This is a genomic window from Chryseobacterium sp. MEBOG07, assembly GCF_021869745.1.
GTDB lineage: Bacteria > Bacteroidota > Bacteroidia > Flavobacteriales > Weeksellaceae > Chryseobacterium > Chryseobacterium viscerum.
In genome coordinates, this window is sequence record NZ_CP084579.1 from 692,059 (window position 1) to 807,401 (window position 115,343).

At 36.8% G+C, this 115,343-nt stretch carries 88 protein-coding genes, 2 tRNA genes and 3 rRNA genes (2 of these 93 only partly in view); 46 read left to right on the forward strand and 47 right to left on the reverse strand.

The features are described 5' to 3' along the window. From LF886_RS03220 to LF886_RS03245, 6 genes are all read right to left on the reverse strand, one after another. Positions 1-392, reverse strand: the 5' end (the start) of a protein-coding gene (locus LF886_RS03220) for a beta-ketoacyl synthase N-terminal-like domain-containing protein (RefSeq protein ID WP_236852698.1). It extends 766 nt beyond the left edge of the window; 392 of the gene's 1,158 nt are visible here — the first part of the coding sequence; the start codon lies at positions 390-392; its stop codon lies off the left edge, out of view. Then, positions 389-817, reverse strand: a complete 429-nt coding sequence (locus LF886_RS03225; RefSeq protein WP_109739145.1) for an acyl-CoA thioesterase — start codon at positions 815-817, stop codon at positions 389-391. Before LF886_RS03225 ends, LF886_RS03220 begins: the two co-directional genes overlap by 4 nt. Beyond that, positions 807-2,075 (reverse strand): ABC transporter permease, encoded by a 1,269-nt coding sequence (locus LF886_RS03230; RefSeq protein WP_236852699.1) that lies wholly within the window; start codon positions 2,073-2,075, stop codon positions 807-809. The genes LF886_RS03225 and LF886_RS03230 overlap by 11 nt, the downstream gene beginning before the upstream one ends. Next, on the reverse strand, positions 2,062-2,820 hold the full coding sequence (locus LF886_RS03235) for an ABC transporter ATP-binding protein (protein ID WP_236852700.1): 759 nt from the start codon (positions 2,818-2,820) through the stop codon (positions 2,062-2,064). The genes LF886_RS03230 and LF886_RS03235 overlap by 14 nt, the downstream gene beginning before the upstream one ends. A 1-nt stretch (position 2,821) precedes the next feature. Continuing rightward, positions 2,822-3,817: a BtrH N-terminal domain-containing protein gene (locus LF886_RS03240; RefSeq protein WP_236852701.1), complete on the reverse strand. Its 996-nt coding sequence runs from the start codon at positions 3,815-3,817 to the stop codon at positions 2,822-2,824. Between the two features lie 63 nt (positions 3,818-3,880). Then, positions 3,881-4,285 carry a hypothetical protein gene (locus LF886_RS03245; protein ID WP_236852702.1) on the reverse strand — a complete coding sequence of 135 codons (405 nt, stop codon included), beginning with the start codon at positions 4,283-4,285 and terminating at the stop codon, positions 3,881-3,883. A gap of 362 nt (positions 4,286-4,647) precedes the next feature. Here LF886_RS03245 and LF886_RS03250 point away from each other — a divergent pair, with 362 nt between their 5' ends. Then, positions 4,648-7,560 carry a M16 family metallopeptidase gene (locus tag LF886_RS03250; RefSeq protein WP_236852703.1) on the forward strand — a complete coding sequence of 971 codons (2,913 nt, stop codon included), beginning with the start codon at positions 4,648-4,650 and terminating at the stop codon, positions 7,558-7,560. Positions 7,561-7,986: 426 nt separating this feature from the next. Here LF886_RS03250 and LF886_RS03255 read toward each other — a convergent pair whose 3' ends face one another. Genes LF886_RS03255 through LF886_RS03280 form a run of 6 tightly spaced genes read right to left on the reverse strand, consistent with a single transcriptional unit; the run spans position 7,987 to position 14,618 of the window. Beyond that, positions 7,987-8,430, reverse strand: coding sequence for an ABC transporter permease (locus LF886_RS03255; protein WP_103231419.1), 444 nt, complete (start codon positions 8,428-8,430; stop codon positions 7,987-7,989). A gap of 7 nt (positions 8,431-8,437) precedes the next feature. After that, on the reverse strand, positions 8,438-8,869 hold the full coding sequence (locus LF886_RS03260; RefSeq protein ID WP_236852704.1) for a hypothetical protein: 432 nt from the start codon (positions 8,867-8,869) through the stop codon (positions 8,438-8,440). After that, positions 8,869-10,008 carry a beta-ketoacyl-ACP synthase III gene (locus LF886_RS03265; protein WP_236852705.1) on the reverse strand — a complete coding sequence of 380 codons (1,140 nt, stop codon included), beginning with the start codon at positions 10,006-10,008 and terminating at the stop codon, positions 8,869-8,871. Before LF886_RS03265 ends, LF886_RS03260 begins: the two co-directional genes overlap by 1 nt. A 6-nt stretch (positions 10,009-10,014) precedes the next feature. Continuing rightward, a complete protein-coding gene (locus LF886_RS03270; RefSeq protein ID WP_236852706.1) occupies positions 10,015-10,923 on the reverse strand; it encodes a dialkylrecorsinol condensing enzyme DarA in 909 nt (302 codons plus the stop codon). 42 nt (positions 10,924-10,965) lie between these two features. Continuing rightward, a complete protein-coding gene (locus LF886_RS03275; protein WP_236852707.1) occupies positions 10,966-13,029 on the reverse strand; it encodes a lysophospholipid acyltransferase family protein in 2,064 nt (687 codons plus the stop codon). Between the two features lie 23 nt (positions 13,030-13,052). After that, positions 13,053-14,618, reverse strand: coding sequence for an MMPL family transporter (locus tag LF886_RS03280; protein ID WP_236852708.1), 1,566 nt, complete (start codon positions 14,616-14,618; stop codon positions 13,053-13,055). Between the two features lie 192 nt (positions 14,619-14,810). Here LF886_RS03280 and LF886_RS03285 point away from each other — a divergent pair, with 192 nt between their 5' ends. From LF886_RS03285 to rrf, 24 genes are all read left to right on the forward strand, one after another. Further along, positions 14,811-15,818 (forward strand): hypothetical protein, encoded by a 1,008-nt coding sequence (locus LF886_RS03285; RefSeq protein WP_236852709.1) that lies wholly within the window; start codon positions 14,811-14,813, stop codon positions 15,816-15,818. A 1-nt stretch (position 15,819) separates the two neighbouring features. Next, on the forward strand, positions 15,820-16,959 hold the full coding sequence (locus LF886_RS03290) for an EpsG family protein (protein WP_236852710.1): 1,140 nt from the start codon (positions 15,820-15,822) through the stop codon (positions 16,957-16,959). Positions 16,960-17,168: 209 nt separating this feature from the next. Then, positions 17,169-19,394 carry a hypothetical protein gene (locus tag LF886_RS03295; RefSeq protein ID WP_236852711.1) on the forward strand — a complete coding sequence of 742 codons (2,226 nt, stop codon included), beginning with the start codon at positions 17,169-17,171 and terminating at the stop codon, positions 19,392-19,394. Then, positions 19,388-20,587 (forward strand): T9SS type A sorting domain-containing protein, encoded by a 1,200-nt coding sequence (locus LF886_RS03300; RefSeq protein ID WP_236852712.1) that lies wholly within the window; start codon positions 19,388-19,390, stop codon positions 20,585-20,587. The genes LF886_RS03295 and LF886_RS03300 overlap by 7 nt, the downstream gene beginning before the upstream one ends. 278 nt (positions 20,588-20,865) lie before the next feature. Further along, the gene (topA, locus tag LF886_RS03305) at positions 20,866-23,442 is read left to right on the forward strand and encodes a type I DNA topoisomerase (protein WP_236852713.1); all 2,577 of its coding nucleotides are present in this window, start codon (positions 20,866-20,868) and stop codon (positions 23,440-23,442) included. Between the two features lie 373 nt (positions 23,443-23,815). After that, positions 23,816-24,190, forward strand: a complete 375-nt coding sequence (locus LF886_RS03310) for a hypothetical protein (RefSeq protein ID WP_124535670.1) — start codon at positions 23,816-23,818, stop codon at positions 24,188-24,190. A 193-nt stretch (positions 24,191-24,383) separates the two neighbouring features. After that, the gene (locus tag LF886_RS03315) at positions 24,384-25,454 is read left to right on the forward strand and encodes a formimidoylglutamase (protein WP_236852714.1); all 1,071 of its coding nucleotides are present in this window, start codon (positions 24,384-24,386) and stop codon (positions 25,452-25,454) included. Positions 25,455-25,457: 3 nt separating this feature from the next. Next, positions 25,458-26,459 carry a glycosyltransferase family 2 protein gene (locus tag LF886_RS03320; protein ID WP_236852715.1) on the forward strand — a complete coding sequence of 334 codons (1,002 nt, stop codon included), beginning with the start codon at positions 25,458-25,460 and terminating at the stop codon, positions 26,457-26,459. A gap of 112 nt (positions 26,460-26,571) precedes the next feature. Further along, a complete protein-coding gene (locus LF886_RS03325; RefSeq protein ID WP_236852716.1) occupies positions 26,572-27,690 on the forward strand; it encodes a glycosyltransferase family 4 protein in 1,119 nt (372 codons plus the stop codon). A 37-nt stretch (positions 27,691-27,727) separates the two neighbouring features. Beyond that, complete coding sequence (locus tag LF886_RS03330) at positions 27,728-28,609, forward strand: polysaccharide biosynthesis/export family protein (protein ID WP_410685625.1); 882 nt, start codon at positions 27,728-27,730, stop codon at positions 28,607-28,609. A 2-nt stretch (positions 28,610-28,611) separates the two neighbouring features. Further along, on the forward strand, positions 28,612-31,116 hold the full coding sequence (locus LF886_RS03335) for a polysaccharide biosynthesis tyrosine autokinase (protein WP_236852718.1): 2,505 nt from the start codon (positions 28,612-28,614) through the stop codon (positions 31,114-31,116). Between the two features lie 213 nt (positions 31,117-31,329). Next, a complete protein-coding gene (locus LF886_RS03340; RefSeq protein ID WP_236852719.1) occupies positions 31,330-32,220 on the forward strand; it encodes a DUF6089 family protein in 891 nt (296 codons plus the stop codon). A gap of 1 nt (position 32,221) precedes the next feature. Further along, a complete protein-coding gene (locus tag LF886_RS03345) occupies positions 32,222-32,971 on the forward strand; it encodes an isoprenyl transferase (RefSeq protein WP_236852720.1) in 750 nt (249 codons plus the stop codon). 26 nt (positions 32,972-32,997) lie between these two features. Next, the gene (locus LF886_RS03350) at positions 32,998-35,532 is read left to right on the forward strand and encodes an outer membrane protein assembly factor (RefSeq protein ID WP_236852721.1); all 2,535 of its coding nucleotides are present in this window, start codon (positions 32,998-33,000) and stop codon (positions 35,530-35,532) included. Between the two features lie 8 nt (positions 35,533-35,540). Next, positions 35,541-36,095 carry an OmpH family outer membrane protein gene (locus LF886_RS03355; RefSeq protein ID WP_236852722.1) on the forward strand — a complete coding sequence of 185 codons (555 nt, stop codon included), beginning with the start codon at positions 35,541-35,543 and terminating at the stop codon, positions 36,093-36,095. Positions 36,096-36,161: 66 nt separating this feature from the next. Further along, positions 36,162-36,665 carry an OmpH family outer membrane protein gene (locus tag LF886_RS03360; protein ID WP_124535654.1) on the forward strand — a complete coding sequence of 168 codons (504 nt, stop codon included), beginning with the start codon at positions 36,162-36,164 and terminating at the stop codon, positions 36,663-36,665. Between the two features lie 70 nt (positions 36,666-36,735). Next, a complete protein-coding gene (locus tag LF886_RS03365; RefSeq protein ID WP_124535652.1) occupies positions 36,736-37,221 on the forward strand; it encodes an acyl-CoA thioesterase in 486 nt (161 codons plus the stop codon). 48 nt (positions 37,222-37,269) lie between these two features. Beyond that, entirely contained in the window at positions 37,270-38,133 is an 864-nt protein-coding gene (gene rfbD / locus LF886_RS03370) for a dTDP-4-dehydrorhamnose reductase (protein ID WP_236852723.1), read from the forward strand. A 7-nt stretch (positions 38,134-38,140) separates the two neighbouring features. Continuing rightward, positions 38,141-38,821: a hypothetical protein gene (locus LF886_RS03375; protein WP_236852724.1), complete on the forward strand. Its 681-nt coding sequence runs from the start codon at positions 38,141-38,143 to the stop codon at positions 38,819-38,821. A 582-nt stretch (positions 38,822-39,403) separates the two neighbouring features. Beyond that, positions 39,404-40,921 (forward strand): 16S ribosomal RNA (locus tag LF886_RS03380). A gap of 179 nt (positions 40,922-41,100) precedes the next feature. Beyond that, positions 41,101-41,174, forward strand: a tRNA-Ile gene (locus LF886_RS03385). A gap of 101 nt (positions 41,175-41,275) precedes the next feature. After that, a tRNA-Ala gene (locus LF886_RS03390) sits at positions 41,276-41,349 on the forward strand. Between the two features lie 204 nt (positions 41,350-41,553). Further along, positions 41,554-44,313 (forward strand): 23S ribosomal RNA (locus LF886_RS03395). Positions 44,314-44,457: 144 nt separating this feature from the next. Beyond that, positions 44,458-44,565 (forward strand): 5S ribosomal RNA (rrf, locus tag LF886_RS03400). Together the 16S, 23S and 5S rRNA genes with 2 tRNA genes alongside form the textbook arrangement of a ribosomal RNA operon. A 704-nt stretch (positions 44,566-45,269) precedes the next feature. On the opposite strand, the gene LF886_RS03405 is transcribed toward rrf, so the two are convergent. From LF886_RS03405 to LF886_RS03450, 10 genes are all read right to left on the reverse strand, one after another. After that, positions 45,270-45,839: a hypothetical protein gene (locus LF886_RS03405; RefSeq protein ID WP_236852725.1), complete on the reverse strand. Its 570-nt coding sequence runs from the start codon at positions 45,837-45,839 to the stop codon at positions 45,270-45,272. Between the two features lie 9 nt (positions 45,840-45,848). Beyond that, positions 45,849-46,271, reverse strand: a complete 423-nt coding sequence (locus LF886_RS03410) for a hypothetical protein (protein ID WP_236852726.1) — start codon at positions 46,269-46,271, stop codon at positions 45,849-45,851. 10 nt (positions 46,272-46,281) lie between these two features. After that, positions 46,282-49,131, reverse strand: coding sequence for a hypothetical protein (locus LF886_RS03415; protein WP_236852727.1), 2,850 nt, complete (start codon positions 49,129-49,131; stop codon positions 46,282-46,284). After that, positions 49,124-49,930: a WxL protein host-binding domain-containing protein gene (locus tag LF886_RS03420; RefSeq protein WP_236852728.1), complete on the reverse strand. Its 807-nt coding sequence runs from the start codon at positions 49,928-49,930 to the stop codon at positions 49,124-49,126. Before LF886_RS03420 ends, LF886_RS03415 begins: the two co-directional genes overlap by 8 nt. Positions 49,931-50,032: 102 nt before the next feature. Then, a complete protein-coding gene (locus LF886_RS03425; protein ID WP_236852729.1) occupies positions 50,033-50,611 on the reverse strand; it encodes a hypothetical protein in 579 nt (192 codons plus the stop codon). Between the two features lie 187 nt (positions 50,612-50,798). After that, on the reverse strand, positions 50,799-53,144 hold the full coding sequence (locus LF886_RS03430; protein ID WP_236852730.1) for a phosphocholine-specific phospholipase C: 2,346 nt from the start codon (positions 53,142-53,144) through the stop codon (positions 50,799-50,801). Positions 53,145-53,226: 82 nt separating this feature from the next. Then, positions 53,227-54,747, reverse strand: a complete 1,521-nt coding sequence (locus LF886_RS03435) for a SusD/RagB family nutrient-binding outer membrane lipoprotein (protein WP_236852731.1) — start codon at positions 54,745-54,747, stop codon at positions 53,227-53,229. Positions 54,748-54,765: 18 nt separating this feature from the next. Continuing rightward, on the reverse strand, positions 54,766-57,924 hold the full coding sequence (locus tag LF886_RS03440; RefSeq protein WP_236852732.1) for a SusC/RagA family TonB-linked outer membrane protein: 3,159 nt from the start codon (positions 57,922-57,924) through the stop codon (positions 54,766-54,768). Positions 57,925-58,131: 207 nt separating this feature from the next. Continuing rightward, positions 58,132-59,820 carry a hypothetical protein gene (locus LF886_RS03445; protein ID WP_236852733.1) on the reverse strand — a complete coding sequence of 563 codons (1,689 nt, stop codon included), beginning with the start codon at positions 59,818-59,820 and terminating at the stop codon, positions 58,132-58,134. Positions 59,821-59,889: 69 nt separating this feature from the next. Beyond that, entirely contained in the window at positions 59,890-60,678 is a 789-nt protein-coding gene (locus LF886_RS03450) for an SDR family oxidoreductase (protein ID WP_236852734.1), read from the reverse strand. A gap of 394 nt (positions 60,679-61,072) precedes the next feature. Between LF886_RS03450 and LF886_RS03455 the strand changes: the two genes are divergently transcribed. The 3 genes from LF886_RS03455 (at position 61,073) to LF886_RS03465 (ending at position 67,479) form a co-directional block, all read left to right on the forward strand. Continuing rightward, a complete protein-coding gene (locus tag LF886_RS03455; RefSeq protein ID WP_236852735.1) occupies positions 61,073-63,961 on the forward strand; it encodes a SusC/RagA family TonB-linked outer membrane protein in 2,889 nt (962 codons plus the stop codon). Between the two features lie 26 nt (positions 63,962-63,987). After that, positions 63,988-65,496: a RagB/SusD family nutrient uptake outer membrane protein gene (locus LF886_RS03460; RefSeq protein WP_124536659.1), complete on the forward strand. Its 1,509-nt coding sequence runs from the start codon at positions 63,988-63,990 to the stop codon at positions 65,494-65,496. 156 nt (positions 65,497-65,652) lie between these two features. Then, positions 65,653-67,479, forward strand: coding sequence for an alkaline phosphatase (locus LF886_RS03465; RefSeq protein WP_236852736.1), 1,827 nt, complete (start codon positions 65,653-65,655; stop codon positions 67,477-67,479). 217 nt (positions 67,480-67,696) lie between these two features. On the opposite strand, the gene LF886_RS03470 is transcribed toward LF886_RS03465, so the two are convergent. From LF886_RS03470 to LF886_RS03490, 5 genes are all read right to left on the reverse strand, one after another. Continuing rightward, a complete protein-coding gene (locus LF886_RS03470; protein WP_236852737.1) occupies positions 67,697-68,608 on the reverse strand; it encodes a phosphatidylinositol-specific phospholipase C in 912 nt (303 codons plus the stop codon). Between the two features lie 420 nt (positions 68,609-69,028). Then, positions 69,029-69,706 carry a hypothetical protein gene (locus LF886_RS03475; protein WP_236852738.1) on the reverse strand — a complete coding sequence of 226 codons (678 nt, stop codon included), beginning with the start codon at positions 69,704-69,706 and terminating at the stop codon, positions 69,029-69,031. 77 nt (positions 69,707-69,783) lie between these two features. Continuing rightward, positions 69,784-71,007: a 3-phosphoshikimate 1-carboxyvinyltransferase gene (locus LF886_RS03480; protein ID WP_236852739.1), complete on the reverse strand. Its 1,224-nt coding sequence runs from the start codon at positions 71,005-71,007 to the stop codon at positions 69,784-69,786. Positions 71,008-71,076: 69 nt separating this feature from the next. Continuing rightward, complete coding sequence (locus LF886_RS03485) at positions 71,077-71,403, reverse strand: nucleotide pyrophosphohydrolase (protein ID WP_236852740.1); 327 nt, start codon at positions 71,401-71,403, stop codon at positions 71,077-71,079. Then, entirely contained in the window at positions 71,403-72,812 is a 1,410-nt protein-coding gene (locus LF886_RS03490; protein ID WP_236852741.1) for a hypothetical protein, read from the reverse strand. The genes LF886_RS03485 and LF886_RS03490 overlap by 1 nt, the downstream gene beginning before the upstream one ends. A 183-nt stretch (positions 72,813-72,995) precedes the next feature. Here LF886_RS03490 and LF886_RS03495 point away from each other — a divergent pair, with 183 nt between their 5' ends. The 10 genes from LF886_RS03495 to LF886_RS23870 all read left to right on the forward strand — a co-directional run bounded on the left by LF886_RS03495 (position 72,996) and on the right by LF886_RS23870 (position 81,784). Next, positions 72,996-73,247, forward strand: coding sequence for a type B 50S ribosomal protein L31 (locus tag LF886_RS03495; RefSeq protein WP_103231275.1), 252 nt, complete (start codon positions 72,996-72,998; stop codon positions 73,245-73,247). A gap of 278 nt (positions 73,248-73,525) precedes the next feature. Next, a complete protein-coding gene (locus tag LF886_RS03500; protein WP_236852742.1) occupies positions 73,526-74,686 on the forward strand; it encodes a GlmU family protein in 1,161 nt (386 codons plus the stop codon). Positions 74,687-74,784: 98 nt separating this feature from the next. Continuing rightward, positions 74,785-75,240 (forward strand): RNA polymerase sigma factor, encoded by a 456-nt coding sequence (locus LF886_RS03505; protein WP_236852743.1) that lies wholly within the window; start codon positions 74,785-74,787, stop codon positions 75,238-75,240. Positions 75,241-75,267: 27 nt separating this feature from the next. Then, positions 75,268-75,906, forward strand: coding sequence for a hypothetical protein (locus tag LF886_RS03510; protein WP_236852744.1), 639 nt, complete (start codon positions 75,268-75,270; stop codon positions 75,904-75,906). Between the two features lie 86 nt (positions 75,907-75,992). Beyond that, positions 75,993-76,448 (forward strand): DUF4252 domain-containing protein, encoded by a 456-nt coding sequence (locus tag LF886_RS03515; protein WP_236852745.1) that lies wholly within the window; start codon positions 75,993-75,995, stop codon positions 76,446-76,448. Further along, positions 76,445-77,248 (forward strand): GIN domain-containing protein, encoded by an 804-nt coding sequence (locus tag LF886_RS03520; RefSeq protein WP_236852746.1) that lies wholly within the window; start codon positions 76,445-76,447, stop codon positions 77,246-77,248. Before LF886_RS03515 ends, LF886_RS03520 begins: the two co-directional genes overlap by 4 nt. A 10-nt stretch (positions 77,249-77,258) precedes the next feature. Further along, complete coding sequence (locus LF886_RS03525; RefSeq protein ID WP_236852747.1) at positions 77,259-77,765, forward strand: DUF4252 domain-containing protein; 507 nt, start codon at positions 77,259-77,261, stop codon at positions 77,763-77,765. A gap of 185 nt (positions 77,766-77,950) precedes the next feature. Then, positions 77,951-79,411 carry an IMP dehydrogenase gene (gene guaB, locus LF886_RS03530; RefSeq protein ID WP_236852748.1) on the forward strand — a complete coding sequence of 487 codons (1,461 nt, stop codon included), beginning with the start codon at positions 77,951-77,953 and terminating at the stop codon, positions 79,409-79,411. Positions 79,412-79,777: 366 nt separating this feature from the next. Then, a complete protein-coding gene (locus LF886_RS03535) occupies positions 79,778-81,628 on the forward strand; it encodes a GEVED domain-containing protein (protein ID WP_236852749.1) in 1,851 nt (616 codons plus the stop codon). A gap of 27 nt (positions 81,629-81,655) precedes the next feature. Then, positions 81,656-81,784 (forward strand): hypothetical protein, encoded by a 129-nt coding sequence (locus tag LF886_RS23870; protein ID WP_262913037.1) that lies wholly within the window; start codon positions 81,656-81,658, stop codon positions 81,782-81,784. Positions 81,785-81,793: 9 nt separating this feature from the next. Here the strand turns inward: LF886_RS23870 and LF886_RS03540 are convergent, their stop codons facing one another. From LF886_RS03540 to ruvC, 4 genes are all read right to left on the reverse strand, one after another. After that, the gene (locus tag LF886_RS03540) at positions 81,794-82,486 is read right to left on the reverse strand and encodes a T9SS type A sorting domain-containing protein (RefSeq protein ID WP_236852750.1); all 693 of its coding nucleotides are present in this window, start codon (positions 82,484-82,486) and stop codon (positions 81,794-81,796) included. A 5-nt stretch (positions 82,487-82,491) separates the two neighbouring features. Then, positions 82,492-83,085 carry a phage tail protein gene (locus tag LF886_RS03545; RefSeq protein ID WP_236852751.1) on the reverse strand — a complete coding sequence of 198 codons (594 nt, stop codon included), beginning with the start codon at positions 83,083-83,085 and terminating at the stop codon, positions 82,492-82,494. 194 nt (positions 83,086-83,279) lie between these two features. Then, entirely contained in the window at positions 83,280-84,350 is a 1,071-nt protein-coding gene (locus LF886_RS03550) for a DUF4407 domain-containing protein (protein ID WP_236852752.1), read from the reverse strand. Positions 84,351-84,501: 151 nt separating this feature from the next. Further along, entirely contained in the window at positions 84,502-85,056 is a 555-nt protein-coding gene (gene ruvC / locus LF886_RS03555) for a crossover junction endodeoxyribonuclease RuvC (RefSeq protein ID WP_236852753.1), read from the reverse strand. A gap of 101 nt (positions 85,057-85,157) precedes the next feature. Between ruvC and LF886_RS03560 the strand changes: the two genes are divergently transcribed. Both LF886_RS03560 and LF886_RS03565 read left to right on the forward strand, forming a co-directional pair. Beyond that, positions 85,158-85,649, forward strand: coding sequence for a hypothetical protein (locus tag LF886_RS03560; RefSeq protein ID WP_236852754.1), 492 nt, complete (start codon positions 85,158-85,160; stop codon positions 85,647-85,649). Positions 85,650-85,651: 2 nt separating this feature from the next. Continuing rightward, the gene (locus LF886_RS03565; protein ID WP_236852755.1) at positions 85,652-87,010 is read left to right on the forward strand and encodes a M64 family metallopeptidase; all 1,359 of its coding nucleotides are present in this window, start codon (positions 85,652-85,654) and stop codon (positions 87,008-87,010) included. Positions 87,011-87,040: 30 nt separating this feature from the next. On the opposite strand, the gene LF886_RS03570 is transcribed toward LF886_RS03565, so the two are convergent. Continuing rightward, a complete protein-coding gene (locus LF886_RS03570; RefSeq protein ID WP_236852756.1) occupies positions 87,041-87,565 on the reverse strand; it encodes a 2'-5' RNA ligase family protein in 525 nt (174 codons plus the stop codon). A gap of 81 nt (positions 87,566-87,646) precedes the next feature. Here LF886_RS03570 and LF886_RS03575 point away from each other — a divergent pair, with 81 nt between their 5' ends. Both LF886_RS03575 and LF886_RS03580 read left to right on the forward strand, forming a co-directional pair. After that, on the forward strand, positions 87,647-87,970 hold the full coding sequence (locus tag LF886_RS03575) for a PadR family transcriptional regulator (protein WP_103231261.1): 324 nt from the start codon (positions 87,647-87,649) through the stop codon (positions 87,968-87,970). Further along, positions 87,967-88,686 (forward strand): hypothetical protein, encoded by a 720-nt coding sequence (locus LF886_RS03580; protein WP_236852757.1) that lies wholly within the window; start codon positions 87,967-87,969, stop codon positions 88,684-88,686. The genes LF886_RS03575 and LF886_RS03580 overlap by 4 nt, the downstream gene beginning before the upstream one ends. A 14-nt stretch (positions 88,687-88,700) precedes the next feature. Here LF886_RS03580 and LF886_RS03585 read toward each other — a convergent pair whose 3' ends face one another. The 5 genes from LF886_RS03585 to LF886_RS03605 all read right to left on the reverse strand — a co-directional run bounded on the left by LF886_RS03585 (position 88,701) and on the right by LF886_RS03605 (position 95,581). Next, positions 88,701-89,810, reverse strand: coding sequence for a serine hydrolase domain-containing protein (locus tag LF886_RS03585; RefSeq protein ID WP_236852758.1), 1,110 nt, complete (start codon positions 89,808-89,810; stop codon positions 88,701-88,703). 305 nt (positions 89,811-90,115) lie between these two features. Next, positions 90,116-90,826, reverse strand: a complete 711-nt coding sequence (locus LF886_RS03590) for a diphthine--ammonia ligase (protein WP_236852759.1) — start codon at positions 90,824-90,826, stop codon at positions 90,116-90,118. A gap of 60 nt (positions 90,827-90,886) precedes the next feature. After that, entirely contained in the window at positions 90,887-91,777 is an 891-nt protein-coding gene (locus tag LF886_RS03595) for a hypothetical protein (protein ID WP_236852760.1), read from the reverse strand. 79 nt (positions 91,778-91,856) lie between these two features. Beyond that, complete coding sequence (locus LF886_RS03600; protein WP_236852761.1) at positions 91,857-92,057, reverse strand: hypothetical protein; 201 nt, start codon at positions 92,055-92,057, stop codon at positions 91,857-91,859. Between the two features lie 176 nt (positions 92,058-92,233). Then, on the reverse strand, positions 92,234-95,581 hold the full coding sequence (locus tag LF886_RS03605) for a methylmalonyl-CoA mutase family protein (protein WP_236852762.1): 3,348 nt from the start codon (positions 95,579-95,581) through the stop codon (positions 92,234-92,236). Positions 95,582-95,829: 248 nt separating this feature from the next. Between LF886_RS03605 and LF886_RS03610 the strand changes: the two genes are divergently transcribed. After that, the gene (locus tag LF886_RS03610) at positions 95,830-96,162 is read left to right on the forward strand and encodes a hypothetical protein (protein ID WP_124536679.1); all 333 of its coding nucleotides are present in this window, start codon (positions 95,830-95,832) and stop codon (positions 96,160-96,162) included. A gap of 49 nt (positions 96,163-96,211) precedes the next feature. Here the strand turns inward: LF886_RS03610 and LF886_RS03615 are convergent, their stop codons facing one another. Beyond that, complete coding sequence (locus LF886_RS03615) at positions 96,212-97,321, reverse strand: DUF3667 domain-containing protein (RefSeq protein WP_236852763.1); 1,110 nt, start codon at positions 97,319-97,321, stop codon at positions 96,212-96,214. A 347-nt stretch (positions 97,322-97,668) separates the two neighbouring features. Here LF886_RS03615 and rplM point away from each other — a divergent pair, with 347 nt between their 5' ends. The 3 genes from rplM (at position 97,669) to rpsB (ending at position 99,461) form a co-directional block, all read left to right on the forward strand. Beyond that, entirely contained in the window at positions 97,669-98,124 is a 456-nt protein-coding gene (gene rplM, locus LF886_RS03620) for a 50S ribosomal protein L13 (RefSeq protein WP_027375420.1), read from the forward strand. Between the two features lie 6 nt (positions 98,125-98,130). Continuing rightward, positions 98,131-98,517, forward strand: coding sequence for a 30S ribosomal protein S9 (gene rpsI / locus LF886_RS03625; protein ID WP_076560382.1), 387 nt, complete (start codon positions 98,131-98,133; stop codon positions 98,515-98,517). 182 nt (positions 98,518-98,699) lie between these two features. Beyond that, complete coding sequence (rpsB, locus tag LF886_RS03630; protein WP_236852764.1) at positions 98,700-99,461, forward strand: 30S ribosomal protein S2; 762 nt, start codon at positions 98,700-98,702, stop codon at positions 99,459-99,461. Between the two features lie 291 nt (positions 99,462-99,752). On the opposite strand, the gene LF886_RS03635 is transcribed toward rpsB, so the two are convergent. The 9 genes from LF886_RS03635 to LF886_RS03675 form a co-directional block, all read right to left on the reverse strand. After that, positions 99,753-100,187, reverse strand: coding sequence for a DUF6759 domain-containing protein (locus LF886_RS03635; protein WP_236852765.1), 435 nt, complete (start codon positions 100,185-100,187; stop codon positions 99,753-99,755). Position 100,188: 1 nt separating this feature from the next. Beyond that, a complete protein-coding gene (locus LF886_RS03640) occupies positions 100,189-100,878 on the reverse strand; it encodes a DUF6759 domain-containing protein (protein WP_236852766.1) in 690 nt (229 codons plus the stop codon). Between the two features lie 17 nt (positions 100,879-100,895). Continuing rightward, complete coding sequence (gene trmB, locus LF886_RS03645; protein WP_124536608.1) at positions 100,896-101,573, reverse strand: tRNA (guanosine(46)-N7)-methyltransferase TrmB; 678 nt, start codon at positions 101,571-101,573, stop codon at positions 100,896-100,898. A gap of 96 nt (positions 101,574-101,669) precedes the next feature. Beyond that, positions 101,670-102,434: a DUF6759 domain-containing protein gene (locus LF886_RS03650; protein ID WP_236852767.1), complete on the reverse strand. Its 765-nt coding sequence runs from the start codon at positions 102,432-102,434 to the stop codon at positions 101,670-101,672. 290 nt (positions 102,435-102,724) lie between these two features. Next, the gene (locus LF886_RS03655) at positions 102,725-103,519 is read right to left on the reverse strand and encodes a hypothetical protein (protein ID WP_236852768.1); all 795 of its coding nucleotides are present in this window, start codon (positions 103,517-103,519) and stop codon (positions 102,725-102,727) included. Between the two features lie 203 nt (positions 103,520-103,722). Beyond that, the gene (locus tag LF886_RS03660; protein WP_236852769.1) at positions 103,723-107,121 is read right to left on the reverse strand and encodes a T9SS type B sorting domain-containing protein; all 3,399 of its coding nucleotides are present in this window, start codon (positions 107,119-107,121) and stop codon (positions 103,723-103,725) included. 113 nt (positions 107,122-107,234) lie between these two features. Then, positions 107,235-110,087: a T9SS type B sorting domain-containing protein gene (locus LF886_RS03665; RefSeq protein WP_236852770.1), complete on the reverse strand. Its 2,853-nt coding sequence runs from the start codon at positions 110,085-110,087 to the stop codon at positions 107,235-107,237. A 143-nt stretch (positions 110,088-110,230) separates the two neighbouring features. Next, positions 110,231-112,933 (reverse strand): gliding motility-associated C-terminal domain-containing protein, encoded by a 2,703-nt coding sequence (locus LF886_RS03670; RefSeq protein WP_236852771.1) that lies wholly within the window; start codon positions 112,931-112,933, stop codon positions 110,231-110,233. Between the two features lie 198 nt (positions 112,934-113,131). Beyond that, positions 113,132-115,343: the 3' portion of a gliding motility-associated C-terminal domain-containing protein gene (locus LF886_RS03675; RefSeq protein ID WP_236852772.1), read on the reverse strand. The gene runs 1,136 nt beyond the window's last position; 2,212 of the gene's 3,348 nt are visible here — the last part of the coding sequence; its start codon lies off the right edge, out of view; it ends in the stop codon at positions 113,132-113,134.

A 115,343-nucleotide genomic window follows, 5' to 3' on the forward strand; every position in this document is an offset into this window, starting at 1 on the left:
AAGTCTGCTATTTTCTGTGCTAATTTTGATAAATAAACGCCTTCCGGTAGATCAGACTGGTTTTTTAACAGGCTGATGTTTCCTTTTGTCGTTGAAAGAATAAAAGCGGTGTTTTCTGATAGGGCATGTTTTTCAACAAGAGGCTGTAAGCTTAAAAGAAGCATCTTCTCCAGTCTTGTAAAATCAATAGTGTTCTGAGTAAAGAATCTGTTGAATTCTTCATCCAGTTTGTCAGAATCAATCATGGAAGCATAAAAAGCCTCCTGATTGTCTATAATTTTATGTAAAGCAACTCCTGATTTTCCTTCTACCAGAGCTTTCCAGTTAGAATCTGCATCGAAACCCAGGGGAGTTACACAATTGTAGTCTGTGATATAAATTTCCTTCTTCATGATAATCCCATTTTGTCTTTCCAGTTTTGAAAAAATTCCGGATTGTACAGGCATAAACCTCCATTGCTGTCCAGAAATACCTGGATTGTTTCACCACTGCATACCAACTTGTCTTCCTGATTGAAAATCTCATATCTGTAGATAAGTTTGGCAGAAACAGAATTGATAAACGTCGTTACAATCCTGAAGGTTTCTCCATATTTTAAAGGAAGAAAATGTTCACAGGTACTTTTTACAATCGGTGTCACATATCCTTCATTCTGAATGTCAAGATAAGTAAGGCCGTGTTGGCGCCCAAAAGCTTCTCTTCCGTCTTCAAAATAAACGATATAATGTCCGTGCCAGACAATTCCCAGTGGATCTGTCTCATTGAATCGTACTCTGACTTCTTCGGTACAGGTTAATATATTTTCTTTAGACTGCATTTTGTTTTCTTTCGTAAAAAATGGAAATAGATACGGTGGCAATATAAAATAATAATAAGAATGCCAACTCTTTAGCAATTCCACCAATGCCGCTGTTTCTTAAAATAATATCGTAATAAGCATTCAATCCCCAGTTCATGGGAGAGAATTTGGCTACGGTCTGCATGAATTCTGGCATTAGAAATACGGGAACCCAAATTCCTCCGATAGCTGCCAAAACTACTACAGAAGTTGCTCCGAATGGAGCAGACTGTTCCTGTGTATGGGCAATAGTTCCCAGTAAAACTCCAAATCCGATGGCAGCCAGCCCTGCAAACAGTGTTACAGTGATAAGCTGGAACATTTTTCCGGACACATCAAACGCCGGAAGGTCCATATAAGGGAAAAGATAAATTCCTACCGCAACCATCAGTAAAAACTGAATGATACAGATGATCAGATAGGTAAATGTTTTTCCTAAAATATGTACAAAATAGGGGGTAGGGCTTATTCTCGCTCTTACACTTGTTCCCTGGCTTTTTTCTTTAACCAAATTGATGGATAAAGGAACTACAATAAAGAAGATCGCAAAAAGCGTCCATGCAGGAACGTTGTGCTGAACAGAATTCGGCATGACATCCATTGCTCCTTTCTTGGGCGTGATTTCTTTAAAGCTGATCAGGTTTTTATTTTCATCAAGATTCTCCGTCGTTCCCAACTGATCCTGGAATGCTTTGTAGATTTTTTTATTTTCAATCTCAAAAACCATTTTATTGACAGAATTCATCACTGAGTTTTTGAATCCTGTATTGGTAGCAGGGTCAAAGTATAAATGAATCTCTTTTGTCTTCGGAGAAACCGCTTTTACTTTTGCAGAATCTCCTTCCAGACCAAAAGAACTTACAATGGTTTGAACTTTAGAATCAATATTGGAATTTAAGTCTTTCGTTAAATTTTCAGGAATGACAATTGCCATCTGATAATCTCCAGAAAAGACAGCCTCCTGAGCAGATTTTTCATTGAAATTGGTCAGCAGCTGGAAGGTTTTACTGTTTTCCAGTTCCGCTTTTATATTCTTTGAAACATCAGATTTATCCTGATCAATAAAAATAATCGGGATTTTTGATCCTTCCAGATTTTTAAAAGTAGAATCCTGAATAAGGGTAATGGTTACAATCAGAAGCAATGGCATCACAAAGATGATGACGATTCCCCCGATATCTCTTTTCAACAGAAGAATTTCTTTGATAAAGCTTCTCCACAGTTTATACAACAACATCTCTTAATTCTTTTCCGGTTAATGAAATGAAAACATCTTCAAGGTTTTCGGCATTGGCGATCTGTGCAACAAGTTCTTCAGGAGTTCCCACTGCATGGATTTTTCCATGGTCAATGATGGCAATTTTTGTACAGAACTCTTCAGCTTCCGACAGGTGATGGGAAGTATAAATGATACAGGTTCCCTGTTTGTTTAAATCTAAAAGATAGTCAATAATTGCTTTTTTAGACTGAACGTCCACACCTACTGTTGGTTCATCTAGGAATAAAACTTTAGGATTGTGAAGGGTTCCGGCGATTAGGTTGCATCTGCGCTTCATTCCACCTGAAAACTGCCCAACCTGCTTATTGGCAAATTTTGAAAGTCCCATAATTTCAAGAGATTCATCAATTGCTTTTTTAAGCTGGTTATGTTTCAAACCATACAGGCTCCCGAAAAACATCAGATTCTCTTTGGCCGTAAGTGTAGGATATAATGCATATTCCTGAGGAACAATTCCGATAATCTGTCTGATTTTAAAACCATCTTTCTGCGGAGATAAACCATTGATGGTAAATTGCCCTGAAGTAGGTTTTATGAGTCCTGATAGCATAGAAATCAATGTTGTTTTTCCTGCTCCGTTAGGCCCGAGAATTCCATAAATTTCATTTTTGCTGATGCTCAAAGAAATATCATTTACAGAAAACTCATCAGAATTTTTGTACTTCTTATATAAGTTTTTGATCTCAATCATATTTTCTGCCATATCAGATCGCTTTTCTCAATTTTTTATAGAAAGCTTCTTCCAGATCTGCAATATGCAGCATCGTTTTTGAAAGTTCATTATAAATATTGCTTTTTGAGTTTCTGTTTTTGTACACTCTGGCAATATCCACGGCAAAATCTCTCCAAAGGTCACCAATAGAAGTGATTTCTTTTGATAATTCTTTCAGCTCATCATTTTTAAGAATGACAGAGGCTTCCTGAAGAAATGCTCCATAGATAAATCTGAAACCTCCGCCTCCGGTTCCGATTTCTTCCTGCATTCTGATCAATTGTCCCAAATAATGGTTGGTAACTTTTGTTCCCTTCTTTTCTGCCCATTTCGGAATACTTTTCGCCACCCATCTCATTGCTTTTACTCCGATAAGCGGTACTGGTGCCAGCATATTTTTGCAGGTGTCTTTGATTCCTTTTTTTATGGCTTCTTCAAGATTGATATTTTCAGGAACATAAACAGGATAATACATGTGCCCTTTTGGTGGCAGTGCTCCCTTGGCATATCTCACTTTTTCCAGTTCTGCTTCGGAAAGGCATGTTGTATAGTCCATTACCGGATCACTGATCAGGAATTTCCCGTCTTCCTTTCCATATACCACAAGATTGTGGGCATTGAAGTGGAATTTGTACTCCTCAGGGAAGTAGGTAAGATTGAAAACGCCTACCTGAAGTCCTGTAGGAATATTTTGATCCAGATTTCTTTCAAGAGCTTTTTGGGCATCTTTAGGATTTGAGAATTTTTCTCTTTTGATTTTAATTCCTAATCTTTTGGCTGCTTTACTGAAAATAGCACCCGGCATCGGACGATAGCTGAAGCCCGGAGCAAAATTTACCTTTAAAAAAGGAAGATAGACAAAAAACAATCCTGAACCGATCCCAAAGATCATCGGCTCGCTTAGTTTCAGGCCTTTATTAAGCAGTAGATTAGAAGCAACACCGTTTTCGCAATGCGCAGTCTGATGGTGTTCAAAGTTTAATTTCATTTGCAGATTGTATCTTTTCATTGGTCAAATGGAATCCGGCACTTTATATAGGCCTTATTTCATTTATTTTCCGTTGAAGTTTTTTAATTCATCCACTGAAATTCCGAATGCATCGGCATATTTTTTCAGTGCTGTTTCGCTTAGTGTTTTGAATATTCCGGGTTTAAAATGTCTTTTCACCCTCCATTGCCATATTCCTACGTAAGAAGCAAGAACAGGTGGGTCCATTTTATTCAGTTCCATAAAATAAACGATGGGACTTACTGTATTATTGGCAACATTTTGTTTTGCTTCCTCAATTCTTTCATAAATGAGTTCCATCGATTCATCCAGAGCAGCTTTCTTGGCATCCCAGCCTGTGCTGTTTGCTGTCGTGTAGTTGTCATTCTCATCCGTTACATACAGTACTTCTGTCATGTTGGCGGATTTTAGGTTACTTTCGTCTTGAGGCAGGTCTTGTTTTTTCATCTAAATAATGTTCATTTTTTTAGATTCCAGATGAAATAGGGTTCACCTATTTTTGATTCTTTTAATCAGGTGGCTAAAATAGTGAAAATACATTATATGTAAATCATATTAAATCTGAGGGAGTTATTACTGTGAAATAGAGGGAGTATCAAAAAAAAATTTCCAAAATCGTGATAAAAACGGATTTTTATTTTTTCCATTTTTGAAAGAGGTCTTTAACTAATCATATAGATAAGAATCTTAAAAGGGTCTGTGAAGGTTTATTGTTTTCGCTTGTAATAATTCTTTTGTAACAAGTGTTTATATAAGTAAGACTAATGGATTAGAAATTTGGATAAAAAAATAATTATTAAATAACAACTATGAAAAAGTTTTTTATTTCTGTTTCGCTTTTCTGTATGATAAGCGCAATGGCACAGAAATTTGAGACCCAAAAGCTTACAGATGCTCAAGGGTACACTTATGAAACTGTAAAGAATGACCGTGCCGGAGTTCGTGTTTATACATTGAAAAACGGATTGAAGGTTTATCTTGCTAAAAATGAGGACGCACCGAGAATTCAGACTTATATTCCGGTAAGAACAGGATCGAACAATGATCCAAGTGATAATACCGGATTGGCTCACTACCTTGAGCATATGGTCTTCAAAGGAACTTCACACCTGGGAACTCAGGACTGGGCAAAAGAAAAGGTTTTACTACAGCAGATCTCTGATCTTTATGAGCAGCATAAAGCAGAAAAAGATGCTGAAAAAAAGAAAGAGCTTTATAAAAAAATTGACGAAGTTTCTCAGGAAGCTTCTAAATATGCTATTGCTAATGAATATGACAAAGCCATCTCTTCATTAGGAGCTACAGGAACGAATGCCCATACATCTCTGGATGAAACGGTGTATAAAAACAATATCCCTTCCAATGAATTGGAAAAATGGTTAAAAGTAGAGAAAGAACGTTTTTCAGAATTGGTATTACGTCTTTTCCATACTGAGCTTGAAGCGGTATATGAGGAATACAACAGAGCGCAGGATAATGACAGCCGTCTTGTATATTATTCATTGATGCAGGCGCTTTTCCCAAAACATCCAAACGGACAGCAGACTACAATAGGTACTTCTGAACATTTGAAGAGCCCTTCTATGGAGGCTATTCACAAATATTTTGATACGTATTATGTGCCTAATAACATGGCGGTAGTATTGGTTGGAGACCTTGATTTTGATAAAACTATAAAATTAGTTGATCAATATTTCGGAGCTTTCAAATATAAAGAGCTTCCGATGAAAAAAATGGTTACAGAAGAGCCAATGACCGGCATTATTACCAGAACAGTAAAAAGCCCGACTACTCCAAGAATGACGATTGCATGGAGAACAGATTCTTATGGAACGCAGGAAGCAAGATTAGCAGATGTAGTATCTGAAATCTTAAGCAACAGAGGAGATGCGGGATTAATTGACCTTAACATCAACCAAAAGCAAAAAACTCTTGGAGCTGGTGCTTATGAGTCACCTTACAAAATGTATGGTACATTTGGACTGGTAGTGACTCCTAAAGAAGGACAAAGCTTTGATGAGGCTAAAAAACTATTGATGGATCAGCTGGAGCTTGTGAAAAAAGGCCAGTTTCCGGATTGGATGCTGAAAGCTATCGTAAATGATAAAAAAGTTCAGCGTATGAAAGGTTGGGAAACAGCAGACGGATTAGCTACAGAACTATATGATTCCTATATCAATGTGAGAACATGGGAGCAGGAGCTTGATGAGATCAATCAGTATGACAAGATCACTAAAGCTGATGTGGTGAAATTTGCCAACGATTTCTTTAAAGACAATTATGTTGTTCTTTATAAGGAAAAAGGAGTGAATGATAAGCTCGTTCGTGTACAGAACCCGGGAATTACCCCTATTAAACTGAACAGAGAAGCTCAGTCTCCTTTCCTTAAAGATATTCTCAATATAAAGGTTGCAGAAATCAAGCCTGAATTCATTGATTTTAAAACGGCTATTCAGACTTCACAAATCAAGGATAAGACGGTAAGTTTTGTGAAAAACAAGTATAATGAGATTGCTCAGGTAAGCTATGTTTTCCCTTTCGGAACAGATAATGACAAAGAACTTTCTGTTGCAGGAACTCTTTTTGAATATCTTGGAACAGATAAATATACTTCTGAACAGCTGAAAGAAGAATTTTATAAACTGGGAATCAGCTATAGCCTGAGAACTTCCAACGATCAGATGATTCTTACATTGAGCGGTCTTGAAAGCAATATGAAGAAAGGTGTAGAGCTGATGAACCACTGGATGACAAATGTAAAAGCAGATAAAGCTGTTTATGCACAAACTGTAAAAACAATTCTGGAGTCTAGAGCGACTGCTAAGAAAGATAAAGTGAGAATCATGGCTGCCCTTTCAAACTATTCTAAATATGGTAAAAACTCAAGAATGACGGATATCGTTTCCAAAGAACGTCTTGAGAGCATTGATGCTGTAGAATTGATGAAGAAAGTGAAAACCCTGAACCAATATCCTTATCAGATTCTTCTTTATGGACAGGATCAGTCTGGTCTGGAAAAAGCAGTGAAGCCTTTTATTTCCAATACAAGTCTTCAGCCTGCGCAGGCAAAAGAATATGCTGAACCGGCTGCTGAAGGAAAAGTATACTTCACGAATTATGACATGGTACAGATGGAAATGTCTAAAGTAGGAAAAGCAAGTACAGTAAATCTTAGCAATTTCGGGAAAGCAAATGTTTTCAATGAATACTTCGGAAGAGGGTTGTCTTCAATCGTTTTCCAGGAAATCAGAGAAAGTAAATCTTTGGCTTACACGGCCTATGTTTCTTATGGAAATGCTTCGGAAAAAGGTAAGGCAAACTATGTTACAAATTATATCGGAACACAGTCAAACAAGCTTCCTTTAGCTGTAAATGCAATGAATGATCTGATGGTATCTTTGCCACAGATTCCTGCACAGTTTGAAAACGCAAGAGGGTCTGCATTAAAGCAGATTGCTTCTAACAGAATCAACAGAACGAATATTTTCTTCAATCAGTTAGCCTTGAAAAAACTAGGCGTAGACTATGATTTAAGAAAAGATGTTTATGCTGAAATCCAAGGGTTGACATTGCCACAGCTTACAGGATTCTACAATACTGAAGTGAAACCTGTAAAATACAATACAGCCATCATCGGTAAGAAAGAAAATCTGAATATGGAATCTATCAACAAAATGGGTGAATTCCAAGAAGTATCTCTTGAAGAGATCTTTGGATATTAATTCTTTTGTTAAAAATAATTGGAAAAGCGGGACAGAAATGTTCCGCTTTTTTGTTGTTTAAAACGCTTTCTCCCTGATGATCAGAGTTTCACGGATTTTTACAATGTTTCACGTGAAATAATTCATCTTGTGATGAGGTTTTTAGGCTTTTAATAAATTGGTTATCAGTTGTTTTGTGCAGGGTGAAGAGTGTAAGAATAAATAAAAAATAAATGTTTTTATTGTAAGATCATTGTAATCAATTCAATAGGAGTGGGCTATAGCCCGCTTTCAAAAAATGGGAAAAATCAAATGGTTTTAAACATAAATGTCACAAATGGATTACACAAATATTCACGGATCTATTGAAAGGGTTGAATACTGAATGGCTTAAAAACAAAAAAGCTGTACGTTGTGTACAGCTTTTATTATATGTTGAATTGATCTTTACGACTTTACTTCCTGAATAAACAGGTTGATTTCTGCTCTGATCAGTAATTCATCATTATGAAATGTTTCACAGAAGATGTGGCAGATGTTTTCAAACTGTGAAATAAGTGAGGCTTTGGAAATAATTTTATCATTCACTTTTGGAAGGGCAAAAACCTCAATTTTCTTGATATTGGTGATAAACCCGATCACTTTTGTATCTGCTTCAGGATTTTCAAAGAAGCTTTGTCCCAGGATGGATGAGCAGGTCTGTGCCAGGTTTTCAATTAAGCCGGCTTCTACAAATTCATTGTTGTGAACAAATATATTGTCTTCTTTTATTTCAAAGGAAGTCACTACTTTTTCTTGGGTCAACTCCAGGATATAGTCTGCCATAAGCATCGGTTCACGATGTGGTAAAAAGTTGTGTATATTGATGATGTTCTCTTCCTTTATTTCCATTTTCAGTTTATTTTACAGCGGTTTTCATTTGAGATTTTGCAATCTCTTCACCGTTTAGTTTGGTAACGATATCTACCAGTGTAACACCCATTACTTCATTGAGGATGGTTACCTCAGATTTAAGCTGGTCTCCTATTTTGGGCAATATTTCAGCTTCAAAAGACTTGATGGCTCCGATATAGCCTGTAGGGGAATCTTTTCCCAACAGATAATATTTATATCCGGTGTGCAGGGCAACACTCTGTGCCTGGTGCTCAATCAATCCGGAAGCCTGAAATAATCCATCCTGAATGAAGAGATTGTCTTCTTTGATCTCAAAACCGGATAAGAGATGACTTTCAGAATATTCTGATAACTCATGCACCATCACAAAAGGGAATCGTTGCGGAATAAGGCTTTCTACAAAGTCTTTATCAGATGTAGGCAGTTTATTTTCCATTAGCAAACTGTTAATAGGGCACAAGAATAAGCGAATCTTCCACTTTCAGGAACACAAAGAAGTACTTTTTCTCCTTTTTTCAATGTCCCGGAGTTCATCAATTCTTCAAGGGCGATAAATATAGATCCTGCTCCGATGTTTCCAACCTCAGAAAGGTTGTAGAACCATTTTTCTGCAGGGAAATCCATTCCTTTTTTAGCAAATTCTTCCTTCAGTCCGTCTTTAAAATATCCTGAAGAAATATGAGCCAATACATGATCAATTTTTTCCGGATCCAGATTATGTTTGTCAAAAGAAGATCTTAAACTTTCTGCACCTTTTACAAGGATATATTTATCAAGGATTTTAGTATCCTGTTTGATGGCGAAAATAGATTGCTTCAGCCACTCGTCAGAAGGGTAGTCTGCCCATGATTTCAGGCTTCCGTCTTCCAGTTTGTCACATCCTGCATACATACATGCCTCGATTTCGTGAGCATAAGAGTAGAAATCAATGAATTCTACCTTTAAAGAAATACTGTTTTCTCTTGGCTTGTTTTCCAACAGGAAAGCACCTGCTCCGTCAGAAAGCATCCATCTAAGGAATTCTCTTTTGAACGCAATAATAGGTCTTTCTTCCAGTAATTTTAAATTTTCAGCCTCGTGGTTGAATTTATCAGCAGTCATCCATGCAGACATTCTTTCAGAACCTGCACATACTGCGTTTTCCTGTACACCGGCTCTTACAGAAAGGAATCCATAGTTCAGGGCATTCATTCCTGAGTTGCAAAGACCTGTTGAAGTATTTATTTCAATAGATTTTCCGATGTTCAGTTCACCATGAACCATAGAAGCGTGAGAAGGCTGTATCTGGTCTGGTGAAGTAGTTCCTACGGATAATAATTTCATATCTTCCTTTTTGAAATTTTCATCAAAAAGTCCTTCAACAGCTTTTGCTGTAAGCTGCGCATTAGAGTGTGTAGGATTTCCTTCTTTGTCTAAAGCGTAGTATCTAGTCGTGATTTTATTATTTCTTAGGATAAGTGATTTTGCTTTAGATGGCGCATCATTGATAAGCCCAAGATATATCTCCATTTCATCATTCGCTACCGGCTCATTGGGTAAGTATTTTGATGCTTTTGTTATAAATACGTCGTACATTCTATTTTAAATTAATTCCTTGTAAATATCTTTTTGTTTTTGTCTTTTAAACCAAAATATAGGGGTTGTAAGTAGGTGTAGTACCAAAACGACAGGTGAGATAATCCATATCGCTGCCATCAAATATACCTTAAAGAATTTTATCAGCAATGGACGTTTCTCTTTTTTCTTTATAATCAAATTAGACCATACAGTGAAAATTTTGTTTCCTACCTTCTCTACACGTACCAAAAACGCCCGGATTTCAATGGCTCCATTTTTAACGAGCTCCGGTTGTAAATTATTCAGGTCGCTATTCTTAAAATGTCTTTCAATAATCTCGCCATACTTTACAGAGCCTGTGATTTCTTCATCAGAAACCCCTGCTGCGGGAAGCATTCCGGATTTTTCCTTCTGACCTGTTGTCAGCCATCGAAGGATAGTCAATACACTGGTATAATTATCGTGTCTGTCTACCAGAGCTATGTTCCCAACAAGTTTTGCCTGTAAGTCTCTTAAATATACCTTTAGTTTCTCCTGGGAAAGCATCCACATATTTCTGGTTCCGGAAATGGTGACTACAGGAGTATCTTTAAGGATGCGCTCTGCATAGCCACTCTTTAAGAATGAAATAATAGGAATGGATGGTGTGAGATACCATACCTGATATCCAAAGAGGATGAGGTCATATTTTTTGTTCAGAATTTCTTCGGATGGAGGCAGAATTTCTTTCGGAATCTGCAAGTAAGATTCAGGAAAAGTGTTGAAAAAAACATCACCTGGCCAGGGAAAAGGAAAATCTTCCTTGAGCTGAATGTTGTAATACGTAATATCATAAGCATCCTTTTGAGCTTCAAAAGGCTTGGCTATGTTTCTCACAATATCTTCGAGTTGTCCGGTTTGCGAATAATATATGACAAGTATATTTTTCTTCATTAGTTTTCTTTAGCGTTTACAAAAATATGTTTTTCATATTTATTATTGAGTCTTAAATACTTTTAATGATTCAGAACTGAATTCCTGTGTATAATTATCACTTTCAAACAAAGTGTTTTTCGTATTTAAAAAAATGATAGTTTCAGGAAGATCCTGTATATCATTCAGGGTAAAGTTATCATCTGAGATCAGAAGAACATCAATCTTTTTGTTCACCTCAGAAAGGTCTTTTATATATTGAATCTTTCTTCTTTTTACCAGATAGCTGTGGGCTGCCGTTGCTCTTTTATCATCATTTTTTATCAGGGAAAAAACTCTTCGGCTGGCCTGATATAAGGTTAATAAGGCATCTTTTTGCCCAAAATCGTTGGCTATATGAAGTATGTTGGCTTCATTGGAAATATGCTTATTAAGTTCGAAATATACGGATTTGTTGGCTTTGAAATCGTGTTTTACTTCTTTTACTACTTCACTGTCTTTATATAGATAGCTCAGGAATAATTTATTTTTAAAATAATTCTCATCCTCAATCTCTTCTCTCAGCTTGGCAAATTCTTCCCTGAAATAAGCATTGATCTTTTTGGTTCTCTCAGAATAGTTTTTTCCGAAGCTCATATCATCTTTATTGATCCTGTTGCCTACTTTTACCGTAATGCTTCCGTTGTATATAATGAAATCTCCTTTCGGTAATACTTCAGAATTTCCGTGGATATAAAGCGGAAGAATATCCAGACCAAATTGTTCAGCAAGGTAAAATGCTCCTTTATGGAATCTTTTGACATCATTGGTATAAGAACGTTCTGCTTCAGGAAAAACCACTAAAGAATATCCTTGTGCAATCTTTTCTTTTAGCTTATCCATTCCATTTTCAATTCCCTGTGAAACGGGATAAAAACCCAGTGCTCTTACCAGTTTTCCAAAAACAGGAGATTCATATACCCAGTCATTCACCAGGTAGATGATTTTGTGGGTAGCCATTGCAATCGCCAGCGTATCTAAGAAAGAGGTATGATTGGCAATGATGACAGCGGGTTTGCTGAAGTCTTCTGACGGATTCTTAATCACTCTTTTCTTTACAAAAGGGGATAAATAAAGAACGGATGTCAAAAACTTAGCGAGAATTAATTTGATAATATCTAATGTTTTTCCCTTGGAATTTTTAATAAATAAACTTCCGAAAGCAGAAAAAACTAATCCTCCTAATCCATAATATAAAAACGAGAATACAGCCCGTAAAAGTAGCCTGAAAGTAATAGGGGAAAGACCTTTCTTTGCCCGGTTGGTAATCAATAATCTGAACCAGAAAGGATATAGAGTAGAGGTAATAATAATCACGGAGAACATTCCAATCAATGCGACCAAAGCTAAAGAATGCAGAGCCGGATGTTTTGCAAAGATCAGGGAACCAATCGAAAGAATGGTCGTGAAAACGGCAAGAATAATAGATGTTCTATACGTTGGTAGTTCATTTTTACCCGTCGTATGCTCTTTTTGCATCGCCTGTGTCAGGAAAATACTAAAATCATCCCCAACTCCGAATACGAGTGTACAGACTACGGTACTGAAAATATTTAATTCCAATCCTAAGAAATAAAGAATTCCAGCGGTTACAACCCCCGTTAAAACAATCGGGAACATGGTAAGAATCGTTAATTCAAAATTTCTGAAGAACACAATAATGGTCAGAACAATCGCTAGAAGAGAGTAATTGATTAGCGTGTTGAAATCTCTTTTCAGTAAACCAAGAAAATTCTCATTCATCTGCTGCCGGTCAATAGCGATGGCATCATGCTTCTTCTCAATATCTTTGATGAAAGTGTCTCTTTTGTTTTCGTCTACTTTTACTACATTGGAAACAGTGTAAAAACCATTTTCATTGCTCATAAATTCTGAAATCTGAAGAGCTTTTACTTTTTGATAGTCTTTCAGGCTTAATGCAGAATAGGTTTTATGTAAAGCTTCGTTGAAATTATCAAAAGCAGAACCATTAAACCCAAATTTATTTCCATTACTGGTCAGTTCGGAAATGGTCAGGTTCTTCCTAGAGTCGCTCCAGAAGCTGTTCCATTTCTCAATCTTTTTTTGCTGGTCTTTTTCAGAAAGCACAATACTTCCTATAGAATTGTAACTTAATATTTTACCTTCTTTTTCTCTTTTTCAAGGAAACTGCTTAGCTCAGAATTTCTGGTTAACGCTTCTTCTTCAGAGTTCCCATAAGAAATAGTATAGATGGATTTTGAAGTGATGTCTGAAAGTTTCTGAAGTTTAGCTTCACTTATTTTCAGTTCTTTCGGGATGTAATTCAGCTCACCGATGTCTTCATTAAAACCTACATGTCTGAATCCGAAAAGGCAGGCAAGAATGATGATGGAACATCCGATGATCAAAGGCTTGTTTTTCTCGTAAGGATAAGCCCCGATTTTATCAATGAAGTTGGTATTGAGATGTTCTCCCTTTTCTTTTGGTTTATAAAGCTGAGGAACGATAATCAAAGCTGTGATGGAGGAAAGAATAACGGTGATCGCCGCAAAAAGACCTAAATCTTTCAATGCTTCAGAACGTACAAAAACCAGACATAAAAATGAGACGGCTGTGGTTGCGCTACTCAAGATAATAGGCTGGGTAATTTCTTTGTAAAGCTCTTCAATATTGTTGTTGTGCTTATAATGGGTAAGGATATGAAGGGCGTAATCTATCGTAATCCCAATCAGAATAGCTCCTACACTTAAGGAAATTGCTGAGATCTTATCTTTAATAAAATAAAGAATCAATAACGCAAGGAGTACAGAAAATACGGTGGGTAAAAAGACAATAACAGGCGTAAAAATGTTCCTGAAATAATAGATCAGGAGAATCAAAAGAACCGTCATAGAAATAACTACCGTATTTTGAATGTCTTTTTTGATCTGCTTGGCATTCGCTACAGCAATCACCGGAGATCCGAAGTAACTGATTTCTGTTTTTCCTTTGAATTGCTTATTGATACCGTCTTTTATGGAGTTGAGCTGATCTACAAATGCTTCATTGGCTTTTGTATCATTGCTTTTATTTTTAGGATCAATAAAAAGTAAGAGATTTTTCCCGTCTTTGGTTACAATGTAGCTGTCTTCAAGCTTAAAGTCTTTACTGATATTTAAGGCATTCAGTTTTTTGATCCCTAAAAAAGTAAGCCCCAAAGGATCTTTTTTGATAAATTCTTTTGTAACAAGACTTATGGGAGAAACCAGGGAGATGTAATTGTTCTCTACCTGTTTGGCAATACTGTCTTTCTGAAGCTTTCTGTCAATTTCCTTATAATCATTTTCATTGAGGAATAATGGTAGATTCTGACTGACAAAATCAAACGTTTCTGAAATTTCATTATCGTTCACTTTACCCTGTACAGAACCTATATACTTTTGTAAAGGTTCTATTTTTTGTAGAAAAGTATCCGCCGTTTCAGAAAGCTGAAAGTTATCTTCTTTGGATTTATTCTCTATAATGACAATAATTTTATCCGAGAAGTTAAGCTGCTTAATAACTTTTGCGGTAAGATCGGATTTTTCATTTTTAGGAATGATCTGATTAATGTCTTCCTCAAAATTAATCTTTGATGCAAAAAATAGGCATAAAACGGCAATTCCTAAGGCTGTCAGTACAGATAGGATTTTATTTTTGGAAATCAGATAATATAAAAATATAAAAAAGCGATGCATTGCATGTATATCAAGTCTGCAAATTTAGATTTTTAAGCATTAGTTCAAAATAGTTAACGATAAGTTTTGACTGAAAATCAATAAAATATTCTAGGAAGAATGAAAAAATATTCTACTTTTGCAGAAGTTCCCCTTTAGAAAAATGTATTTTAAACCACAATTATTATTAAAAAATAAGAATCTGTTTTAGATATGTTGAAAAGAAATGATGAAAAAATAAACGGATTCCTATTTGTAATAGTACTTCCGCTTCTGCTGTTTGCGATGTCTTATTATGGATTTGAATCTTCCTATACAAGATTAAAAACATCAGAAACAACCCCCGACTTTTTATTTTCCTCGGTATATGCTTACAGAGTCATTCCCAATTATCTGAGTGTACAGATGACAGATCTGATGTACAGCCTGATCAATGGACCTCTTTCTTTTTTCAAAGATTTTTTATCCAAAAACGGAACTCCATTTTATCACGGGCTTTTCCTGATGAACAGCGTTTTCTTTATTTTGTGTTCCCTTATTTTGAATGCCATATTTAAACTCAGGTCAATAGGACTTCTTTTGAATCTTAATGCAAGGAGAATTATTCACCTTCTGGCTGTTTTTTTTATTGTGATAACACAATATGCACCGACAAACTGTGATACGATTGCCCTTTTTTGTTATCTGACGGGTGTATTTTTGACCCTTAAGTATTTAGATACTCAAAAAAATATATTCTTTTTTATTCTCATTGGCCTGATCGGAATCTCTACTTTGGTAAGAGAAACAGCCTGCTTGAATATTGCTTTCTTTGCTGCTGTATTTTTCAATATTGATGAATTGAAAAAAGGAAATTATCAGGTAATCTGGAAAATAATACCATTGGTGATCGCGTTTATTGTGCCTTATCTGGGATTGAGAGCTTTGCTTGTACAGGATGAAACGACCTTTGTAGAAGGATTTTATATCAATAGAAATTTTTCGAGTCCCTTCAACCTTGCGGGGTTGGTATTTGCAGTAATTGTGATTTACTTTATATACAGACTTTGTATTGACGAAGAAAATAGAACTGTTTTTGGAAAATATTTTTTCTTTTCAATTCCTTACCTTATTATGATTACTTTAGTGGGGCTTTTTTGGGAAGTGAGGCTCTTTTTGCCTCTGATTCTCACCGGAATTATTACAGCATATCATCAGTTTAAAAAAACATCAGAGATTTAGCATGAGTTTATTACACCCTTATTATATAATTGCGATCCTCTATATGCTGTTCTTCAGTATTCAGGAGGTATATGGAAAAAAGGTTGATAAAAAATGGTTCTGGTTCCTTGCAGTTTATTTCATTATTATTGTAGGACTTAGAAATGATGTAGGTCCGGATTACGGAAGTTACAAAGGAATTTATATTTACTCTGATACCAAAAGCTATTACAGTATCTTTATGAAGATGCTTCATATGGAAGGAACAGAAAACCTGGATGTGGAGTGGCTGTATACACTGATTAATAAAGTTCTTCTCAATTTCTTTAATGCACCCTTTTATATGCTGACTCTGGTCATTGCTATTTTTGCGATGATCTTTAAGGTGGAGTATACAGAAGACAATACTTTTTACCCTTTTACCTTTACCCTTTTTATGTTTATCCCCAACTTCTTTATTGGGGAAAGTGGGCAGATCAGACAAAATCTCGGGACCTTTATCGTTTATTTCGCCATACGCTATATCAAAGAACGAAAATTCTGGCATTACTTATTTTTCATATTCATAGGCTCTGGTATACACAGTGTTGCCTATTTATTCCTCCCGATGTACTGGCTGGCCCGGGTTCCTTTGAACAAAACGGTGATGCTTATTATGATTATAGGCTCAGTCTTTTTATCTCCATTTGAAATCTATAGGAGCTTTGGTGGCTTTTTGGATGGGATGGCCTCTAACAATATGCTTATAGAGGGATTCAATGGATATATGGATGAAACCGTACAGCGACTGAATGGAGGTATTGGAATTCCTGAAGTGATGATGGCTATTCTGACCTTTTTCCTTTTTGCTTTCGATAATAAAATGAAAGAATATTTTCCTTATTACGAATACCATAGGAACTATGCCGTGATTGGAGTCTGTCTGTATTTTATCTTTAGAAATAATCCTATTTTCTCGTCAAGACTTGCGGGAGCGTTTATTGGATTTTCGTATATCATTATTCCGAATGCCATGTATGTTGTTACAGCGAGGACTAAGAATATGATTTATGCTTTTATTATCTCACTTGTTGTCTTCAATTTTGTCGTCTTCTCTATCTTTAACAATATCAAGGCAGGGCGATTTTCGATAGAACGTTATAGAAACCATATCCTTCCATAATATTGGATGAATTAAAATATAAAGGCAGCTTTTAGCTGTCTTTTTTTATGCGCCAGCATTACTGGAATTTGTACTGTTTATAAGATTTTTGTTTTTGGGTTATTGATAACATAATTCAAATATGTCATCGGTATTTATAAAATAAATATCTTTTTATTGATTTAGGCTTAAAGATTGTATTCCGCTAATGACACTCAAATCAATAAGGTATGAAAAATTTAGTTGGTAAATTAGCGGCAGTTTTCTGCCTGATATCATTGGTGATCTATTCAAAAGGTAATATCAGAGGAAGTCTTCCCTCGGTTGGGTATATAAATCATGTGGCGGTTTTTAACAATATGGACTCACTGGCCAGGCCCGTACATGATTGGTCCAGACTATTGCTTCCGGATTGGAAAAAAGCTCCCAACAGTTACATCTTTGATCCCAGCCAAAATAGTGAAGGATTACTGGTGCCCGTAAGAAAAGCATATGCGATGTGGGAAGGAGGAGGCTATCTTAACGGAAATGGTATTCCGGCCGGAACGATCACCGCAGATGTACTGTGGGAAGATGTTCATGGACTTATAAAATCAGGCGTAAACTATGCCCTCGAGATTGTAGGGACAGGTCAGGATGCCAAAATAAAAGTCCCTATTAACAAAACAAAAAAAGGCAATGCAGTTGTTGCTCTTAAAGTAAATGGAGAGATCTTCTGGAGCTGGCATATCTGGGTAACGGATGATCCTACAAATGGAGCCGCCTATAGAAGTTTCAACAATGTTAAAAGGATGAAATCGGACGGTACCTCCGAGCTCATTCCAGACGCTGATTGGAAATGGATGGACAGGAATCTTGGGGCGATTACAAATTCTATTACAGCTTCAGACTGGAACAGAAGTATAGGGCTTCTTTATCAGTGGGGACGAAAAGATCCTATTCCACCTTTGGTTACAAGAGGAAATGACTTCTATGAAGCTTCAGGATCTATGGGAAGAATCAGGCATAGAGGGGCGAAAAATATGGATAATGCTACAAGTATTGACGATCTCCGGAAATTTGTTTTGCTTTCCAGCGCAGAGGTAACCAACAATCTAAGGCTTTCTGTAAAAAATCCTTTGAGCCTTATCTATGTCAATAAAGATGATAATTCTGGTCAGGCCTACTACAACAATAACGTCAATCTGCCTGTCAATTGGTTTGGAAGATCCACCACTTTACCGAATAACAGACTTTCCGAACTTAATCTTTGGTCTGATAATGCACAGGGTAAAATTGAAACTGTTTATAATACCGATGACAAAGCAAAACCCTACAGAGACAAATCTTCTTACGATCCTTGTCCCAACGGATGGCGTATACCTTCTATGCTGGTCGCCAATCTGGCTTCTGCATCCTATGTAGACGATATCAGAATAGACTTTTCGCCTTTCGGAGTGAAAACCAATATGTCTAAAAATGTTTTTGAAACCAATAAGTACCATATTATAAAACCTACTGATGCTGGAGTTCCTACATTTATGACTGGCTTTAAGGTGTATTCTAATTTGGGCTTTGATCTTTCAGCGGTTGGCGGATACAACATGGGAGTATTTCCTGGAAATGGACAGCTTATCAGAAATGCTCATTTGGGACAATATACCGATCAGCACCACATCGCATTGTGGACGGCTACTATGGCACGGCAGTTCGATGCTTCTCCGGCTGTAACAGTCAGAGGACTTTCTATGATTCCGGATAAGACACAACCTGATATTCCGGATCCTAATTATCCCAATATTAAAGGACGTTATTATTACTTTCCAATGTCAGTAATGTATACCTCTGATGCCAATGGCTGCAGATGTATAAAAGATCCGTTATATCTTGTCAATGACTATGATTTTCCTACGGAATATCTACCTGCTTCAGTAGAATATAAAGAAGGAATTAATAATCCTAATACTTATCAGATTGTGAAGAGTGGAACACCTGCTATCATTGAAATTCCGGTAAGTAAAGCATTCTCGGTACAAAGTCAATTGTTGAATAATGTTGATGTATTGAATCCTTCCAATTTTAATAATTTAAAAGGAAATGTTCTCTGGACGACTAATGCCAATCTTATCAATAAAATTTCAGTGGTGAATCCATCACCCTCTTCACTACAAGATATTAATAATTCTAAAATATCTGTTGAGATTACCCCCGATCAAAGCGGAAATGCTGTGGTTACATTGCATAATGGCAGTATAGCAGCTCCGGTGTATTGGAGCTGGCATATCTGGGTTACGGATTCTCCTGTAGAATCTTATACGTATACTACGGAAGTTCCGGCAGCAGTCACCAACTATGTGAACTACGTAAATAAAGCTGATGTCATATTGCAGACGACCTTCATGGATCGTAACCTAGGGGCCATAGATGCTTTCCCAATATTGCCAATCCCCTTGCACCTACTGCTGATGAATTGTTAAAAATACGTGCCTCCACAGGATTGCACTATCAATGGGGAAGAAAAGACCCCATTCCTGCATTTCAATATGCAGATAATAGAAGTTTCTACAATATATTTTTAGGCTCTTCAGGTACGAATGGAACCGTTTCATATGTTACCCTTGCACAGGCTGATTATAATAATCTGACGGGGAGTTATATTATCCCTTATAACATGTATGCTGCAGTATCAAATGTACAGGTCACAGATAAGCCCATAGATAAGATTTCCAAGATCATATCTTATTCTATTAAAAATCCTCTGGTGTATATGATTCCAAGTACTTTAGCCCCTTTTAACAGTGCAACACCCAATTATACCAACGGAACAGACTGGCTGGCTGCAGAACCCAATTTAGCTCCAGACAGATGGGGAAGAGGAGGTGAGAAGTCTCCTTTTGATCCTTGTCCCGAAGGATGGAGGATTCCTGATCTTACGAATGTTGCATTGGTTTCCGCAGCTGATTTTGGGCAGACTCCGTGGTATAAAAAAGATAAAAATGTGGCCACGTCATATAATATTGCCACCGATTATTTAGGAACAAGAGTGAGAAACGCTGCGAACTCCACAATAGGATATATTTTTAATAATCCTGTATATTCTGTCGGGAACTATCCGGATTCAGGATCAAGAGGATTCAGAAGTGTAATTTCCAATCAAGCAACCCAGGGAACATTCAATAGTCTCAATTTTCAGTATCCCGCTGTCTGGACGGCTGCTTTAACTTCAAATTATCTGGGAAGAGCAGTGAATGTACTTTTTGATGCAGCTCCTACAACGAATAGAATAATGGTCTTTCATGATAATAATGATCCCTATTTCGGGGTGGGATGCCGATGTATAAAAATAAAATATGATGCCAATGGTGATGAAGAAGGGCCGGCCTCAAGACTTACAATCGTTCCTAATGCTCCTACATTGAGCACTGCGAATACTGAGCTTAAAGCTTCGGATAACAAGATTTCCTTATACCCAAGTCCCGTTTCCAATATCCTTTACATCAAGGCTACAGAGAATAAAAAATATGACTATGAAATTTTTAATGCACTGGGACAACTTGTAAAATCCGGACAGTTTATCAACAATCAGACAGATCTTTCGTCTTTAAGTATTGGAGTGTATGTAATAAGAATAAACGATTCTGAGGCGGTTGTAAAAATTATAAAACGATAAAATCTTTAAAATAAGCATGTAAAAACGGGAACAAGGACTCTTTTCCCGTTTTTTATTGATCAACATATTTCTTACATCTATTACGGCTGATGAAAAATTCTATATCATTATTTGTTGATATGTATATAACAGTCTAAAACCTACACTACAAAAGGATTTATTTCTTTAGAAAATAGGTGTTTAAAGAAGATGTAAACTAACTTGATTGTTAAATTAAACTCTGTTAACAAAAAGTATATAATAAAAAAGCTTTACTTTTGCAAAAATTTTTAGTTAGAATGTCGAAAAATTTAGTAATCGTAGAGTCCCCGGCCAAAGCAAAAACTATTCAGAAATACTTAGGAAAGGATTTTGAAGTAAAATCCAGTTTCGGACATATCCGTGACCTTCCTAAAAAGGGGATGGGGATAGACCTGACTACATTCAGTCCTGATTACGAAGTTTCAGCAGACAAAAAGAAATTGGTAACCGAATTGAAGGCCGCAGTGAAGAAAGCCGAGATGGTATGGCTTGCTTCCGATGAGGACCGTGAAGGAGAAGCTATTGCATGGCACCTTGCGGATGAATTGAAACTGAAGCCTGAAAACAGAAAAAGAATTGTTTTCCATGAGATTACCAAAAATGCCATTCTAAAAGCAATCGACAATCCGAGAGATATTGATCAGAACCTGGTAAATGCCCAGCAGGCAAGAAGAGTGCTGGATAGAATTGTAGGTTTTGAAATGTCACCTGTTTTATGGAAAAAAGTAAAACCGGGGCTGTCTGCAGGAAGAGTACAGTCTGTAGCAGTAAGATTAATTGTTGAAAGAGAAAAAGAGATCCGTGAGTTTACTCCAAAAGCGAGCTTTAAACTTGATGGAATCTTTTTAAATAAAACAGAGCAGGAAATTGCTGCCAAACTGAAAAAAGACTTCGAAAAAGAAGAAGACGCTGAAAAATTCCTTGAGAAGGCAAAAACTACAGAATTTAAAGTTCTGAATGTTGAAACCAAACCAGGTACACGTTCGGCTTCGGCTCCGTTTACAACATCTACGTTGCAGCAGGAAGCTTCATCAAGGCTTGGGTATAATGTTACCAATACAATGCGTCTGGCGCAGAGACTGTACGAAGAAGGGTTTATTACCTATATGAGAACAGACTCAGTAAACCTTTCCCAGGAAGCTATTGAAGGGGCAAAAAGACAAATTACTTCAGAATACGGAGCAGAATATTCTTCTCCAAGAAATTATACTACAAAATCTTCTTCAGCACAGGAAGCTCACGAAGCAATCCGTCCTACAGATTTCGGAATGAAAAGCATAGGAGATGTACAGCTGAACAAGTTATACCAATTAATATACAGAAGAACACTAGCTTCTCAAATGGCGAACGCCAAAATTGAAAAGACAGTGATCGAGATCGGGAATGCATCATTGCCTCACCATTTTGAAGCACAGGGAGAAGTTATCATTTTCGATGGTTTCCTGAAAGCTTATGGTATTGTAAAGACAGAAGATGACGATGAGGAGAACAACGATAAGTTGTTACCAAAAGTAAGCGTAGGGGAGGTATTAAATTATAAAGCCATTACTGCTACTGAGAAATTCACAAGACCAAGTGCAAGATATACTGAAGCAGGATTGGTGAGAAAACTTGAAGAGCTGGGAATTGGTAGACCTTCTACTTATGCTCCGACTATTCAAACCATTCAGAACAGAGAATATGTGGATAAGAGGGAAATAGAACCTCAAACCCGTGAAGTGATCAAAATGTCTTTGGTAAAAGATCAGATCAAAAAAGTAGTTCTTGATGAGAAATTCGGGGGTGATAAAAATAAATTCCTTCCTACAGATATCGGTGAAGTAGTCAATGATTTCTTAACAGATAACTTCAAAGAAATCCTGGATTACGGTTTTACGGCAAGAGTAGAAGAAAGTTTTGACGAAATTGCAAGCGGTGATCAGAAATGGAAAGAAATGATGACGAATTTCTACTCAAAATTCCACCCAAGAATTGAAGATGTAGAAGAAAATGCAGACCGTGCAACAGGAGACCGATTATTAGGAGTAGATCCTAAGACAGGTAAAAATGTTCATGCAAGAATCGGAAGATTTGGAGCAATGATCCAGATTGGAGAAACAGATGATGAAGAAAAACCTGTTTTCGCGTCATTAATGACAGGACAAAATATTGCAACCATCACTTTTGATGAAGCTCTGGAACTTTTCAAATTACCTTTCGATTTAGGTGAAGTTGACGGTCAATCAGTTTCTGTGGGTGTTGGTAGATTTGGCCCTTATGTGAAATGGGGAGAAACTTATATCAGTATTCCGAAAGGTGAAGACCCACTTTCTGTAGATCAGAAGCGTGCGGAGGAAATCATCAATGAAAAGAAAATTGCTGATGCTCCAATTGCTACTTATAAAGGAGAGCCGGTAACGAAAGGGACAGGAAGATTCGGACCATTTATCAAATACAAAGCTATTTTCGTAAATGTTCCAAAGAAATATGACTTTGAAAATCTTTCTCAAAGTGATATCAATGAACTGATTGATGCAAAGCTTGAAAAAGAAGCCAACCGATACATCCAACAATGGGAAAAAGAAAAAATTTCTATTGAAAATGGAAGATGGGGACCTTTCATCAAGTTCGGAAAAGCAATGTTCAAAATTCCAAAGAAAGCAGACGATACAAAATACGATGCTGATGAATTGAAAGAACTTTCTTTAGATGAGGTTAAAAAATGGATCACAGATCAGGATCCTAAAGCTTTTGCTGAAAAGAAAAAGCCTGCGGCTAAAAAAGCAGCCACAACTAAGAAAGCAACTACAACAGCGAAAAAACCTGCGGCTAAGAAACCGGCAGCTAAGAAATAAATAATCTTTAATAGAATATAAAAGCACAGATTTTGGTCTGTGCTTTTTTGATTTTATAAAGTCAGATATTAAATGATGGCATGGGTTTTTTAACCTGTGCTTTTTATTTATAATCATTTCAAAAAATGTAAAAATTGCATCACTTTACTCATTAAATACATTTCTCTATGTTGAGAATTAACCTTCACGTGCGCTTATCACGTAGGTCTAGGTATAAATACGCAAATGGAAAATTCCGTACTAAGACTGTGATATACAGTGTTTTAATTCTGTAGTTTTACATCGTAATATTACAGTGGAGTTCAGGAACCACTTTAAAAACGAGGCGGATTCTGAAAAGCCAAACGAGTAAGAAAACAAAAACTATAAAATCATGGCAGAATTTAAATTTAGCGAAGAAGCTATTTCGCACGCATTAGAAGCGGCAAAAAGATCACACGAAGACAGTCAGGCAAATCGTCGTTCATCAGGAGCGGATTCAGATTTAAGCCTTGCTAATACTAGCGCAGGTTATCTACTTGTAACAGCAGAGTGTATTTCAATCACTGTTGAGAACAACAAAGTGTGCATCAACCTACCTTTAGGCTTTGGAAAATATTGTTTCAGCATACCATTAAGTATTCCTAATGGAACGGCTGGACAGGCTTGCTTATCTATTTGTACTACTTGGGGAATTCCAACAGGAATTAGAGTAACTATTATTATAGCTGGAATCACAATTATCAGTCAGTCATTCGGAAAGTGCTAATTAACAGGTACACGAATTAAAATAAAAGTCCGTCTCATATAATACATGAGGCGGATTTTTTATCCAAAAACCATTAACAATTTGTTGACAGCTTTTTTGTGAACAAAATATACCACAGTCTACTCAGTTCCTATGTTTTTTGTATGTTTGTTATATCAAGTAATTAATCAATTATTATATTTCAAATTAAAATATGGATTTCGAAGACTTTATCATTTCACCAAGAAATTTCAAAACAGAAAGCTGGCAGATAGGAAATCGGATTACAAAAGATATCAAAGAAGACAGTATTGTTCTTTTGTTTGTATCAGACTATCGAGGTGCGGGCGGAGATGCGGAAGTACAGGACTTTACCGGGGTAAGGAAAGAATTTTATAAGCTTTCGCAGATGGACTTCGAAATTCCTATTGTAGATCTTGGAGACTTGGTATCAGGGAAATCGGTTCAGGATACTCACTATATTTTACAGGAAGTTCTGTCGGCATGTCACTATAAAAGAGCAATTCCGGTGATTATCGGCGGCTCCAATGATTTTGCCTTTTCATTATTTTCTGCATTGAACTTTCACAAGAAAAGTCTCAATTATACCCAGATAAGTAATATTATTTCTCTTCAACAAGGGGAAACGATCAATGAATATACTTTTTTAGGCAAAATTTTCGGAGCCAAAAATTTCTCTATTAAAAATTACCATCATTTAGGGTATCAGAAACATTTGAATGAAATGGATTCTGTAAGGCTGATAAAAGAAGTAGAATTTGATATTATTCGCCTTGCGGAGATGATGAATTCTACAGAAAAAACAGAACCTTTCTTCAGAAAAGCAGATCTGGTTACAGTAAATTGTGATGCTGTGGAAAGCTTCAGTGAACCTTTTTCTATGAATCCACAGGTAAATGGACTGAACAGAAGAGAAATTTGTGCTTATATGAAAGAAATCGGATTGAGTGAAAATCTGAAGTCTGTCGGAATTTTTAATTATAATATTTATTCTGAAAATCAACTGAACCACCAGCTTTTAGCACAGATGTTGTGGTATCTGATCGAAGGAATAAACATTCAGTACTCTCATCCAAAGGAAAGACATTATGAACAGTTCTATGTTTTGATAGATGACAGACAATATGCATTCAAGCGTGATACTTTCAGTAATTTGTGGTATTTTGGTGATGATGAAAATATAGAAAACTGCATTCCGTGTTCCAGAAATGATTTTGATGAAGCTAAGAAAGGATGGCTGAGTGCAAGACTGACGAAAATTTAATGTATGACAAATGTTCCCCCAAGAGTATCCATTATTGTTCCCGTTTATAATGTCGAGAATTATTTGACAAAATGCCTTGACTCCCTGGTGAATCAAAGTCTCCCCAATATTGAAATCCTTGTAGTGAACGATGGAAGCAAAGATAATTCTGAAAAAATTATTGAAGGATATGCAAAAAGATATCCGGAAAAAATAAAAGCTTTTACCAAAGAAAACGGTGGCTTAAGTGATGCCCGTAACTTTGGGATTGATAAAGCAGAAGGTACTTATATAGGTTTTGTAGACAGCGATGACTATGTTACTGAGACCATGTTTGAGGAAATGCTCCTTTTAGGAGAAAAGCATCAGGCAAAAATGGTGATCTGTAATATTCAGAAAGTAGACGAGAACGGAAAGGTTACCCAAAAACTGACCCAGCTTCCCAATATGCCTGAAAAAATAGCTCTTGAAAGTAATTTCTCAGTGTTTTCTGATATCAGCTATTTTGCATGTAATAAGTTGTTCAAGAGAGAGCTTTTTAATCAAAGAAGGTTTAAAAAAGGGGTTCATTTTGAAGATATTCAACTTATTCCACAATTGTTGCTTGAATGTGAAACGATAGCTCAGACTCAAAATTTTCATTATCAATATCTGGAGCGTTCCGATTCTATTACAAAAACCCACACAGAAAAAGGACTTGATATGTTGAAAGCCGTTGCTGATGTGGAAAAGATATTCAGTGAGTCTCAATATTCCCACAAAAAAGAGGAACTGAAAAATTTTCAGATTTTTGAAGGTGTTTATTCATTTTTGGCCTATCTGGCCTTTGTGAAAAAAGAAGAATTGTTCTATAGCATGTCTGATCAGTTAATTCTTTTTATGAATGAAAGACAAATAAAAGTTCAAGATATATTGAAGTATAGTCGTTTTGATAAGAATTATCTTTTATCTTTGCCCCTGAAGAAAAAGATTTTTTATCTATTATTTTTTGCCGGACAGAAAAGATTGATAAGAAAATTGATATAAACACAAATGCAAGTACTATTGTTTCGGTCAATAGAAAACAATGATGAAGTTCTTTATAAGTTCTGCATCATCAATTTTTATTATAAGATACAAGTGCTGAATAAGAAAGAGAATGAAAAATTTTGAATTGTTCTTAAGCGAATCGGGAATATCTATTTTCTATGTAAAAATAGGATTAGGTTTTGTATTCTCATTTTTAATTACTTTTTTTTCTATTCCTACCATTGTTAAGATTTCAAGAAGAAAGAATCTGATGGATGAGCCGGGAATGAGAAGCTCGCACCTTAGAGAGATTCCCAATCTGGGAGGAATTGCCATATTTTATTCCATAGGAATTTGCGCTTCAATTTTTGCTTACGAGCTGTTTGATCTCTATAAATTTTTATTTGCTTCATTGATTATCCTGCTTTATGTAGGGGTAATGGATGATATTGTTGTAATGAGGGCATACAAAAAACTTGTTGCACAGATTGTAGTGTCATCGCTGGTGGTGATAGGATCAGATATCAGAATCAGAAGCTTATTTGGAATATTTGGAGTGTATGAATTAGAATATTTTGTGAGTGTTCTGTTCAGTATTATTACTTTTATTATTCTGATCAATGCTTTTAATTTAATAGACGGAATAGATGGATTGGCAGGTGGATATTCTGTAATCTGTAGTGCTTTATTTGGAATAAGCTATTACCGGTTAGGAGAATATAATTATCCTCTGGTTGTACTATCCGTTATTATCATTGGGACCGTATTGGCGTTTTTATACTATAATCTGTCAAATTACCGTACCCGTAAAATATTTATGGGAGATACTGGCTCCATGTTACTTGGCTTTTTACTGGCGTTTACCTCCATTTGTTTCATAGACATTTTTATTGATAAAAAACTAATAGATGTACCGAGGTATCATCTTCAGTCTGCTCCTGTTGTAGCCGTTGCGATCCTTATTCTTCCGATCGTAGACACATTAAATGTAATTGTGGTGAGGCTTTATAACAAAAAGTCGCCATTCGATGCAGATAAAAACCATATTCACCATAAGTTACTAAAGCTGAATCTTACCCATAGGAGATCTACTTTCTATATTATTCTTTACTATCTGATGATCGTAGGAATAGCTTATTTTTTAAGACACATTAATGTAAATGTGCTATTATTGGTGATCATTTCCCTAGGTTTTTTTGGAGCTTACTTACCAGATTTGCTATATCGATTAAGAAATAACAAAAATTAACAATTAAATATTACTTTTGTAAACAATATTATATATGATGAAGAACTTTAAATATTTATTTTTAATATTCCCCTTTTTAGTTACCTCATGTATCACAACAAAGGATGTGAGGTATTTACAGCCAAGTGAAAGTCTTGTTATTAACGAGGAAGGTCTTGTTCCCTACAACATTCCCGTGTACAGGATTACCAAAAATGATATCCTTAATCTTAATGTTGTGACAACTCCCAAAGGAGATGCAGCACAATTTTATTCCTCTTACAATACTTCCGGCGGAGTAGCCAACGGAGGGGTAACAAGTTCTGCAATATCAGGAGGAGGTGTAAATGTAGGAGCTAATAGTGGTGGTTCCGGAGGAGGTAGAGGTGGAAATATGAATTTCTATTTTAATGGATTGAAAGTTGACTCCAATGGTGATATCAATATTTTTGGAATTGGATACATAAAGGCTGAAGGAAGAACACTTGATGATATTACAAAAGAAATACAAGATAAAGTAAATGAAAATTTCCAGGAAGGTAAGTCGGAAGTACGACTGAATACAGATGGTATTACTTATTATATTCTTGGTGATGTGGAGACTACCGGACTTTCTGGAGAAAAAGTAACCCACAAAAATACCCTTACCATTACTGAAGCATTAGCGATTAATGGCGGGTTGAACAGAACTATCGATAAAAGAGAAGTGGTTATCCACAGAAAACTTCCTGAAGGAATTAAAATTGCCAAAATAGATCTTACCCGTGAAGATATTATGAATTCTCCTTACTATTATATACAAAATGGTGATGAAATCTATCTGAACACAAGAGCGAAAAGCTTGAATGGATTTGGAAAAGATCCTATTCAGACTTTGACGACTGGAGTTTCGGTAATTACTACTGCATTGTCTATTTATTTACTCCTTAAAAATCTTTAATTATGATTCCAGAAAGAGTAACCAATACAGAGAAGAATAATTCTCAGAAAGACAAATCCGGAACATTTGCATTATTTGATTTAGAGCACTTTTTAAGAAGAATCCTTAAAAACTGGTACTGGTTTGCGTTCATGCTGATGATTGGATATGCCATGTCATGGGTATACAGTAAATATTATGCACAGAATATTTATGCATCAGACTTGTCATTAAGCACTTCCAGTAAAGCTTCTGAATTTTTGCCCACTCAGTCTAACCAGTCTATTAACTTCATTTGGGGAGATACGGGAAATCAGGATGGGCTTTATTTGAAGAAAATGCTTTTGTCCAGATCACATAACGAATTTTTGGTAAAAGAATTAGACCTTTTTGTGAACTATTCTACCAAAGGGCTTATAAAATCTACTTATCTGGACAAAGATGATTCACCAGTCTTTCTTCAAATTGATAAAAAACACCTTCAGCAGATTAATTACCCTATTACCCTGATGCCAAAAGGAGATGGGAATTATGAAGTTGTTTTGCCTGAAGAAGGAGAAACTACAAGCTTGTATAGCTATGAAGCAGAAGGTTTCCAGAGCATCAACTCATACAACAGACCTGCTAATAAAACGATTAAAGTTAACGAATGGTATACCTCTCCTAACCTGAGATTCAGATTGCTTAAGAATCCTATTACTTCTAAAATTAAGCTGGATAATATCATCATAAGTCTGAACTCAGTAAACCAGAGTGTAGACGAAATCGTTTCTACCACAGGCGTAGACTTTGATAAAGAAATCAGGTCTATTATGATCATTACTAAAAAAGGGTATAACCTTAACAGTACTGTGAATTTCCTTAATAAATCTGTTACAGAGCTACAGAAAAAGAGACTTGCTGATAAAAATATTGTTAATAAGAATACAGATGTATTTTTAAAAGATAATTTAAATAAAGTCCGTAAAAAACTTGATTCTAGTGCCAATGTACTGAACTACTTAAAGACTTCAGAAAAGCTTTACAATATTAAAGACAGAGATGAAAAATCTCTTGAAAAAATAAAAGAACTTGAAGCTAAAAAAGCAGATGTTTTAAGCAAAATCAATTCTTTGAATAATATCAGGAATACGCTTCAGTCTCAGAATTTTGATAAAATGATCGGGACAAATGCTGCCGGTTTTGAAGATGGTGTGTTTTCAGCAACAGTTTCTGAACTTAAGGCTCTATATATTAAAAAATCTGAAATGGCTGCTATTTATAAGCCTTCATCAGAACCAATAAGAGAGATCAACAGACTTATTGATGAAGCAAAAATGGGTTCATCCAATAGTTTGAGAAGCTATTATAATAAATACAATGAGGAAATTAATAAAATAGACCGTGAAGTAGCTGGTGCCAATTCTGATTTAACTTCTTATCCTGAAAAAGAAAGAAGATATATGGATGCAGAGAGAGGATATAATATGATTGAAGCTACTTACAACAGTCTTTTGGGAAGACAGGGTGATACTCAGATGAGAATGGCAACCAATCAATCTGATATTACGGTGATTGACCCGGCTAAGAACTTAGGACAAAGACCGATAGGACCTAATGTGAAGTTGGCAAAGATTGCGATTATTTCAGGAATGCTGCTGCTTCCATTATTATTTATCCTGATTGGTGAAGTGCTTGATACTAAAATCAGAAATATCAAAGAACTGTTAAGTGCAACGAAAATTCCACTTCTTGGAGTGATCGGAAATAACAGCAATGAAAATATGCTTACTGTTTTGGAACAACCAAAATCATCTGTATCAGAAGCCTTCAGGGGAATAAGAGCCAATATGAGATTTTTGATGGATAATGAAGAGGAAAAAGGTAAAGTCATCCTGATAACATCATCTATTGGAGGTGAAGGAAAAACTTATATTTCAATTAATTTGGCTTCTGTAATAGGATTAAGTGATAAGAAAACAATCTTATTGGGGATGGACCTTAGAAAGCCGAAAATCTTTGGAGATTTCAAGATTGATAACAAATATGGTATTTCAAATTACCTGACAGGGGAAGTAGGAATTGATCAGATTATCAACAAAACAAAGATCCCGAATCTTGATGTTGCCACTTCAGGACCTATCCCACCAAATCCTTCTGAGCTTTTGATGAGTCAGAGGAATATCAAATTTATAGAAGAACTGAAAGAAAAATACGATTTCATTATTATAGACTCTCCGCCGGTAGGATTGGTAGCAGACTCATATGAATTGATGAAACATTCTGACGCTAATCTTTATGTTGTTCGTCATGAATACACGGAAAAGTACATGCTGAAAATGATAACGGAAAAATATCATAACGATGAAATTAATAATTTAGGACTTGTTTATAATGACTATAATACAAAACAAGGGTATGGTTACGGATATGGCTACGGATACGGATATGGCTACGGTTATGGCTATTTTGATGAAGATAAAAATTATAAAGAACCTTTGTTGATCAGGATTCGAAATAAAGTACAGGGATTATTTAATAAAAAATAAAGCATTAAACCTCCATTTAATGGGGGTTTTTTCATATTTAAACTATTTTCATTCTATGAAAAAAAGAATATTTTTGCCACTTTGCCGTTTACTTTATAACAAATTATGTTTTTTTGTTTATTTTTAACTAAACATTAAGATTATCATTAATATAAAAAAGTTTTATATTTGCAAAAATTAAATTTTAAAATAACCATAAATCCATATTCTTTTATGAATAAAAAATTATTGTTTAGCTTCCTTGCCTTCCTTGGAGTGGTAAGTGTTAAAGCACAAAGAAACGAATTGGGAGTTCGTCTAGGTATGAGTAACCTAGTGGGAGATGTAGGAAGTACGAATTATATTTTACAAAAGCCGTTGGATTTAAACAGAGTGTCAGATTGGGGCATCCCATTTTATGGAGGTTTATTATATAGGTTTAATTTTAACCCGCATCAGACTATTCGATTGGATTTAGGATACAACCAGGTTCAGTTTAGTGATAAAGCGGCAAAAGAGGATTATAGAAGAAATAGAAACTCATACGGAAAAAATAACGTGTATGAGGCGAGTTTAATGTTTGAATATAACTTTTTCCCTGTTAATAATGAGCAGATCAGCATGCTAAGTCCTTACATCTTCGGTGGTGTTGGTGCTTTGATGTTTGATGCTCCCAAAGCAACCCTGATGAATGACTTCAGAAGAGATGCTGATGGGGTGGCACAGGCTCCAATCAATGAATTGGATTTCACGACCAGAACAGATTATTCATTAGGAAAAAAAGTAACAGTGCATATTCCTTTTGGGGTAGGTTTGAAGTATAAATTCAACCACTCTTGGGCTATATTTGCAGAAGCTACATTCAGATATACATTGACGGATCAGTTGGATCACAGTAAGATCCTTTCCAAAGATGTAAAAACTTCTTTTAATGCTGATATTTTGGATCCTGCTACAGGAAGTTCATTATTACAGTCAGGAAGTTACTATGCAGTTTCTAAAGAAAGAGAAACAGAGTTTATTAAAAAGAGAAATATTGGAGATGGAAGATCTAATGACTGGATGAATACTTTCAGCTTAGGGCTGACATATTCGTTCGGAAGACCTCCATGTTATTGTGAATAATATGTCGTTGATTAAAGATAAAATAAATTCTGAGAATTTACCAAAACACGTAGCCATCATTATGGATGGTAATGGAAGATGGGCAAAATCTCGTGGCGAAGAAAGAACCTTCGGTCACAAAAATGCCATTAATGCAGTAAGAAATGCTATTAATGCTTGTAATGAGATTGATATCCCTTACTTAACATTGTATACATTCTCTTCAGAAAATTGGAGCCGTCCAAGTGAAGAAGTGAATACCCTTATGAATCTGTTGGTAGAGACCTTACTGCTAGAGGCAGAAGAGATCTTCAGCAAAGGATTAAGAATGCATGTTATAGGGAATTTGGAAAAACTGCCTACTTTAGTAAAAGAGCAGTTGGAACGTGTGGTAGAACTTACAAAAGAAAACACAAAAGGAAACCTTGTATTGGCTATAAGCTACGGCTCACAAAATGAAATTTTGGAAGCTGTAAAAAATATAAGTTCTGATGTAAAAGAAGGAAAAGTAGAGATAGAAAATATTAACGAAAGTTTATTTGAAAATTATCTTTATACAAAAGATTTTCCTCCTGTAGACTTATTGATCAGAACCAGCGGTGAAATAAGGATAAGCAATTTCCTGCTTTGGCAGATCGCTTATGCAGAATTACAGTTTTTAAATGTACTATGGCCGGATTTTTCCAAAGATATTTTCTTTCAATGTATTGTTGATTATCAAAACAAAGAAAGAAGATACGGTTTAACCGGTGAGCAAGTAAAAGGCCAATAAAATTTAGAAAAGAAAGACTCGATAAAATGAAGTTTAGACTATTACCCATCATTATGTTTGCTGCTTCTGCACATTTTTATGGACAAGTAACTCCAAAGGACAGCACAAAAGTAAATAATGCTGTACACGCAGAAAATGAGGCAGGTACTTATACGCTTAAAGACATCGTTGTAGATGGGGTAAAGAAATATACACCAGCTCAGATCTTAAGATTTACAGGCCTTACAAAAGGAGAAAGTGTGGATATTCCAGGACAAAAAATCAGCAATGCTGTTAAAAAACTTTGGGATACTCAATCTTTTTCTGAAGTGGAAGTGTATGTTCAAAGCATTGAAGGACAGACGATCGTTCTGAAATTCTACCTGCAGGACCTTAAAGAACTTGGAGAAGTTAAGTTCGCAGGGAAAGGAATTGGTAAATCTAAAAGTGAAAAAATGGCAAAGGATAATAATCTTAAGCCAGGAACTAAAATCACTCAGAACCTAGTTTCAAGCCTTAAAACCAATGTCCCTAAAGACTTTATTAAAAAAGGTTTTGCAGATGCCAAAATCACTATTCAGGATAAAGTAAATGCAGGAGACCCTGCTTTAGTAGACTGGACAATCAATGTAGAGAAAGGGAAAAGGATCAAAATTGATCATATTGAATTTGAAGGAAACGAAAGTGTAACCGATAGAAAACTGAGAAACAAAGCTTTCAAAGAAACAAAACAGAAACGTTTTGGTATCGGTGGTATCTTGAAATCCTCAAAATTCATTGAAGATAAATATCAGGAAGATAAGCAAGGCCTTATCAGTTATTACAACTCCCTGGGATATAGAGACGCAAAAATTGTTTCTGACTCAGTATGGAGAAACAAAAGAAATAACTACGAAATCAATGTAAAACTTAATGAAGGTAAAAAATATTACATCGGGGACGTTACGTTCACGGGTAATACGGTATACGCTACAGAATATTTACAAAGATTATTAGGATATAAGAAAGGAGATATTTACGATGCTGTAGGATTCAACAAAAAAGTAGGTGAAGACGGTGGTAAAGAAGATGATTCAGATATCAAATCTGTTTACATGAACAATGGTTATCTTTTCTCCAACGTAACACCTGTTGAAAAATCAGTGTCAGGAGATGCCGTAAACCTTGAAGTTAGAATTAATGAAGGAGAGCAGGCTACCTGGAATAAAGTAACTTGGCAGGGAAATACAACAACCCATGACCACGTAATTCTTAGAGCACTAAGAACAAAACCAGGAGAGCTATTCAAGAAAACGGAAATTAAAAGAACATATTTCGATTTAGCAGGGATGTCATTCTTTGACCCTCAGCAGATCGGACAGGATATTCAGCCAAATCAACAGGATAATACCGTTGATGTTAACTGGAAACTTGTAGAAAAAGGATCTTCTCAGGTACAATTACAGGCAGGTTACGGTGGTAACAGCTTTATTGGTACTTTAGGATTGACATTTAATAACTTCTCATTAAAGAATTTCCTTAAGTTTAAAGACTTCAAACCAGTACCTCAGGGAGACGGACAAGTCTTCTCTATTCAGGTTCAGGCAGGACAGTACTTCCAGAACTATGGAGTATCATTTACAGAACCTTGGTTATTTGGTACAAGACCAACAGCCCTTTCTGTAAGTTTGAACAACTCCAGAGTAAGATATACAGATCAATATAATAATGCTCAGAAATTGAACATCTTCTCAGCTTCAGTAGGTTTAAACAGACTATTGAACTGGCCGGATGATTATTTCTCTCTTTATACTGGTTTACAGTTCCAGAAGTATGACTTCAATAACTATCCATTCCAGTTTGGTGATACTACAGAAAATAATGGTACAGCCAATAACTTCAGTATCAACTTAGGATTGAGTAGAAACTCAGCAGGTATTGACCCAATCTTCCCAACAACCGGATCCAATATGGAACTTTCAGCTAAACTGACACCTCCATATTCATTGTTTAAGAAGAAAGATTACTCCACCATGTCAGCAATTGACAAGTACAAGTGGATGGAATTCTATAAAATCAAGTTTAAAGCAGACGTTTACAATGAGATCATTGGAAAATTGGTCTTGAGATCTTCTGCTGAAATGGGATTCATGGACGGATATAACAGTCAGCTGGGAGCTCCGCCATTTGAAAGATTCTATATGGGAGGTACAGGTCTTTTCGGAGGTAGATATGACGGTAGAGAATTGATTCCTTTGAGAGGATATGAAAATGCTTCAACAAATGGAGGAGAAGCAGAAGATATTACTCAAAAAGGAGGAGGTACAATCTACAATAGATTTACTTTAGAATTAAGATACCCAATCTCAATGAGCCAGACTGCAAAAATCTATGCATTGACATTTGCTGAAGGAGGTAACGTATGGAACACATGGAGTTCTTACAGCCCATTCCAGTTGAAAAGATCAGTCGGGATCGGAGTAAGAGTTTATATGGGAGCATTTGGATTGATCGGATTCGACTTTGCACTTGGTCTGGATAAAACATTATCAGGTGATAAGTCCGGATGGAGAAACCACTTCTTGATGAACCAAACATTATAATTAGAAATATGAAGCACTTTAAAATAATTTTCACATTCGCATTACTTTTGCTTTTTGGGTTTAATAATGCCCAGAAGATAGGAGTAGTGGATACTAATGAAATTTTGAATAAATTACCTCAGTATAAAGAAGCGGAAGCAAGACTGAATTCTCAGATCGATACCTGGGAGTCAGAACTTCAAAGCCTTCAGTCTGAATATGAAAGAAAAAAAGCTGCTTTTGAAAGTGAAAAAGTATTATTAATAGGGGATCAGCTTAAACTTCGAGAAAAAGAAGTTGTAGACCTTGACAAAAATATTAAAACCACAACAAGTTTACGTTTTGGGGCTAATGGTGAAATTACCAAACTGAGAACAAATCTGGTTTTACCTTTTCAGGACCAGATCTGGGGAGCAATCAAAACGATGTCTGAAAAAAATGGATTGGGCATAGTTCTTGATAAAAGCAATAACATTAGTGTTATTTTCCTTCAGTCAAAATATGATTACACCGAGAAAGTATTATCTATTCTGCTAAAAGGAACAGATAAGAAGGAAAAAACAAATAGCAAAGGCAAAAAATAAATTATCAAATTAACTTTTGCTATATTTTAAAATCTAAAAACAAATTAAATTATTTATTTACCAGTTATGAAAAAATTAAGTGTATTATTTGCAGCAGTAATGATGGTTGTATCTGTAGGTATGGCAAAAGCTCAAAAAATTGCTACTTTAGATGTAATGGGAGTTCTTAACGCTATGCCGGAGAAAAAGAAAGCAGATGCTGATCTTAAAACATTCTTAGATACAAAACAAGCTGAGATTAAGAAAAAAGCTGACGCAGCTCAAACTAAATATCAGCAATATCAGACAGAAGCACCAAAAAAGACAGCTGATGAGAACAAAGCTAGAGAAGAAGAAATGAAGAAATTAGCTGAAGAAATTCAGCAAATGCAAGACAAAGCTCAAAAAGATCTACAAGCTAAGCAAGATGTAGCTTTCGGACCAGTTGAGAAGAAGTTGAATGATGCAGTAGAAAAAGTAGCTAAAGCTAACGGATACGATTATATTATGGATGCAAATTCAACAGCATTCCTTTATAAAGCAGGACCAGACGCTACTCCAGCTGTGAAGAAAGAACTAGGAGTTCAATAATTTCAGCAAATTAACAAAGATTTATAAAACTAACCACCTCTTTTAGAGGTGGTTTTTTTATTTTTACGGAATGGAAAAAGAAGTATCAACTACGGTTAAAGTTAGGTTTAGTGACTGCGATCCGATCGGACATTTGAATAATGTAAAATATCTTGATTATATGTTCAATGCCAGAGAAGATCATGTAGAAACATTTTATGGATTTACCTATGAAGAATATACCAAGAAAACCGGCTGTACCTGGATTGCCATTCAAAATGAAATAGCATACTTAAAAGAAGTAAGATACAACACACAGGTGGTCATCAGCAGCAAAACCATCGATGTGCAGGATAGAACTGCTAAAGTTGAAATTCTGATGAAAAGCCTGGATGAAAAGACAATTCATGCCGTACTTTGGGTGACCGTTATTTATTTTAATGTTAAAACCAGAAAATCTGAAGTTCATCCCGAAGAGATCAAAGAACTCTTTGATAAATTTTATGTAGATTTAATACAGAAAGACTACCAGTCAAGAGTGAAGTTTTTAAGAACTCAGAATGCGAAAAATTCTTAGTCAACAGTTCTTATCAAACATACCAACTTAAAAATTAATAATAGATAAATGAAAAAAATAGCAGTAATAGGAAGTAACGGACAATTGGGAAACTGCATTAGAAAAATAGCGCCTGACTTTGAACATCAATATGAATTCTTATTTACAGACTCATCCACTTTAGATGTTACAAATGAAGAACAGGTAAACGATTTCTTTTATGATAATAAACCCGATTACTGCATCAATGCTTCTGCATATACCGCAGTGGATCTGGCAGAAACTGATAAAGAAAAAGCTTTTGCCATCAATGCAGATGGAGTAGCTCATCTTGCTCAGGCATGTGTAGAATGCAAATCCACCCTGATTCATGTTTCTACTGACTACGTTTTTGATGGAAGCACAAATCTTCCGTATTCTGAAGACGATTTTACCAATCCAATAGGCGTATATGGTGAATCAAAAAGAAAAGGAGAAGAACTGGCTTTAGAAATCAATCCTAAAACCATTATACTAAGAACTTCCTGGCTGTATTCTGAATTCAATAAGAACTTTGTGAAGACAATGCTGAATTTGTTCTCTCAGAAAAAAGAATTGGGAATCGTTGCCGATCAGTTTGGACAACCAACTAATGCAACCGATCTTGCAGAAGCAATCCTAGCAATCATTGAAGCTCCAAACAAAACCTATGGGATTTTCCACTTCTCAAACTATCCGGAAACAACATGGTTTGAATTTGCCAAAAAAATTGCTGAATTTTCAAAATCCTCAGTAAAACTAAACCCGTTAACAACCGAACAGTATCCAACTCCTGCCAAAAGACCTGTGAGAAGTACAATGTCTTTGGATAAAATAGAAGAGACTTATAAAATAGAGCCCAAACATTGGGAGAACAGTCTTGAAGAATGTGTTGATGTACTTTTACAACAATAATATATATATGAAGAATATAGCAATCATCTTTTCTGTATTGTGTATCCAGTTGTGGAATGCACAGAATGTTTATCTGACCAAGGTTGAGAAAACGAATGATAACCCAGATAAATTCTTCCATAAAAAAGAAGAAGCTGGTACCGATGCAGTTTATCTAGGAGAAGTAGAAGTTCAGGGATTTTCAAAAGATGATGCACTCGTATTTTCTTTAGTATATAAAAAAGCAAAAGAGATTGGTGCCAATACATTTGAATTAAAACCTTTCGAAAATGTTGACGGTACCCCTCAGGAATTCAATGCCGCCAATTATAAAATTGCTTTATACTATACTCCTAAAGAAAAGCTAACCGCTCAGCATGGTTACATGTATATATTTGCATCCTCTGAAAAAGATCAGAAAATAAGTATCAATCGTAAAGACTATATTATCTCTCCAAGATCATTTTTAAAAATTAAAGTTGTTCCCGGAGAAATCTATACCATTTCAACGAAGAAACTTTTAGGATCTACTGTAAAAGTTCAGCCAAAAGCCAATGATGATGATCTTTACTTCCAGGTTTCATCCTTAAAAGTGAAGCCGGATAACTCAGGAGTAGGAGGTTTGAACCTTAAATCCGGAGATATTATTGGGCTGGAAAAGTCTTACGCCGAATTTTTAAGCGCGATTTACAAAAAAATCAATCCTTAAAAGCAGGCAGGAACAGTATTATTCCTGGTTTTGCTTTATAAGGATATAAGGTAACCAATTTTGTTTAAAATTTTTCTCTCTGCCTTCCAGTGTTTTAGGGATTAATATTACGAAAAGGTGAAATTTATGTTAAATAAAGTTGCGTGGTGTGGGTTAAGTTTCTATCTTTGCCCCACTGAAAAACGAAAGACATTCAGTAGCGCAGAAGAGCTTTTAGATAAGCAGAAACAATAAGAAACTTCAAAAGGGAAGAGCAAAAAAAACTTCAACATTTTTATTTAAAAAGTTGCGAGTTGAAATAAAGTTCTTATCTTTGCAGTCCCAATTAAGGGAGCGCAGGAGTGGAAGATTAGGTGATGAGAAGAGGGATTAAGGTTACTTAAAAAACTTTAAAATTTTCTTCAAAAACATTTGGTCAAATAGAAATAAAGTTTTACTTTTGCACTCGCAAATACGGAGCAACACTGACAGAGAAGATTGCATCGTTAAAAAGCGAAAGATATAAAGATCATTGACATACAATATAACAACCAAGTAAGGAAAAACTAAAGCGTCAAAACTTTGAGTGAGTCAGACAAACATACAATGGAGAGTTTGATCCTGGCTCAGGATGAACGCTAGCGGGAGGCCTAACACATGCAAGCCGAGCGGTAGAGATTCTTCGGAATCTTGAGAGCGGCGTACGGGTGCGGAACACGTGTGCAACCTGCCTTTATCTGGGGGATAGCCTTTCGAAAGGAAGATTAATACCCCATAATATATTGACTGGCATCAGTTGATATTGAAAACTCCGGTGGATAGAGATGGGCACGCGCAAGATTAGATAGTTGGTGAGGTAACGGCTCACCAAGTCTACGATCTTTAGGGGGCCTGAGAGGGTGATCCCCCACACTGGTACTGAGACACGGACCAGACTCCTACGGGAGGCAGCAGTGAGGAATATTGGACAATGGGTGAGAGCCTGATCCAGCCATCCCGCGTGAAGGACGACGGCCCTATGGGTTGTAAACTTCTTTTGTATAGGGATAAACCTACTCTCGTGAGAGTAGCTGAAGGTACTATACGAATAAGCACCGGCTAACTCCGTGCCAGCAGCCGCGGTAATACGGAGGGTGCAAGCGTTATCCGGATTTATTGGGTTTAAAGGGTCCGTAGGCGGATCTGTAAGTCAGTGGTGAAATCTCACAGCTTAACTGTGAAACTGCCATTGATACTGCAGGTCTTGAGTGTTGTTGAAGTAGCTGGAATAAGTAGTGTAGCGGTGAAATGCATAGATATTACTTAGAACACCAATTGCGAAGGCAGGTTACTAAGCAACAACTGACGCTGATGGACGAAAGCGTGGGGAGCGAACAGGATTAGATACCCTGGTAGTCCACGCCGTAAACGATGCTAACTCGTTTTTGGGTCTTTAAGATTCAGAGACTAAGCGAAAGTGATAAGTTAGCCACCTGGGGAGTACGTTCGCAAGAATGAAACTCAAAGGAATTGACGGGGGCCCGCACAAGCGGTGGATTATGTGGTTTAATTCGATGATACGCGAGGAACCTTACCAAGGCTTAAATGGGAAATGACAGGTTTAGAAATAGACTTTTCTTCGGACATTTTTCAAGGTGCTGCATGGTTGTCGTCAGCTCGTGCCGTGAGGTGTTAGGTTAAGTCCTGCAACGAGCGCAACCCCTGTCACTAGTTGCCATCATTAAGTTGGGGACTCTAGTGAGACTGCCTACGCAAGTAGAGAGGAAGGTGGGGATGACGTCAAATCATCACGGCCCTTACGCCTTGGGCCACACACGTAATACAATGGCCAGTACAGAGGGCAGCTACACAGCGATGTGATGCAAATCTCGAAAGCTGGTCTCAGTTCGGATTGGAGTCTGCAACTCGACTCTATGAAGCTGGAATCGCTAGTAATCGCGCATCAGCCATGGCGCGGTGAATACGTTCCCGGGCCTTGTACACACCGCCCGTCAAGCCATGGAAGTCTGGGGTACCTGAAGTCGGTGACCGTAATAGGAGCTGCCTAGGGTAAAACAGGTAACTAGGGCTAAGTCGTAACAAGGTAGCCGTACCGGAAGGTGCGGCTGGAACATCTCATTTTAGAGCGTCTTTAGACGATAAACAAAATTAGTATCGCAAGATACATGTACTTACTTAAAGTATAGCTTTAGTTTTTTGTTTGGTTGGTTATATTAAAAATACAAAACCCACTAGAAATTAGTATAGGGAAGAGATTGAGAAATGGAGAGAGTACTTACTTATCCCCATTACTCATAAAAAGTCTCGTAGCTCAGCTGGTTAGAGCGCTACACTGATAATGTAGAGGTCGGCAGTTCGAGCCTGCCCGAGACTACTAATTATAGGGAATTATAGATTAAGAATTATAGATTTTAAATTACGACATTGCTGTTTCATTTAAAATTTATCATTTAAAATTTAAAATTTCTACTAGAGGGGGAATTAGCTCAGCTGGCTAGAGCGCCTGCCTTGCACGCAGGAGGTCAAGGGTTCGACTCCCTTATTCTCCACAGTTTTGGAAGACTGATTTAAAAGTTACGGATAGAGCCAAAAACAATATCTGTTCATCAGTTGGACAAGAAGACATTAAGATCATTGACATTAACGGTAAAGACATCACAAAGAGATAACCGAGCACTTTCGAGTGCCGAGTTTATAAAAATATCGATAAATTTTAATTTATCAAAAAATACTGAACTAATATAATTATTAGGAAAGAAATCGTTAAGGGCGTATGGCGGATGCCTAGGCTTTCAGAGGCGACGAAGGACGTGGTAAGCTGCGAAAAGCTGCGGGGATTGGCACACACGAATTGATCCGCAGATGTCCGAATGGGGCAACCCGGCTGGTTGAAGACCAGTCACCTCTTAGGAGGAGCAAACCCGGAGAACTGAAACATCTAAGTACCCGGAGGAAAAGAAATCGAAGAGATTCCGTAAGTAGTGGCGAGCGAAAGCGGATTAGCCCAAAAGCTAATATATGTTTAATAGAATGTTCTGGAAAGAACAGCCGTAGAGGGTGATAGCCCCGTAAATGAAAGGCATATTTGAGTGATAAATGAGTAGGGCGGGACACGTGAAATCCTGTCTGAATATGGGGGACCATCCTCCAAGGCTAAATACTCCTGAAAGACCGATAGTGAACAAGTACTGTGAAGGAAAGGTGAAAAGCACTTCGAATAGAAGGGTGAAATAGAACCTGAAACCGTACGCCTACAAGCGGTCGGAGCACCTATATGGTGTGACGGCGTGCCTTTTGCATAATGAGCCTACGAGTTAATTTTACTAGCGAGGTTAAGGTATTAAGTACCGGAGCCGGAGCGAAAGCGAGTCTGAATAGGGCGTATAGTTAGTAGGATTAGACGCGAAACCTTGTGATCTACCCATGGGCAGGTTGAAGCTCTGGTAACACAGAGTGGAGGACCGAACCGGTTGACGTTGAAAAGTCTTCGGATGACCTGTGGGTAGGGGTGAAAGGCCAATCAAACTGGGAGATAGCTCGTACTCTCCGAAATGCATTTAGGTGCAGCGTCGTATATAAGTTTATTAGAGGTAGAGCTACTGATTGGATGCGGGGGTTTCACCACCTACCAATTCCTGACAAACTCCGAATGCTAATAAATGTTCTACGGCAGTGAGGGCATGGGTGCTAAGGTCCATGTCCGAGAGGGAAAGAACCCAGACCAACAGCTAAGGTCCCAAAATATATGTTAAGTTGAAGCAACGCGGTTGGACTGCATTGACAGCTAGGATGTTGGCTTGGAAGCAGCCATTCATTTAAAGAGTGCGTAACAGCTCACTAGTCGAGCGGTCCGGCATGGATAATAATCGGGCATAAACATATTACCGAAGCTATGGATTTATACCTTAGGGGTATATCTGGTAGGAGAGCATTCTATTTGCGCTGAAGCAGTACTGTGAGGTATTGTGGAGCGGATAGAAAAGAAAATGTAGGCATAAGTAACGATAAAGCGGGCGAGAAACCCGCTCACCGAAAGACTAAGGTTTCCTCAGCCATGCTAATCAGCTGAGGGTTAGTCGGGACCTAACGCGAACCCGAAAGGGGTAGTGGATGGACAATGGGTTAATATTCCCATACTTGCTCACACTAAAAAGGGGACGGAGTGCCGTACTTACTGGAGACTGACGGAATAGTCAAGGCCTAGCCTTCGGGCGAAGCTGCTGTAGGGAAAGTGCTTCCAAGAAAAGCCGAAGTGAAGCAACCCGTACCAAAACCGACACAGGTAGTCGAGGAGAGAATCCTAAGGTGCTAGAGTGAATCATGGTTAAGGAACTAGGCAAAATAGTCTCGTAACTTCGGGAGAAGAGACGCCATCAGCAATGGTGGCCGCAGTAAAGAGGCCCAGGCGACTGTTTATCAAAAACACAGGACTCTGCAAAATCGAAAGATGCAGTATAGGGTCTGACACCTGCCCGGTGCTGGAAGGTTAAGGAAGGTGCTTAGGGTTAAACCGAAGGCATTGACTGAAGCCCCAGTAAACGGCGGCCGTAACTATAACGGTCCTAAGGTAGCGAAATTCCTTGTCGGGTAAGTTCCGACCTGCACGAATGGTGTAACGATCTGGGCACTGTCTCAACCATGAGCTCTGTGAAATTGTAGTCTCGGTGAAGATGCCGAGTACCCGCAATGGGACGAAAAGACCCTGTGAACCTTTACTATAACTTCGTATTGACTTTGAGTAAGTAATGTGTAGGATAGGTGGGAGGCTTTGAAGCTTGCACGCTAGTGTAGGTGGAGCCAACGTTGAAATACCACCCTTTACTTACTTGGAGCCTAACTTCTTAATAGAAGGACATTGCGTGGTGGGTAGTTTGACTGGGGTGGTCGCCTCCAAAAGAGTAACGGAGGCTTTCAAAGGTACCCTCAGCACGCTTGGTAACCGTGCGTAGAGTGTAATGGCATAAGGGTGCTTGACTGTGAGACCAACAAGTCGATCAGGTGCGAAAGCAGGACATAGTGATCCGGTGGTTCCGTATGGAAGGGCCATCGCTCATAGGATAAAAGGTACTCCGGGGATAACAGGCTAGTCTCCCCCAAGAGCTCACATCGACGGGGAGGTTCGGCACCTCGATGTCGGCTCGTCACATCCTGGGGCTGGAGAAGGTCCCAAGGGTTGGGCTGTTCGCCCATTAAAGTGGCACGCGAGCTGGGTTCAGAACGTCGTGAGACAGTTCGGTCTCTATCTATTGCGGGCGTTAGATGTTTGAGAGGGCTTGATTCTAGTACGAGAGGACCGAATTGAACAAACCTCTGGTGTATCAGTTGTACCGCCAGGTGCACTGCTGAGTAGCTACGTTTGGAAGAGATAAGCACTGAAAGCATATAAGTGCGAAACTCGCCTCAAGATGAGACATCTTTTAAGGGTCGTTGGAGATGACGACGTTGATAGGCTATAGGTGTAAAGACAGTAATGTCATAGCCAAGTAGTACTAATTACCCGTAGATTTATAGCCTAATATGGCGCACGGAAGTGCAGCAAGGTTACCTCTTTGTGAAAGTTTTTATCGAAAATAAACCAGGTAGCAGATGTTAGCTATTAGGAAGCAGGGAAAACCTGCCGCCTTTTACCTACGACCTGCAACCTTATATACAACCTTTAGGGTGGTTTTAGCGGTGGGGCTCACCTGTTCCCATTCCGAACACAGAAGTTAAGCCCACCAGCGCCGATGGTACTGCTAACGCGGGAGAGTAGGCCGCCGCCAGTTTTTATTTTATTTTTAAAAAGTCCTTTATCATACGATGAAGGACTTTTTTTGTTATATACATACAGCAAATAAGCAAGCAGATCGTTATTATAATAACATCCAATCCTCCTATTATCTTCTATTCCTAATCACTCCCAATTGCTGGTTACTTATCTTTCAATCTTTAATTGAGGCTTATTATTTATTTTCTTCAGTCAATAGGATTATCCCAATGATAAGTTTTGGCTAAAGCCAGATGGAAATAGCGTTTTTGACCAGAACGGGCTAAAGCCCGCTCCTATTGAATATCATAAATGTAGAATAATCAAAGCTGATCAATTGCAGCCTGAATCTCGAAACCTGAAACTCATCATTCATAACTTATAATTCATAGTTCTCTTCCTTTTAGCCCCGATAGTAATGGTTACCCCGCAGCTTGAGTTGGAGAGTTGGTGGGGTGTAAGTGTAGCAGCGCACTGGCGCGAGGAGTATGAATGAATAGCGGGATGAAGCTCCTGATTTTTCATTTATTGGGATGTAGATTCTTTATGTTATTTAAGCCTTTATGCTGCTTATCATCTATAGAAACTTATTGAGAGGCAAGAAAGATTCAATACCTGCCAGGACCCACCTTATTTTAGCCGAAAGAAATAAAAAAACCGCTTCAATAAAGAAACGGTTCTTATTTATGAAATTTTGAATTACAATCGTATTGAAAAGAAACTTTAATTTGCTCCTACTGTAAAAACTATTTGCGCACTATATGTTGCTGCAGGAATAGTTACGGAAACACCACCTATCTCCAGCTGTACATTCATAGCAGAATAGTTTACACTGTTGCCAAGACCTAATACTCCAGAAAAAGTGATCGTTGAAAGCGTTACAGAGCCGGCTTGCGGTATTTCTATAAAATTGACATTTCCACCGGAAATTGTAGCGGTACAGAGTACACAAAGTCCAGTTATAGCTGTAGTACCACCACTTCTTTTTGCATAAAGCTTCAAAGCACTATTCCAGGAAGTGGGAACATAGTGCATACTGATCTTGGCACCTGCACTGGTAAGGAGATTTAGAAAAGATCCGGGTAAATTACCGGATAATGTTAGTTGGCTTGGATTGTCGTAAGTTCCGGTATAGTTGGTTCCAGCTTCAGTGATTGTAGGGACACTTACCGTCCAGTTAGTTCCTGCAATATTTATGGTTTGCCCCTGAAGATAACTGCTCATTATTAAAGCAATAATGTATAGATATCTTTTTAAGAGTATTTCTCTGAGAAAAGGACTGTTGATGTTCATTTTTCAATTTTATTCTGTGATGGTATAGGTAACTATAATAGATGTATTAGCCTGTGCATCCAAGCTAGAATAAGTATTAGTAGCGAGCGAGAAGGTGAGTGCATGGCCATTATTAGGACCATTACCAGTATATGCACCTCCAATACCACTAATGATTGTAACAGGAGTAGTTGTAAGAATAACCTGGCCTGAAGAAGTACCTAACGTTCCTCCGCCTGCTCCCGAAGCCGCTGCTGCCTGAAGTCTTATATTCACCCCAGGGATAAGTTTATTAATAGATGCCGTAATTCTTCTGGTAGGCCCTGCGGAGGCAATAGCAGAAGTGTAATTGACCCATTTCGATGTATTGGGAGTTGGAACCCCCAAAGCATTTCCAGCCTCAGTAGGCGCTGTAAAATTTAAAATAATATTTCCCGTAGGTTCAATATCCATTAAAGTTACTTTAGGCAATGTAAGAGTAACAGTGGTACTGGCAGTCTGGGAATAGATACAACCGGATGCAATAAAAGATACTATTAATAATATGGGACGGATCAAAATCATCTTTTCTTTTTATTTCATTATATCCTACTTTTAAGGACTCCTGTTGGTATTTTATTTCTATTTGCTGTTTGACAACATTGATGCTCAATTTCTTTGTTTCTGCAGGTTTTAAAGTAAACTGGAACTTGTCTGTTGAAATTTTATAGCGTTTATCAAGACCGTTGCGGTACACTTTTACGATCCAATCTCCTGGTCGGAGATAAGTGAAATCAAAGTCGTCCCCTATGAAGCAGATCTTACGATAGGTCTGGTCATTACTGGTGGCTTCTACAATGATACTCTCTCTTTTCTTTTTTCCCTTTATAGTCTGCAGTTGTTCAATATTCGTTTGATCTTTTTCTCCAGTCTCAAGGAACTGAATATGTCCCTGAACATTAGCGGCAGTTGTTAATCCGAAATTTAAAGTATTTTCTTTATTAATAAGCGAAATTGCCGCTGGAAAAGTTTGAGTCGGAATATCATTGATATCCGTCGTTGATCGGTCTATTTCCAGAAAATAATTGCCCGGGATAACATTTTTAAATAAATAATTGCCTTCTTTATCTGTAATTGACAAATAACTTCCGAGCATCAATCTTATTCCCTCAGTTTTTTTGATACCCAGATTACTGATATTACCCATTAAAGTTACATATTCGGCCGTTTTCTGTACCGGAATATTTGGGCGCCATGTATACCGCATTGAAAATATAAAATCCTTATTTCCTATTTCTCCTCTTTGTAATGAATATCTGCCTGAAAGATCAAGTTCATTTCCCAGGAATAATTGTTGATGGAACAAAAGTTCAAATAAATTCCGGTCTTTGAAATATTCTTCCGGCATATAATTGTTCTGATAAAAAAGGCTTAAGCTGGTCTTGTCAGAAAATTTGCTGAAGATTCTTGCTCCATAATAAAAGTTTTTCTGATTTTCGAGCTGATATCTTGAACTGATGGCATAGCTTCCAAATAGATTAAAAGAAGTTCTTAATTTCTGAAATGAGAGATTGGCAGAATAGAAACTAGAGTTTCCGCTAAATCCAAGAAGGTAATTATCTGTTTTCCCAAACTGCCCGTCAAGATTTATCTGGAATACTCCTATCTGCTGGTTAATACTAATTTTAAAATACCGTTCATAATAATCAAACTGTTTCGGTTCCAAACGATCCTTGTAAGTTTGATAGCCGTTATTAAGGATGATAAAACCACTAGGTATATATTTGTATTGTACCCCATATTGGAAATACTTTCGATATGGTGCTGCCAGTAATAAGGTATCCCGTTGAAAATTTTTGGCGTCCTGCATATAATTAGCAAAAACACTCAACTTTTTAGAAATATTGTAATAAATATTACCGTTAAAAGTATTGGTATTCGTGAAATATCCTGCAAACTCAGGGCTTGCTTTCATATACATTAAGCTTCCATTGAATCTTTCAAAATTAGCTTCGGCCTGAACGATGTAAGCTGTACCATCCGTTTTTTTGGTTGTGCTGTATGCAGCTTCGCCGGAAAGATTAATATTTTTTGTGATTTTAAATTTTCCTTTAGCATAGGGAAGATGAGCGTCAGAGTCTAGCCTTACATCACTGTAATTGATTTCTCCCTTTCTAGGAGTCTTGTAAAGATATCCTACAGAAATTTCAGACTCTTTTCTGATCTTAAACGCTGAATAAAAATTAAACTCATCTTTTATATCCCTGAAAAACCTGGGATGGTTGTAAAAACCACCAAAACTTACTTTATTAAAATCATATCGAACTTCTGCACCACGGCCATATCTTGCAAACTCTGTGAGATATGAAGAAGAATAAGTTTTGTCACCAAGATGAACCGAAAATTTATCCCGTTTATAATTCACAAAATACTCCTCATATTGGGTAAATGTATTAAGCTCTATAGGATTGTGCGTGACAGCACGAAATTCAATCTGGTTTTTATTGTCTTTATCAAGTGTTCCCTTACCGTAGATTTCTCCCTGAAAGCCATCATTATACATTCCCATATTCTGCATTCCAATGAAAGATAATGAAACGGAAACGGGAAGCCTGTGGTAAATGTCGTTTTCAGATGGTTTTACTGATATCACCTGAGTGCTTATATAGACACTCTGATTGTCTTTGAAATTACCTTTTGAATAAACCGAAAGATTAAGATTCTGAAATTCGTTTTGAGAAAGTTCAGGATTTGTTACTTTATGAATGGTCATGATTTTTGAATCATTGGGGGCCAATACTAATGATGATTCATTATCAACAATGGCATTTTTACTTTCCAAAATAATATCTTCTGTTACATTGCCATTGTTTTTTAAAAGAAAAGAAGCGCGGATAGTTTCTCCAGCCCTTACAAACTCTGGTGAACTCAAAACTGTGACAGATATATTCCGGTTTCCGGAAACAGTGATTTTTGAAGTTTTTGCAAAGGATATTGCATTATTTCTGTCTGTAATATTCAATGTTACAGAATAGATACCCTGGCCAGTTTCTGTTGCAATACGCAGAGGAACCAGATAGACTGATGTTTCGTGAGGAGCAATTTGAAGTTCTCCTTTTACTAATATCGGGATAATATGTGAACTTGAGGTACCCACAGAAATATCATATGTCCTGTTTTCAGCTGAATTATTTTCTAATGTGAATGGGATAGAAGTAGACATTCCCGGTAATAAACTATCTTTTTTACTCATCAATCGGTTAGATTGCTGTTGAGAAAAAATAAATACCGGGAATAATGATATAATAATAAATAAAGTCCAAGTTCTAATCATTTTTTACTTCTAATTCCACATTGAGTGCAAATGCATTCTCCTCTTCATCAGTTGCTATAATTGCAGCTTTATATTTTTCTGGAGGTACTTTACTGATATCAATGTAAAATGTTTTGGACGTATTGGGTAGAAGTCCCATCGTTAAACTTGAATACGTACCTAATTTTTCCCCCGTCTTACGATTATAGATTTCAATAGCCGTTGTTGGTTTACAATAAAGATTGCCATTGTTCGCTATGGCCACCATTACAGTCTGCTTTCCCTCTTGTTTTTCTACTTTTACGCTTTCAAACTTAAGGATTGGATTGGCTTTTTCTGTTTCAGAATCTGTAATGATCTGGATAGCATATCGTATAACAGAAGTAATGTTTACTCCTGCTTTATTGTCACTAGGTTTTATGTCCTCCACCGGTTCTACAATGATGACACTCCAATAGCTTCCGGGATCGATGGCTTGATTGGGAACCGTAATTTCATAAAATACCTCTGTTTTCTCTTTACCTTTAAGAGTGATCAGGTTGGTATTAAGTTTTATCCATTCTCCATTGGAGCGTTTGTTGGTATGCAGTGTTGTGTAATTGATGGTTCCGTCAGCCTGGTAGGTAAAGTCCTGTAAAAACAATTTTACACTTTGAGGATTTTTGCTTGTATTTTCAATGGCAACTTTTCCTTTGTAGACCTTTCCGTTTTCAATTTTGTAAGAATGCGTAAGCCCGTTGAGAATCACAATACCGGCATGTAAAAAGCTGAACTGCAACATCAGGGTGATCAAAAGAAGAATACGCTTTATCATCATCATTATTTAAAGTTTGGAGTTAATCATTAATAATACAAAACCAGGAAGAAACTGAATGTCAGCTTCTTCTTGTTTTCGAATGCAGAAAAGAATTTTATTTAAATTCTAATTGTCTGATATTGTATACGTAACGGTAGCTACTACAGTGGCTGTTGCCTGTAAGTCTGCATAAGCTGCCACCCCTCCAGGGCCGCTTCCTGCAGCAAGAGCATACGTAAGATTGTGGCCGTTATTAGCTCCATTTCCTGTATAAGCACTTCCAATTCCAGAAATAATAGTCTGGCCGGCAGCACTTAAAGTCAATAGACCTGCGGATGTTCCTAATGTACCAGCTCCGGCTCCGGTAGCTGCAGCAGCAGTTACATGAAGATCAACTCCAGGGATGATAGCATTCATGCTTACACTTACATTACGGGTAGGATCTGCAACAGATTTGATAGAAGAATAATTAAGCCATAAAGTAGTGTTGGCCGTAGCTGGAATAATAGGATTCCCTGCTTCTGTAGGCGCTGTAAATCCAAGAGTAATATTTTTCGTGGCAGCTGGTTCAATATCTACCAAAGCAACTTCAGGAATAGAAATTGTGACGGTATGGCCATCCGAATTGGTATCCTGCGCGCTCAGATTTCCAGACAGGGCAAACGCAAATAAAGACATTGCAATAGTTAAATTTAATTTTTTCATGATACTGATAATTAGTTAAGTGAATATAACGAAATTCAGTATACTTTGAAAAAAAAATACAATAATTTTCATATTGATGCTTATTTGCATTATGTAATGCATTATAATTGAAAGATGCTTTAAAGATAACTCAAAAAAAGACCTGTACGTTTTGGTACAGGTTTTTGTAGATATTTGAATCATTTTTTTATGCCCAATGCGGATCAGATACAGAAACTTTTCCGGTCTCTATTCTTCCCGCAAAATGCCATAGATGATCGTTTAGCGTTAATTTCAAATCATACCAGCCTTTATTTTTATCAAGATCGATACTGATTTTTTCTTCCGGTTTTTGTACAGAAATTGTTTTTTTATTTTTTCCGTACAGATCTTCCATGCTTATGGAAATATTTTTGCTTTTGTGGTTTCTGATGATCAGTTCAATCTGATTTTTTGAAGTCATATTCACCAAAACTATCTCTAATTCTGGAATATTGCTTCCCTTAAACTTCCTGAAAAAGCCATTGGGACCGAAAACTTCATACTCATATGCTCCGGAATGTACAGCATGGGACAATTCCTGCTTTGCATATAATGCATATGAAAAATGATAATGAGTACTGTTGAATTGAGTTTTGTCGTAGACAAGCAAAGGAACTCCATTCTCTTTTAAATTGCTCATTTTTATATTCCCGGCTTCCAGATTGACATGAAAATGATAAGGCAGCGGATTAGATGGTTTCAGCCCTCTTTCCTGAATTTCAAGTAAATTATTATTAAGCTCACTTTCAGAATACCATTTCAAGTTGGGAACAGGTTTGTTTTTGGCTGCATTGATGGTTTTGGTATACTCTTTCTGATCCAGATAATTCATCTGTGGAGCTTTTACACTGGAAGAATTGAAGGCAGAGGTAAGATCTCCACATATTGCCCTTCTCCAGTCACTGATATTGTCAACATGAACATTCTTACTGAATTTTTTCATGATGAATTTCTCCAGAAACTGCAGCACAGAAGTGTGATCTGACACTTCAGAATTGACAAAACCTCCTTTTGTCCATGGTGAAGCGATGATCATGGGAACTCTATACCCAAGACCTACGGTTCCTTCAATTTTTTCATAATTTTTTAATGAAGGATTTGACATATATTCCTGGGATTGATCTACATATTCTACCCCTTCTTTTCCGTTCATATCCACAGGCTGGCTTGGATTCACCGGTGGTGCAAAAGGAAGAACGTGATCAAAATATCCGTCATTTTCATCATAATTGATGATAAATATTGTTTTTTTCCATGTTTCAGGATCTTTGGTAAGAATATTCAACACCTCAGAAATATACCATGCACCATACCATGGCGATCCCGGGTGATCAGAGAAATGTTCGGGAGCTACCAGCCAGGAAACCAGTGGAAGTTTTTTCTCTTCCACATCTTTACGGAACTGGAACAATACATCTCCTTCCGGAACAACCAGTCTTTCTCCGTTTTCATCCTTTCCGATTTCCAGATTCCAGTAATCAGGATCATTTACATTGGTAGTGAAAGCTTTTTCATGAAGGTTTTTTTCCTCTTTTGAAAGCTTTGAATAATTATCCGGATGGTATTTTACCTGATCTTCCTGAACTTCAGCTATCATGGCTTCCAGTCTTTCTTTCTGCTTAGGATTTTTTTCAATTTCCTGTTTCAGATAGGCTATGATATTAGGGATATTCTGATAATATCCTTTTGAAAACTTCACGTTGAATTTTGAAAACCATTCAATAGGATTATCAGTAAAATTACTTAGCCAGGCTTCCTGCTCTCCGGACATTCCTTTTGGAAGGCTTATTTCATTCTGATAAATTCTCCACGAAACATTTTGCTGTTCTAAAATCTCCGGGAAACTTTTCCATTTTGCCTGTTTCGCTTTATCATAATCAATATTTTCATTAACAACATTAGCTTTTACTTTTCCGTTTTGCTGCTCTCTTAATGTTCCGGACCAAAGGAACAATCTGTTCGGAGTAGTTCCGGTAAGAGATGAGCAGAAATACTGATCGAATATGGTAAATGCATCTGCCAGCTGATAATAGAACGGAAGATCTTCACGGTTGTAATACCCTAATGTCAGCGGAATATTTTTATAATCTTTATTTCCTGAGGCTTTAGCCTGAAGCCACTGGTCATATTTTCCTTTGTTCAGAGCTTTTTGCTGATCTGCCCATGAGTGGGGCAGTGAACTCATCCATGTTGATTTTGTATTTCTTAGATCCAGACGGGCAGGAGATGCATATTTTCCTTCGTCATTCTTTTGAAAGAAAACGGAATGTCCATCCTGCTTTATAAAAGCTCTTTTATCCAGGAAACCCCTTACTCCTTTGAGTGCCCCAAAAGCATGGTCAAATGAGCGGTTCTCCTGCATCAGGATTACGACATGTTCTGCATCAAAAAATGTAGACTGGGCAGCCGGATCAATGGCTAAAGCTTTTAAAATGGAAGGATGAAGAACACTTGAAGTTCCCAATCCTGCTAATAAAAGACTTGATTTTTCTAAAAATTCTCTTCTGTTCATATTCAATCGTAATAAGAAAGAAACCGCAAGTTAATAGGATTTTCCTGCGGTTTCTTTGTTTTATATAAAATTAATCAGATTTCTATTGTAACCACCAAGGTTTAGAGTTAATATTATCATTTCCTCCATATTGAGCGGCTACTGCAGCTTTTAAATTATTGCTGTTATAGTTGTATTCAGACTGTGGATATCTGAATCTGAACGGTGCAGCAACACCATCTTTCAGAGGATAGTTTGGATATCCGGTTCTTAAATAGTCAAAATAAGAAGTCCATTGTGCCTGATGGAACATCGTCATGTATTTTTGGGTCATGATTTTTTCCACCTGTGTCTGTAAAGGATCAGCATTATTATAAACGACCAATGGCGTTGCCAGGTATTGGTTTACATCAAAACCTGAGAAATATTGTCCCGGATTTTTTACATATGTCTGATAAAAACTGAAACTTGCTTTGATGGCATTATCATAATGTGTTTTTGCAGATCCGGAAATCCAGCCTCTGGCAGTAGCTTCTGCCAGAATAAACTCTAATTCAGAATAGCTCAGCACTGAAGCCGGCTCATTGGTTGGATCTTTATAAAAACGGTCGTTCACTTTAGAAATGTTTTTTGCCGTGATCAGAGCAGCATTGTCAGAATAAGGAGAAGTAGGATTTCCTCCGTTATAAGCTGTATAATCTGTGATGGCTTTTCCGGCTTCTTTAGCTCCGGTAGTCTGTGCTGCAAATGTAAACAGACGTGGGTCTTGTCTGCTTTTGAACATATTGATGAAATAATCTGCCATATACAAACTGGAACCATATCCGCTGTTGTTAAACATTGTATATCTGCTGTCTGCAGCATCTGCAAACTTCAGCTCCCCGTTATCAGCAATGGAAGTCATCAGAGACTGGCTTCCTGCAATAGAAGCAAATTCTGTAGCAATATTATAACTTCCTACCGTAGTTTTTTTTGATAGAGTGATCAGAACTTTCAGACGGAATGAGTTGATGAGTTTCTTCCATTTTAAAGCATCTCCATTATAAACAATATCACCTTCAATTTTGTCATTGGTATTGATAAGATCATTCGCTTCTTTCAATTCTGATAAAATTCCGGACATAATGGCTTCCTGAGTATCATATTTAGGTTGTGTAATTCCGGATTCTCCTTTTGCAGCCTCAGAATACGGAGCACTTCCTACTTTTAAGCTGATATTGAAGAAATGATAAGCTCTCAAAAATTTTCCGATGGCCAGATAATTTTTATTTCCCCTTTTTTCAGCTTCCTGCATCATTTTTCCTGTATTCAGAAGCCCTTTTGTATAGACTTCAAAGGACAAATCATTCCACTTCATATACTGGTATGAATTTTCGCCATCTGTACCAATCATCATTCTTGAGGCATACATATTATCTCCGTCTACCTGGAAGGTATATTTTTCCACATAGGTCAGAAGAAATTTAGGATCAATGCTGGCCTGATCATTAGGGTTTTCATTAATGGTCTCGAGATTAGATTCGCATGAAGCCAATGTCAGAAGTCCTGCAGCAAATATACTCTTCATTAATCCTTTTGCTGTTTTGCCTTTTAGCCCTTTCACTATATTGATATTATTTTTCATTGTTGACGTACTTTTTAGTTAAAACTTAAGATTAAATCCGATTCCGAACCATCTGCTGGATGGATCCTGAATATCATTACTGACATCCTCTTTTCTCCCTGTTCTGATTTGGAAATCAGGATCTGAGTAAAGATTCTTCGATTTTTTCCACATCGCTAAGTTATAGGCCGAAATATTGGCAGTGAAACCTTTTATTATTCCTTTCGGATTCAGCAGGGAAGAGAAGTCATATTCTAATACTACAGATCTTAGCTTCACAAAGGTTCTGTCAAAAACATTGGCGAACTCTTCACTTTCATCCTGTGTTACCCTTGCCTGGTATGGATAATTCTGTGCCCAATCCTGGAAGCTTATCGCTTTCGTATGCGGAGTATAAAGACCGGTTGTTGGATTAAAATTAACCCCATCCGGTACAAAATAATAAGATCCCGGATTTGCATATTCAAGATCTCTGTACGCTACAGAATTAGGATGTTTTCCTCCCCACCACATTTTTTCCACTACCTGAGACCTCATCACACCACCGATGCTTCCATCGATTCCGATATTTAAAGTGAATTTTTTGTATTTGAAAGTGTTGTTGAAACCAAAGGTCCAGTCTGGATTGAAATGCCCCAGGTTGCTTGGTGCATTGGCTCTTGTCGGCATTCCTGTATTAGCATCAAGAATGACTTTTCCGTCCGGAGATTTCTGCCATGTGTAGTCATAATAGCTGTCCATTCTTTCACCTAACTTGATGTTTTTATAGTTCGGCATATTGTCATAGATGGAAGTCAGCTTTTGTTCATAAGTACTCCAGTTGATTAAAGTTTTCCAGCTGAAATCAGCTGTTTTTATAGGAACCAACCCAAGGGAAACTTCAAAACCTTTTGTGGTATATTCATTCCCGTTTACATATTGAGACGTGAATCCTGATGATTCAGCAGCCGGGAACTCTAAAATATTGTTATAATCTAATGTTCTGAAATACGTTGCATCTAAGGTAATTCTGTTGTTCAGGAAACCTGCGCTTAACCCTAATTCATAAGACTTTGTCTGTTCAGGCTTCAAAGAGTTTTCTATATTCAGAGTCGTTGGGTAATAAGAAGTAGGATTTCCGTTGAATGTAATTCCTTGATTATTCAGATAATAATTTTTGATAGAATAAGGCTGGAAGTCATAGGCAACTTTCGCCCATGAAGCGGAAACCTTCAACATATTGATAGACTCCGGCAGTTTTACCAGGTTTGAAATAACGGCACTGATGGATGCAGAAGGGTAGAAATAAGATCTGTTGGCCTTAGGCAGAGTAGAAGACCAGTCGTTACGTCCTGAAATATTGATGAAGAATGCATTGTACAATCCGATATCAATCGTGGAATAAGCACTATAAATCAACTTTTCCTTCAGATAGGCATAATTTTTCAGCGCTCCGATAGAGTTTTCAAATGTGTACACTTCAGGAACTTTTAATCCGTCCGTAGATCTTTCGTTGTTATTGTTTTTATAATAGAAAGCTGAACCTCCGGCATTGATGGTAAAATCAAAGTTTTCAGATATTTTTTTCTTGTAAGTGGCCAGTACATCATAGTTCAGGTTCCATGTTTTATTATCTTTCAGAATATACCCTCCACTTCTTGGTGCACTGTAATTGAAATAAGAATAAGGGCTTAATATTTCCGTTTTGCTATGATTTTCCACAAGAGATATTCTACCTTTTACCGAAAGATCCTGGGTAGCCTTATATTCTAAAGCGGTCTGAGCATTGATGATGTTGGTTCTGTTCTGGTTTTTATAATATTCAGCTCCAAACCATGGGTTATTGTACCAGGCATAGTTCCAGTTGGCTTGTGCCGTTCCTTCCCTTCCCGGAATCCACATGTGATTTTTCAGAGCTCTCCCATCTACATCACCTCCCATCCAGATCAGGATCGTGTACATGTGCCCGCTTGGGTTGTAATCGTAGTTGGGAACATTAGGCGTAACAGCCTGGTTGAAATTGAATTTCGTGTTGAAGATTAATTTATCTCCGAGGTGGTTTTCAGATGAAAAGTTGATTCCATATTTTTGAAGATAAGAATTTGGAACCCTGTCATCATAATTCATGAAGTTTCCTGAAAACCTGTATATATCTTTATTATCTCTATAGCTGATGGCGAAATTATTGTTGTTAATTACCGCAGGCTTTAAGAAAGTACTTAAGTTATCGTGGTATTTCCAGTCGATCGGAACTCTTTCATATCTTGATTTATCATCATATTGAGTTCCTGTCACTGCTCCGTACCATGGAACTACTTGTCCCGTTACTTTATCTCTAATGGGGCTGTTCCACTGGGCAATCTGTAAACCCGGAACAAATTTTGGCCCCCAGATCATATCTCCATCATTCACCCCGCCATCAGCTCCGTCCCAGAATTCATATTTTCCGTGAGAACCGTTACCGTATTCTGTCTGGGTTTTGGGAAGATTGGTAAATCCTCCTGTAATCATGGTATTCTGAGAAAATTCTACAGAGAATCCTTTCTTCTTAGCTGTCTTTGTCGTAATCAAAACAGCTCCATAACGACCTCTTGAACCGTATAGTGCAGAAGCGGTAGCTCCTTTCAGTACGTTGATATTTTCAATATTGTTAGGATCTAGATTCTGGAAAACTTCTCTTTCCACAATTACCCCATCAATAACAAAAACCAAGTTGGAGTTTCCTCTTAAAGTAAACTGAGGCGCCTGCTGCATTCCGGTTGGATTGGAAACATTCAGACCGGCTACCTGCCCTGAGAATAAATTACCAATACTTGGAGTGGTGATGGTCTCAAACTGTTTCGTTCCCACTTCCTGAGTAGAATACCCAATCTTTTCTTTCTTCTTGGCAATACCTAAGGCGGTAATCACAACCCCTTCAATCTGTTTTTCGTTCGGCTTTTTTAAAACAACAGAATACTGTTTTTTGGAAGAAACCTCAACGGTATAAACAGAAAAATCAGGAGCAAAAAACTCAAGAATGTCTTTAGGGTTTGCAGAAATGGTGAAATTACCATTTTGATCTGTAGTAGCAGTCTTTCCTGTGTTTTTGTCGGTGATGTTCACACCGGAAACACTAGAACCGTTTTCTGATTTTACATTTCCGGAGATATTGATTTCCTGAGCGGAAAAATAAAGGGGAAGTAAAAAAACGGCAAAAGTAGCTAGAGTCTTCTTCATTTTTTTGAAGACAAATTTAGCGGAGCACTGTTACCTGTATTTTAATGAAGTATTAAAATAAAAATACGATTTTAATATTTTTTAACAGAAAGAATTAATAGAATGGTAAAACCAAAATAGTCTTTTGTATAAGGACTTTTGCTTTATTGTATTATAAATAATAATAGGATAGGAAGCTGAAATAGCGGGACAAAATTTGCTGTATTTCTAGAACCTGCTCAGAATCCCCCAGTGAATTTTGATATCATTAAACTTAAAAGGATTTCCGAACTCGTTACCATTAGACAGCTGGAAACTCATCAGACCGATAGGAATGAAGAAATTAAAACCAAGCCCCACACTGTAGAGTTTAGGCTTTACTTTCAGCGATTTATTATTGAGCTGTCCGTATTGCCCAAAGAGGTCGAAAAAGGCCTGATTACCGATCAGATACCGGTATTCCAAACCTCCATAGTAATAAAAATCGGCGGCGAGAGAGTTCTCATTGAATCCCCGCATGGAGTTCCAGCCCCCGAAACGGTATAATTCGTTGGCAGAGAATTCTATTTTAGAATCCATCATGGCGCCTTCCGCCTTAATGTTCAGGAAGTGGTTCCCCGAAATATGGTAATTATGTTCCCCAAAGAAATAAAACTGGTTTTGGGTAGCTTTGATGTTATTTTTAGAATAGGTTGTTGTTAAAAAGTCATATCCCGCATTGATCCTTGTTTTATAAAGGAAAAGGTCAATATCGGTAGGCTCGGTCATTTCAAACCATATCCCGATCCCATTTTTGGTATAATCTTTTCCCTGAACGTACAGAGTGTCAATAATGGTTGAGCTTTCCAAAGTTGCCCTTAAACCGATTTTATTTCGGTTGTTGATATGGTAATAAAAGGCCGGAAGGAATTTTACGTTGGCAAATGTAGAATCCTGTCGGTAGATATTTACTTTTGCATTCATGCCGACATTTGATTTGAACAGGTATGGAATATCTACCTGGAGATCAAAATTCTGTCCTTTATCAGGGTTTCTCTGCCAGTATAAATTGACGGTTTCAAAACCGTTGAACATATTCCTGAAATTCACATTCATCGTACCGTTTAACGTAAACTTAGAGCTTTTGTCGTTCCCGAAACCAATTACCCCATCAAAGGTATTGGTCTTTTTCTTTTCCAGAAACAGGTAAATACTCGTAGAATCTTTTGTGAATAAGGTTTGTGGCTGCCGTTCAAGAGTCAGGAAGGGATGGCTCTGAAAAGTTTTATTGATGGCCAGAAGGTTTTTGTCATCGTAATTTTTACCTTTAAATTCCTTTTCCAGGTTTTTGATGAATCTTCTGGGAACTTTTTCATATCCTTTAACGACAAAATTATTGATCGTTCTTTTATCATTCTTGTTGATGTCAAGTTCTACGATTGGATAACCGTTTTTCTGACCTTTAAATTTAGATTTTATTCTGCTGAAAGAATACCCGTCATCTATATAAGTTTTGTTGATGCTTTTCTTGGTGGAATCTAAATTTTTAGTAAAAAAATCTTTCTGAATCTTTAGCTTCTGAACAAGAGAATCGGTAAGGCTGACATAAGTTTGATTAAAATTCTTCCCTTTATCATAGAAAATTTCGGTGCTGTCGCCTTTTATTTTTACATCTTTCAGTTTGGTAAAGAAATAATTATTCTGGGCCAATGAGTCCAAGAACTTTACGGCAGAAGTGGAATCCTTCACTTTTTTTCTGATCTTGGTTTCTGTATCAATCAGCCAATACTGCTTCTTCTGCGCTTGTGTAAAAACGCAGAACAGTACAAAAAATATTTTCAGAAACAGTTTCAATCCAAATGTATCTACACCATAGACAAGTGACGAAATTAAGTGTAATGATAAGATAAAACTTAAAGCAAAGCTTGCCTTACTCATTCTTTACCACTTAATACTTCTTAATGGCTTACAAATTATATTATTAATTAGCTTTCTATACAACTGAAACTAGTCCAGTTTATTATACTTCTTCATCAAATTTTCATAAGTTCCCTGTGGAAGAATCCATTTCAACGGAACTCCGATTTTCTGCCCGAATTTACCAAAATAATAATGAGCTTTCCATTTATTTTTTGCTAAAAGTTTTTCAATGTATTCTGCCACTTCCAAAGGCTCAGTTCCATCATTTACATGGGAATTCATCAGCGCATAAACTTTGTCAAAAACATTTTTATACGGTTGTGAAACCTGTGCTATAACCCTGTTTTCTGCAATATTGGTTTTGATATCTCCCAGATGCAGTGAGCATACCTCAATATTCCATGGATATACTTCATACCTCATCGCTTCCGTTACTTTATCCAGAGCAGACTTTGAAGCAGAATAAAATCCACGGAAAGGCAGACCCATTTCACTTCCAATACTGGATACATTGATGATTTTTCCAAATTTATGTTCACGCATTTTCGGAAGAACAGCGCTCATCATTTGTACAGGTCCGGCAAGATTCAGACTGAAAAGTTTTAAAATATCTTCTTTGCTGGAATCTTCCACAGCACCTACCATTCCCATTCCGGCATTATTGATCAGAACATCAATTCTGGTTTCTGTTTTTAAAACCTCAGCAATAGCATTCTGAACAGCAGTGTTATCGGTAACATCAGTAGGGATAGACCTGAAGTATTGGCTTTCTGTGTGTTTTCGGCTTAATCCGTATACTTTATGCCCTTTTTTTCCAAAATATTCGGCCAATGCAAACCCGATTCCTGATGAGGTTCCTGTAATGATGATGGTCATTGAATTCGTATGATTTTTATTGTTTTTATTTTTCTTCTGACATCCATCAGATCATTTTCAGATCTGTGTTCAAAAGTAAAATCTATTTTCAGCAAATGTAAAAAAAGAAATAGGAACTCTGCCACTTATTATTTCTGAAATGGCTTAAATGCTTGTTTTGATATTTTTTTCAAGGGATGATAAACTTAAAATAAAGTTAATCTCAATCATGCATAGAATATCAACGGAATGATTACTTTTAATTACATATGTTATTGATTGTTATAGTTTTAACTTGTTTGTGTGGTAGGTGATGTCTGTAAAAAGCTAAAATTTCTTAATAAAAACATAAGGAAACCTTAATGAGTGGTGGGAGCGAACTGATCTAATTTTGCACCTAATCAAAAAGGATATCATGAATGTATTTAAAATCCCTGTCTCAGTAACTTATTTAACGGGTAGGGTATTACTTATTGGTGCAATATCAGCTTCACCGATGTTCCTCGCTCAGAAAAAAGACAGCTTAAAAGAAAAATCCATCGACGAGATTGTTGTTGTAGGATACGGAACACAGAAAAAAAGTAAAGTTTCCGGCGCTGTTTCGGAGGCTTCACTGGATAAGCTTACTTCCAGGTCTCTGTCTGGGGTAGGAGAAGTTCTTCAGGGTAAAGCTCCCGGAGTAACTGTAGTGAACGAAGGTGGAGATCCTAACGGAGCACCTAAGGTAAATATTCGTGGTCTGGGAGGAATCAATGGAGAAACTCCTCTTTATGTGGTAGATGGAGTGGTTTTTAACGGAACACCGTCTATTAATCCCAACGATATACAGGATATTTCTGTACTTAAAGATGCTTCTGCAGCGATTTATGGGGCAAGGTCTTCCGGAGGGGTTATCCTTATTACCACTAAAAGAGGGAAAAAAGGAAATCTTACGGTAGATTTTGATGTTAAATACGGAGTGAATCAGGCATGGAGACTGAAAGAATCTCTGAATGCGGCTGAATTCCAGGATGTGATGTACAAGGCCTATGAAAATGCCGGAAAACTGGGCAGCTTACCAATAGCTTTTAACCCTAACCAATATCCTGACGGAAGAATTACCAGAACAGACTGGATGAAAGAAATTTTCAGGACAGGAACTATTCAGGAATACAATATCAACCTAAGCGGAGGAAGTGAAAAATCCAGATATTTTGTGGGAATGAACCACAGAAGTCTGGAAGGGATCCTACTGAATACTCAGGCAAAACGATACAATTTCAGAGTCAACTCTGAACATAAAGTAAAAGACTGGTTGACGATTGGAGAAAATATGTATTATAATTACTCTGACGGAAATACAGCCGATACAAAAAGTGGATATACGGGAGCTTTAGTAGCCGCCATGTATTATCCGCCAAATGTTCCGGTATATACTCCCAACGGTGCTTTTTCAGGATTGCCGATTGATGTGGCAGGAGGTTACGGAGATATGATCAACCCGGTTGCTTATCTTAAAAGGATCAGCATTAGAAATCCTACTCATGAGATTTTAATTAATCCTTATGCTGAAATTACTTTAGCAAAAGATTTGAAATTCCGTTCCAACTTCTCACAGACGTTTAAGCTGGGGGATGTAAAAAACTTTACGTACAGGGTTTTGGAAGTAGGAAAAATTTTCGATACCAATAATCTAGAATACCAGTCTAACAATTCATCTACAGCACTTGCAGAGCAGTTGTTAACCTATAAAATTTCTGCCGGGCAGCATAATTTTGATTTTCTTGGAGGGTTTACTTTCCAGAAAACAATTGATGATGGTTTTGTAGCAAAATCTTACGATTTCAGAAGTGAAGCTGAGGTTTTCCAACACCTTCAGAATGCTGCGGATACCAATAAAGATGTTTCCAGTTACAGATTCAAACAATCTTTGGTTTCTTATCTGGCGAGAGTAAATTACGACTATGCAGGAAAGTATATTGTAAGTTTATTGGGAAGACGAGACGGTTCTTCACTGGTAGCAAAACAAAACAGATTTGCAAACTATTATGCGGTTTCCGGTGCGTGGGTAGTTTCGAAAGAAAACTTTATGCAGGAAATTTCATGGCTTTCAAGTCTAAAACTGAGAGGAAGTTATGGTATTCTGGGTAACCTTGGAGGAATTTCACCACAAGCTGTGAATCCATTGATGACGAGAGATAATAATGTTATTTTCGGTCAGGATCCTTCTCAGAATATTGCGTATTATGCCACTACACGTCCCAATCCGGATCTGAAATGGGGTAAATCTGAGCAAACCAACTTTGGGGTGGATGCTTCATTCTTTCACAACAGCCTTTCTTTACAGTTCGATTACTTCATAAAGAATTCCAAAGATCAGATATTCAACGTAAGCTTACCAAGTACGGCAACTTATAATAATCAGTATGTAAATGCAGGATTGTTCCAGGATAAAGGGTATGAATTAGGGATCAATTATAACAAGGTAGTTTCAGGTGATTTTACGTTCTCTGTCGGAGCGACAATGAGTCAACTAAAAAATACGGTAAAGCAGTTAGCTAATGTAGATGAGATATTTATCAACGACAATGGAGTAAGGGGAGTACTGAAACCAACCCGTATAAAAGTAGGTGATCCTCTATATTCTTTCTATGGCTATAAGACCGGAGGAATTTTCCAGACTCAGGAAGAAATCAACAATTATAAAGATGCGAATGGAAACCTTATCCAGCCGAATGCTAAACCGGGAGATATCAAATTCCTGAAAAAAGAAGGAAATACAGGAGTGCTTAATAATAATGACTTTGTCAATCTTGGAAGCCCCTATCCTAAATTCTCTTACGGATTCTCTTACAATATGACGTGGAAAAACTTTGATCTGAACCTATTCTTCCAGGGAGTATACGGAAATAAAATATTCAACGGAATGAAGTTTATTTCTTTGAACCCAGGTGGAACAGGACAAAACTATAATATGGACCGAGATATCCTGAATGCATGGACGCCTCAGAACACGAATACTGATATTCCAAGGCTGGTACACGGAGATCCAAGCGGTAATTACTCCAAAGTATCGGATTTCTATGTAGAAGACGGATCATATTTAAGACTGAAGAACCTTACTATCGGATATTCATTACCGAAAGAGCTTTACAGCAAGCTGGATGTAAACAAAGTGAGAGTGTATATGACGACCAACAACTTGTTTACGATAACGAAATATACAGGATTTGATCCTGAAGTAGGAATGAATTCTTATGGTGTAGATACCGGAAGATATCCTCAGGCACGTTCATTCATCTTTGGGGTGGAGATCGGTTTATAATTTTTTAACCAACAAAAAGTAAAAAAATGAAATTATTCAATAAAATATTTTTAATCTCAGGAATATCCGTAATGCTTTTATCGTGTACAGGAGAGCTGGATGTTCAGCCGGAAGGTACCCCTACCGAAGCCAGTTTCTGGAAGACAGAGAATGATCTGATTACCGGGGCAAACGCCATGTATAAGCCTTTATTCGACGGAGAATTTTATGGAAGAGGTCTTTTCTGGTTTATCAATGCCAGTGATGATATGGTGACCGGAAGAGCGAAAAGTGAAGCGGATAATGCAAAAAATTTCAGCAGCAATTACATCGCTGCAGGAGATCTTGAAACCCAGTGGAACAAAAGATACAACGTAATCGGAGTTGCCAACCGTGTGATCCGTAATATTGATAATATCCAGACTTCACAGGCTATCAAAAACAAATATCTTGGAGAAGCTTTGTTCATGAGCAGCAGAATGTATTTTGAACTTGCCTATTCTTACGGGAATGAAAAAGCAGGGATTCCTATTATCGACCGTTCAAAAGATCCTGACCCAAACCCGATTCCGAGAGCGGCAAACGTGATGGAAAATTATACTTACATCGTAAACGACCTGAAAAGAGCCGCAGAATTATTACCTACTCAGGCAGAGCTTCCTGCAAAAGATTATGGAAGGCCTCATAAAGCTGCTGCATGGGCGCTTTTGGCAAAAGTATATCTGTTTATGAAAGACTGGAAGAATGCAGAATTTTGGGCTAATGAAGTAATGACGAAAGGAAACAGAAGTCTTCTGAACAATTTTTCCGATGTCTTCAAGGCTGAAAACAGCTACAGCTCAGAATATATCTGGTCTATCCCTGGAACGCCTAAGTTTACCGCATGGGGAAGTATTCTTCCAGGAGTAATGCTTGAAAATAAAGGATGGGGAGAATATAACGGCTGGGGGTATTTTCAACCAACTAAAGAGCTATTTGACGAATACGAAGCAGGAGACCTTAGAAGAAGTGCTACCATCCTGAAAATAGGTGACAAGTTTACATTTAATGGAAAGGAAAGAACATATGCTTCAAGCAATTCTCTTACCGGATACCAGTTCAATAAATATATGGATGCCTTCAAATATCAATTGAACAGCGGTCACGTGAGTGCTAACGGAGATTATCCATGTACAGACCTTGCCGTTCCGATCATGCGTTATGCTGAGGTAATTCTTATCAAAGCAGAAGCTTTATTGATGCAGGGGAAATCTGCAGATCAGGAGATCAATATGATCAGAGTACGTGCCGGGTTGTCTGCGAAAAACGGATGTACAATAGCAGATCTGAAACATGAAAGACGTTGTGAACTGGCAGGTGAATGGGCAGACAGACACAGAGACCTTGTACGTTGGGGAGATGCACAGGCAGCGTATGCCAAGCCTCTGCACGGTATCAATGGACAGGTAGTCTGGGCAGCAAGAAACTTTAATCCAGCTGTACATAATGTTTGGGCAGTTCCTCAGGCTGAAATCGTAAACAGTCATGGGATCATCAAACAAAATGAAGGCTGGTAAAATTTAACCTTATTATGGGTCACTATATCATTGCAGAGATTTCTGTGATGATATAGTTTTTTCAAAGGGATTATTAAACGTCCATGGCAAATGTAGACATACATCGATATGGATGTTAGGCGTTCCTTTCAATCCATAAATAATAAAGATATACGAATGAAATTATCAAAAATATGGGCTATACTGGCCTTGGCTGTTTTTTCCAAAAATCAGGCACAGAATTATTTACATTACAATGTAGGGAATGCACATTCACATAATGATTATATGCAGGAGATCCCTTTTTGGGAGGCTTATTATGCCAACTTTGGTTCCATCGAGGCAGATGTTTTTCTGGTAAAGGATCAACTTTGGGTAGCTCATACTGACAAAGAACTTTCTGCGGACAGAACATTGGAAAATTTGTATCTTGATCCTATTTCAAAACAGATCAAGCTGAACAAAGGGAATATCTATCCGGATGTCAACAAAAAACTGCAGCTGCTGATTGATATTAAGCAAGATTATAAAACATCACTGGCAGCTTTGGTCAGTACATTAAAGAAATATCCCGAGATTACAGGAAACACAGGAATTAAAATTGTGATTACTGGAGACAGACCTCAGCCGGGAGATTTTAAAAACTATCCGAACTATCTTTACTTTGATGGAGATCTTGATAAAAGCTATTCTGCAGACCAATTGAAAAGAGTTGGTATGTTCAGTGCAGACCTTCCGGGATTGGTAAAATGGAATGGAAAAGGAATTCCTAGAGACGAAGGAACGGCAAGGATTAAAACGGCCGTTGAAAAAGCACATTCCCAGCAAAAGCCTGTTCGTTTTTATGGGGCTCCGGACTTTCCGAATGCATGGGTAAATTTTATGGATTTGGGAGTAGATTATATCAATACTGATCACATTCCGGATCTTAAAAAGTTCACGAATGCTATTCCGAAAAACTTTTATAAAAATACAAAAGAGTACAGCACTTATACACCGACTTATAAATCAGACGGAGTGGAGAAAAAAGTAAAGAATGTTATCCTCCTTATCCCGGACGGAACTTCTTTGCCTCAATATTATGCTGCCTTTACAGCCAATAAAGGGAAGCTGAATGTTTTCAACATGAAATCCACAGGCCTTTCCAAAACCAATTCATCCAATGCTTACATTACAGATTCAGCACCGGGTTCTACAGCATTTGCGACTGGTGTAAAGACCAAAAACACTTTTGTAGGAGTTGATAATATGGGGAAAGCACTGGCACAGATTCCTGATATTATCGCTGAGAAAGGAATGGTTTCGGGATTGATTTCCACAGGAGATGTTACAGATGCTACTCCTGCTGACTTCTACGCACATTCTGATAACAGGAACAGCTCAGAACCTATTCTGAAAGATTTTGCGGCTTCAAAAACGAAAATTCTGATTGGTGGTCCTACAAGTGGATTATCTCAGGAAAATCTGAAGAAATTTAAAGAGGCTAAAGTTGATTTGTATCAGGATCTGAAATCAGTGACTACAATAAACAACCGTACTCTGGTTATTGACCCTTTGGCTTCACAAAGAATCACCAACGGAAGAGGAAATTGGCTTGCTGATGCATTCGATCTTACCTTAAATGATTTAAAGAAGAATGAAAAAGGATTCTTTATGATGATAGAAGCCTCTCAGACTGATGGTGGAGGGCATAGCAACAACATCGAACAGCTGGTTACAGAATTACTGGATTTTGATCATGTCGTTGGTAAGGCGATGAAATTTGCTGACGAGAATAAAGAAACCTTAGTAATCGTTGTAGGAGATCATGAAACAGGAGGCTTAACTCTTTTGGATGGAAGCCTGAAAGACGGCTGGGTATTCGGAAATTTCAGTACCAACGATCATACCTCTATTCCGTCAAGTGTTTTTGCTTACGGACCGAATTCCAAAGAATTCACAGGACTGTTTGAAAATACAGAGATCTTCAATAAAATATTGGAGGCTTACGGAATTAAAAAATAGCTTTTAATTTTAATACTTTTACTTTTACAAAGAGGGTTTGTTTCGTTATGGAAACAGCCTTTTTTTGTGTATTAATTTAAGGCTTCCCAGATTAAGCAGGTGTTTGTGGATAATCTGCGTTATCTGCAAAATCTGCGAGAAATAAAGGCAGAACAAAATTCAAAAAGGCTGCCTCAACAAGAGAGACAGCCTATGGATATATCTAACAAATAATAAATTAGAAATTGGTTTTCACGATGAGCTCAGACAGCTCAGCATTCACAAAGTCAATAGGCATTACTCCATATGATCCGTGAGTATTTGTTTGGAAGAATGTTTTAAGTTTTGGATTAATATTGTTGGATACCGTCGGAATGCTTGGGATCCCGAAGATTCCAGGCTTATATCCGCTGGTGAAGTTCACGAAAAGTTTACCATTGCTATCATTTTTTGCTTCATTAAGCAGGCTGGAAATTCCGTTCCATTTATCATCATTGTTCGTTACCTTATAATAATCCTGAACTTTCAGCTGTACACCGGAATTGTTGATGTCAAATGTCGTATTATCTGCCCAAGGAGAAGCGTTGATTCCCTTAGTTGTTCCTGAAGAAAATCTTCTTAATAACTTGATCTTTCCTCTCACAGCACCTAATGTAGGAATATTGGCTCCAAGATCCCATTTAGAAGAGTTTTTCTGTACATAAGAATCAAATGTCTGTTCAAAACTTCTGGTTGTGTTTGAAGCGTCATATTCTTCCTTTACAGACATAATAATCGTTTCAGACGGATGGCTGTTAAGGAAGGCATAACACGCATTCAATACATCATCAAAATTCAGATTTTGGTAAATCGCTCCGTGATGAATAGTGAAAGCATTGTCAATATGTCTGCAGCGGATATCCAGAAAACGTACTCCTGCATTCAGTTGTTCTGCAATGCTGAGGTCTTGAGTTTTAGCCGTACCTGATACAACAGGGGCATCTACACGTGCTCCGGAATCATGAGTTCCGGGAATGGAAATTTTTGAAATAGAAATATTATCCTGAAGACCAGACATCCAGCTATTCATTGTGATAGGCAGTAATGAAGTCTTATTACTTACTTTTGCTAAGGACATTGAAGAGGTTTCATTAGAATCTCTTTCCATCATGCTGTCGTTTGAACAGGAAAAAAGATAGACGCAGTCACAACCCCAAGAGTGATGGCTGTAAAACGTTTCATGTTTTGTTTGAACATAGTTTTTTTATTTTTTAATGCAGCTTAAAAATAAGAATATATCAAAACATGAGGAGTTAATTTAACTTTAATAGATAATTAAGTTGGTATAAAGTCAGGAAGCTGGAAGATAGATTTTTATTAACGCAAAGTTTATTTTTTGTTCTGGAAATATAGAGTGAGCAAAGATGAAATCAATGAAATTGATTTTTTCTAAACGAATACATAAAATCCAGCTTCATCAACGACATATGTCGGCCTCTTAGCTTACTTTAATATGACGATAGAATTATTTTACTTTGCGTTTAAAAATAAGCAAAAAGTAATATCCAGCATTCAGTTTCAATCTTCCATCCTAAAAAACAAAATCCTCCTTCAGCCCGGGAAGTCTGAAGTTGTGATCTCCGATAAAGAAATCATTCATTTTAATAAGCGGGAATTTATGGGTAAATTCTTTGTGTAAGTTTTCGGGTACTTTAGTTTCATCATCACAGGATGAATATTCTCTGTCAACAATAACCTTTCCTGTAGAGAAATTGATTTCATTGGTAAAACTGAAATCACAGGTGTCTTCAAAATGATCATATGAACCTATCAGATAGAAATCTCCGTTCTGAAATCTGAAGGTATGTTTATATTGCTGGGTATGCCTGGAATTGGTAAAAAACTGCTGTTCAATAGTAAGACAGTTATTTTTTATATTGATTTCAAGAGTATTATCAGAAGGATAAAATCCGAATCCGCTTGAAAAAAGAATGGCAGAATTTTCTTTCCATACTTTTAGACCGCTGTTTTCCTTTTTCAGAATATAAAAAACCCTTTGGTAGTCACTTGTACCTTCCGGGTTTTGCATGTCTGATGCTTTTATATCCGTATTAAATATCAGGATAATTTCATCTTTTCCATCTTTGTCAAGATCACCTTTGGCTTCTGCAATCTGAGTATACCCTTTCGGAACCGAAAAACTTTTCAGATTCTGGGCAGATAAGCTTGAAACAGATAAAACAAACAAAAAGAAAAAGCAATGTTTCATGGTTATTATATAAAATTAAAATGTGGAAATCCGAAATAAAAATCATTTTCAAATTACCACATTCTTATATTCTGAAATTAATGGGTCAGTATATTTTCAAGATCTTTCCAGAACATTGGATAAGACTTTTCTACTACATCTTCATCTTCAATATTAAGTTCTTTAATCAGACTAAACGGAGCAAAACTCATTGCCATTCTGTGATCCTGGTACGTTTTGATCGAAATATCGTCTTCCGGTTCTCCAAAACTGATAGATTTAATGGTTAAATCCGTAATTTCTGTTACAGTACCAAGTTTTTTAAGCTCATTATATAATGCAAGAAGTCTGTCGGTTTCCTTTACTCTTAATGTTCCCAATCCGGAAATCTCAAAAGGAATATTTAAGGCTGCTGCTGTTACACAAAGAGTCTGTGCAATATCAGGGCAGTTATTCATATCCAAAACAATTTTCTCAGGAAAAGAAAAATCTGGCTGAGGTTCCAGAGTGAGTTTATGTTCGTCTTCAGAAAAACTTGTTTTGATTCCAAAGAACTTTTCATAGATATTGGCAATTGCAGAATCTCCCTGCGTTGATTCTTTGTAAAAACTTTTCAGGTGAATCGTTTCTCTTCCTAATGCACAGATAGAGTAGAAGTAAGAAGCCGAACTCCAGTCGCTCTCCACTTCATAATGTACTACTTCAGCATTGTTGTCAGGAGTGAAAGGGTGTACTTTGATTGTATTTCCTTCAAAGCTGTTTTGTATCCCAAACTTAGTAAGAATATCAAGAGTCATTTCAATATAGGACCTTGATGTAACTTCCCCTACAAGATTAATTTCCAGTCCGTTTTCCAGTTTTCCAGCAACAAGAAGCAGAGACGTGATAAACTGGCTTGAAATATTTGCCGGAACATTTACAGACGTTTGAGTAATCTTTTTTCCTATAATTTTTAAAGGGGGAAAACCTTCATTCTCCATATACTCAATTTCTACTCCAAGATCTCTCAAAGCACTTACCAGGTTTTTGATCGGTCTTTCTTTCATTCTCCCAGATCCGGTAAGAATAGTCGTCTTCCCTTCCTGAATAGAATAATAAGAAGTAAGAAAACGCATTGCCGTTCCCGCATGATGAATGTCTACCACTTCCGTATCCTCAGATAATGCCTTTTTCAATAGCTGTGTATCCTGAGAATTGGATAAATTTCCGATTTTTATATTGCTAAACAAACTTTCCAGAATCAATAAACGATTCGAAATACTTTTCGAACCGCTGATCTGTACTGTTTTTCCTCCTAATAATTTTGATTTTTCTAGCTTCATTATGATCTACATTATATTTAAAAATGATGAGTTTACAATTCATTGATAATTCCAACTCATCATTTATAATTATTTAAGTTTTTCGTTATTCTGATGCCGGTCTTTATCCCGGTCAGTCTTTATTTTCATCTTTCTGTCAAAAGCGTCCTGCAGATTTACCCCGGTCTGGTTGGCCAGACATAATGTTACAAAAAGTACATCTGCAAGTTCTTCACCAAGATCTTTATTCTTATCGCTTTCCTTATCGCTTTGTTCACCATATCTTCTGGCAATGATTCTTGCCACTTCACCTACTTCCTCTGTCAGCATCGCCATATTGGTAAGCTCATTAAAATATCTTACCCCAATGGTTTTGATCCATTCATCGACTTGTTTTTGTAACTGGGTAATTTCCATTATTGATAAGCTCCTAGAGTTGGGTTAGTCGTTCTGGATACATTGACAATATCGAAAGGTACGGTTGCTGCAACAGCCGCATTCCCTTTTCCTATAGCTGGTGAAGTAGATTTTACTCTTAAATTCATTTTAGCCATGAAATAATTGACAAACTGAGGATCTGTATTCTTTGTTGTTTGTACTACACCTGGATTATTGTCAAAAGTGAAGCCTGCACCTGTAGCGCTGGTATATTTTATGAGTGAATTTTGAAGTAAGAACTCAAACTGTTGTCCAGGGGTTGCTTCAAAATGAACAGCATCATCTCTGTCAGAATATACAATACTGTTTTTGATGTTAAGCTGTTGTAGAGCTCCCTGCTGTGTTTGCCCTGCATCATTCTTCCATTCATTGGCTGCAAAAATTCCTGCTCTGTCGAAAGAACTCATTGTTTTAGAATAGTTTGCAATGGTAGCATGGGTATAGCTGTGTTTTCCACCCAGGAAAATTCCGATACATGATAAACCACAATTGTTCATCACCAGGTTATTGGCATTCACGGTAGAACCTACTGCGTAAATTCCATATTCAAAGAATGTATGGATGAATGAATTGGTAATAGTAGCATTGGTTTGTCTCATATCAAGCCCTCTCGTTCCTCCGAAAAGTCTTGCATGGTTCATTTTAAGAGTAGAATTTGCTTCCATTTTGATAGAATTCCAGTTTTTAGGAATGGTATCATAATAAGGATCATTTCTGTCTCCACGAAGAATAACCTGATCGGCCATTGTTCCGTTGATATTTAAGACCGCTCCGGAAGAAACTTTCATTCCACTGTTTTTGTGGAAATATACTTTGGTTCCAGCATTTATATCAAGAGTTACACTTGGATTGATGGTAAGGTTTCCGTAGATGATCTTTGCTTTATTGTTATTCCACGTTGTAGAATTGGTAATTACATTCGGGTTCCCGGGAGTCTGAATAAAAAATTCAGCATCCTGAACTACAGAAAATAAAGTCACATGCTGCTGTCCCGTAGGTCCAGTGAAAAGAACTTTGTCTTCAGCAATAGCTTCAGGTCCGGTAGCTGTAGGAGCAATTTCAACAAAAATATAAAGGCTGTCTTTCTTTCTTAGAGGAACATTCTTAAAATCATATCCAGGTTTTCCGTCTACATTGATTCTATATAATGAAGCAGCTCCTTTTTCAAGATTTACTCTTGGGATCATAATATCCTTATCTTCATTATTATATACTTTTACAACATATGTTTCTGAACGTACCTGGTGATATACCGTATCACAGAATACGGTGTCTCTTGAAAACCTCAGCTCCTGTGTAGGGCTGTCAAACGTAATATCATCCTTATTACACGATACTACTATCAGTAACATCCAGAAGGAAAAAGCCAGTAATAATTTGAATTTCATTGAAATTAAAGTTTAAGTAGGTTTCAAATTTAACGAAAATACTTTAAATTTCTTATCAAGAAAAAAAAATGAATTGAGTATTTGGAAATTAGAAAAAATGTTGTATTTTTGCAACCTAAAATTTAGCAGAGAAATATCCATTACTATTTCGGAAGCAAACTTAATTTTTTTAAAAATAGTATTATGAAAAACGGAATCCACCCAGAAAATTATAGACTTGTTGTTTTCAAAGATATGAGTAACGACGAGGTGTTTCTTTGCAAGTCTACTGCGGAAACAAAAGACACTATCGAGTATGAAGGACAGCAGTATCCTCTAATCAAAATGGAGATCTCTTCTAGTTCTCACCCTTTCTACACAGGAAAAGTTAAATTAGTTGACACAGCTGGTAGAGTTGATAAGTTCATGAACAAATACAAAAAATTCGCTAAGTAATTTTTGTATCCTTAAAAATATAGAAGTCTTCCAATCTTTGGAAGACTTTTTTTATGTAAATCAAGGCCCTGCTTGATATTCAATAGGAACGGGCTTTAGCCCGTTTAATAAAATAAAAAATTCTATTCATTGGCTTTAGCCAAAACTTATTCCACATTTCCCAACTTCCCACATCTTTTTGTATTTTTGTTTAGAAAGAATTTAGAATCTGCAGGTTCATTTCATTGAACTTTACCTCAGGCTCTATTCTCCAACCTTTAATCTTTAACTTCTAAAAAATGCAATTAGTATTTTCAGACGCACAATATTGGGAAGACTTTCTTCCACTTACTTTTACCCGCCCGGTTGCTGCAATGCGATGCGGAATCCTGACATTCTCTGAGAGATGGCAGAAAATCCTGGAAAACACAGAAGTGTCTTATTTCACAGAAATGTATCTTCAGGATAAATTTAAAAGTCCGGATGAAAAAGAAAGTCTCTTTTTAGTTCCGAACTTTCTGCCTACGGAAACTGTAATTCAGCAGATTAAAGATCTTAAGCCGGGGGAAGCGTTGGTTTATGAAGACGAATTGATCGCTGCTAAAATCAATATGAAAGATTTTTCTCTGAATCAGATTGAAAAAATGACGGATATTAAGGAAGATCTTATTTTCTTTAAAAGACCGAAAGATTTATTTTCTTATAATCATCACGCTATTGATTTCGATTTTGAATTGCTTACCAAAGGAAAAACTTCACAGGAATTGTCCTCAACAAATGGCTTCTTAGGAGATAAAAAAGATTTGTTTATTGAAGAAGGTGCTGAAATTGAATTTTCCACACTGAATACCAAAACCGGTAAAATCTATATCGGTAAAAATGCCGAAGTGATGGAAGGCTGCCATCTTCGAGGTCCTATTACACTTGGAGAAGATTCTAAGTTTAATCTGGGAGCCAAAATTTATGGAGCAACCACTATTGGACCTCACTGTAAAGTAGGAGGGGAAGTGAATAATATTATCATTTTCGGATATACTAGCAAAGGGCATGAAGGTTTCATCGGAAACTCTGTAATAGGAGAGTGGTGCAACTTCGGTGCTGATACCAATTCTTCCAATCTTAAAAATAATTACAGCCCCGTAAAACTTTGGAACTACAGAATAAAGGCGTTTGAAGATACCGGTTTACAGTTTGCAGGTCTGATTATGGGAGATCATTCCAAAACAGCCATCAATACCCAGTTGAATACTGGAACCGTAATTGGTGTCGCTTCTAATATATTCAAACCAGGCTTTCCACCCAATCTTGTGGAAAACTTTTCATGGGGCGGATTGAAAGATGATGAAAGATTTAAGCTGGATAAAGTGTATGAAGTGGCTGAAAGGGCTATGGCCAGAAGAAAGGTGGCTTTAACGGAAGAAGATAAGGCGATTTTAAAACATATTTTTGATACGTATTAATTCTATAAAAATAAAAACTTCAATTTTTTTGAAGTTTTTTTATTTTTGATGTAATAGATTTGAAACGGCAGTTGTCTTACCTATAAGAAACAAAACTCATGACCCAAGAAACTTTCAAGAATACGGTGTTTATTCTCAAAGACGAGATGTATCGTTTTGCGAAGCGGTTTGTCATGAGCAGTGATGAAGCAGAAGATGTAGTACAGGATCTCATGATAAAGTTTTGGCAGAAGAGGGATGAGCTTGAGCAATTTGGAAATTTTAAGTCCTATGCGCTGAAGTCTGTCCGGAATGAATGCCTGAACCGGCTGAAGCACCACGATGTCAAGATAGGCTTTGCGGATATGCAGCTTCATCGCTCGGAGCTTTATAGTATGGAAGTTGATAACCTTAAGGAACATATTATAGGATTTATCAATCAGCTCCCGGAGAAACAAAAGATGGTCATCCACTTGAAAGATGTAGAAGAATACGATGTTTCCGAAATTTCTGAAATGCTGGAAATGGAGGAAAATGCAGTAAGGGTAAACCTTATGCGTGCAAGACAAAAGTAAAAGAACAAATCTCACAACTGATGAGCTATGAAAAAAGATCAATTACAAGATAAATACGACGAAATCTTCGGGGATATCAAGAAAGAAAAAATGGACTGGAGCTTTGAAGATTTTCTTCAGACTGCAGAAGGTGCGGAACCTGAACAGAATACTGCACCTATTATTCCATTGGAAGATAAGAAAAAGCCCTCTTTTCCTAAATGGTTCTGGATGGCCGCCAGTGTAATGCTGGTTTTCGGAATCGGATTCTTTCTGAATAATAACTCCGGTACAGAAGTACAGGACAAAGGAAAACTGGTGAAAGATGAAATCTTAAAACAGAAGTCCGGATTTATTGAAGAAAACAGTGACCACCAGGAACAGGTTGCCGTGAATCACACAGACTCTATTTCCGGAGTGAAAAAAGATTCTGTTTTTCAGGATAACCAGGTAGCAGAAAAAGATGTAATGGACGAGATCCTGCCAAAAAGAGGAAGACTCAAAAAGGAAATGAGACCTAGATACGTCAGCAATTCCTCAAACAACAAAAATGTAAACGATTCCGCCGCTGCGTACAATGACTCTTATGTGATTGTAAACGGTAAAAGAATCAGTAGTGAAAAAGAAGCCATAGATGTTACCAGATACTCCTTTATCAAATTAGGAAATGAGTTTAAAAAACAGTAGCATCTTCTCAAAAAAATGAAAATCTTGACAGCGAATATTAAAAATCAGACCAATCCCATGAAAAAATATTTTTTATAATAGCCATAATGCTAAGCAGTTTTGCAACTTATTCTGCACAAACTGAGAAATTGGACAAGCTTTTTCAGGATTTTGAAAAAAATGGAAGAGTAACCTCTATCAATATCAAAAAACCAATGTTCAAACTATTGAATACAATAGATGTGAATGATGCCTATATCGGAAAAATAAAACCTATTCTGAACGAGGTGGATGGTCTTAAAATTCTGATTATCCCAAAAATCACCTTTCCGGATCGTTTAAAAGATGAAAATCTAGCCAATATAAAAATGAACGAGGACAAAACGGAGAGAGTAAATAAGGCTTTGAAATCTCTTAACTTCAATGAGTTGATGTCTATGAGCAGTGATGGAACTTCCATGAAGTTTCTGGCTGAAGATGAAAAAGATAACTATCTGGAAAATCTGGTTTTCAATGTTGATTCTAAAGAAGAGAATATTATTTTATTCTCAACGGAAAAATGAAATTGTCGGATGTCAATAAGATCATTAATTCTGGTGAAACAACCACTTCTTCTGTTACAACTTCCGTGAGAAATGACCTTACTTCTGGTAATACATCTTCTTACCTGAACGGAGACAACAGAAATGTAGGTGAATTTTCTAAAATAGATGCCAGTGTAGGTGTAAATGTGACCTTCAAGCAGGAAAATACAAGAAGTGTAAAAGTGATTGCTGATGCAGATAAACTTCAATATGTCATCACTAAGGTAGAAAATGGAGTATTAAAAATCTATGTAGATAATAAAGGAGTTCGGAACCTGAGGTTTAAAAACCTTAATGTTAACGTTTCTGCTCCTAATCTTCAGAGTATAAAAACTTCATCAGGAAGTATTTTTACAGCAGTAAATCCTGTTACGGAAAATAGTATGGAGATTGATGCGGAATCGGGTTCTATTATCAAAGGAACTTTCAATGCCAAACAAGCTGCTGCTATTACTGTGAGTTCAGGCGCTGTTTTGAATACTGAACTTACAACACAGAAGCTGGCTTTAGATATTTCAAGTGGAGCAAGTGTGAGCTTATCTGGGGAAGCGGTTTCCGCAGTGATTGATATCAGCAGTGGAGCATCTTGTAAAGCAGACGACCTTAAGATTGCTACAGCAGTGGCAGAATCTACCTCAGGAGCAAGTCTTTCTCTGTTGGTGACTGATAAGCTAAAAGTAAGCGTTTCTTCAGGAGCTTCCGTAAAACTAAGAGGAAATCCAGAGCTGGATGCCAAAGTAGATAAAGTTTCGGGAGGAAGTCTCAGACAAATCAAATAAAAACTAAACTATGAAGACTCTTAAAAACATTTTCCTTACTATTCTGACAATAGGAATGCTTCAATCATGCATTGTGTCAGAAAAACCGAACATTGACTTTTTTCAAAATTCAAAGTATGATTTCAAGGGGGCTCGGTTTGCAAGTATTAATGTACCCATGGTTTTGGCTAAATCTTATATTAAAAAAGCTTTAAGGGAAGAAGGAGAAAGTGAGGAGACCATCAATCTGGTAAAGAAGGCTTCTAAGATAAAAGTGCTTACCGTAACCAATGGGAGCCAGGAAATGCTTAATGATTATACCCAATATCTGAATAATAACCATTATGAGGAATGGGCTACCATAAAGCATGACGGAGATAATATCAATGTAAGGGTAAAACAAGAAGGAGATGTTATTAAAAATATGCTGCTTACCGTAGGATCCAATAATCATGAAATGGTTTTTGTTGATGTGAAAGGAAATTTTACGACTAATGATATTTCCAAAATGATCAACTCCATTTCTGTTAATAATTAATTAAAACCTTTAATGTAGTAACTAGCAAGTAGTTTCAAACATATTCAATTATTTTGTACCGTAACCGTTCTTATAAAAAGAACGGTTTTTTCGATTTAAGTTATTGATTATTAAATTTTATTTAAACTATTAAAAAGGATTTTCATATCTCACTAAAATAACCTAATTTTGCAAAGAAAGTAAAGATGTCTATTCATAACAAAATTGTAGAGACAGCCATCACTTTCGATGACGTTCTTCTAGTCCCTTCTTATTCAGAAGTTTTACCTAACCAGGTTTCATTAAAATCAAGACTTACCGACAAAATTACGCTGAATGTTCCGATAGTTTCCGCTGCGATGGACACTGTTACTGAAGCTGATCTGTCAATTGCTTTAGCAAGAGTCGGAGGTTTAGGCTTTATTCACAAAAACATGACGATCGATGAGCAGGCTGCTCAGGTAAACCGCGTGAAGCGTTCCGAAAACGGAATGATCTCTGATCCGGTAACATTATCCAAAGACCATACTTTAGCTGAAGCTAAAGCATTGATGTCTAAATATAAAATTTCAGGACTTCCAGTAGTGAATGCTGATAATGTTCTGATCGGAATTATTACCAACAGAGATGTAAAGTATCAGGAAAATCTTGATATGAAAGTAGAAGAGATCATGACAAAAGAAAATTTGATCACTTCTGACAAAAATACCAACCTTGAAAAGGCAAAAGAAATCCTTCTTAAGAACAGAGTTGAAAAACTTCCTATTGTAGATAAAGATAATAAACTTGTAGGGTTAATTACGATCAAGGATATTGACAATCAATTGGAATACCCGAACGCAAATAAAGATGAAAATGGTCGTCTTATTGTAGGAGCTGGAGTAGGTGTAGGAGAAGATACATTGGTAAGAATTGAAGCTTTGGTAAAAGCCGGAGTTGATATTGTAGCAATTGATTCTGCTCACGGTCATTCTAAAGGAGTTCTTGATAAAATTGCTGAAATCAGAAAGAAATATCCGACCCTTGATATTGTAGGAGGGAATATTGTTACTGCAGAAGCTGCAAAAGACCTTATTGAAGCAGGTGCAAACGTACTTAAAGTAGGTGTTGGTCCAGGTTCTATCTGTACAACGAGAGTAGTTGCCGGGGTAGGAGTTCCTCAGTTATCTGCTATCTATAACGTTTACGAATATGCTAAGTCTCAAAATGTAACGGTAATTGCTGATGGAGGAATCAAACTATCAGGAGATATCGTTAAAGCTATTGCAAGTGGGGCAGGTGCAGTAATGCTAGGTTCACTTTTAGCTGGTACAGATGAAGCTCCGGGTGAAGAAATTATCTTCCAGGGAAGAAAATTCAAGTCTTACCAGGGAATGGGAAGTCTTTCGGCAATGAAGAGAGGAGGTAAAGAAAGATATTTCCAGAGTGAAGCTAAGAAATTCGTTCCGGAAGGAATCGAAGGTAGAGTACCTCATAAAGGAAAATTGGAAGATGTAATTTTCCAGTTGACAGGAGGTCTGAGAGCAGGTATGGGATACTGTGGATCTAAAGATATTGAGACACTGCAAAAAGATTCTAAATTGGTAATGATTACAGGAAGTGGATTGAAAGAATCTCATCCGCATGATGTCATTATTACGCAGGAAGCTCCGAATTATTCTTTATAAAATTATAATTGAATTTTTATATGAAAAACCGCACAATTAGTGCGGTTTTTTTATTTTATGATTTTGTTTTAATGTTTTGATTTAAAATATATTAGTTTGAATTTTCATTTTATTGAATTGTTTATTTGGTTGTATTTTGTGTTTTTTAATGATAATAATTTAATTAAAATAGATACTGTTTAAAATGATGTTAATTTTATTTTTAGATTAAATTGTAACAATAATGTGTCTTTTTCTACTAACTGTAGTGAAGTTTTAAATTTTGTGATGATTTTTAGTTATAAATATCACTGATTGATTCATGAAATTAATAAATTTGCAACTTGTTTAATTTTTTTAAATTATTGAAATGAAGAGAACTATACTTTGTGGAGTATTATTGCTATCCCTGTCGGTATCAGCACAGCAAAAAAAGATTGGTGTGATTTTGATAACGAACAAAGAGTGCATCAAAAACAGAACGGAAAAGTTGACGAAATGATTCGTAATATCCGTGACAAGATTATCAGCAGTAATCAAAATACTTCTGCTAAAAATGCAAGTGCATACAAAATTGTAAATGGAGTTTATGAAATTCCTGTAGTTGTACACGTAATAGCACCTACTGGTGCTACTGTAGGAAGTGCTTATAACAAGAGTGATGCACAAATTCAGGCTTGGCTGGATCGTTGTAATCAAATGTATGCAGGTACTTATCAATGGGCTCAGGGAATTCCTGCTGATTTTGGTACTGCAGCTACAATGCCGATCAAGTTGGTATTGGCAAAGAGAGATCCTAACTGTAATGCTACTACAGGGATTGTTAGATACAATGGTGGTACTCTTCCGGGATATGATGCAAATGGGGTAAATCGTAGTGGTACGGCAGGTGTTACTACAGACCAAATTAAAACAATTGCTCCACACTGGCCTGAAGCTTCTTACTTTAATATTTATATTATGAACAGAGTAGATGGTGGTGGACAATATGGTATCATGGGATGGGCAGGATTGCCTCAAAACCCTGATTCTGCTTACGAATCCTTTATGAAATCTTTTGTAGTTACTTTACAGGACGATATTACTTTAGCTCATGAGTTTGGACATAGTATGGGGTTGCTTCATACTTTTGGAAATGCCAATGCTCAACCACCACTAGGGACTACTTCTACTAATTACTGCCCAGCAGCAACTACTAATAACTGTACTAAAGATAATGACCAGGTGTGTGATACAGAAAGGTCAAGAAGCTTGCTGAATGATCCTGCGCCTACCAATAATGATATGAATTATTGTACTGGAACAAACTATCAGGGAGTACAGTATAATATGATGAACTATACTAATCCAACGGCATTCAAATTTACGAATGGGCAACATGATAGGGCTGCTCTTAATTTCTTCTTATTGAGAGGGGCATTAAGTACTTCGTTAGGAGCAACAGCTCCATCTGCAGCTTCTACAATTGGAACGCCTATTGCTGCTACATGTAACCCAAGTGGGATAGATACTCCTGATGATTTTTTTGTAGGACCAACTTTGGTTAAGTTAGGAAATATAAACAATGGTTCGACAGGATATTGGTCAGGAGCTCCTAATTTTTATGAAGATTATACAGGAGCAAGCTGCCTGAAAGCTACATCAACTGAGCTTTCTGCAACAGGAACTCATAATCTTCAGGTGAATGTATCTGGTTCTGCAAATGACGTGAGAGTTTGGATCGATTATAATAATAACGGTAGTTTTGAAGTATCTGAACTTGTGGCTTCAGGTGATGATATTGTTGCAGATCCGGTTACTGCAATAGGTACTTATACTACTACGATTACTGCTCCAGCTTTAGTAGTATTGAATACTCCACTTAGGATGAGAGTTCTTGTGGATGATGAGAATCCTAATATGACTCCTTGTGGACAGTTGAATTACGGACAAGTTGAGGATTATACAGTGAAATTTGTTACCAACTTGGGAACAAGTGAAGTGAAAGCAGATAATGGTGATTTAACAATTTATCCTAATCCGGTAGCAACTGGAGATAAGATCTTTATTAAAGCTAAAAACGGTAAAAACTTAAAAGTTTCTATTTCTGATATGTCAGGAAGATTGGTAGCTAGCCCATCTGTAACTGAAGAAGGAAGTGGAGTTTTCAAAGTAGATCAACAGTTAGAAAAAGGAGTTTATATGATTCAGGTTTCTAATGGAAAAGAATCTAAAGCTTCTAAATTGATCATCAAATAAATTGATCAAAATTTAAAATAAATATTGATGCCTCCATTTAGTGGAGGCATTTTTTTATTCAATCTTAATGTATCTATCCTAAAGAAAAATACTTCTTATCCTGAAAAGAAAAAGCTTCCGGAAATTCCGAAAGCTTTAATCATTTATTTTCTATAAAATACGAGTTTATTTTTTCACAAATTTAAATTGATGAATCTGAAAATTTCTGGTATTTATTTTCATTACATATCCACCAGGGACAAGTTGAGAAACGTCAATCTTTGAATCAAACGATTCAGATTTTACCAAACGTCCGTCCATATTATAGATTTGGACAGACAATCCGTTGTCAATACCGGAAATATGTATAAAATCACTCACCGGATTAGGGAAAATCTGGATTTTATTTTTCGAATTTTCCGATGTTCCTAATGTGGTATTTTGTACATCACCAGTCATTGTAGAGTTTACAGCGGTAAGATTTCCTCCACATTGTCCGTTCGTCATGGCTGTATTTTCAACCCAGGTTCCGATACTGTTGCCGGGAGGTATAGGAACAGAATTGTTTCCTGTTGAGTTATAATAAATTAAAAATGGAGTTGTGAAAGTACCATTTCCTTCATCACCAAGAAACTCCCATCTCGTAAGAGTGTTGTTCCATTGGATTTTAAATTCACAGGTTCCTAGCCCGCTACAATCTTGTCCACCATCAATAGGAGTTGTCATATAGATGTTCTTATTAAAAGCATCTACTCCGGTTTTGTTAAAGGTATAAGTATTGGGTGGGCTACTGAACAGATTCGGACATCCATTAAAAGTTATTGTTTGAGCGAAAGCTGAGCTTACGATGGTCAAACATAATAAGTAAAGAATTTTCATAATGATTAGTTTTGGGATGGAAAGACTCCTACTAATGAAATAATGCATTTCAGAGTAATAAAAGGAGGTCTGTTTTCATGGGCCTGATTTCCTCCTGTGTTGTTTATCATTGTACTCTTCATTGTAGTATTCCCTGCCACGTCAGAATATTCTTTATCAAGAATTTTGGTATCTGCAGGAAGACTATTAGTTGGGGAATTTTGATTCCCTTCAGCGGTTACAGCATTTACTGTATGACTATGTGCCGGCATTTGTGTCACTGTTAAAGTAACGCTCTCAGTTCCTCCGGTTTGTCCCATAGTATAAGTAGTGGGTCCTCCTGGAGCCTGTCCGTTATGAACAAGTACTCTTCCTCTCATATCCGGTAAGGCAAATGTAGTTGTTCCATTTCCTCCGTAAGTTGTCCCCAGAAGCGAAAAAAGAGCTTGGTTTTGTGCTATGGGAAGAAGTTGTCCATTGCATTCTGCCCAGTTTTTCGGAACAAAGATGTAAGGTACAAAAGCAATTTGTCCTAAATATGGGTCTGATGCCTGAGCTTTTAAAGCAGGAGCAAATGCACCGCAGATTAGCAGTGTACATGCGAAAAATAAGTTTTTCATGATGACAAGGATTTTTAGTAATATAAAATTATAAAATATTTCCTATAAAATCAATCATAAAAAGAAAAACCTTTCATTTATTTAATGAAATGTGGATTTTATTAGTTAATATTTGGGTTTTTATAGATTTTATCTCTAATATTTAAAAACTCAATAGGTGATACATATAATGATTGTGAATTGAGTATTCATCTTTAATTTTTCAAGTTATCTTTAAAATCCTCAATCCTGAAATCTGTCAAAGCATTTCCTTTTTCAATTTTTTCTTTGGAGTACAGCCTGAAATCGTTTTCCGTTTTTTCTAAAAGATAGTCGTAAGGACCTATATGTGAAATTAATTTTACCAAAACCGGAGAAATCTCAAGGCAGATAAACAATCCCATGATAAAGGACGCTGCAAGTCCTATAATTGCAGAGTTTTTTCCAAGTTCATCCAACGCCTGAAGCCTTGCAGCAAAACCATTGAATTTATCTTCAAAAGTCTCTGTAGATTTTCTTTCGGTTTCCAGATTGGTATATACCTTGGATATTTCTTTATCAAGATATTCCAGTCGTGGAGCGGCTTGCTTTTGATAATTTTCCAGATCCTGTCTGCGCTGTTCTTTTAATTCCTGTTTACGTTTAGCATTAGGTCCATAGCCTTCCTTTCCACTTGTTAAACCAGATTGTTTACCCAGAATTTCTTTCTCAAGTTCTACGGAAGCAGAATCATATGATTTCTGATACTGAGCAATTTTTCCTGAAATCTGTTGTTTTTCTGTTTCAAAAGGTCCGCTTTGCTGAAGAATTCTTCCGCTCATCTCCCCTTGAAGCTGCTTTTTATTCCTTTGAATAATGGTATTCAATTGCTTGTTTACCTCTTTTTCAAAGATTTTAAGCTCTAATGGTTTAGAAATAATAATTCCTAAAAATGTAGCAAGGATAAGACGCGGAATGGCCATCAGAATTTGGTTCCACCAGGTTCCGGTTTTTTTGATGGAAGAAACAATGTAACGGTCAAGATTGAAAATCATCAATCCCCAGAGAATTCCAAACCCTACTGAAGCCCAGATATTGTCAAATACAGTATACATAGCATATCCTGCAGATAAAGTGGCAAATACCGCAGTGAAAAGTACGATCCCTCCAATCCCAGAAAATTTATTCCATTCACTTGGAGTCTTTCTTAAAATATGGATGTTCCCTCCGGAACAGACCATCAGAAACTTTTGGAACCAGTTTATTTTATGAGTTCCTTGATTTATAGTTTGTTGGTTTGTTTTCATAGCTGAAAATTTATACAAAGGTAATACTAAAAATCATACCAATGTTAAAGATAGTATTATGTTTTACCAAGTAACTATATATGTATGTATAAATTATTATAATCTAATAGGTTAAAGTTGATATGCGAAAATTATAAATGTAAATCTAAAATTACTTCAACCTATCCGGATTCTGCTTCAAAAAACTATCCCACCCGGAATACGATTTGGTATCCGCTATGGTCCCGGAATTAAAATGATGACATACCGCGACGGCAAGACCATCGGAAGCATCTAAGTATTTTGTAGGAAATTCCTTTAAGTTGAGAAGGTTTTGCAACATTCCTGCCACCTGTTCTTTGCTGGCATTTCCGTTTCCGGTAATGGCCATTTTGATTTTTTTTGGAGAATATTCAGTGATAGGAATATTTCTGTAAAGACTGGCAGCCATAGCAACCCCTTGTGCACGGCCAAGTTTCAGCATACTTTGTACGTTTTTTCCAAAGAAAGGAGCTTCCAGGGCTACTTCATCAGGATGGAACTCGTCGATAAGAGACAGTGTTCTTTCAAAAATATATTTAAGCTTTGTTTCGTGATTAGGATATTTCTTCAAGATGAGTTCATGGATAGAAACCATCTCCATTTTTCCTTTTTTTACGGAGATGATACCAAATCCCATGATGGCTGTTCCCGGGTCAATCCCTAAAATTATTTTCTCTGAAATCATTGCCTCAAAGATAGGACTTTCTAAGTTTTTGAAAGATGAAAAGTATTAAAAGTGATTTTTATTTATATTTAAAACTTTAGTAACTTTAAACAAAAATGATTATGAAAAATCTATTTAATATGTTAATTGCTCCTGTCTTTCTGTTATGCAGTTTCCAGAAAGAAAATGAATTATCACAAGATAGGAAGCTGATTCAGACAAAAGTCGCAGTAAAGAGTGATCGTATTATTTACTTGTTTTTCAAGGCGGATAAGGATCAATCAGGAAATGTGAAAATTGCTCTTCAGAATACTAAAATTTCAGACGGCAGATTGAAACATATCACTTCTTTTAATAGAAATGAAGTTCACAAAGGAGATCTTATCATTACGTTGACAGAGTCAAGTGGAAAAGAAGTGGCAAAGCAACTTGTGAAAGACCCTTTAAATCCTGAGCTGGAAGTGTATGAAAAAGAAGGAATTTCCAGACATAAAGCTTCCCTTCAAAATACGGAGTTCAGCGCCCGATTTTCCTATTCAGGAAATGTTCAGCTCGTGAAGGTAGAGAAGGCAACAGAGGATGGGGTACAACTATTATTCACACAAAAACTATAATTATGAAAAAAACTTTATTATCCCTTTTTATCGGAAGCTGCTGCTTTGCACAGACCTTTGAAACAGTTCCGCTTTTGCAGAATGGAGACAATAGCAAGCGTGTTATTATTGCCGTGCTGGGAGACGGATTTACCGCAGCACAGCAAACTGCTTTTACCACATCAGCTCAAAATACCATCAATTATCTTTTTACAAAAAGTCCTTATACAGAATATAAAAATTACTTTAATGCCTACGCCGTAAAAGTGGTTTCAACAGAATCAGGAGTGAAACATCCCGGAACAGCAACAGATGTTACAGAGCCTGTAATCCCTGTATCCAATCCTAATAATTATCTTGGATCTACTTTCGATGTGGGAGTACATAGATGCATCTATAGTAATACAACCAATAAAGTGGGGCAGGTTCTTGCTGCCAATATTCCAGATTATGATATCACTTATGTATTGGGTAATTCTACCGAATATGGGGGATGTGGAGGAACTTACGCTTTTGCTTCCTTAAATGGATCTGCTAATGAAATTGTTGTGCATGAGCTAGGGCATTCTTTCGGTAAATTAGCCGATGAATATTGGTTTGCCGGTTCGCTTGAATCCGCAAATAAAACACAAAACTCAGACCCTGCTACTATAAAATGGAAAAATTGGGTAGGGTTGAACGGAGTAGGAGTGTATCCTTATACCGAAAGTCCAACCTGGTTCCGACCACATCAGAGTTGTGAGATGAGATATCTTAACCAGCAGTTTTGTTCTGTGTGTAAAGAAGCAATTATTGAAAAGATACATACCCTGGTTTCTCCTGTAGATTCTTATACTCCGGCAAATAATACTTCCGTGGATGCTACCGCAAATGTTACTTTTAATGTTACTGAAATTCTTCCTATTCCTAATACATTGGTCAATACATGGAGTCTCAATGGAACGGTTCTGGGATCTACAGGAAGCTCTATTACCATTACTCCTGCACAACTTAATAGCGGAAATAATACGTTGACATTTTCTGTCGTAGATAATAATCCACTTTTGAAAGTAGATAACCACAGTACGCTGCATGTAACAAACGTTTCCTGGACACTGACTAAATCTACTCTTAGAGTATCAGAAGTAAAAGCTGAAGAAAGACGTTTCAGTATCTATCCGAATCCTACAGACGGAGAATTTTATATTAAAGGGAAGCAGGATTTTTCAAAAGATGTAAAAATTGAAGTATATGATGCTTCCGGAAGGCTTATTCCATCTAGATTTGAATTGAAAGATTCCGGAATAAAGGTTGATATTAAAAACTTCCCGGCAGGGACTTATCTATTAAATGTAAAAGAAAATAAGAACCTGATTATTTCTCAAAAGATTATAAAAGAATAAATTTAACTAAACCGGCTCCCACAGCCGGTTTTATTTTTGCAGTCTTTTTTCTGCAATAGGGACCCATTGCCCCTCATGGCGTAATAGTAAAATTTTGTCAACTAAGAATTTAGTTTGGTATTTCTGTTCTTTATATTTTTCCCAGGCTTTGAGGTAATTTTCCCAGGTCAGATCTCTGTATCCTACAGTCATGTGCGGAGTGAAAGAATATTTTGCAAAATTAAACTGCTGCTTTACATTGTGATAAATTTCGGTCAGGTGTAAATTTTCTTCCGGTCGAATAAATAATACAGGATTTTTGGGATTGGGAAAACTTCCAAAACCGTTCAGTTCAATAGTAAAAGGATCCATTGCTGTATTGATCTTCTGGAAAGCAGTATGAATATCACTTTCCAGCTCAATTTCTCTGGAGAAAGGAGGAAAAAGAGTAATGTGGGCTTCATTTTTCAACGCTTTCGAATTGGCATAATTAACTGCCAAATCTCTTTTAAAGACTTTTACTTCTTCTATGATCTCTTGAGGAGGGTAGATTGCGATGAAGTACATTTTTTTCATAAGACAAATTAAAAGATTTTAGATTAAAATTACATACATAAGAAAATTATGCATATGTTTGCAATGTATAGAAATCATTTCATGAAAAAGAACAGTCTTTATAAAGGTACCCTGCAGAATATTATTTTGAAGCTTCTTTCAAAAGAGATTAAAATGTATGGCTACCAGCTCACCCAAAGGGCAAAAGAGCTTACACAAGGTGAGCTCGAAATGACTGAAGGGGCACTTTATCCATTGCTGCACAAACTGGAAAGTGAGGGAATGATTATTTCTGAGCTTCAGAAGATCAATGGTAGAGACCGGAAATATTATCTGCTGACTGAAAAGGGTAAGAAGCAACAGGCCGAAAAAGAGACTGAGATGAAAAGTTATTTGTTAAATCTTCAGACAATTTTCAATATATGATAACCGAAGCAGAGGAAAGTAAAGTCACAGATTATCTTATTGCTCAGCAGCTTTCATTGGATATTCTTGTGGAAATCAGGGATCATATGATCAGTCAGATTTTGGATCTGCAGTTCAATGAGAATTTGAGTTTTGAAGATGCTTTCATAAAGATCAAAGAATCCTGGAATGGAGAGTTTAAGATGGTCAATTATCTGTTGTTTTATCCGGAGAAAGTACCTTTGATTGCCAAAAGAATTATCCAGGAGAAATATAGTGGTCTTTTCAAAAAATCGTTAATAATAAGTACTTCAGCTTTGGTGATTAACCTGTTGCTGATCTTTATAGCAGGAAATCAAGAGGAATATCAGCTCTTTTTCAGACTGCTAAACGGTTCATTTGTAGTGATGACCATATTGGTCTGGATTTTTAATTATAAAATCTGGAAATATATAAAGGCTGATTTTAAATATAGGGGAAAATGCCTCTATACCATGTATCAGCAGAACCTGGGATTGATGGTTGTATGTACTACTTCAATGACTCAGGTAGCAATGAAGAGCGGATTTTATGGTTACCAGTTTATCAAAGAACAAAATCATAGTGATGTTTTCATGACCTCGATCACCTTGATTCTTCCATTTGTCCTACAGACAGCTCTTGTTTTTGCTGTATTGAATTTTCTTGAACATAAAAAGAATTTGATAAAAATGAAGGAATTCATTAAAATCGCATAACTATATGATTAAAACTAATGTTTTGATCTAAGCTGTGTAAGGGTGTTCTCAAGATGATCTGTAATCTTTTTTACTTCAATATGAGGTCTGAAGATCACACCTTTTCCTTTTTCCTCATCTGCAATATTAGACAGGATGATCACAGACGTTTTGGTCTCAGGATAATAGATGTTTAATGAAGGAGATCCCTTGATATAGCCACTGTGAAAATAAGAATTAGGCTGCCCTATATTCAGCATGATTCCGTAGGCATAGCCCATTTTTCCAAATATGGCATGGTGTCTTTCCGCACTTTTTGCCATAAAAAGCTTCAGGGTTTCGGGTTTTAAAATTTTCCCACCATACAAAGCATTGTTCCATGAATGAAGGTCTTGAATAGTTGACAATATTCCGCCGGCTGGAGTCCCTATTTCCCGTCCGCCTAATCTTTTTGGCATATTGGGCACTTCTGAAAATTTAGCAGGGGTACCAACATAAGCACTGGCAAAATTATTTCCTTTAAAAATATCTCCAGTGGAGGAATGGGCCATCCCAGCTTTTTTAAAAAGCTCAAGAACATTCTCATCATATGATTTACCAGATACTTTTTCTACAATTTTTCCAAGAGTATTAAACCCATCGTTGGAGTAGAAGAAATCTGATCCGCTCTTAAACATCAGCTTTCCACCTATCATGTTCAATCCTGAAGTATGGTTTAATAGTTGGTGAATCGTAATGTTTTCATATTCCTTGGTCTGAAATTCTTTGAGGTATTTTGAAACTTTATCTGTCACATTCAGTTTTCCCTGTTCCATCTGAAGTAAGGTCAGAACGGCTGTGAACTGCTTGCTTACAGACCCTATGGCAAAAATGGTACTGCTGTCAATTTTAGTTTTTTTCTTAAAATCTGAATAACCGTTTTCTCTTTTGTACAATGTGATAGAATCTTTAAAAACAGCAATACTTCCATTAAAATGATACTTTTTAAAAGCAGAATCAATCTGTTGCTCTAAAAGGGTTTTCTGAAAAGCAGAGATGGTAGAATCAATAATTGCTTTTTTGTCAACAGGAGGTGCTGATGGTTTTTCGGTTGTACAGGAAAACAAGAAACAGAAAATGGAGAGGAATACTAAATTTTTTATCACTGGTGTTGTATTTTTAAATAATGATTGTACTCTTAAAGATACTAAAATATCCAGAAGAGCAGTAAGGGATACAAATTGCGTGCTAGGAAGAGGTTTTGGATCAATTTAATCCAGATTTAATACAACTTTAAAGAGTATTGAATAGATGATCTGTCAAAAGATCATGAAAGTAGATTTGAAAAGGAGTTGTTTTTGTGAACGGGATGGGCAATGGAAAAGATATTCAGCTGGTCGTCGGGATTATGAATGAAAGGGGCCACATTAAAATAATAGATTGTAAAGCCTGTGGATGAATGTTCACAGGCTTATTTTAACAGCAGATCACAGAACCAGAAAACATAGTCTTCATCTTCTTCTTCAGGAGATGTTTTAGGCTTGGGATAGGTTTTCCTGACGGTCTCTCCAATTTCAAACGGAACCAGGTTTTTAAAAATAGGCCCGTCAAAAGTAAAGGTGTGAAATTCTCCGTTTTCACCGCATGGATCTACATTTTCAGGGAGATCATCAAGAAACTTCTGATCTATGATTCGTCCTGCAAAACTTTGATCAAGGTAAGATCCGTTAATGCAGGTTACAATTGTTTTAAACCCTAATTCTAAAAATTCATGGATGAGGTTGGAAGTGTTCTGCTTCCAAAGCGGGAATACAGCTTTCATGCCGATTGCATTGAGCTGGTCTTCGCGATATTTTCGTAGGTCTTCCAGAAAAATATCTCCGAAAACAGAATGAGTAATGCCTTGAGCCTGAATTTCAGCCATCGTTTTACTCATAATTTGCTGATATTTTTCCATGGACGGCTCTTTGGGAAGTTCCATTTTAATTAAAGGAATTCCGAGACTTTTCGCTTGTTTTTCTAATAGAGAAACGTGAACACCATGCATGGAAATCCTTTGAAATTCGGCATTGATACTTGTAAGCAGTGTAGAAATTTCATATTGATCTTCCTGAAGGATTTTATAAAGGGCAATCGCAGAATCTTTTCCGCTGCTCCAGTTGAATAAAGCTTTTGGTTTCATTTTAAAAAATAAAAATCTCCCAAAAATAAGGAGATTTTATGATTGATGCGATATGAAATACTACTGCCGGTAGGATACGATCACTCCGTTTTCTACATCATATTCTTCAAAGAGTTCTTTCGCATAGACTTCAGTTAGAAAATAAGACCGGATATTGTTTTTCTTTTTGTTTTCTTCATATTCTTCTCTGGAAATTTTTTGACCATCAAGAAAATATAGAAAGTCATTATTCTTTAGATTTGAATGCAATTCTTTTGCTTTATTCAGATCTAGATTTATAGAGGAATCATCTTTAATTTGCCTGTCTTCAACAAAAAGAAAATACTTGTTTTTGTTCCATTCATCATTCTGACCTTTTGGACCTTCAATCACAAAGATGTTTTTTAATTTGATATCATCGGAAGGAATATTTATATAATTCTCATAGCCCGAACTGAATTTTTGGGTGGGAGTAAGAATCGTAATAAAATAATTTTGGTTTAAGATTTTTTCATTATTCAAAAGCTTAACTTTCAGATTTTGGGTAATACTACGCTTTGGATAATATCCTTTTGATCCGTAAGGTGGTTCATCTACTGGTTTTAGAGCATAGACAATAAGTCCATCCAGATTATCATAGTTTCGGAGGGTATCCATTTTTGTTTTTTGTGCCTGGATATTGGATGTTAACAGAACAGAGAGGAAAATCCCTCCCGCTACTTTAATAAAAGGAATCTCAGACAAACTATAACTGATGACTGGCCTTTTATCAGGAGTAGATATTCTGCCAGCCTGAATTCTTCCACAAATGGATTCATTGGATTGCAATAATACTTTGATTTCTTCATCTGTTTTCTGCGTAAGATCATGGACTTTCTTTGAGCAAAAACCACAAAAACTACCACCAGGAATGTCCCGCATATTTTCTCTGCCTACATGACATGGTTCATTGATTCGAAGTTCTTTTTCCATGATATCAGTTTTGTTTAGATTAAAAATACAAAAAACTCCTGATCTATTCAGGAGTTTTTTAATCATAAAGGAGATTTCCTTATTTTGAAGCTGGCTTTCCGTAGTTGTTGATTGGGCTTGTAATATCAAGCTTTTCCTTTTCCGCCTGTTCTCTTTTTTGTAGTTCTTCAGCATTTCTAACCATATCGCTTTTTTCAGAAGTTTTTACAGAAGATGTTTTGCAGGAACTTAATACCACAAAAAGACCCAATACCGAAATAATTTTAATAAATGTTCTCATTCAAATTTTTTTTGATGGCAAATATATAGTAAAGGTCAATTCATTTTTTTGCATTTAACAAACATTGTGACTGAATGTGCTGGAAATTGGGAATTTTTTCACATTAAAAATAACAAAACCTCAAAGAAATTTCCTTGAGGTTTTAATGTATAAAAAATGTATGCCCAACTACGGGCTTACATGTTTCTTCTGTATTTACCGCCTACTTCAAATAAAGCGTTGGTAATTTGTCCCAAAGAACAGTATTTTACAGCATCCATCATCACACCAAATAAGTTTTGCTGATTGATAGCTGCATATTGCAATTGTCGCAATGCTGCCTCAGACTTGTCTTCGTTCGATTTTTGGAAGTTATGAAGCGTTTCAATCTGAACCTGTTTTTCTTCTTCAGTAGAACGGATAACTTCTCCAGGACGAACTGTTGGCGAGCCGTCTTTTCCAAGGAAAGTATTAACCCCGATGATAGGATATTCTCCGGTATGCTTCAGCCATTCGTAATGCATAGATTCTTCCTGAATTTTAGAACGCTGATACATGGTTTCCATAGCTCCAAGAACACCTCCTCTTTCTGTAATTCTGTCGAATTCTGTATAAACAGCTTCCTCTACAAGATCCGTCAATTCTTCAATGATAAATGATCCTTGTAATGGATTTTCGTTTTTAGCCAATCCTAATTCTTTGTTGATAATCAACTGAATAGCCATTGCTCTTCTTACAGACTGCTCAGTAGGAGTTGTGATCGCCTCGTCATAAGCATTGGTGTGAAGTGAATTACAGTTATCATAGATCGCGTAAAGCGCCTGAAGAGTCGTTCTGATGTCATTGAAATCAATTTCCTGAGCGTGTAGAGAACGTCCTGAAGTCTGGATGTGGTATTTCAACATCTGGCTTCTTTCGTCAGCTCCGTATTTTAATTTCATAGCTTTTGCCCAGATTCTTCTTGCTACACGTCCGATTACTGAATATTCAGGGTCGATACCGTTAGAGAAGAAGAACGATAAGTTGGGTGCAAAATCATTGATATCCATTCCTCTTGACAAATAATATTCCACATAGGTGAAACCGTTTGCTAAGGTAAATGCCAACTGAGAAACCGGATTGGCTCCTGCTTCTGCAATATGGTATCCTGAAATAGAAACTGAGTAGAAGTTTCTTACTTTTTCTGTAATGAAATACTCCTGAACGTCACCCATTAATCTCAGGGCGAATTCAGTGGAGAAAATACAGGTATTCTGAGCCTGGTCTTCTTTTAGAATATCAGCCTGAACGGTACCACGAACGGTGGCAATCGTTTTAGCCTTAATTTCAGCATAAGCTTCAGCTGGAATAACTTCATCTCCTGTAATTCCTAATAGTTTTAACCCTAAACCGTTGTTAGATGGAGGCAGTTCACCATTATATTTTGGTCTTTCTAAACCTTTATCGTCAAATTTTGCTTTTAAAACAGCTTCAACTTTAGATTCTAACCCATGTTGAGCGATATATTTTTCAACATTCTGGTCAATGGCTGCATTCATAAAGAAAGCCAGCAACATTGGAGCAGGTCCGTTGATTGTCATTGAAACTGAAGTCAATGCATTCACCAAATCAAACCCTGAATACAGTTTTTTTGCATCATCCAGTGTTGCAATAGAAACTCCTGCATTTCCGATTTTACCATAAATATCTGGTGGTAAAGCAGGATCCTGACCATATAAAGTCACAGAGTCAAAGGCTGTAGACAAACGTTTTGCAGGCATTTCTGCAGAAACATAATGGAATCTTCTATTGGTTCTTTCCGGCCCTCCTTCTCCTGCAAACATCCTTGTAGGATCTTCACCTGTTCTTTTGAAAGGATAAATTCCGGCCGTGTAAGGGAATCCTCCAGGAAGATTTTCCTGACCTTTCCATTTGATCAGATCACCCCAGTCCGTATATTTTGGTAAGGCAATTTTTGGAATTCTTAAATGGGATAAAGATTCTGTTGAAGTTTCAACTTTAATTTCTTTTCCACGAACGAAATAAGAATAAAACTCTTCATGGAAGGCTTTTTTCGTATCATCCCATGTTTTTAGGAAGTCGATATTTTCCTGTTGAAGATCTTTTTCTGCCTTTTGATATTCGGCATCTAAAATTTCATTGGAAATAATATTTTTTACTCCATCAATATGATACATTTTTCTGGCTAATTCAGCCTGTTTTTCAACATTCGCATCATATATTTTGTTGTTTTCAACAATTTCAGATAAATAACGAACCCTTTTTGGAGGAATGATGGTTACTTCTTCTGTAATTTCCTGTTCAACAAATGTTTTTAGTTGTAAGTCGGAGAATTTATCGTTTACTTTTGAAATTAATCTGTTGTATAATTCTGTTGTTCCGTGATCATTAAACTGAGATGCTTTTGTTGCATAAACAGGCATATCGTCTAATGGGCTTTCCCACAATAAATGGTTTCTCTGGAACTGCTTTCTTACAGCTTGTAGAGCATCAAGAGCGCCGCGTTTGTCAGATTTATTTAACGCTACCAGATCCGCATAGTCTAACATGTCGATTTTTTCCAGCTGCGTAGAGGCTCCATATTCAGGAGTCATCACATACATGGAAACATCTGCAAAATCAGAAACTTCAGAACCGGACTGTCCAATACCTGACGTTTCTAAAATGATAACATCAGGATGAGCTAATTTCAAGACATTCAATGCAGAATGAATGAAGGGAGAAACCGAAACGTTATTTTCTCTGGTTGCCATAGAACGCATATAAACTCTCGGGTCATTGATTGCATTCATACGGATTCTGTCTCCCAATAGAGCACCTCCTGTCTTCTTTTTCGAAGGGTCGATAGAGATAATAGCAATTTTTTTATCAGTATTTGAACGTAAGAAACGTCTTACCAATTCATCTGTTAAAGAAGATTTACCAGCTCCACCAGTACCTGTGATACCAATAATTGGAATAGTTAAACCTTTAGATTTTTCGTCGATTGCTTTTACAAGCTCAGGTTTTTCTTCCGAGAAATTCTCAACTGCAGAGATGATTTTAGCAATGCTTGTGGAATTTTCAAAGCTAATAGAATCTAAATCATCTGCCGTTACTTCTTTCCCTGTTGCAAAATCTGATCTGTTGACCAAGTCATCAATCATTCCCTGAAGACCAAGCTCACGGCCATCATCCGGAGAGTAAATTCTGTCGATCCCGTAATCCATCAATTCTTTGATTTCTTCCGGAAGAATTACACCGCCACCGCCGCCAAAAATTTTGATCTGAGGTGAATTTTTTTCCCTTAAAAGGTCATAGATATATTTGAAATATTCATTGTGACCTCCCTGATATGAAGTTAATGCAATAGCATTGGCATCTTCTTGGATTGCTGTATTCACAACTTCCTCTGCTGATTTATCGTGTCCTAAATGGATCACTTCGCATCCTGTTCCCTGAATAACACGACGCATAATATTGATCGCAGCATCGTGGCCATCAAATAATGAGGCCGCAGTTACGATTCTTACCTTGTTGGTTGGAGTATATTTTTGGGTTTCCATAAAAATTCTAGAAAGTTTCTAAGTTTCCAAATATAACAATAAAAAAAGAACCGGGTGTTTGAATTTATTGTTTTGATTATCAGGTTTCTGATTGTGTTTATTTAATTATATGTCCCCTTTTTGAGTTGGATACTTTGAAAGTTTGGAAACCGCAGAATTAAAATGAGTTGCGTGAACATCGTTTTCAAATGTACAGATCTTATATTCTCAAATTAAATTCTCTATTTTTGCAGAATATTTTTACAGACATGCAAAAAGCTTTGATGTACTTCGCATTGGGAACAGTAGTAAGCTTCCTGATCAATTATTTCTTTATAAGTTCAGAGAATATCGGACTGGATATTTATTATGCTTTTGCCTTTGGCTCTGCCTGGGGAATTGCTTATTATCTGGATACTCCTAATTTTACACTGCCTAAGAAATTAGGTCTTTCATTTTTAGCAATGGGAATTCTGGTTCTTATAGGAGCCTTGATTTTTAAACTAGAACTGGCGATTCCTTCTATCCTGAAATTTTCAACGGTTTTTGTCGCCTATTATCTATTTGCAAGCTTTAGGGCAAGCAAGTCGTTAAGAAAATAATAATAAATAAAATAAATAAGGCTGTCAAATGTGACAGCCTTATTTATTATTAGTGGATCATCAGGAAACTTACCAGGGCAAGGCCGACAACCAAAATCATAAATGCCATAAAATTAATGGTCAGTAAGGCCATACCAATGATCATACTTACTAATCCATGGGAATGGTAAACCCGGCGGTGGGCGATAAAGAAATATCCTATGCTGTATATTGACAGTGATATTATTATTAAATACAAGAATATATTAATCAGCCCAATGCTTGTAAGATCTACCAGTTTTGCGAGTAGGAATATAAATAGAATAGTCAGTAATAGGAATGAGAAATAATGCAGTGTAAAAATTCCGTGATCGAAATACCACCATTTTTTCTTATTGTGAAAAATCCATAAAAAGAATGCAAACAGCGGAAGATAGATGAAAAGTGCCTTTGGCATGTTATGGAAAGATTTTTCCGCCAAATTTTTAAAGATTTCTGCTTTTGTAAGACCATTTTCCTTTAGTTCGAAGAACTTGTGAGCTAATGGAGTTTGTATAAAATCCAAAGCTGATGGATCTTTAGCCGTTGCAGAGTCGTAGGACTTTTTTGTTCTATATCCTCCAAAATTGACATCTGCATCGATTTTCTTATTCATTTCAAAGGTTTCTTTGAGATCGTTTATCTTAACAGAATCAGATAATAATGTATTAATTTTTTTAATCGTTGCAGAATCTCCCTGACTTGGATTTTTTTCCGCTTTTATACTGTCGAGTATTTTCTGCGTCTCTGCCACTTTTATTTTATCGAAAAAACTTGGTGTATTGTGATTTCCTGAATCTCTATCATCTGATAAATTAATATTGATCATCGGAAAAAGAGCAAACATGAAAAAAGTAATGAAACTGACAAAAATATAGAGTTTTACAGGAGGAACGAATTGCTGTCTCTTGCCTTCCAGATAAGTATTGGTAAGTTTTCCGGGTTTAAAAATTAGATTTTTCAAGGTTCCCCAAAATTGTCCGTCATAATGGGTGAAATCTTCAATAAAGTGGGTGAAGAGATAGTAGAAAGGCTGTCTTCGTTCAGTGTTTTCCTGCCCACAATGGGGGCAAAACCTTTCTTCAACCTGGTGCCCGCAGTTCAGACAGGTTTTATCATCTCTTAGTTTTCCGTGGCTCATGAATTATTAATATGATTGATACAAATATAATTATTTCAATGAAACTGTAGTTGTATTGATGTGTTTTACGGAAATCTTTAAAGTAAATTTAATAAAAGAAAGAGTTGAGGGAATAAACTCTTTGCTTTGTCATGTGTGTTTTTAGAATCTTCTAAGCGTTTTTTTCATCGCCACAACATTTTCAAGATTTATGCCAAACGTATTAATAGTGTTAAAATCTATTAAAGGTCAGCACTATAGCAGATATTCTATAGATTAAATAAAATATGTTTTTGGGATACAAAAATAATTTGTACCTTTGCACACCCTTTTAGGGGTAAATTATGTTTAATCTTTAACTAAAACGTGTGAATACATTAAGTTACAAAACTGTTTCAGCGAACAAAGCTACTGCTAATAAAGAATGGGTTGTGGTAGACGCTGAAGGACAGCCGTTAGGAAGACTAGCTTCTACGGTTGCAAAGATTTTGAGAGGTAAGCACAAAACGAACTTTACACCTCACGTAGATTGTGGTGATAACGTGATCGTTTTGAATGCTGGGAAAATTACGCTTTCCGGAAATAAGTGGGCTGATAAGACTTACATCTGGCATACAGGTTATCCTGGTGGACAGAAGTCTATGACTGCGGCTGAACTTCAAAAGAAAGATTCTTTAAAGGTATTAGAGAAATCTGTAAAAGGTATGTTACCTAAAAACAGATTGGGAGCTGCTATCCTTAAGAACCTTTATTTATATGAAGGAACTGAGCACAAACATGAAGCTCAACAGCCTAAAACAATTAATGTTAACGAATTTAAATAATTAATTATGTCTATAGTTCACAAAATCGGAAGAAGAAAAACTTCTGTAGCAAGAGTTTATGTAAGACCAGGTTCTGGTGTTATTACAGTAAACGGTAAAGAAGCTGCAACTTATTTCTCTACAGACGTGATGGTTTACAAACTAAACCAACCGTTTATCCTTTCTGAGACTGTTGGTCAGTACGACGTTACCGTAAATGTTTTCGGTGGTGGAAATACAGGTCAGGCAGAAGCTATCAGATTAGGTATTTCAAGAGCTTTATGCGAGATCAACGCTGAGTTCAGATTAGCATTAAAGCCTGCTGGTTTACTTACAAGAGACGCAAGAATGGTGGAAAGAAAGAAGCCAGGTCAGAAAAAAGCAAGAAAGAGATTCCAATTCTCAAAACGTTAATTTTCAGACTTCAGATACAAGATCTCAGATTTCAGAATTTATTCGGTCTGTTGTCTTATATCTAAATCTATTTATCAAAACAAAAAAATTGCCCGTTACGTTTAGCATCCAAACGCTTCTCCCATCTAAAGAAGTTGTTGATTGTTTAAAAGACGGAAAGTAAACTAACAAAAACAGAAAACATGGCAAAAGCAAATGTAAAAGACCTTCTAGAGGCTGGTGTACACTTCGGTCACATGACTAGAAAGTGGAATCCAAATATGGCTCCATACATTTTTATGGAGAAAAATGGTATTCACATTGTAGACTTACATAAAACAGCAGTTAAGTTGGATGAAGCGTGCAGCGCTTTAGAAAAATTAACTTCTGCAGGTAAAAAAGTTCTTTTCGTAGCTACTAAGAAGCAAGCGAAAGAAGTTGTTGCAAAACACGCTTCTGAACTTAATATGCCTTATATTACAGAAAGATGGCCAGGTGGTATGTTGACGAACTTCGTTACTATCAGAAAGGCTGTAAAGAAGATGAACTCTATCGACAAAATGAAAAAAGACGGTACGTTCGAAACTTTATCTAAAAAAGAAAGATTACAAGTTGACAGACAAAGAGCTAACTTAGAGAAAAACTTAGGTTCTATCTCTGACATGGTTAGACTTCCTTCTGCAATCTTTGTAGTTGATATCTTAAGAGAACACATCGCAGTAACTGAAGCTAAGAAATTAGGTATTCCAGTTTTTGGTATTGTTGATACAAACTCTGATCCTAGAAAAGTAGACTTCGTTATCCCTGGAAACGATGATGCTTCTAAATCTATCGATATGATCTTGAGCGTTGTTTCTGATTCTATCAAAGAAGGTCAGTCTCAAAGAAAAGCTGATAAAGAAAAATCTAAAGAAGAAGGAGAAAAAGTATCTGCTGATACAGATGCTGATTTCGATGCAGAATAATTAAAGATTTTCTTTAATATAGGAAAAACGCTGGATTTAGGTCCAGCGTTTTTTTATTGTTTATACCAAGAACTATTTCTTAAATCCTACTGGGTCCTATAGATCTGAATCTGTGCTGGGTATCCATGTTGCGTTATCAAGCATTTACAGACTGTTTGCTTGTTCTTTTATCCTTGAGTTTAGAAAGTCCAAAGGATAATCTATTTAGAGGTTGTGGGCTGCCTATTAAATTTCTTATGACTAATGCTTCTTTAAAAAGAAAAACCCACAGAATCCTGCGGGTTATATTTTTTATTTTGAAAGTTTTATAGAATAGGAGGTGGTTACAAATTTTGTACTCTGATAAGTGGAGTTGCAGACAACTCCGGATAACCTGTAGTTTTGATTTTTTGGAACCATTGTATATCCTGTCTTTCCAGCACCTATAGGGATTTTCTTGAAGAAATTGTTCCCGCTTACAGTAAGTACCATATTACAGGGAGATTTGTTTTCTACCGAAATAGAGGTCTTAGGATTCTTGGGATCATCACTGTTGAGGAGATCATTAAGAACTTCGGCTGTTTCTGGCTTATAACCCTTAATAAGCTCGTTATATTCTCTTTCTGTATTGGCTGTGTTACCTGAATTATTCGTAGGGTAAGATGTTCTTACCGGGTAACCTCCATAATTTACATTACAGCTGGTAAGAATCATTGAAATTCCGGTAAAAACGAATAGTTTTTTCATCCTATTTTATTTTTTGGTCTCTCCTTTTTCGAAGTTTTTTTTCCGGTTCATTACTGGTAGATTTCAGTTCTGTCTCAGCCTGTCCCGGATTACCTATCGTTACAAATATACTTTTTTTAATGTCTTTCTGTGAAATGTATTTCATATCACAGATATTACTGTTGAGCGTATAGGAACCCTTATTGAGTACAATAAAATTTTCTCCGCGGGCAGGAACGGCAAGATTGTAATAATCTTTTCCTTCAATTCGCAGTACGATATTGCAGTCCGAATTATTTTTGAATAAGAGGATCGCTTCCTTACGGGTAATATCTTCATTGAACATTGCATTCAAAAGTTTTGCTGCTTTATCCTTGTGTTCAGCAGATGTTTCAGTGATGAGTTTTTTAAACTCTTCAGCATCGTCTGAATTTGGGTTTCTCATAATGCTTTTAGGAATGTCAGAGATTACAGGCCTTGCTTCCATAGGTTTGGCTGTACGGGCTCCTTTTGTCCATTCTGCATTTTTTAAAGCGATCAGCTTTGGTTTTAGCACGCTTTTCTTAGGATCGTCAGGGTGTGCGTTCTTAAGGTATTCTTCAATTTCTTTGATGTTTGTGTTTTTTAGAATGTCTTTATTGCTTTTTTGGGCATTGGTAAAGACGGGTAGTAAAAAAGTGAAGAATAAAATCGTTGAAAATTTTTTTTTCATCAAGCTTGTTTATTTCATCAGCTTATCCGGAATTTAATATAAGTAATTGTTTTTCCTTTAGCCGAGAATAGCTCTTCATAATACGTTTTGATGTCTCTCAAATGCTCCGTATTAGGATCGTATTCAGGTGCCCCATAGATATCGTGGTGCGCGCTAATGATTTCATAGCCTGCCCCCTGTAAATATCCCAGTGTATACCCATGCAGAAATTCTGAATCAGTTTTCAGGTGAATGATACCTCCTGGCTTCAGGAACTTTTTATATCGGTTTAAAAAATCCGGATGTGTTAATCTGTGTTTTGTTCTTTTATATTTTATTTGTGGATCCGGGAACGTAATCCATATTTCATCTACTTCATTTTCAGCAAAAAAATAATCAACGAGTTCGATCTGAGTTCTTAGAAAAGCTACATTATTCATGTTACTTTCTACAGCTTCTTTGGCACCAAACCAGAATCTAGCCCCTTTAATATCAACTCCTATAAAATTCTTTTCAGGAAATGTTTTGGCAAGTCCTACAGAATATTCTCCTTTTCCACAGCCTAATTCCAATACAATCGGATTCTCATTTTTAAAGAAATTGTCTCTCCATTTTCCTTTAAGATCGAAACCTTCTAAGGCCTCTTCTCTTGTAGGTTGTATTACATTCGGTAATATTTTGTTTTCTGTAAATCTTGCTAATTTATTCTTGCCCATTGAGTTATAAAATGAGTGCAAAAATACTAAAAATTTATGGAGAATCTCTGTCTTTTGGAGGTAAAAGACAGAGAACTAATTCGTTTAAGATTGAGATTATTGGCTTCCCAAAGCGACCATAATGGCTCTTTGTATTGTTTTTTGTGAGGCATATTGTGCTCCGCAAACCAAACTTGAGAAAAGATACTGTCCTTTTTCTATGACAATGGAACCTTCACCCTGGGCAGGTACCGCCAGCCTGTATTTGGTAGTGCCCACACCTTCCATTCTAACAATGATATTACAGTCTGATTTATTTTGAATCATGACAATACACTCTTTAGTATTAGGATCATTATCAAATAAAGAATTGAGGATTTTTACTGTTTTGTTTTTATGTTCTACAGGAGAGACAGCCATCAGCATGTTGAATTCTTCTGCTTCAGCATTGGGAACTGCAGTATTTGCAGTTGTATTGACAACATAGGTATTCTGAGCAGAGCTTGGAGTATAAACAGTAGTAGGTTGTTTCGCTGCCAGCTCAGCTTTATACTTTGCAATTTGTTTTTGTTTGATGATCGCATTCATTTCATCAAAGGTGATCTTTGTAGAAGGTCTTCTTCTCAGCATAGCAAGCATTTCCTGCATGTCTTTTACCTTCTGATCAGCAGGGTGTGCATTTTTGATGTATTCTTTCATCAGGTCCATTACCTTTGGTTTCAGAACAGATCTTCGGGGATCATCTGGATGGGCATCTCTTAAAAATGCATTGATCTCATAGATATTATTACTTTTCAGAATATTACTATAGTCTTTGCCTTTTTTTTGAGCAGACACCATAAAAAGGAACATACAGCCAAGAAGTAAAAGTACTTTTTTCATTAATTAATATTAAATTAGAATTGGTGTTTCTTATTTAATTTACGTTTTGCGCTGGTTAGTTTTTATTTGGATAACGAAATATAAGTATTTTTATTTTAAACACTGATTCGTGAGATAAATTTAAACATATTTTTGAATATTAAAGGAATATATGCTGTGAAAATTGAATAATCTATATTGGGATGTATTGTAGTAAATATCTGAACTGAATTTTTACTGTTTCATAAAAAAATAATCCATGAGCGAAACATGGATTATTGTATAGTCTGATTTATTTTTTATCGGGATTTTTAATTGCTGCTTACAACCTCCTGAAGATGTGAGCTTCTAAGTCTCTTCTGATAGATCGGCAGATATTTTTCAATAGGAATCTTTACTGCTTCAAAGTTACCAGCCAATACATAGGCCTGGATGTTTTCAGAGGTATAAACGAACTGAAGGAAATTATCAATTAAATTCTCAGGAATTTTGAATCTTGTAAAATAGTCTTTTCCTAAATAATTTTTGATCTGGGCAACGGAACTGTTCATTCTTTCGTAAGCCTGATAACGCTGCTTTTTCTTTCTCTCCCCGGAAAGAATATCATAGATGCTTTCAAGGCTGAAGGTCAATCCGCCATCTCGGAGTCCGGCAACAGGGAGTTCCGGTGGAGTTCCGTCACCTTTCGGTTCAGGAAGACCAATGACTTTCTTGAGCGCGTATGCTTTATCTTCTTTTCTTAAAGAATTGACATCATACCGTAGATTTCCCGTAGGTTTGAACCTGCTCAGGACAATTTCCTGAATTTCGTAATAGGCAATTTTAAGCTCAACCAGATTCTTCTGTGCCATCGATTGAGGAGTTAGCTTTATATCTTTTCTTTCAGTAACAATAGAGGTAAACCGGATGACATCTCCAGGGTTAGCCGGAATCTTAAAATTACCATTATAGTCCGTAAGAACGGTTTTTTGTATAGTCAGGTTCGTAACATATACCTGATTGAGATATAAAATAGAGTTGTCTCTCAGAAATACCTCTCCGGAATATATTTGTGCATTCATTTTTGCCAGAAAAACCAATAGCACTAGAGTAAACAGTTTCTTCATATAATGCGCAAAATTACATAGAAATATAGCAATTTTGCCTAATTAGATGATGAATAGTGGTTAAAGTTATATTAAACTTTGGGATTTAATTGTTAAGGACTGTTAGAAAGCTACCATTAACTTAAAAAAATAAAGATTCAAATAAAAAACCGGAAGAAAAGAGCGCTGATTTTTCAGGTATTCTTTCTTCCGGTTTCCTTGTGTTATCTGTGTTTTACCAATAGCCAGCTCGAATATTTTACTGTAAGAGCAGAGCCATATTCCGTCCAGGTGATAAAATACCAGTAGGTGGCTGTAGGAACATATCTTCCACCTATTCTTCCGTCCCAGGTATATCTGTTTTCAGGAGTTCCTCTGAAGACCTCAGCACCATACCTGTCAAAGATCCGGAATACAAGGTTTTCATTGGCCATGAGAGCAGAATAATCTATTCCCTCATTATAACCGTCCCCATTCGGAGTGATGGTATTGATCAGATTAATTATAGCAAATGGTTTTTTGACTTCCTCACACATTTTAGAGTCTCTTACAAATACATTGTGCGCTCCTCTGGGTACATTGTAAAAAATATTGGAACTCTGCCATATCACACCATCCAAAGAATATTCATAAGGTGGTGTGCCTCCGTTTACTCCCACTTTTACTGTTGTTCCATCGATTTCAATAGAAGTAATCACAGGATTTGGCAATTCTGTAACGTTCACATACTGTTTGTAAACACAGCCATTGAAGGTAAGCTCTACCCAATAACTTCCCGGAGCAACATTGGTAATGGAAGGGGTGGTAGCTCCTGTACTCCATAAATACCTTTCGAATCCAGGGCCTGCATCTAATGTAGTGGTTGTCTTTGGACAAATAGCCTTATCTTTTAATACATCCGATTTTTTAGGGATCTTAATATTGATTTTAAGGGTTGCCACTTCCGGACATACTCCATTTTTTTCAAAACGGATATAATACGTTTGAGAGGTTGTAATATTAACAGGTGATGAGACGATATTCACATTGTTCTGAGCATCTGATAAAGTGGCGTGGAATGTGAAAGTAACATTCGGGTCTAATGTAAATTGAGGGATAAACTGTGTTAAATTGACACTTTTTATTCCATCTAAATCATCATCACAAACACTTTCTGTAACAGTTTTGGTGATCAATGGTACTTTAGCTCCAATACTGAACTGCAAAGGTTTGATCACAGCAGCACAGCCGTCCGGAGAATCTACTCTGATGTAAATAGTAGTTGTGGCTGTATAACTCCAGCTGTTAGGAAGCGTATTGATATTTCCTGCGTTGGCGTCTGCCAGGTTTGCATAATACCTTACATTGGTAAAGAAATTAGGATTATTGAGAACAAGAGGAGTGACATTAGAAAGGATAACGGTAACCGTTCCATCCAGATTATCATCACAGAAAATACCATTATAGTTATCCAAAACAATCGCTTTATTGAAAAGAGATAATGTGATTTGCGCTATACTTTTACATCCTATATTGTTTTTGACAACCGCATATATAATTGTACCATTGGGTGCCGTATAAGCTGTTGTATTGGTGATCAATGCTGTTGCATTTTCATTCTGAGCATCCAAAAGAGTAGGGTAATAAGTAATCGTAACAGGTGAATTACTCGTAACGTTTGCTGTAGTGAGGTTAAATGTTCCCTGTCCGTTTATGTCACAGGCAGTTAAGGTCGTATTCATGACAACAAGAGCCTGGATATTAATCGTAATGGTGATCGTTTCACAATCAGGAAAGTCCGGATCATTTCCACAGAATGTATACGTGAATGTGTCCGTTCCTGATGTACCGGGAGTTGTCACGGTATAAGTAATGATTCCTGTGGTTGAATTTACAACTGCAGTACCTAATGCAGGTGCTGTTGTAATCGCTACAGTGCTCGGAGCAGGTATTTGTGATGAACTACTGAAGGCAGGTGTTATCGTCTGTGTAGTACATACATTATAGGCTGCATTGGTCAGTTTTTTACAGTTCAGAATTTTAAGTTGTTGGGTGACTAAAGGCGCGCAGTTACCCATCGTTACAGAACAGGTATAATATCCAGGTAGCGTAGGAGTGAATGAAGAAGCTGTAGCTCCCGGAATAAGTGATCCGTTTCTGTACCATTGATACGTATCATAGATAAGAGGATCTATGGTAAGAACTACCCCAGGAATACATCCGTCACCTGATTTTAAAATAACGGGCTGTGTGGGGAAACCCGCAAAGAAACCTCCGTATCCTACAGCATCAGTTCCAGCAGTGATTCCTGCCATAATGGCTTTGTCTGAAACGACTGTAATGGTTCCCGTCACATTTGGAATTCCATAGGTTACCCAATTGGTGGTTCCTGTCATATTATAAGGACCTGTGATCGCAAGAGGCGTAGCACTGTTTACGGTAACGGTAGCTCCTCTTTCTGTAATAAGGTTGAGTTTTGTAGGGATGTTGAGACCTCCTGAAGGATTCCCATTGGAATGAACAAAATTTTCATTAATAAGTCCTAGTTCATTAATCTGTTTGGGAAGATAGCAGTTCAAAGCCGGAATAAAATTGAATCCTCCGGTAGCTGTTTCATTTCCCATGTTGGAATCTCCTGCTAAAATCTGATAGACATAAGCATTTTTGGATGTTTTTAGATATAAATTATAATGTCCGTTTCCCTGAAGGATATACTTGGAATCTGGTATAACATAATATTTTCCTGCATTGATGGTTGCAATAGGAGGAATTTCATTGTTAACAAAGATCTGGGTATTGTCTTCAGTAGCAATCACCACGGCACCTTCCATATTGGATCCTATAGGTCCGTTCCCTTTTACAAGAGCAAATTCATTCCCCAGTCTGTTGACAGGTACTGCCTGATCCATTAAAATGTCCGAACTGGAAGGGAAGTTTCCGGCATATTGTCCGTTAAAATTTCCATTGGTGATATTGACAGGCTTGTTTGAAATGATTTTTGAACCAATGAAGCCGTCAAAATTTCCTGTTATATCTCCAACACCATCAATAATATAAGACTGTCCTTTGTTTAAGGTGAAAGTCATTGTAGGATTCGTGGCTCCTGTCATTCCGTTGGAAAACTGAACGGTAGGGGTGTATCCGGAAATAGTAACGGTAGTATTATCTTCTGTTGCCAGTACGCTGGTCATGAAATTCAGAATATTGTTGCTCACAGTGATAGGAGCAGAGGCAGCATAGAAGCTGGTTCCTGTAGAAGAAATTCCTTTGGAAGTAATGATCTCAGCATGATTGAATACCGAAAACCTTAAGTTGGCATAAAAAGGAAATTCTGCTTTAAGGTATAATCCTTTGGTGGTAGGAGTAAATAAATCCGTCTGCAGAGTGGTGATAATATAATTTCTTAATACATCGAATTTCTGTGGATTATTTTTACTGATATTCACCGTTCCGATCAGTACGTTATTGTTATAAATACTTACGGGAAAAGGAGTCGTTCTGCTGGTGGATAAATACAGTTTCTGATAAGGATTGGTAGCACTTGTCCTATCCATCATAGGAGCAAACCAATGCTCTCGGTCCAATTGGGCAAAAGCAGAGGTGAAAAAATAAAATATAAATAAAAAAGATAGAATTTTCTTCATTCAGTAGTAGTATTTATCACAAATTTAATAATAAAAAGTATTAAATAGTTGAAAACATAATAAAAAAGCCACGATTTCAAAATCGTGGCTTTTAAAATTTTATGCCTGTAGGATTACTCCCTGTTTTTTACCATAATCCAACCTGTGAATTTTATTGGAGTTTGCTTCGCATTAGGCTCATTCCATCCTACTTCATACCAATAGTTTCCTGTAGGAACTCTTTTGCTGCCGTCTGCGGTTCCATTCCATTTGTACCCGTTGGTTTTGTCTGCCTGAAAGATTTTGCTTCCATATCGGTCAAAAATATTACATACAAGATTGTTTTTAACCGCCAGTGAAGAGTAATCTATCACATCGTTTACTCCATCCTGATTAGGAGTAATGACATTGATCAGATTGGGAATCGTAATATCCACTTTTATAGGTTCACAATTATAACCATCTTTTACATAGATGCTGGCATTTCCCCTCGCAATATTGGTAAATAGATTAGAATCCTGCCAGCTGATATTGTCCATAGAATATTTATAAGGTGGAGTACCTCCTATAACATTCACTGTTACTGTATTGTTTGAGATATCAATATTTGAAATAACGGGCTGTTCCGATGCATATACTTTTACGGTCTGCAGGGTGATGCATTCTCCGGTTTTTAGTTTTACCCAATAGACTCCAACTCCTACATTTTTGATGGTTTGGGTGGTTGCTCCGGTACTCCATTCATAGCTTTTGAATCCTGGACCTGCATCCAGTGTGGTTTTTTCTTCCATACAGATGATTTTGTCTACTAACACATCTGATTTTACAGGAGGGAGAACCACAAGATTTACCATTGCCACTCTATAGCAGCCATTCCCGTTAATTACCTTTATATAAACTACCCCATTAGGAGCGATATAATTAGCAGGGGTCAGAATTTCATTGGTTCCGGCATGGGCATCTGCAAGAGAAGGGTAATATTTCTTGGTAATTCCGGTAGCCAGTGTTACATTGACATTGGTAAGATTGAACAATCCGGTAGCAATATTAGTTTCCAGGAAGCAGGTTCTTATTAAGGCGTCATTGACTACGGGACTTTCCGATATGGTTAAATTTAATGTCACTTCTTCACAATCTGTAAAATCAGGATTGTTTCCACAAAACTTATAAATGATCTTATCCGGACCAATATAACCGTACGTCGGAGCATAGCTTATTACACCAGTAGTCGGATCTAGAACTGCATTCCCATGAGTGGGAGGAGTAATGATTATTACAGTTCCCGGTACTACAGTTTGGGTAGAACTGGAGAATGTAGGTACAATCTGTTTTACTCCATCACATACCGTATCGTTTATGATGGTTTTCTTAAGACATGTGTACACTTTGTACACAGGGGTGAATACCGGCGGGCACGATCCGACTGTAATTTTTACCGTATAGTTTCCTGATTGTGTTGGAGTATAAGAATGGCTTGTTGCACCTGGAATAGGATTATTTTCTTTATACCACTGGTAAGTATCGAAACTGTCATCAACTTCCAGCACAATTCCCGGGATGCACTCACCATTTTGTTTTGCGATAACAGGAATGGAGGAGAATCCTGCAAAATAACCACCATATCCCACTACACCACTACCTCCGGAAATACCGGCAGTAACAGCCTTTGTAGAATTAATGGTCACATTTCCTGTAATATCAGGTACAGAGTAAGAGACCCAGTTTGGAGTTCCTGTTACTGGATAAGGCCCCTGCATTGCTGCTAAAGGAGCTCCGTTTACGGTAACATTAGCGCCAGCTTCTGTAAGAATATTTAGTTTTACGATATGTCCTGTAAGAGTTGTAGAATAAGGAAGGTCTTTGATTTTTCCAATCTCATCAATTTTTCTTGGAAGGTAGCAGTTCAATGGCGGAATATAGTTGAACCCAAGTGTTGCATTACTTGCTCCAACCCCTGCCATCAGCTGGTACACATATACATTTTTTGTTGTTCTGATGTACATGTTGTAATGATTATTCCCTTGGTTGATATAGTTGGTATTATTGATTTTGTTGACCCTGTAACTTTCACCTTCAGCTAATGTTGCCGCTGGCGTTGTTGCATTATTGATATATACCTGGGTGCCTCCTTCAGTAGCTACAATCAAAGCATCTTCCATTCTTCTGCTGATGTCACCGTTTCCTTTTACAACAACAAATTCATTTCCTAATCGGTCTACCGGTACAGATTGGTCCATGATAATATCAGATCCTTGATAAGAACCACCTGCAGCCATTGCGAATTGTCCGTTAAAATTTCCGTTAGTTACCGAGATAGGTTTGTCAGATTCTATTTTGGCGCCAATGAAGGCTTCTTTATTGACTATTTTATCACCTATTCCTTCGATAATATAGGATTGCCCTTTATTTAATGTAAAAGTAAGCGTAGGGTTGGTCACCCCAGTCCATCCGTTGGTAAATGCAACATTGGCAGAATAATTGGAAACGGTCACTTTGGTATTGTCTTCTGTTGCCAGAATTCCGGTGGTGAAATTATACTCGCCGTTGAGTTCTTCTATAGGAGCGGTTACCGCGTAGAACTTTGTCCCAATCCCGGCTTTCCCTTTTGATGTTAATATTTCCCCGTGCTGACTTACTGAGAATCTGTAAGTGACAAAATAAGGTTTTGATCCTTTAGTGTACAAACCTTTATTTCCTGGTGTGAATAGCTCGCCATTGATCGTAGCAACCATTCTATTCAACGGAATATTAAATGTCTGTGGAGATCCTTTACTGATTGTAACGGTACCCAGTATAGTATTGTTACTATAAATGTCTACTGTAAATGGAGTTGCAGAGTCTGTAGAAAAATAAAGGGCCTGCATAGGAGTGACAACTTTGGGAGACCGGGCTGCCATAGGAGCAAACCAATGTTCTGTGTCTCTTTGTGCAAAAAGCATTTGGGTTGCCACAAATAAGAGCAGAAGAATCGATATAATTTTCTTCATATGTATATTTAGTTATAGTTTGTACAAAAATAACAGAATAGTTGATTGGTGATCGAAATATTTTATGATATTCATTATTAATTTAAAAAAATAAGCCACGATCATCAAATCGTGGCTTATAAAATATAGTTTTAAACTAATTATTACTCTCTGTTTTTAACAAGAATCCAACCTGTATATTTTACTGGAGTCTTTTCTTTGTTGGACTCAGTCCAGTTGATGTGATACCAGTAAGTTCCTGTTCCTAGTTTCTTATCAAAGTGCTTACCGTCCCATCTGAAGTTGTTGAATTTATTTCCGGTGAATACCATATTTCCATATCTGTCATATACTACAAATGTTAGGTTGTCTTTATAAGCAAGTTCGCTGTAATCTATATAATCATTTACATTATCTCCATTAGGTGTAATGGCATTTAATAGATTAGGGATTGTAATTTCAACAGAAGTAGGAGTACAGTTATAAAAATCTTTTACATAGAAAGTATGCTGTCCTCTTGTTAAACCTGTGAAAGTACTTGAATCCTGCCAGTTAGCCGTTCCGTCAACTGCATATTTGTAAGGAGCTTTACCTCCGCTTACAATTACTGTTGCTGTATTATTGTTGATCTCAATGGTTTGAATTACCGGATCTTCAACTTTCTTCACTTTTACGGTCTGGGTAAGGAAACATCCGTTCTTACCAAGTACTACAGAATATTCTCCAACGCCTACATCTCTGATCCCTGAAGTGGTAGCACCTGTGCTCCATAGGTATGAATCATATCCAGAACCTGCATCCAGGTTTGTTTTTGCATCCATACAGATATATTGATCTACCAGGATTGGAGATTTTTTGATTGGAAGTACAATTAATTCAATTTTTGCATTCGCTGTACATCCTTCAGCAGTCGTTACTTTCACATATACAAATCCTCCAGTTGAAGGGAAGTTTTCTGGTGTTGTGATTTCATTGATCCCTGCTGTAAGATCGTTTAAAGTACGGTAGTATTTTTTGGTAGCCGCATTATAGTCTGTTACTTTAGCTTTAGTAAGATCAAAATAAGCATAAGGAGCTACATCGTACCAACATGCCTTAATAGAAGTATCCGTTACCGTGAATGGAACTACAGTAAGGTTTAATGTTACCTGCTCGCAGTCTGTAAACTCTACAGAGTTTCCACAGAATTTATAAATAATCTTGTCCGATCCTAAATATCCTGGATTCGGAGTATACGTGATTGTTCCGTTTGGATTAACCACAGCTGTCCCTTTTGTAGGAGGCGTTAAAATTACTACTGTAGTTGGAACTACTGCTTGAGTTGACGAAGTAAACGCAGGCGTAATAATTTTAGTAGAACAAGCATTAAGTGCCTGTGTCGTTTCTTTTAAACAGTTTTGTACTTTATAGATAGGAGTTGTCACTGGAGGACATGTTCCCATCGTTACTTTTACAGTATAATTTCCTGACTGTGTAGGTGTATAAGTATAAGTCGTTGCACCCGAAATAGCTACTCCGTCACGGAACCATTGGTATGTTTCATATCCGTCATCTACTTCAAGAATAATTCCTGGTACACACTCTCCTATTTTTTTAGCAATTACAGGGATTGATGAGAATCCTGCAAAGTAACCACCGTATCCTGCAGAACTGAATCCACCGTTGATACCAGCTGTTACAGCTTTTGTAGAAGTGATTTTAATATTTCCTGTTACTCCGGTAATTCCATACGTTACCCAGTTGGTGTTTCCAGCCAATGGATATGGGCCGTCCGTTGCAGCTGGAGGCGCATCATTTACCAATACTGTTGCCCCTGTCTCTGTTAAGATATTTAATTTTACAATAATATCCTGAACTGCACTGGCTCCACCTGTCCCAATTGGCATTTCATTGATCTTTCCAATTTCATCAATTTTTCTTGGAAGGAAACAGTTCAATGGCGGTATATAGTTGAACCCGTTGGTGGCTTCACTATTACCTACCCCTACGAATTGATATAGATATACGTTTTTGGTTGTTGAAATAAACATATTTGAATGCCCCGAAGTACCTTGAGCCACATAGCTGGTTTCATTGATTCTGAACCATCCTCCGGCAGCAAGTGTTGCCACTGGCATACCACCACCATTTAAGAAGACTTCAGTGTTGTCTTCTGTAGCAATAATAAGTCCTCCTTCCATATTCTGGGTAGGGACAGTAGATCTTGTTTTTACAATAGCAAATGTATTTCCAAGTCTGTCAACCGGTACAGATTGATCCAGAACCGGGTCACTACCAGATGGTGAAGTAGAGAAGTTGGCATTACAACTTCCATTAGTAAGGGTTACAGGTTTGTCTGCTACCACTTTTGCTCCGATAAAACCATTCTTGTTGGCCGACTGAGAGCCTGATCCTGCAAGAATGAAAGATTGTCCTTTCTGCAAGGTAAAGGTATGGGTGTTACCAGGAGGAGTACCATTGATAAAAACGACTCCGGCAGTAGGGTTCCATGATACAGTTACATTAGTATTGTCCTCTGTAGCAAGGATACCTGCTGTAAAGTTCTGAATACTGCTTGTATTGGTATTGGGAGCACTCGCAACGAAAAATGTTTTTCCGATTCCCGCTCTTCCTTTACTGGTAATAACTTCTCCGTGAACACTCTGAGCAAGTCTTAAACTACAATAAAAAGGTTTTAATGCCTTTAAATATAGTCCTTTATTACCCACATTGAATGCTTCTGTAGTTGTACCTGTTGAAATAAGGTTGTTGGCAACCTTGTAGGTTTGCGGGCTACCTTTACTGATGGTAACCGTCGTGACTACAGCATTGTTGTTGTAAATAGTTACATCAAAGGGAGTTGTAGAATCAGTGGAAAGGTATATCATGTTCGTATACCCCCGACACTGTCAAAATAAGGAGCAATCCAATGCTCGCTATCCCTTTGTGCAAAGAGTGTATTAATTGTCAAAAAAATTAATACCAAACTGAGTAGAAATCTTTTCATGTGTATGGAATTAGGATTTCTACAAAATTAAAATAAAAAATGAAATACTTTTAATAAAATTTAAATAAATGTTAAAAAATTATTCCCGATTTTTAATTAAAAGCCATCCTGAATACGAAACTGGTAATTTCGTATCTGGTTCTGTCCATCTGATTATATACCAATATGTTCCCGTAGGAAGGTTTCTTCCATTTGGTTTTCCATCCCATGTATAATTTTTGTCAGAAGACTTATATACAGAGGCTCCGTAGCGGTCTGCAACCTCAATTGTAACGTTCTGTTTGATCCTTAATTCTGAATAATTAAGAACGTCATTTATTCCATCTCCATTCGGGGTGATTGTATTGATAAGGTTAAGAACCAAAAACTCTTTGGTTACGTGACTACATCCATCAGAACCTAATACATATATAGTATGAAGACCTCTTGATAATCCTGTGAAAACATTGGAAGCCTGGTAGTCGAAACCGTTTAATGAATATTTGTAAGGAGCTGTTCCTCCGGTTACAGAAACAGTGGCTGTAGAGCCTACAACATCTATTTTAGTAATAGTAGGTGCTTGTGAATTTGTTACATTTACATACTGACGGTATACACATCCGTTGAATCCAAGATCTACATAATAAGTTCCGGCTCCTACAGAAATATTTTGAGAAGTAGCACCAGTATTCCATAAGTACGAAGTGAATCCAGGACCCGCATCCAGTATTATTTTTTCATTAGAACAGATTACCCGATCATGTAATTGGGTTGATTTTTTAGGCGTTTTAAGAGTAAGAGTTAAAACAGCTGTATTAGGACATGCCGTACTGCTTTGAAATCTTACATAAAAAACACTGCTAAAAGAAGTAAGCGTTTGCGATGCTGCAATAGGATTTAGTCCTGCCTGTGCATTCGCCAGTGAGGTGTAGAATGATAATATTACCCCTGGATCTGTAGTGAATAAAGCTTTATAGTCATTAAGGTTTACTGCTTCAGAACCATTAAGATCATTGTCACAGATATCAGCCTGTCCATTATTTGTAATCAAAGGAATTTTGTTTCCGATGGTGAAATTGATCTGGCCCAAAGCAGGAGGACATTCTCCAACAACACCGGATACTCTTACATAGACAATTGTATTAGCTGTGAAAGTCCAGTTAGCAGGAAGAGTATTGTTGTTTCCAGCATTTGCATCAGCCTGATTCAAATAGTATTTTACAGTGAAGTTCGCAGGATTCGTTACAATTTGTGGGGTTACATTGGTAAAGTTGACATTTACAACTCCATCAAAATTATCATCACAAATCGCAGCATTGAAATTACTTGTATTAAGGTTGGGAGTAGGATAGGTGGTTAATGTGATGGTAGCTGTTTTAGAACATCCGTAAGAGGTTACATTCACATATATTGTTCCCGACTGTCCTGAATAAGACGCTGGATTGGCAATCTGCCCCGTTAAATTAGCATTGGTAAAATAAGTAATCACAGCACCTGGCTCCTGAGTGACAATCGCTGTAGTCAGGTTGAATGTTCCGTTTCCATTGGCTGCTGCACAAGAAGTCAAAGTAGCATTGGTTACCTGGAACACATGAGTGTTGATTATAATTTTAAAATATTCAAAAGCAGCCGGATTTCCGGTTCCCTGGATATAATAAGTGAAAGTATCAGACGTATTTGTCGTAATACCTGCATTAGGAGTATAGGTAATCTGTCCTGTTGTAGGGTTTACAAAAACAGTTCCATTGGTAGGATGTACAATAATGCTGGTATTGGTAGGGTCCACAGCCTGATTGGAATTACTCAATACAGGATTAATGATTTTTGTATTACATGATCCAATATCATAAGTAGTGGTAGTGATAGGCGGACATACTGTATAATCAAATTCTGCAGTAAGTCTGGACTCACAATTGGTTCTGGTAATATAACAAGTATATACTCCCGAACCATACAGATCCGGGTTGATAGACGGTGAAGTAGCTCCGTTAATCAGAGTTCCGTTAAGATACCATTGATAAGCATCATAACCACTTTCTACAGAAAGAAGAACCCCATTATAACAATCTCCCGTTTTCGTAATCACTGGAATAGAAGAGAATCCGGCAAAATATCCTCCATATCCTACAGCTCCGTTTCCGGCAGCAATTCCTGCTGTAACCGGTTTTGTAGAAGCAACAGTTATATTTCCTGTTACACTCGGAATGGAATACGTAACCCAGTTAGGATTTCCCGTCACGGGTGCCGGTCCGGTACCCGCTGCAATTGGGTTTCCATTAATTGTTACTGCAGCACCTGTCTGAGTAATAATA

Bases quoted from the DNA above. Each gene is read 5' to 3' on its own strand.
- LF886_RS03570 (WP_236852756.1), bottom strand. From the start codon at position 87,565: ATGAAAAAAATGTACTTCATCGCAATCTACCCTCCTCAAGAGATCATA.
- LF886_RS03545 (WP_236852751.1), bottom strand. From the start codon at position 83,085: ATGAAAAACTTATTTTTCGCATGTACACTGCTAATCTGCGGTGCATTT.
- LF886_RS03450 (WP_236852734.1), bottom strand. From the start codon at position 60,678: ATGACCATCATCATTACAGGAACCTCATCAGGAATCGGGTTTGCATTG.
- LF886_RS03330 (WP_410685625.1), top strand. From the start codon at position 27,728: ATGAAGAACTTTAAATATTTATTTTTAATATTCCCCTTTTTAGTTACC.
- LF886_RS03310 (WP_124535670.1), top strand. From the start codon at position 23,816: ATGGCAGAATTTAAATTTAGCGAAGAAGCTATTTCGCACGCATTAGAA.
- LF886_RS03270 (WP_236852706.1), bottom strand. From the start codon at position 10,923: ATGAAGAAAAATATACTTGTCATATATTATTCGCAAACCGGACAACTC.
- LF886_RS03590 (WP_236852759.1), bottom strand. From the start codon at position 90,826: ATGAAACCAAAAGCTTTATTCAACTGGAGCAGCGGAAAAGATTCTGCG.
- LF886_RS03495 (WP_103231275.1), top strand. From the start codon at position 72,996: ATGAAAAACGGAATCCACCCAGAAAATTATAGACTTGTTGTTTTCAAA.
- LF886_RS03485 (WP_236852740.1), bottom strand. From the start codon at position 71,403: ATGGAAATTACCCAGTTACAAAAACAAGTCGATGAATGGATCAAAACC.
- LF886_RS03525 (WP_236852747.1), top strand. From the start codon at position 77,259: ATGAAGACTCTTAAAAACATTTTCCTTACTATTCTGACAATAGGAATG.
- LF886_RS03240 (WP_236852701.1), bottom strand. From the start codon at position 3,817: ATGAAATTAAACTTTGAACACCATCAGACTGCGCATTGCGAAAACGGT.
- LF886_RS03335 (WP_236852718.1), top strand. From the start codon at position 28,612: ATGATTCCAGAAAGAGTAACCAATACAGAGAAGAATAATTCTCAGAAA.
- LF886_RS03230 (WP_236852699.1), bottom strand. From the start codon at position 2,075: ATGTTGTTGTATAAACTGTGGAGAAGCTTTATCAAAGAAATTCTTCTG.
- LF886_RS03655 (WP_236852768.1), bottom strand. From the start codon at position 103,519: ATGAAGAAACTGTTTACTCTAGTGCTATTGGTTTTTCTGGCAAAAATG.
- LF886_RS03235 (WP_236852700.1), bottom strand. From the start codon at position 2,820: ATGGCAGAAAATATGATTGAGATCAAAAACTTATATAAGAAGTACAAA.
- LF886_RS03420 (WP_236852728.1), bottom strand. From the start codon at position 49,930: ATGATGATGATAAAGCGTATTCTTCTTTTGATCACCCTGATGTTGCAG.
- guaB (WP_236852748.1), top strand. From the start codon at position 77,951: ATGTCTATTCATAACAAAATTGTAGAGACAGCCATCACTTTCGATGAC.
- LF886_RS03405 (WP_236852725.1), bottom strand. From the start codon at position 45,839: ATGAACATCAACAGTCCTTTTCTCAGAGAAATACTCTTAAAAAGATAT.
- LF886_RS03285 (WP_236852709.1), top strand. From the start codon at position 14,811: ATGTTGAAAAGAAATGATGAAAAAATAAACGGATTCCTATTTGTAATA.
- LF886_RS03575 (WP_103231261.1), top strand. From the start codon at position 87,647: ATGAAAAAGAACAGTCTTTATAAAGGTACCCTGCAGAATATTATTTTG.
- rpsI (WP_076560382.1), top strand. From the start codon at position 98,131: ATGTCTATAGTTCACAAAATCGGAAGAAGAAAAACTTCTGTAGCAAGA.
- LF886_RS03290 (WP_236852710.1), top strand. From the start codon at position 15,820: ATGAGTTTATTACACCCTTATTATATAATTGCGATCCTCTATATGCTG.
- LF886_RS03565 (WP_236852755.1), top strand. From the start codon at position 85,652: ATGAAAAAAACTTTATTATCCCTTTTTATCGGAAGCTGCTGCTTTGCA.
- LF886_RS03580 (WP_236852757.1), top strand. From the start codon at position 87,967: ATGATAACCGAAGCAGAGGAAAGTAAAGTCACAGATTATCTTATTGCT.
- LF886_RS03515 (WP_236852745.1), top strand. From the start codon at position 75,993: ATGCTAAGCAGTTTTGCAACTTATTCTGCACAAACTGAGAAATTGGAC.
- LF886_RS03475 (WP_236852738.1), bottom strand. From the start codon at position 69,706: ATGAAACATTGCTTTTTCTTTTTGTTTGTTTTATCTGTTTCAAGCTTA.
- LF886_RS03225 (WP_109739145.1), bottom strand. From the start codon at position 817: ATGCAGTCTAAAGAAAATATATTAACCTGTACCGAAGAAGTCAGAGTA.
- LF886_RS03480 (WP_236852739.1), bottom strand. From the start codon at position 71,007: ATGAAGCTAGAAAAATCAAAATTATTAGGAGGAAAAACAGTACAGATC.
- LF886_RS03600 (WP_236852761.1), bottom strand. From the start codon at position 92,057: ATGAGAACATTTATTAAAATTATTTCGGTATTGGGTCTTTTTGTGGTA.
- LF886_RS03670 (WP_236852771.1), bottom strand. From the start codon at position 112,933: ATGATATACCTTTCCACTGATTCTACAACTCCCTTTGATGTAACTATT.
- LF886_RS03425 (WP_236852729.1), bottom strand. From the start codon at position 50,611: ATGAAAAAATTAAATTTAACTATTGCAATGTCTTTATTTGCGTTTGCC.
- LF886_RS03605 (WP_236852762.1), bottom strand. From the start codon at position 95,581: ATGGAAACCCAAAAATATACTCCAACCAACAAGGTAAGAATCGTAACT.
- LF886_RS03520 (WP_236852746.1), top strand. From the start codon at position 76,445: ATGAAATTGTCGGATGTCAATAAGATCATTAATTCTGGTGAAACAACC.
- LF886_RS03410 (WP_236852726.1), bottom strand. From the start codon at position 46,271: ATGGATATTGAACCTACGGGAAATATTATTTTAAATTTTACAGCGCCT.
- LF886_RS03255 (WP_103231419.1), bottom strand. From the start codon at position 8,430: ATGGAAATAAAGGAAGAGAACATCATCAATATACACAACTTTTTACCA.
- rfbD (WP_236852723.1), top strand. From the start codon at position 37,270: ATGAAAAAAATAGCAGTAATAGGAAGTAACGGACAATTGGGAAACTGC.
- LF886_RS03465 (WP_236852736.1), top strand. From the start codon at position 65,653: ATGAAATTATCAAAAATATGGGCTATACTGGCCTTGGCTGTTTTTTCC.
- LF886_RS03295 (WP_236852711.1), top strand. From the start codon at position 17,169: ATGAAAAATTTAGTTGGTAAATTAGCGGCAGTTTTCTGCCTGATATCA.
- LF886_RS03340 (WP_236852719.1), top strand. From the start codon at position 31,330: ATGAATAAAAAATTATTGTTTAGCTTCCTTGCCTTCCTTGGAGTGGTA.
- LF886_RS03455 (WP_236852735.1), top strand. From the start codon at position 61,073: ATGAATGTATTTAAAATCCCTGTCTCAGTAACTTATTTAACGGGTAGG.
- LF886_RS03375 (WP_236852724.1), top strand. From the start codon at position 38,141: ATGAAGAATATAGCAATCATCTTTTCTGTATTGTGTATCCAGTTGTGG.
- LF886_RS03650 (WP_236852767.1), bottom strand. From the start codon at position 102,434: ATGAAAAAAGTACTTTTACTTCTTGGCTGTATGTTCCTTTTTATGGTG.
- LF886_RS03635 (WP_236852765.1), bottom strand. From the start codon at position 100,187: ATGAAAAAACTATTCGTTTTTACCGGAATTTCAATGATTCTTACCAGC.
- LF886_RS03430 (WP_236852730.1), bottom strand. From the start codon at position 53,144: ATGAACAGAAGAGAATTTTTAGAAAAATCAAGTCTTTTATTAGCAGGA.
- LF886_RS03325 (WP_236852716.1), top strand. From the start codon at position 26,572: ATGAAAAATTTTGAATTGTTCTTAAGCGAATCGGGAATATCTATTTTC.
- topA (WP_236852713.1), top strand. From the start codon at position 20,866: ATGTCGAAAAATTTAGTAATCGTAGAGTCCCCGGCCAAAGCAAAAACT.
- LF886_RS03365 (WP_124535652.1), top strand. From the start codon at position 36,736: ATGGAAAAAGAAGTATCAACTACGGTTAAAGTTAGGTTTAGTGACTGC.
- trmB (WP_124536608.1), bottom strand. From the start codon at position 101,573: ATGGGCAAGAATAAATTAGCAAGATTTACAGAAAACAAAATATTACCG.
- LF886_RS03265 (WP_236852705.1), bottom strand. From the start codon at position 10,008: ATGTACGACGTATTTATAACAAAAGCATCAAAATACTTACCCAATGAG.
- LF886_RS03595 (WP_236852760.1), bottom strand. From the start codon at position 91,777: ATGGAAAAAGAACTTCGAATCAATGAACCATGTCATGTAGGCAGAGAA.
- LF886_RS03435 (WP_236852731.1), bottom strand. From the start codon at position 54,747: ATGAAAAATAATATCAATATAGTGAAAGGGCTAAAAGGCAAAACAGCA.
- LF886_RS03615 (WP_236852763.1), bottom strand. From the start codon at position 97,321: ATGAGCCACGGAAAACTAAGAGATGATAAAACCTGTCTGAACTGCGGG.
- rpsB (WP_236852764.1), top strand. From the start codon at position 98,700: ATGGCAAAAGCAAATGTAAAAGACCTTCTAGAGGCTGGTGTACACTTC.
- LF886_RS03560 (WP_236852754.1), top strand. From the start codon at position 85,158: ATGAAAAATCTATTTAATATGTTAATTGCTCCTGTCTTTCTGTTATGC.
- LF886_RS03665 (WP_236852770.1), bottom strand. From the start codon at position 110,087: ATGAAGAAAATTATATCGATTCTTCTGCTCTTATTTGTGGCAACCCAA.
- LF886_RS23870 (WP_262913037.1), top strand. From the start codon at position 81,656: ATGCCTCCATTTAGTGGAGGCATTTTTTTATTCAATCTTAATGTATCT.
- LF886_RS03245 (WP_236852702.1), bottom strand. From the start codon at position 4,285: ATGAAAAAACAAGACCTGCCTCAAGACGAAAGTAACCTAAAATCCGCC.
- ruvC (WP_236852753.1), bottom strand. From the start codon at position 85,056: ATGATTTCAGAGAAAATAATTTTAGGGATTGACCCGGGAACAGCCATC.
- LF886_RS03640 (WP_236852766.1), bottom strand. From the start codon at position 100,878: ATGAAAAAAAAATTTTCAACGATTTTATTCTTCACTTTTTTACTACCC.
- LF886_RS03345 (WP_236852720.1), top strand. From the start codon at position 32,222: ATGTCGTTGATTAAAGATAAAATAAATTCTGAGAATTTACCAAAACAC.
- LF886_RS03260 (WP_236852704.1), bottom strand. From the start codon at position 8,869: ATGGAAAATAAACTGCCTACATCTGATAAAGACTTTGTAGAAAGCCTT.
- LF886_RS03660 (WP_236852769.1), bottom strand. From the start codon at position 107,121: ATGAAGAAAATTCTATCTTTTTTATTTATATTTTATTTTTTCACCTCT.
- LF886_RS03280 (WP_236852708.1), bottom strand. From the start codon at position 14,618: ATGCATCGCTTTTTTATATTTTTATATTATCTGATTTCCAAAAATAAA.
- LF886_RS03315 (WP_236852714.1), top strand. From the start codon at position 24,384: ATGGATTTCGAAGACTTTATCATTTCACCAAGAAATTTCAAAACAGAA.
- LF886_RS03540 (WP_236852750.1), bottom strand. From the start codon at position 82,486: ATGAAAATTCTTTACTTATTATGTTTGACCATCGTAAGCTCAGCTTTC.
- LF886_RS03250 (WP_236852703.1), top strand. From the start codon at position 4,648: ATGAAAAAGTTTTTTATTTCTGTTTCGCTTTTCTGTATGATAAGCGCA.
- LF886_RS03490 (WP_236852741.1), bottom strand. From the start codon at position 72,812: ATGAAATTCAAATTATTACTGGCTTTTTCCTTCTGGATGTTACTGATA.
- LF886_RS03350 (WP_236852721.1), top strand. From the start codon at position 32,998: ATGAAGTTTAGACTATTACCCATCATTATGTTTGCTGCTTCTGCACAT.
- LF886_RS03610 (WP_124536679.1), top strand. From the start codon at position 95,830: ATGCAAAAAGCTTTGATGTACTTCGCATTGGGAACAGTAGTAAGCTTC.
- LF886_RS03445 (WP_236852733.1), bottom strand. From the start codon at position 59,820: ATGAGTAAGGCAAGCTTTGCTTTAAGTTTTATCTTATCATTACACTTA.
- LF886_RS03505 (WP_236852743.1), top strand. From the start codon at position 74,785: ATGACCCAAGAAACTTTCAAGAATACGGTGTTTATTCTCAAAGACGAG.
- LF886_RS03415 (WP_236852727.1), bottom strand. From the start codon at position 49,131: ATGATTAGAACTTGGACTTTATTTATTATTATATCATTATTCCCGGTA.
- LF886_RS03460 (WP_124536659.1), top strand. From the start codon at position 63,988: ATGAAATTATTCAATAAAATATTTTTAATCTCAGGAATATCCGTAATG.
- LF886_RS03470 (WP_236852737.1), bottom strand. From the start codon at position 68,608: ATGATGGAAAGAGATTCTAATGAAACCTCTTCAATGTCCTTAGCAAAA.
- LF886_RS03550 (WP_236852752.1), bottom strand. From the start codon at position 84,350: ATGAAAACAAACCAACAAACTATAAATCAAGGAACTCATAAAATAAAC.
- LF886_RS03500 (WP_236852742.1), top strand. From the start codon at position 73,526: ATGCAATTAGTATTTTCAGACGCACAATATTGGGAAGACTTTCTTCCA.
- LF886_RS03355 (WP_236852722.1), top strand. From the start codon at position 35,541: ATGAAGCACTTTAAAATAATTTTCACATTCGCATTACTTTTGCTTTTT.
- LF886_RS03510 (WP_236852744.1), top strand. From the start codon at position 75,268: ATGAAAAAAGATCAATTACAAGATAAATACGACGAAATCTTCGGGGAT.
- LF886_RS03320 (WP_236852715.1), top strand. From the start codon at position 25,458: ATGACAAATGTTCCCCCAAGAGTATCCATTATTGTTCCCGTTTATAAT.
- LF886_RS03360 (WP_124535654.1), top strand. From the start codon at position 36,162: ATGAAAAAATTAAGTGTATTATTTGCAGCAGTAATGATGGTTGTATCT.
- LF886_RS03440 (WP_236852732.1), bottom strand. From the start codon at position 57,924: ATGAAGAAGACTCTAGCTACTTTTGCCGTTTTTTTACTTCCCCTTTAT.